Raw genomic sequence first — 114,087 nt, forward strand, 5'->3', positions numbered from 1 at the left:
TCAAACTTCACGCTGAGGGCAAAATTGCGTCCCGGCTGGGTGTAGAACTCGGGCGCCGGATCGGTGGCGGTAAGGCCCGAGCGGCGTACATCGCTCCACAGGTAGTAGGTCTTATCGAAGAGGTTGTTGATGGCCAGATTCAGCTTCACATGCGGCTGCACCTGCCACCAAGCCGACAGATCGTTCACCCCGTAACCCGGCGTGCGGTAGTAGTTGGTACTGGAAGTGTCGATGTGATCCTTGCCAGTGGCCGCACGCAGGCGCCATTCCGCACCCCATTGTTCCGAGGGCGTCCACATCGCCGCAAAAGTGCCACGCTTGGGTTCGATGCTATTGAGCGGCTTGCCGCTCGACTTATCGTAGCCATGCGTGATCGCCAGGCCCGCCGAGAGACGCAGGGCCGGCAGAGCCTGCCAGTAGCCGCGCCAGTCGCCACCGCGGATCACCACCTTCGACAGGTTCTGATACTTGTAGGTGGAGTAACCCGCCACCCCCTCTGCGCTGCCGCTGGGCAGCAGGGTGTATTCAATGAAGTTGCTGTAGTGGTTTTCATACAGCGCGAACTGGCTGCCCCAGGCGGAGCCGGCATACTTGCTGCCCACTTCAAAGCTGCGGCTGGTTTCCGGCTTCAGATCCGGATTGCCGATCACCGCGTAGCGCTGCGAGCTGTTGTAGAAGTAACGGTTGGTTTCTTCATAGTTCGGGCCACGGAAGCCTTCGAGGTACTGGGCGTAGAGATTCCAGTCCTGGCTCAGGCCATACACACCGGCGAGCTTGGGCGACAGGTGGCTGCCTTCCTTGCTGACGGCCTCTCGACCATCGGTGCGCTTGTAGAGCGGATCGCTCTCCGGCTCGAGTTTGAAGCTGTCATAACGCAAACCCGGGGTGAGCTTGAATTTGCCCAGCGTGATCTCGTCCTGCGCAAACAGGCCCAGCTGATCGGTGTGGCCGCGCGGGTACTCCGCTTTTGGATAGCTATCGCCCACCAGCACAGTGGAGGTGGCGCCAGTGGCAAGATTGGTCCAGACCCCGGTCTTGGATTCCTCGGTCTGCAAGCGCAGCAGATCCGCCCCCCAGATCGCCTGGTTCGGCAGGCCGGCCAGCGTGAAAGCCTTCTCCTGCAGCAGATTCAGGCCGGTCTGGCTCTGCTCGTAGGCAAAGCGCTGATTGACGCTGCAATTGGTCGTGCCAGCCGTGGTCGCCGAGCAGGAGCTGGAAGTATTGGTGCGCAGCTGGTAGTTCTGGTTGTCCGTCGTCTGGGTCTGCGTATAAAGCTTGGCAGACAGGCGATCGAACCAGCTCGCTTCCGGCATGTAGTCATAATCGAGCACCACACGGTTGCGCTCCAGCGAATCAACCCCGGTATTGGTGGTGATGCGGGACAGGCTCGTGCCATTCCCCACACGCTGCGCATCCACCGCCGTTTCGCCTTCCTTGTGCTCCAGCGTCAGCTTGAAGCGATGCTCGCGATTCGGCGTGAACAGCAGCTTGCCGAGCACATTGCTCTGCTCGTAAGTGAGCGGATTCGGCGCAGTGCGCTGCACGCCCTGAACCCGACTGCTCCCCTGATTGTCAGTTTCCTCGCCGCGCGCATGGCCGACCATGAACAAGCCCTGGAAACGCTCGCCCCCCGCCGCAAAGGAAGCCGTGGCGCGCTTGCTCTTATCCACGCTGTGATAGCCCAGCGAGCCCCCAGTAGCGAATTCGCGCCCCTTGAGCAGATCAGACGGATCAATGGTCAGGAAACCCAGCACGCCGCCGATCGCATCGGAGCCATACAGGCTGGAAGCCGGGCCACGCAGCACTTCAACCTGCTTGAAGAATTCCACAAAGGGAATATCGCGGTTGTTGGCGTCATAGTTGGTGGTGCCCGGGCTGCGGAAATCCGCGGCGCGCACGCCATCGGTCAGCATCAGGATGCGGTTCTCTTCGATCCCGCGGATGTTCACATGGCTGCCGCCAAAACGGCGCGGGTCGGACGGCACGCTCACGTCCGGCTCATCAGCCAGAACCTCAGCCAGATTGCGCGCCTGGCGCTGCTCGATCTGCTTCTGCGTGACCGCCGTCACCGTACCCGCCACGTCATTGGCATGCGCCTCGGAGCGGGTGGCCGTCACCACCACCGTCCCCAGTTGCGGCTCACTGGTCTGCTGGGCCATGCCGGCCAGAGGCCAGGCACACATCACGGCCAGCGCCATGCGCTGCAGCCTGAATTGTTCTTGTGCAGCCGCAGCCGCGATTCGCCCGATGTTCTTGTGTTGCTTTGCCATGTCCACGCCTATCCAGAAAAGATCGCTGGCTGGCTGGTATCAATCACCGCTGGCTTGCGCTAATGACCCGGCACGGCTGGCAGACCGCCCCCGGCCCGCCAGCCCGGTCGCGAGAGAGAGGCGCGACCGTATCCGGATCAGCCGCAAAACCAGACAGGTCGTACGGCTTGAGATGAATTATATCTAAATGAGAACGATTCGCAATATATGTTGAGTGTAAATTCCGCTCGACCTCCCGCCTGAAACACGCCGCCAAGCAAAAGGCCGCGCTCCGACATCCGGAAACGCGGCCTTGAGGGCCAACCGCATTGAGTTTTGGGACGCTACTCAGCGTTGCAGGGGCAAGACCACACTGACCGGCACGGCCTGCCCGTCCACCCGCCAAGGATGGAAGCTGGCCTTCCAGACCGACTGCATCGCCCCTTCGTCGAGATTCGGCTGGCCACTGCTCTGGACCAGACGCACGCCACGCACGTCACCCGCCGCATTCACATGCAGGCGCAGGATCAGGCGCCCCTTGGGCGGGCCATCCATCAGGCGATAGTTGTAGACGAGCGGAAAAGGTTCGCGCAGACGCATCTGGAAGATCGATACCTCGCGCTCAGGCCAGACATCCTCCGGCGTACTGGCGCACGCCGCGAGCAGCGACACCAGAGCGGTCAGCAAGACCCGCGACACGCGCCCCATCCGCTCAGGCCTCCAGCAATTTCCAGTGATTGTCGGGCGACATCGGAATCGGCCAGGCCAGCATCTGGGCTTTCTCACGCAGATGCCAGCGCGCCGGGCCCTTCTCGCCTGCGATCAGGAAACCGCCTTCTTCGTCCGGGCCGGATAGCGCACCGGCGCGGAAGAACTCGCCGATCAGGGTCAGGCGGGCGGCCTCGCCCGGATGCCACAACAAGGCCTTGCCGGAGAGCTGGGCACTAAGAATGAATCCGCCACCAGGGCCAGCCATGATGTCGCCGGTATAGCCCTCACCAAGAGGAGACTGGCTCGGGATGGCGAGATCCTTGCCGTTCCACACAGCCAGCACTGGCGCTTCCTTGCGCCGCTCGGGATCGGCATGCTCGCCCTGCAGGGCGATGCCCAGCAGGGTTTCGCCCTTCGGCGTTTCGTTCCAGGCCAGATGACGCATCGACAGGCGCGCATCGCGCAGACGCCACTGACCAAGCACTTCACCATTGACCGGATTCAGGCGCACCAGCGAGGAATCCATGTCGTCGAGCTTGTCCTTGCGTCCTTCCGGGGTGTAGCGGATCCCGCCGTTGGGAATCAGCAACATGCCTTGCGCATCGACCGTGATCTGGTGCGGGTCCATACCACGCGTGGGCCACTCTGCGACTTTCCTGAGGGTCGCAATGCTGCGCACGCTGACCCAACCCTGGCCGCTCTTGGGCTCGATCTCGCTGGTAAAGAAATGCTGGCCATCCGCGGCCAGTTCGATATGACCGCCGGAAACCCGCGCGGACTCCGCGGCCAGATCAAGCAGCGCCGCCCGCTTGCCTTGAGCATCCGCACGCATGACCCACAGGCCATGGCGATAGGCCAGGGCCAGATAACCGCCGTCAGCAAGGCCGAGCAAGCCATGTCCGCGCGAAGAGACCGGCAGCGCGGATTGCAAACGGATCGCCGCCCCCGCCCAGTCGATCTCGATCACGCCCACATAGTCGCCAGGTGCGCCGCTGAGCGGCGCAGTCAGATCCACCGTGCTGCGCCAACCGGCCAACAGGCGGGTGGGGCGTGGCATGGCCGCTAGCGCAGGCAAAGGCAAAGAAGCTGCAGCGAGCATGGCGGCCGCGCTGCGCAGGAAACTGCGTTTATCCATCAGAGACTCCACAAAGCAAAACGGGCCCGCACTTGGCGGGCCCGACAACGATAAGACTCAGAACTTGTAGGACGCGGTCAGCTCGAACGTGCGGCCCTTACCGGGGATGTAGTGACCACGGTAAACGTTGTCCGCGTACAGCTTGTTACCCAGATTGGTACCATTGAGCTTGAGGGTCAGGTCGCGCGTGGCCGCATATTCCACCATCGCGTCATAGGTCAGATAACCCTCGACCTGATTGGTGTTGATCAACTGCGGGTACATCTTGGTCCGCCCGGCCACACCGGCACCCAAACGCCAGTCAGCCGAAACCTTGTAGGTGGACCACAAGGAAGCCTGATGCTTGGGAATCAGGCCGGGACGCTGCCCTACCTGTTCGCTGCCGGTCAGGGCGCCCTTGGAGATTTTGGCCACCGGGATCCAGGAGTAGGACAGGTAAGCCTCCCAGGCCGGCGTGATGCGACCCGCCAGGTCAAGCTCGGCACCCTTGGTGTAGCGCTCGCCGGACAGGACGTAGTTGGTGGCGTTCACGGTGTCAGTGTCGGTATTGCGCTCGTTGTACTTGGTGGACTTGAACAGCGCAGTGCGCACGCTCATGTCGCCGCCAAAGAACTCCAGCTTGCTCCCCACTTCCACGTTCTTGCTCTTCTCGGGATCGGTGTTGCTGCCCAACGCATCGTACTGATAGGTGTCGCCCGAGGTGTTGAAGGAGGTACCCCACGAGAAGTGGAACGAGGTCGCCGCGCTCGGCTGATACATCGCACCAAAACGCTTGCTCGGCATCTTGTCGTGACGGCCACGGTTCGCAGTGACCGTCCCGGCGGTCGCACCGGAGGTGCCCCAGGTCCGGTACTCGCCATTGGCGTAGTCGTAACGCAGACCACCGAGCAGCTTCCAGTTTTCAGCGATCTGCACGAGATCCTGGAAATAGGCGCCAGCGGAGAGATAGTCGAAGTCAGCACTGCGCAGCTTCTGACGCAACTCCTCGGTCACTCCGGAAGTGCCGTCATCGTCACCGAGGGTAGTGTTGCTCTTGGTGAGGTTGACCCCGGCCGGGGTGACGAAACCATAGGTATTGCGGCGCTCATGGTTGATATCGACACCGGACAGGATCTCGTTTTTCATGCCCAGTAGCGTGAGCTTGTCCGAGTAATCACTCTGCAAGCTCTGCACTTCCAGATCCATGGCCTTGTTGTTGCTGCCACGCGTCAACACAGTGTTGTCGCTGATATTGGACTCGTACACCGATTGACGATTAGGTTGGGCGCTGGCCGCAGCAAAACGCACCGCGCTGGCACGCTGGTCGCGGTTGTACTGGCCGGCACGGAAAACCGTCTTCAGCTCAGCCTGACCGGAAAAGCGGTGGATATGGCCCACGGTGCCATGCAGGATGTCACTGTTGGCGTAATCGCTATCCACTCCGTAGTAAGCGGACGGATCCTTGTCGATCAACCCAAGCCCGGAGGTCTGGGCGTCCGGCGCCAGCCAGGGCAGGCCGTAGTTGATGCCATTGCGGTTCTTCAGGTAGTAGAGCGAAGCGGTAAACTCATCGCGCTCGCCAATCCCGTAGCGGAAATTGCCGGCAGCGCCTTCCTTGTCAATCGAAGAACCCGATCCGTTGTTCTCTGCATCCGCCTTCATGGCGGTCAGGCGGAAGGCCGAAGCCTGCCCGGTGACGATGTTCAGATCAGTCTCCAGGCGCTTGTAATTGCCCGTACCGTAGGTGAAGTCCACCTCGTTCTGGTCCATCAGGAAAGCCTGCTTGCTGACCTGGTTCACTACCCCGCCGGTGGAACCACGGCCGAAGAGCATCGAAGCCGAGCCGCGCAGCACTTCGACGCGGTCATAGTTGAAGGTGTCGCGCTCGTAGATGCCGGGGTCGCGCATGCCATCAATGTAGATATCACCACTCTGCTGCAGCGAGAAACCACGCAGGCGGATGTCTTCCTCGCCGCCTTCGGCCGCCAGGAAGGTCACCCCAGCGGTCTGGTGCAGCACATCCTTGAGGGTATCCAGATTGCGGTCATCGATCAGCTTTTCGGTAACCACCGTCACCGACTGCGGAATGTCGCGCAGCGCCTGCTTGCCCTTGCCGATGGTGGTGGTAGTGGCCTGGTAGGTACTCTTGGCCTCGATCTCGACCGGCTTGTCAGCCGTCACACGGACCGTGCCGAGAGTCTTCTCGTCTGTTTTGGCGGGGGAGGTCTGAGCCAGCACGGACTGGCTGGCTGCCAGTGACATCAACGCAAGATTGACCGCCAGGGCAAGGCGGGACACACGCAAGGAATTCGGGCGCATTGCAACTACTCCGGAGTGAGGGTCTGCGGGATTGCCGGAGTCGAAGCCCGGCCTTTGACAGACCGTTGGCACCCCGGGTTCTATTTTTGATCCGTTTTTGCGAATCGTTCGCATTTGTACTTTATTTTACAAAAATGAACAAGTCGTTTCTGCGTCTCTTGCAGGGGCGCCCACATACGTGTTGCGTGCATGCTGCGCAGCCCCCTCAAAGAGCCATTCCGCCGCATTGACCCCAGCCACTGACCACGGCTAACGTGAGTGCCTTCCCCGGCCTTCGCCTCCTGTCATGTCTGCGCTCAACCTCGCCCGCCTGATCCTGCTCGCCGCCATCTGGGGCGCCTCCTTCCTGTTCATGCGCATCGGCGTACCGGTATTCGGGCCGGGCAAGCTAATCCTCCTGCGGGTGGGTCTGGCAGCCGTGTTCCTGCTGGCCCTGGCGCTGTACTGGCACAAACCGGCCCACTGGCGCGCCAACGGGCGGCACTATGCTTTCATGGGAGTTTTCAACTCCGGCCTGCCCTTTCTGCTCTATGCCTTTGCGGCGCAGACCCTGAACGCCTCCCTGCTGGCCATCATCAATGCGGCCGCACCGATCTTCGGTGCGCTGGTCGCCCGCATCTGGCTCGGTACGCCGCTGAGCCGGGGCGCGGCCATCGGCCTGAGCCTGGGCTTTGCCGGAGTGGCCCTGATCGTGGGAAGCGAGGCCAGCACGCGCAGCGAAGGTGCGGCACTCGCGGCCGGTGCGGCCCTGCTCGCGCCGCTGTGCTACGCGCTGGCCACCAGTTACGCGAAGAAACACGCCAGCCACATCCCATCCTTCGATCAGGCCCACGGCAGCATGTGGGCCTCCAGCTTGTGCGTGCTGCCCCTGGCGCTGCTGATCCCAGCACGCAGCGTGCCGCAGGCAGGTGACTGGTTGGCCGTAACAGCCCTGGCATTGATCTGCACCGGCTGGGCCTACCTGATCTATTTCCGCCTGGTCAGCGAGATCGGCCCAGCTCGCACCCTCACCGTGACCTTCCTGATCCCGGTCTTCGGCGTGCTGTGGGGGGCGCTATTTCTGGGTGAACACATCAGCCTCACGATGCTTGCCGGTGGCGTGATCGTGCTGGCCGGCACGGCACTGGCCAACGGCTGGCGATCGAAAGCCTGAGTGCCGGTGCACGCTCTCGTAAAACGCTGGCCGGGAGTCTGTCGAAGACCGAGTACATGACAATCAAAAGATCGTAAGCAGATGCCGAGGGCGGTTCAGAAACGGGTGGAAAGGCCGTTAGTGGGCAGATACAGCTCATTTCCGCACCGTGGACAGCACAGCCCTCTCCCTATCCGCCGACCTCACCCTGAGCAGCATCCTGATCGTGCTATGGCTGGTACGCCGGGAAGACCTGTACGCGCTGCTGTGGGGAGGCGGCCAGATCTTGATCAGCCTGGCGACTCTCGGCGGCCCCGTACTGGCGCTCCACAGTCCCAGCGTACGCGGCCTGCTAATGCTGTGCATGGTGCTGGGCATCGCCGGCTACGGTTTCGGCACCCGGCATTTCTGCGGTCTGCCGTTGCACTGGCGCCGTGGCGCTCTGGTGCTGGCCGTACTCACACCGGCGATGCTCGTGCTGGCCACCCTCTCCCCCGCCCTCGGGCGCAACGCGGCATTCCTGTGCCTCGGCGGCGTATTGCTGTGGAGCGCGCTGCAACTCCGGCGCTGCGACCGGGCCTATCACCTGCTGGCCTTGCTGCTGCTGCTGCGCGCCATGCTGAATCTGAGCGGCCCGTTGCTCTTGTGGCTGAACGACTCGATCGCTCCGATCCTGGCCTTGGGCTTCTTGCTCAAGACGGCCTCCAGTCTCGGCCTGATCCACGCTGTGCTGCGCGAGTCGCAGGCCCTGTTCCGCGCCACCATCGATGGTCAGGGCAATGGTTTCCTGATCCGCAACGAAGCCGGCGAAATTCTGGCGGCAAACGACAAGTTCGCCCAACTGATCGGCCGCCAGCATGCGCAGGAACTGCTCGGGCGCAACATCAACGACATTGCCTCGGGCCGCAGTGCCGCTAAGGCCCACGAATGGTTCCTGCGGGTGACGGCCGCAGGCGCGCAGATCCCACTCATCAGCGAGGATGAGTACATCATCCGCGACGGCCAGCGCCTGCCGGTGGAACTGATCAGCAGCCCCTGCCGCATCCGGGGCCAGCTCAGCGTGCTGACCCAGATCCTCGACATCTCGCAGCGCAAGCAGCAGGAACAGGCGCTCGTGCAGGCGGCCAACATCGATCCGGTCACTGGCCTGTTCAACCGCCCGGCCCTGCAGCGCCACCTGCAGACAGCACTGATCCTGTCCGGCCAGAGCGCCAGCGCCTGCAGCGTGCTGCTGATCGATCTCGATCACTTCAGGCGCATCAACGATACGCTGGGACATTCGGTGGGCGACGAGCTGCTGCGTCTGGTCGGCCAGCGCCTGCGCAAGCTGGCCGGCAGCGAGGATGTACTGGCCCGCTTCGGCGGCGACGAATTTGTGATCGTCTCCAGCCAGCTGGATCTGGCGGCTGCGGAGGAAACCGCCACCCGCCTCGCCCAGCGCATCCTCGACGATTTGCGCGACCCCTTTGAACTGCCGCCCTTCCGGGTCGCCATGGCTGCCAGCATCGGCATCGCGCTGAGCCCCGCCCATGGTACGGACCCGGAGAATCTGCTGCGCGCAGCCGATTCCGGAATGTACGCAGCCAAGGATGGCGGACGCGGACGCCTGAAAGTCTTCGAGGAGGCCTTCAATACCCTCGCCCGCGACGCCTTGCTGATCGACGAAGCCCTGCAGCACGCCATCGCCCGCAACGAGTTCCGCCTCGTCTATCAGCCCATCGTCGAGGCGCGCAGCCGCAAGCTGAGCAAGGTGGAGGCACTGATCCGCTGGAGCACGCCCAGACTCGGTTTCGTCGGCCCGGATCGCTTCATTCCGATTGCCGAGGAAAGCGGCCTGATCGTGGAGATTGGTTGCTGGGTGCTGCAGGAGGCCACCCGCCAGGCTCGCAGCTGGGCTGATGAAGCCGCCGGACCGATCTGCGTGAGCGTGAACGTCTCCGCCGCCCAGCTGGTCGATCCGGATTTCCTGCTCCTGCTGCGCGAATTCCTGGCCCGTAGCGGCGCAGCGCCCGACGAGCTGGAAATCGAACTCACCGAGCGGGTGCTCATCGACGAAGCCGACACGGTGATCCGCGTCATCGACGCCGTCAATGCCATGGGCATCGGCGTATCGCTCGACGATTTCGGCACCGGCTACTCATCGCTGAGCTATCTCACCCGCTTCCACCTGCAGACCCTGAAAATTGACCGGGCCTTCGTGAACGGCATCGAACGCAGCGAACGCAATCTCGCCCTGGTCCGCGCGATCATCGCCATGGGCCACAGCCTGGGCATGAAGATCGTGGCCGAAGGCGTGGAAACCGAAGAGCAGGCACGCATGCTGACCGAACTCGGCTGCGAATACCTGCAGGGCTACCTGATTTCGCGGCCGGTACCCGCGGCAGAGATCAGGCGTTAAAAAGCCCGGGGGCCTTGCGGCGATCCCGGGCTTTCAGAACGGCACAACAGACTCAGTTCAGCTGGCCTGCCGGCATGGTCGCCAGCGGGCGGCAGCAGCCCTGCTCACCGGCCTTGATGCGCTGCACCGCGTCGTCGAGGCCCTGCTTGGGCGGCTTCTGGTCGGCAAACACGGCTTCCATTTCCTCGGCCAGAACACGGCGCACACCGCGACGGTGGGCAAAAGCAGTGGCGTAGGAAAAGCTGGTCACCGGCTTGTAAGTGAGCTGGCTGATGGCCACGCGCTGGGCAACCAGCTCATCACGCAACAGCTTGCTGGCCTGGGTGGCCAGCAGGCCGGCTTCGCTCAACGGCAGGTAGCCCGAATTGAGCTGCCATTCCACCTGGCTCTGGGCCGACAGCCAGAAGCGGATAAAGCGCGCCGCCAGCTTGTATTCGGCCGCCGATTTGCCGGAGGCCACCCACAGCGCCGGGCCATCCGCCCAGGTATTCTGCGGCGCGCCATAGGCATCGTCGTGATACGGATAGCCGCCCACACCCACTTCAAAGCCAGCTTCACGCACGAGGGTCGGGTAAGCGCCGGAAGGCGCAGCCAGCACGGCACAGTCACCGCGGGCGAAGCGCGCTTCGCCTTCATTGCCGCGGCCGAAGTAGTGCAGGTAGCGGGCCTTGTACCAGGTGCTCATCTTGGCCAGATGCTTCACCTGAATCAGGCCGTTGACGGCGATCTGCTCGTTCTTGCCGCCCGTGACGAAGGCCTGGTTATTCCAGGCGCTGGCGTTTTCGAGCAGGGTGGACACGGGCTGAGAAACCGTCATCGGGCAGGCCTGACCGGCAGCCACCAGCTTGCCCAGCACGGTCTGCCAGTCGTTCCAGTTCTTCGGCAGATTGCTGCCATTGATGCCGACCGCTTCCAGTGCCTTGACGTTGTAGAACATCACCGGTGTGGACAGGGCGACCGGCAGGGCCTGCAGGCGCCCGGCGCTGTCCAGCGAGGAAGGCACCATGACCTTCACGTCACCCGGACGCAGGGTATTGAGCGGCTCGCGGGCGTCTTTCATGACCTGCCACAGGGGCTTGAAACGCGACGGGCCGCTCAGGAAATTCTCTTCATCCGCTTCCGCCACGATGCTCAGCACCGGCTGGGCACCTTCGCTCCAGTGGCGCTCGCTCAGCATCACCGTGCTGCCGGGGTTGGCGGCATTGAAACGCTCGACCAGCTTCAGCAACTGGGCGCCCTTGTCGGCGCCGAGGCCATGACTCAGCTCGATCTGAACCGGGGTGGCCGGAGTCTTGGCGGGTGCCGCCTTGGCAGGCGCGGCATGAACCGGCATGGCCGCTGCGGCCAGCACGAGGGACGTCAGCAAGGTGCCGGCGCGAAGGGGGAATTGGGTCATGAAAAACTCCGGAAGCAGCAACAACAGAGAGCCGGATTATAGGCGCCGCCCACGCCCCTCCCAAACCCGGAACGCGCAGCGCGGTCCCCGGGTGACGGACGGTTCAAGTCCTCCCCGCCGGGTGACGTTATTGCTTGCAGGACATTCTCCTTTCGGACCCTTGCCATGACACGCGCTCGCCTGACCCTCCCTTTGCTCCTGCTGCTCAGCCTCGGCGCCTGCGAGCAACTGGGCATTCCCGACCCGGCCAAAGATGCAGCGGCCAAGGAGGCGGAAGGCAAGGCCATTGGCAGCGCTTGCCGGCATGCCGGGCGGGCACTGGAGGATTGCTACACCCTGAATCCGGGCGGGCATAAGGCGGCCATCTTCGCCGGCTGGCGCGAAATGAACGATTACATGGCTGAGAACAAGATCGACACCGTGAAGCCCGAGCTGCCCACGCTGGGTGCGATGCCCAAGAGCAAGGCCAAGACAGAAGAAGAGGCGGGCACGGAAGAAGCCGCAGCGGAAAGCGCGCCCAAAAGCAGCCGCCGTCGGAGCTCGAAGGCCGCCACTAGCACGCACTGAGTGCGCCCTGGCAGCTACAATTGCGGCCCTGTCTGCTCACCTCGCCGCTGCCATGTCCGATCGTCTCAAAGTCCTGCCCCAGCATCTGCTGCCCAAGCAAATGCTCACCGAACTGGCTGGGCGCTTCGCCAGCAAACCGCTGGGCGGGCTGACCAGTGCCGTCATCCGCTGGTTCGTCGGCCGCTACGGCGTGAACATGAGCGAGGCGGCCAATCCGGATATCACGGCCTACCCGACCTTCAATGAATTTTTTACCCGCGCCTTGCGTGAGGATGCCCGCCCGCTGGCCGATGCACCGCTGATCTGCCCAGTGGATGGCGCCATCAGCCAGTTCGGCGCGATTGCCGGGGATCAGGTGTTCCAGGCCAAGGGGCACAGCTACTCGACCACCGCCCTGGTCGGCGGCGATGCCGAACTCGCCAAACAGTTCTACAACGGCAGCTTCGCAACCCTTTACTTGTCTCCGCGCGACTACCACCGCATTCACATGCCAGCCACCGGCCGCCTCACCCGCATGATCCATGTGCCGGGTGAGCTGTTCTCGGTGAATCCGACCACCGCACGCGGCGTGCCGGGTTTGTTTGCACGCAACGAACGGGTGGTGTGCGTATTTGAGGGGGAGGCCGGACCCTTTGTGCTGGTGCTGGTGGGCGCCACCATTGTCGGCAGCATGGCCACGGTATGGCATGGCGTGGTGAATCCGCCGCGCGTGAAGGATGTGCGCGAATGGCGTTACGACGGGCAGGATATCCGTCTGGCCCAGGGCGCCGAGATGGGGCGCTTCCTGCTCGGCTCCACCGTCGTGATGCTCTTCCCACAGCCCGGCGTGAGCTTCAATCCGGCCTGGCTGCCGGGTGGCGCGATCCGCATGGGCGAAGCCATGGGACACACCGGCGCCTGAGCCTCAGCCTCAGCCTTCCGGCAATAGCTCCAGCAAGGCCGCCTGGACCCGCGCCAGGTCGGCATCGAGGCGCCGCAAGAGAGCTTCATCGAGGCTCGCCAGCGCCTCTGGCAGAGGCTCGCTGCCCCCTTGAGGCCAGGGCGCAGGCAGGGGCTTATCGGGCTCGCACAGATACAGGGCCACCGTCCGGCGATCACTGCCGGTGCGGCGCGCCTCCAGCCAGCCCTGCATAGTGAGCGGGCGCAACATGTTGCTGACAGTGGATTGATGCAGGCCGAGTTCGCGCGCCAGCTCATTCACCCCCAGTCCGGGCCGGGCCTGCACGCACTGCAGGGCACGCAGCTGGGGGAGACCAAGGCCGGTTTCGCGTTCGCGACGACGCGCATGCCGGCGTGTCGCATTGAGCAGCAGTTGCAGGCGCCAAGCAAGACGCTCCGCCGGATCTTCCGGTGCTGTGCTGGAGGAAAACCGGATGGCATCCGGGTCAAGAGCAGGCATGGGGCGATGATAGCCGCACAAGCCCCGCCGAAACAGCGCTCTTCAGACCGGCGAGCAGCGCTCCAGCGCCGTCTGCACCAGGCCGAGATCCCGCTCCAGGCGTTGTAACAGCCCCTCATCGAGCCGGCTCAGTCCTGCCAGCATGGCTTCAAGTCCAGCCTCGTCATCCGCTACGGCAAGCAGCTCTTCCAGCAGCATCAGCCGTAGCAGCACTTCCCTGGCGTAGGTGTTCATGTGTGTTCTCCGTGCAGCCGAAAAAAAGGCAGCCCGAAGGCTGCCTTTTCAAGTCGTTTGACACTTCCGGAGGAAGGATCAGAACTCCTTCACGAAGCCCACGCGGGTGTAACGCTCGTCGCGCTTGGTAGCGGAACGGGTTGCGCCGAAGCCCGCAGCGGTGCCGTCATAACCACCCACGCTGTTTTCGTTGCGTTCCCAGTCGCTCTTCTGCACAGCGCCGTAGACATACACGCTCTTGGTCAGGAAGTAAGCGCCGCCCATCATCCAGCCATGGCCGCTGTTACGGTTGCTGCCGACGTCACGCACGATCGAGTACTCGACACCGACGGAAGCCTTGTCGTTGAAGTTGTACGACACGACGGCGTTGGTGATCTTGTCCTGATAGGCGGTGTTGATAGCGCGAGCGCGACCATTCTGGGTGGAGTAGGTACCCGCCAGCTTCAGACCACCGATCGGGAACACCGACACGAAGGCGCGTTGGAAGCGCATGCCATCTTCGCTTGCATCGGTCACGCCGGTGCTGGCACGGCTCACATAGTCGTAACCGCCGTTCACCACCTTGCCGAAGGCGAACTGGAAGCCACCGCCCAGAACGTCGCCGCTGCTGGTGCTGTTGACGTTGCTGTCACCGCTCTTACGGCCATCACCAATAGCGTAGATGGCTTGGCCACCGATCTTGAAGGAGCCGAGGCTCAGGGTCGGGGTCAGGTACTGGGTGGTACGGTTGGTCAGCGCGGTCATGCGGTAGGTGGAGATGCCGTACTTGACGAATTCCAGGTCCTTCGGCTCAACCATGTAAGGCTTGCTGGCGACGTAGAAATCGTCACCGAAGTTCTGCACGCCCCACTGCACGCGACCGAGCATGTTGCTCTTCAGGTACACGGCCTTCTTATCGTTGGAGGTCAGGCCGCCCACACCGGCAACGGTGGAGGTGGTGCTGTTGTTGGTGGCCTTGCCATCGAAGAAATCAGAGAAGCGCAGATCGATGCTGACACCGGCTTCCAGATCCTTGTTGATGGTTTCCTTGGCGCTGACGGTGATGCGCGAGGTGGAAGCGCTGCCATCCGACAGGGTTTCGGTGGTCTTGCCGCCGTTGGAGCCGCCGCTGGTATCAGCGTTGGCGGTCTTCTTGAATTGATAACCGGCATCAACCTTACCGCCGATGGTCACGGAAGTCTGGGCGAACGCGGCGCCGGACATCAGGCCAGCAACGGCCAGGGCAATGAGTTTCTTCTGCATGGATTTCTCCTCACGTGAATGGATGACTCTCTCGCCGAACCCCGCCGATGGCTGGATCCCCGCACCCTGCGGGGCCACCCCGGCATGGCTGCGGGGCGGACGTTGATCAGAGGTCAGGGCGATTTGACCCGCAGCGCCCCACCCCCTCAATTTCGTTATTGCCGGGCAATCTGTTTGAAATCGCGTCAGGGCACACCTGAAAGCCATGCCTGGCGGGGATTGCTCGTAGCGCTCGGGAGAGCCGGCCGGGAGGGGAAAACCCCGAACTGGCGCAACAAGGTGTTGCACCAGAACAACAACCCCGCTTTATTCAGGGGCTTCGCCGGCCTGTGGCGCATGCAGGGCGAACTCGGCCGGAGACAAACCGATCTCGCGTTTGAACACCACGTGCATGTACTGCTGGGTGCGGAAACCACAATGCCGGGCAATCTCCGAGGTGCTCAGCTCACGCCTCGCCAGCATGCTTTTGGCCTGGGCAATGCGCCGACGCAGTAGCTCGTCATGCACGGTCACCCCCAGTTGGGTCAGGAAGCTGCGCTCCAGGGTGGCACGCGACACGCCCATGAAATCCGCCACCTGCTGCGCCTTGATGCAGCGCCCCAGTTGCGCATCGATGAATTCCAGCGCGCCACTCACCAGAGTGCTGGCCTTGCTACTGGTTGCCGCCAGTTGCACCCCTTGCGGCGCAATGGCCAGCCCGGCCGGCGCCTCCAGCGGGCGCTGCAGGCGCCGGCGCAACAGCTCTGCGGCCTTGCGCCCAATTTCTTCGGCAGGCTGGGTCACTGAAGAAATCGGCAGCGGTGACAGGGCGGCCACCAGCGGATCATTGTCGATCCCGACGATCGCGATGTCGCGCGGAACCTGGCGCCCCGCCTGCTCGCACAGCTGCAGCAACTCCCGCGCCGCCGAATCATTAACAGCGACTACACCGGTGCGGGTGGGCAGAGCGCGCACCCAGTCGAGATCCTGCACGCTGGCGGTACTGCCATCCGGTGGCGAAACCGCTTCACGCAGGCGCGGATTGGCCCCCGCCTGCGCCCGGAAGGCCTCCAAGCGCTCCCTGGCCCAGGGCATGTCCTGATAACGCAGAAGGGAAAAGCCGGCCAGGTACTGCACCCCGTTTTCCCGCAAATGCGCGATGGCCAATCCGATCATGGCCGCATTATCCGCACACACCCGCGGCTCCGCAGCGGCGAGTCCGGCACTCGCAGCACTCGCGATGAACACCCCCGGCAGCGCGCTTATCCGAGGCAGAACGAGTTCAAGTCCGGGCGTTTCAGCATCCGTGATGAGGCCATCCATGCCGCTCAGATCTTCCGGCAGGCGCTTGCTGATGCTCAGGCGCCAGTCCAGCTCGCTGCCACGCACAAAGGCCCCAACGCCGCTCATCACGGCACGATGGAAAGGTTGCGCGCTATCCAGAACCAGCAGGATGTTGCGCACGCGCTTGGTCTTCATCATGACTCCGGTTGAGGTACACAGCCGGCGAGTGTACTGTATTGCCACAAATACATTGCCCGTCTTCCTTGATGCATTTACGGCTCTACCTGCGCCTGCTGGCCCCCCTGCTGCTGATCCTCGCCCTTGGTGGCTGGCTGGCCATGAACGTGACCGAAGAGCTCACCGAGCGCTGGTTTCTGCGCGATCTAGGCTTGCGCGGCAGCCTGATTGCCAATGCCCAGTCCGACACCATCAGCAAGGTGCTCGACAACGGTCAGTGGGATCGCATCCACGCCCTCTTCGAGCGCACCATCCGCGACGAACGCCTGAGCGCCATCGCCCTGTGCAGCACCAATGGCCTGCTGATGCATCGCACCAAGGATTTTCCGACCGACCTCGACTGTGCCCAGGCCCACGCCCTGCAACGCAACGGCAACGTGGAACTCACCCTGCCGCTCGGCAAGGTCATGCTGGGGATCTTCCCGGTCAGCACCGAAGAGCATCACATTGCCGATCTGGTCCTGCTGCACGATTTGGCCTTCGTTGAGCGCCGTACCCGCCTGTCGCAGCAATACCTGCTGGTCTTCATGCTCATGATGGGGCTCACCGTCGCCTTGCTGATCGTGCTCCTCACCCAATACAACTGGCGGCGCTGGAACCTGGCCCTGCGCACAATGCTCAATCCGGCCAGCAACACCCTGGCCGCTCCGCCGGAATTCCGCTCCTTCATGGATGATCTGCGCACCCGTCTGCGCGACCTGGAGGACCACTACCGCCACGGTCAGTACAGCGACGCTGACTGGACCGCGGAACGTTTGCGCAGCCTGCTCGCCAGCCATCTGCACGGAGACGAACTGCTGGTCGTTTCCAACCGCGAACCGTGGACCCATGAACGCATTGGCGACGCCCTGCTCGTGCGCCAGCCCGCCAGCGGCCTGGTAACTGCGCTTGAGCCGGTGCTGCAGGCCTGCTCCGGCACCTGGATCGCCCATGGCAGCGGCAACGCGGACCGTGAATGTGTCGACGCGGCAGACCACCTGATGCTGCCGCCCGGACAACAGGATTACCGCCTGCGCCGCCTGTGGCTCAGCGAGGAAGAGGTGCGCGGCTATTACGACGGCCTCTCCAACGAAGGCATCTGGGCCCTGTGCCACCTGGCTCACGTGCGGCCGGTATTCCGCGAGGCGGACTGGCAGCACTACCGCCAGGTCAACCAGCGCTTTGCAGATGCCGTGATCGCCGAAGCGCGCAGCCACAACCCGGTGGTACTGGTGCAGGATTACCAGCTGGCCCTGGTACCGGCACTGATCCGCCAGCGCCTGCCGGAAGCCACTATCCTTTGCTTCTGGCACATTCCCTGGCCTACGCCGGAAGCCTTCGGCATCTGCCCATGGCGCACCGAGATTTTGCAAGGTCTGCTGGGCTCGACCATCCTCGGCTTCCAGACCCGTCACCACCAGCAAAACTTCCTCGCCACGGTCGAGCGCTTCCTCGAGGCGCGCCTCGAAACCGAGCGCTCCAGCGTGTTCCATGCCGGCCGCGAAACCCTGGTCGACAGCTATCCGATCTCGATCGCCTGGCCCGCCACCACGCCGGACAGCGCCCACCAACGGCAGCTCGGCCGCGAAGCCCTGGGCATCACAGCAGGACAAAAGCTGATTCTCGGCGTCGATCGTTTCGACTACACCAAGGGCATCGAGGAGAAGTTCATTGCCTTCGAACGCCTGCTTGAAAAACACCCTGAATGGATTGGCCGCCTGTGCCTGCTGCAACTGGCCGCCCCGACGCGCAGCAGCCTCGCCGATTACGCCGCGCTCAGCGAGCGCGTGGCACGCCGTGCAATGCAGATCAACAACCGCTTCGGCCGCCCCGGCTATACCCCGGTCACACTGCTCGTGGAGCACCGCGACCAGGCTGCGGTGCGGGCACTGTATGGCGCCGCCGATGTGTGCGTGGTGAGTAGCCTGCACGACGGCATGAATCTGGTGTGCAAGGAATTCGCTGCCGCCCGCGACGACGAACAGGGCGTGCTGGTGCTCTCCAGTTTCGCTGGCGCTGCGCGCGAACTCGGTGAGGCCTTGAGCATCAACCCCTACCACACAGAATCCTTCGCCGACACGCTGCAACAAGCCCTGTGCATGCACCCGGCCGAGCAGCGGGAGCGCATGAGCAGCCTGCGCCGGCAGATTCACGACGCCAACGTCTACCTGTGGGCTGGCCGCATGCTTGAGGATGCCGCCCGCTGGCGCTTGCAGGCGCGCATGCATGAGCGACTGCATCGCTATCAGCACAGCTGAATGCCATCCAGCCGTCGATCCTGCACGCTTGCAGCCTGCCCGCTGCCCATGTCTCAATGCCGCGTCTATGCTTGAATCGTCAAACGCTTCATCCTTGGATTTGCCATGAACCGATTCCCCCTAGCCCTTCTCGCCCTGCTGCTGTGTTCCGCCTGCTCCGTACAAGAGGTAAAGGAAGGCAGCAAGAGTGCCAGCAGTGAGGTTTCCAAGGGCGCCAGCACAGTCGCCAACGGCGCTGTGGAGGCGGCCAAGGTCGTGAAGGACACGGCCGTCGAGGCCTATCACGGCGCCGGCGAGATCGGCAAACAGATCGGCAACGATGCCGCCAGCGCCGGCAAGGAAGTAGGCAAGAAGACCCGGGAAACCTTCAGCAAGTAAGCCGCTGCCAGAGCACAAAAAAAAGGCCCACCGTGAGGCAGGCCCGAATTCAACTGTGAAGGAATCTTTGCAGACTAGGTGCGGATCAGAACTCCTTGACCAGACCGATCTTGGTCAAGCGGCTGTCCAGCTTGCTGGCCGTCGATGAAGTCCCGAAACCGGAAGCTGTGCCATCGAACTTGCCACCGATCTTGTCCTGGTTCCGCTCCCAGTCAGTCTTGGTCACCGCCGAGTACAGATAGACGCTCTTGCTCAGGAAGTAGGTGCCGCCGAATTGCCAGGCATGGCCGCTGTTACGCTCGTCCCCCACATCACGCACGATCGAATAACCGAAGCCGATGTTGGCCTTGGCATTGAAGTTGTAGGACACCACCAGGTTAGTGTTCTTGTCCTGGAAGGGCTTGCCCGCCGCGTAGCCTGAGTTGTTGATATACACCCCCGCAATCTTCAGGCCTGCCCACGGAAAAAGGCTGAAGTAGGTGCGCTGAAAGTGGAAACCGTCTTCTGCCGTCGCATTGCTGGTGTAACGCGTCCAGCGGTCATAACCGCCATCAATCAGCTTGCCGAATTTCCACTGGATGCCGCCTGCCAGCACATCCCCGCTGCCGGTGCCATCTACATTGCTGGCGCCACTCTTGCGGGCCTCACCAAACGAGTAAGTACTCATCGCAGCCAGCTGGAAATCGCCAATGCTCAGCGTTGGGGTGATGTACTTGGTGGTGCGGTCGGTCAGGCTGGAGGCGCGATAGCCCGAGATGCCGTACTTGACCAGTTCGGTATCCTTTGGCTCGACCATATAAGGCTTGGTTGCCACGTAGAACTCGTCACCGGCATTCTGCACACCCCAGTGGAGCTCACCGAGCAGCTTGCTCTTGAGGTAGACCTCTTTTTTGTCGTTGGAGGTCAGACCGCCGATGCCAGCCAGTGTCGAAGTCGTGCTGTTGTTCACGCCCTTGCCGTCATGGAAGTTGGAGAAACGCATGTCAAGGCTGACCCCGGCTTCCAGATCATTGTTGATGGTTTCCTTGGCGCCGATCGTGATGCGCGAGGTGGAAGCGCTGCCATCGGTCAGCTGTTCGGTCGTGCTACCGCCGCAATCGCCGGAAGTGCCGCAGACGCCGTCTGCCTTCTGGGTCATACCGAACTGGTAGCCGGCATCCACCTTGCCGCCAATGGTCACGGAAGTCTGGGCAAAAGCGGCGCCGGACATCAAACCGGCTACAGCCAGAGCAATAAGTTTTTTCTGCACGATGAGTCTCCTGACATTATTTGAATGATCCTCCGGTCGTGCCGGCAATACGGCCAGATCCGCTCCCCGCGGGGTTCCGGCTTGCGGCGGCACGACTGTTGATCAGAGGCAGGGCGATTTGACCTGCAGCCGCAAGCGGGCTCAATTTCGTAATCCGCCAGCGGCGCTTACGAAATAAAAAGACCAATCCGCGCATACACAGGATTAATGGACTCAAGCAGCGCCAGACGGCGCTTCCTGCCACAATTCAGACGTACAAGAACAGCGCCACCCAGCCCCGACATGTCGCATCCATACAACAAAGCCAGCATCCGCATTCGCGGTGCTCGCCAGAACAATCTCAAGAACATCAGTCTCGACATCCCGCTCGGTGAGCTGGTGGTGGTGACCGGCCCCTCCGGCTCGGGCAAGAGCTCGCTGGTTTTCGACACGCTCTACGCCGAGGGCCAGCGCCGCTACGTCGAGACCTTCTCGCCTTACGCACGGCAGTTCCTCGACCGCATGGACAAGCCGCAGGTCGACGCCATCGAAGGCGTGCCGCCGGCAATTGCCATCGACCAGAGCAATCAGGTGCGCACCTCGCGCTCCACGGTCGGCACCATGACCGAGCTGGCCGATTACCTGAAGCTGCTCTACGCCCGCGCCAGCCACCTGTATTGCAAGGGCTGCGGCGCAAAAGTCGAAAAGGAAACACCGCAGACTATCCTCGCCACGCTGACCACGCGCTGCCCGCAACATGAGGACCCGCGTCTGGCCATCGTCGCGCCCCTGCCGGTTCCCGAGAATTTCACGGTCGAAGAAATGCGCGGCCATCTGGAGCGTCAGGGCTTCACGCGCATCACCGAGGATGACAAGCGGATTCTGGTGACAGTGGACCGCTTCCGCTTCGGCAACGCCGAAACCGCACGCGTCAGCGAAGCGCTGGAGGCCGCGCTGAAGCTCGGCAACGGCAAGCTGGAAGTGCATCTGGGCGGCGAAGCCATTGTTTCGGGAGTCGGGAGTCGGGAGTTGGGAGTCGGAAAAGCAGGGGGCGCAGAGCACACTCCCCACTCCCCACTCCCAACTCCCGATATCTGGAAGTTCTCCGCCGACCTGCACTGCGCCGAGTGCGATATCCACTACAGCGCGCCCACCTCGGCCAACTTCTCCTTCAACTCCGCCGTCGGCGCCTGCGAGACCTGTAAGGGCTTCGGCCGCGTGATCGGCATCGACCCCGGCCTGATCGTGCCGGACGAATCGAAGACGCTCGCCGGTGGCGCGGTGAAGCCCTGGCAGAGCGAGAGCTACAAGGAATGTCAGGACGATCTGATGAAGATGTGCCGCCTGCGCGGCGTGGCTACCGACATCGCCTGGCGCGACCTGCCCGCAGAACATCGCATTTGGGTCATGGAAGGCGAACCGGAGTTCAAAAGCTGGCAGCGTTCCTGGCCAAAATACTGGTACGGCGTGCGCAGCTTCTTCGACTGGCTGGAAACCAAGGCCTACAAGATGCACATCCGCGTGCTGCTCAGCCGCTACCGCGCCTACACCGACTGCCCGGCCTGCGCCGGTGCGCGCCTGAAAACGGATTCGCTGCTGTGGCGCGTGGGTAGCAAGACGCAAGCAGACACGGCGCTGGGCATTTCCCCTCTCCCGCGTGCGGGAGAGGGTGGCCCGCAGGGCCGGGAGAGGGCTGTGACGCTTTCCCTCTCCCCCAGCCCCTCTCCCGCAAGCGAGAGAGGGGAGTACGTTCCGGCGCGCCGGCGCTTCCGCCCCAAGGGCATGCGCCTTGCGGACGCGCAGCTGCAAGCCCTGCCCGGCCTGTCGCTGCACGACGCGATGAGCCTGCCGATCGAACGCGCGCGCGAATTCTTCAACGGCCTGCACATCGAAGGCAGCGCGGGCGACGCGGTCGATCTGGTGATGAACGAAATCCGCGGGCGACTCAGCTACCTGTGCGAAGTGGGCCTCGGCTACCTCACGCTGGACCGCCAGAGCCGCACGCTCTCCGGCGGCGAGGTGCAGCGCATCAACCTCACCACCGCGCTGGGCACCTCGCTAGTGAATACACTGTTCGTACTCGACGAGCCTTCCATCGGCCTGCACCCGCGCGACATCGACCGTATCAACGGCGTGATGCGCCGCCTGCGTGACGCGGGCAACTCGCTGGTGGTGGTGGAGCACGATCCGGCCGTGATGCTCAATGCCGATCGGATTGTCGACATCGGCCCCGGCCCCGGCGCGGCGGGTGGCAACATTGTGTTCAACGGCACGCCGGACGAGCTGCGCGCCCGCACCGACACCCTCACCGCTCAGTACCTCGGCGGTCACAAGCAGGTCGACGCCGGCCTCATTCGCCAGAAGGTCGAAGTCAAAACTCCGCGCCTGAAGCTGCTCGGCGCCACGGCCAACAACCTGAAAAATGTGGATCTCTCCATCCCACTGGGACGGCTTGTCTGCGTCACCGGCGTCTCCGGCTCGGGCAAGTCCACGCTAATTCAGGATGTGCTGTGGCCCGCCCTGAAGAAGGCCAAGGGCGAAGCCACCGAAGCGCCGGGCGCTTTCGCCAAACTCATCGGCGAAGACCTGATCGAAGCCATTGTCATGGTCGATCAGAGCCAGATCGGCAAAACCACGCGCTCCAACCCTGCCAGTTACGTCGGCGCTTTCGACGTGATCCGCAAACGCTTCGCGGCCCTGCCCGACGCCGAACAGCGCGGCTACACCGCCGGCACCTTCTCCTTCAACTCCGGCGATGGGCGCTGCCCAACCTGCGGCGGCAACGGCTTCGAGCACGTCGAGATGCAGTTCCTCTCCGATGTGTATCTGCGCTGCCCGGACTGCGACGGCAAACGCTACCGCCCCGAAATCCTTGAGCTGCAATTGCAGGGCAAGAACATCGCCGAGGTGCTGGAACTGACCTGCGCCGATGCGCTGAACTTCTTCGCCGGTGACAAAGATCTGGTGCGCGCCATCCAGCCACTGGTGGATGTCGGCCTAGATTACCTGACCCTCGGCCAGCCGGTGCCGACGCTCTCCGGCGGCGAGGCGCAGCGCCTCAAGCTCGCCGGGCATCTGGCCGAGTACGCGGCGAAATCCTCGAAGAAGAAAGCCTCGACCAAAGGTTCGCTCTTTTTGTTCGACGAACCCACCACCGGTCTGCACTTCGGCGATATCGTGAAGCTGCTGCGCGCCTTGCGTGCGCTGGTCGACGCCGGCAACACCGTGCTGGTCGTCGAGCACAATCTGGATGTCATGCGCGCAGCCGACTGGCTGATCGACCTCGGCCCGGAAGGCGGCGACGCTGGCGGCGAAATCCTCGTGGCCGGTACGATTGAAGACCTGATCGCCGAGCCGCGTTCGCATACCGGGCGGGCGCTGGCGGAATACCGGCTCGATGCGGCACCGCTCAAGGCTGCCGAGCCGCGCGTACGCTACCTGCCGGTGCAAGCGCCCAACACCATCCAGATCACCCACGCCCGCGAGCACAACCTCAAGAACGTCTCACTGGCGATCCAGCACAACAAGTTCACCGTGGTCACCGGCGTGTCTGGCTCGGGAAAATCCACACTCGCATTTGACATATTGTTTGCCGAAGGCCAGCGCCGCTATCTTGAATCGCTGAACGCCTACGCACGCCAGTTCGTACAGCCGGCGAGCAAGCCGGATGTAGATGCGATCCATGGCATTCCGCCCACGGTGGCCATCGAGCAGCGCACCAGCCGCGGCGGACGCAAGAGCACCGTCGGCACGCTCACCGAGGTGCATCACTTCCTGCGCCTGCTCTTCGTGAAGCTCGGCACCCAGCATTGCCCGGACTGCAACTGCGCGATCGAACCGCAGAGCCAGGACGCCATCGCCGCACGCCTGCTGCGCGACTATCGCGGCCACAAGATCGGCCTGCTCGCCCCACTGGTAGTCAATCGCAAAGGCCTGTACACCGAGCTGGCGCGCTGGGCCAAGAACAAGGGCTATACCCACCTGCGCGTCGACGGCGAGTTTCTGCCGGTCTCGCCCTGGCCGCGACTGGATCGCTTCAAGGAACACAACATCGAACTGCCGGTATGCGATGTAGATGTGCATGCCAACCACGAAGCCGAACTGCGCGAGAAACTGGCCGACGCGCTGGGCATCGGCAAAGGCACGATCCGCGTGATCACGCCAGACGGCAAGGACGCGGTGTTCTCCACCCTGCGCGCCTGCCCCTCTTGCGGCACCAGCTTCCCGGAGCTCGACCCGCGTCTCTTCTCCTACAACTCCAAGCACGGCTGGTGCGAGAGCTGTTGCGGCACCGGCGTGGAGATTCCGAAATGGATGAAAGACCCGGAGGTCGACGTCGCCGAAATGGAATTCGCCGGGCTGGATGACGAGGACGGCGCGGAAGTGGAATGCCGCAGCTGCCATGGCGAGCGCCTCAACCCGGTAGCGCGTGCGGTGCGCTATCGCGATGTGTCGATCACCGGCTACAGCAAGCGTTCGGTCAACGCCTTGGGCGAATGGGTGAATGGCCTGCAGCTTGAAGGCCGCGAAGCCGGCATCGGCCGCGACATCATCAGCGAGCTCAAGCACCGCCTCGCCTTCCTGCACGACGTGGGCCTCGGCTACCTCGCGCTGGATCGGGCCGCGCCGACCCTCTCCGGTGGCGAGGCCCAGCGTATCCGTCTGGCCTCCCAGCTCGGCAGCAATCTGCGCGGCGTGTGCTACGTGCTCGACGAACCTTCCATCGGACTCCACCCGCGCGACAACGGCGTACTGCTGGACATGCTCGAAGCCTTGCGCGCCAAGGGCAACACGGTGGTGGTGGTGGAGCACGATGAAGAAACCATCCGCCGCGCCGACGAAGTGCTGGACCTTGGCCCCGGCGCCGGCACGCGCGGCGGGCGCCTGATCGCCCAGGGCACGGCGGCACAGCTGATCGCATCAAACGATTCTGTCACCGGCCAATGCCTGCGCGAGCCGCTGCAGCACCCGCTGCACAGCCGCGCTGCGCCTGCGTCTGCAGACCCCTTCATCGAACTCGTCGGTGGCACGCTGCATAACCTGCAAAACGTGGCCGTACGCGTGCCGCTGAATCGCCTCACGGTGGTCACCGGCGTGTCCGGCTCAGGCAAATCCACGCTGGCGCGCGATGTGCTGCACGCCAATCTGAAGCGCCTGATCGGTGGCGACGAAGACGAGAAGGCCAAGCCCGCCGGGCGCAAATCAGCCAAGCCGATGCCACGCACCGAGAAACTTGCCAGCGGCATACAGGGCTGCGCGTCGATCACCGGCTGGCAGCCGGTCGGCCGCGTGCTCGAAGTGGACCAGACGCCGATCGGCAAGACGCCGCGCTCTTGCCCGGCCACCTACGTCGGTTTCTGGGACGAAATCCGCAAGATCTTCGCCAACACCGAGACCGCCAAGCTGCGTGGCTGGCAAGCCGCGCGCTTCTCCTTCAACACCGGCGACGGGCGCTGCCCGAGCTGCGAAGGCGCAGGCGTGCAGACCGTGGCGATGAGCTTCCTGCCGGACGTGAAAGTGCATTGCGAAGTCTGCGATGGCGCGCGCTTCAACGCCGACACGCTCACCGCGCTGTGGCGCGAGAAGAGCATCGCGCAGGTGCTGGCGATGGAAGTCGACGAAGCGGTCGAGTTCTTCGCCGCGCATCCCAAGGTCTCGCATCCGCTCAGGCTGCTGCAGGACGTGGGCCTCGGCTACCTCACCTTGGGCCAGGCCTCGCCGACGCTATCCGGTGGCGAGGCGCAGCGCATCAAGCTGGTCACCGAGCTGGCGAAAGTGAAGACCGACCCGGCTGCACGCGCCTCGAAGTTCAAGAGCCCGCACACCCTCTACGTGCTGGATGAACCCACCGTCGGTCTGCACATGGCCGACGTGGCGAAGCTGATCACCGTGCTGCATCGGCTGGTGGAGGCCGGCAACACCGCGCTGGTCATCGAGCACGATCTGGACGTGATGGCCGAAGCCGACTGGCTGATCGACATGGGGCCGGAAGGCGGCGACGAGGGCGGGCAAGTGGTGTATGAAGGCCCGCTGCAGGGGGTGCTGCAGGCTGGCAGCCACACCGGCAAGGCGCTAAGAGACTTTCTCAGGCGCACACAGCAGGGGAATTGAGCCTGGTAACAATCCACGTCGCGCAGCGGGGCTTCGCGACGTGGGCCTCGCTCCCGCGGGGCTGGATTAGAGTTCGACGGCCAGCCCCAGGTAGCCCACGGCCGACACCCGGTTGGCCGGGCATTGGCCTTGCAAGCTCTGCTGCGAACGATCGGCCACTTCCTGATGGCGCTCGCCGATATTGATCGCATTCAGCGAAAACTCGTACTTGCGTCCGCCAATCCGGGTGGCATAAGCGATGCGCGCATCGAAGGTGTTGTATGCCTTGGCGACATAGCTGTAGATCGGCACCATGCCATCCCCACCCGCCAGCGGGCCCATGCGAAAAGCCGAGATCATCGAGCTCCAGCCTGCACCCCAGCCTTGCTGCCAGGAAAGACTGGCGGTGTAAGGAGAGACGCGGTGCTGCAGGGCCTCATCCGCGTCCATCCTCACCATGCTGTGATTGAAGATCCAGTTGCCCTCACGCCAGGGGCTGAACTTGAACTGGTATTCGATGCCGGTGAGGGTGACCGGATTCGCCGCATTCACATACTGTGCGGAGTCCGTGTAGGTGTTCAGAACCGGCGATAGCGGCGACACGGCTGCCTGACGGTAGATGAAACCACGCACCCGCTCACGGTACAGGCGCACGTCAAGTGAGGACGCCATGGGCTTGAAACGGCCCAGATAGCCAAGCTCCACGCTATCCACCTGGGCCTGCCGGAGATCGGGATTCGGCACATAGGGATGCTGGATCAGGAGGCCGGTGTTCTGCTCGGTCGCTCGCACATCGCCCGAGGTTTCGAAGGTCGGGCGCTGGGTCCAGGCCCGAGCGGCACCGGCGCGCAGGGTGTCGCTGGCACTGGCCTGCCAGTTCAGGAACAGTCGCGGCGCTACATGCGCCGGCTCATGCTCGTACTGCTCCAAAGCTGCGCCACCCGTGAGCTGCCAGCCCGGCCGGAATTTCCATTCGGCATTACCAAAGAGACGTCCCATCTGGGTCACAACCGACTCGTCGCCGGCATACAGATAGTGCGCATCCACTTCATCACGACGCACTTCAAGGCCCCACACGGTCTGGGTATTGCCCGTCGGTGAGAGGCGCTGCTGCAATTCAACGTGATCACGCACCGCGCGCCGGTCGAGATCCACTGGCACCACCGGCCCTCCCGGAAAATACGGCGAATCGGCTCCGCGTGCGTTCCAGCGCTCGGCTATCCGTTCCTGATTGCGGTAGTAGTGCAGCAGCAACTCCTCGCCCGCTTTCGGCGCATGACTCCACTCAGTATGGAAGGTGTAGCTCTGGCTGCGAATGTCGCGCAGCGCATTGTTGCTGTTAACCGAGTCCGGATAGCCGGCCCCCTTGTCGGCATCGCTACCCGCCAGACGCACGCTGAGTTCGTCGATGGCACTGATCCGGTAGTCGCCACGCAGGCTGAGGATATTCACCTCGCGGCTGTCATTCACATTGGCAAAACCACTGTCGCGCTGGCGCTGAGCGTTCACACGCAAGCTCATGTCACCCAATTTACCGTTACCACCAGCTGCAATATCGAGCAGGCCGGGATATCCGCCATTGATGGCAACATGCCCGCCCGGCGCCTCATCGCTGTGACGCGTGATGATATTGATCACACCGAGGAAGGCATTGGCGCCATAAGTAACCGGGTTGGAGCCACGCACTACCTCGATACGCTCAATGTCATCGATGGTGATCGGCAGCGTGCTCCAGTCCACCCCGCCAAAGGCGGCCGGCGAATACACCGAGCGGCCATCGATCAACACCTGCATCTCCGAGGGATAGGTGGAGGACAAGCCGTGATAGGTCACCCACTGCGTGGTGGCACGCTCCTGCCCCACCTGCATGCCCGGCACAAGACGGAACAGGCGGCCGATATCGCGGTAGCCGGTCGCCTTGATGAACTCGCGATCCAGCACAGTCACCGCCCCCGGCGCTTCATTGAGCGGCTGGGGCAGGCGCGAAGCCGTCAGCACCGTCGGCAGCTCTTCAAAGTAAGGAGCTTCGCTCGCCGCACCGGGGCCGGCATGCAGCCAAGCCGGAAGGGTCAGGATCAATAGGGTAGTCACACGCATGCGGCGAATTATAGGCATGCCAACAGACTGCCGAACTGTGGAATATGTCACGCTTGTGGCCGAATACCACCCGGCACTGCGGCCCGGCAGCGATCTGTGCTAGCCTCTGATTCGCCCGCGCGCCCTGCTCCCGGCCCTGTTTACCCTCCCCTCGCAGCTCCATGAACCAGACCGCATCATCGCTTCGCCACCACGGCCTTGCTCACCTGCCGCAGGCCCGTCGCGTCAGCCCCCTGCGCTGTTTTTCCTGGCTGGCCGCCGGCTGGCGCCTGTTTGCAGCCCATCCGGCAGACTGGATCCTGATGGCTCTCGGCGCCTTCGCGCTGCTCGCCGTGTCCACCTTGCTGGTGCCGATCCCGCTGATCGGCCCGATCCTGCCGCCCTTGCTGCTGGCCCTGCTGATGGGTGGCATGCTTGAAGCCGCGGGCCGCCAGCGTGCAGGGGAAAGCACGCGTTTTGAACTGCTCTTCGCCGGTTTCCGCCTGCATGCCGGCAACCTGACCCTGGTCGGCCTGTTCTACGCGATCCCGCTGGTGCTGCTGCACCTGCTTGCCTACCTGGCCCTGAGTGGCGGCCTGCTGGTAAGCCTGCTGGGGATTTCGCTGGGCGCCACGGTCAACAGTCTGGCCGCCAGCGCCATGGGCGTGCTGGCCGATCTGGGTGTGGCCCTCGTCGTCTTCCTGCTGTTGTGGGGCATGATGCTGCTGGCTCTACTGCTAGCTCCGGCCCTGATCATGAAGGACAACATCGCCTCCTTTGACGCCATGCGCCTCTCCCTCAAGGCCAGCCTGCGCAATCCCGGCGCGATGTTCATGCTCGCGATCATGTTCTACCTGCTCTTCATCCTGGCCTTGCTACCGGCCGGGCTGGGCATCCTGATCTATATCCCGGTCGTCGTCGGAGCCGTACAGGCGGCGCATACCGAACTCTTTGAACCGGATCCCGAACCGCCGCTGCCGAACGGAGCCAACACCTGATGCAGGCCAGAAGCTTTCCGCCCGCCCAGGGCTGGCAATGGCTGAAGACCGGATTTGCAGTGTGGCGCCGCGCGCCGCTGATGCTCATCGCGGCCAGCATCACCCTGCTGATGACACTCTTCGTGGCGCTCATCATCCCGCTACTGGGGCAATTCCTGGCCTCCTTCGTGCTGCTGCCACTGGGCGTTGGCATGTTCCTGCTGTGCGGCGCCGTCCGCGCTGGCCAGCCAGCCCAACCCGGCATGCTGTTCCGCGGTTTCCGCCTGCATATGCCGGAGCAGGTGGTGCTGGGCCTGCTGCGTATCGCCGGACAATTGCTGGTGATGTGGCTGGCCGGCCTGCTTGCAGGAGTCGACGGCTCGGCCCCGCTGCTGCAAGTGGCCGAAGATGGCCAGAGCGCCAGCATTACGCCCGAGCTGCAGCCCTTCATGTTGTGGGGCCTCGTCCTCGGTCTGCCATTGGAAATGCTGTTCTGGTTCTCGCCGGTACTGATCGCCCTGGCCGAAGTGAAGCCCATGAAGGCGGTGTTTTTCAGCGCGGTAGCCTGTTGGCGCAATCTGGGCGCGATCTGCGTCTTTTTCGCGGCCTGGGCAGCGATCTGCGTGGCGCTGCCAGCCATGCTGGTCAGCCTTGCACCGGCTTTGCTGAGCCTTCTTGCTCCGCCAGCCCTGCTCATCATGATGCCGGTCTTCTACGCCAGCTTCCATGCCGCCGCCTGCGACATCTTCGGCGAGGCCCTGCGGGCATGAGCGTCAGCCCGCCGCTGGGTATTCTTGGCGGCACTTTCGATCCGATCCACTATGGTCACCTGCGCATGGCCGAGGAAGCCCGTGAGGCCCTCGGCCTCGCCCGGGTGCGCCTGATTCCAGCAGGCCGCCCGCCACATCGCGAGCAACCCGCCACGCCGGCCGAGATGCGTCTGGCCATGACCCATCTGGCGGTAGAGGATTGCCCCCATCTGGAAGTCGACCCGGCCGAAGTACTGGCCGACGCCCCCAGCTACACCGTGCCGACGCTGGAGCGCCTGCGCGCCGAGCTCGGCCCGGACCAGCCGCTGGTACTACTGCTGGGCATGGACGCCTTTCGTAGCCTCGCCAGCTGGCACCGCTGGCAGGATCTGTTCAGCCTCGCCCATATCGGTGTCGCCACCCGCCCTGGCTATACCCTCGCCGAGCAGACCCTTGGCGACAGCCTCGCAACCGAGCTGCAAAGCCGCAACGCGGCACGCCCTGGCCTGCTGGCCGCAACACCCGCCGGCCGCATCGCCAGTTTCGCGATGACTCCGCTGGCCATTTCGGCCACCGCCATCCGCGCCACCCTCACCCACCACGGCAGCCCGCGCTTTTTGCTGCCCGACGCGGTTCTGGACTATATTCAGGACCATCATCTCTACCTGACCTGACGCACCCGCTACATGGAACTCCGCAAGCTGCAGAAAATCGTCGTTGATGCTCTTGAAGACATCAAGGCGCAAGATATCGAAGTTATTAACGTCACCAAGCTCACCTCACTATTCGATCGGGTGATCATCGCCAGTGGCAGCTCCAACCGCCAGACCCGGGCATTGGCCAACAATGTGCAGGAAAAGGTCAAAGAGGCCGGCGGTGAAGTATTGAGCACCGAAGGTGAGGAAAGCGGCGAGTGGGTGCTGGTCGACCTGGGTGATATCGTCGTTCATCTCATGCAACCTGCCGTACGCGAGTACTACAACCTCGAAGAGTTGTGGTCCACCACCCCCACTCGTCGTGGCAAGCTGATCGCAGCCAACGAGGCGGCGGCACGCGAGTAATCATCCAGCCATGAAACTGGTCATCGCCGCAGTCGGCACCAAGATGCCGGCCTGGGTCGAAGCCGGATACGCAGAATTCGCCAAGCGCCTGCCGCGCGACTGTCCGCTCGAGCTGCTCGAAGTCAAAGCCGAGCCCCGTACCACCGGAAAAACCCCGGCGGCCATGATGGCGGCAGAAGCCGAGCGCCTGCGCGCTGCCTTGCCTGCACGGCGCCGGCTGGTGGTGCTGGATGAGCGCGGCGACGACATCAGTACCCGCCAGCTCGCCGAACGCCTGCAAAAATGGATGGGCATGGGCGACGATGTGGCCTTCGTGATTGGCGGACCGGACGGGCTGGATCCTGCGCTGAAGGCCGAGGCGCAGGAGAGGATCCGTCTCTCCAGCCTCACCTTGCCGCATGCGATGGTGCGGCCCTTGCTGGCCGAGGCCTTGTACCGAGCCTGGAGCCTTGTGAACAACCACCCTTATCACCGTGAATGAGGCCGCCATGCCGCCCTTCAGCCATCCCCGCATTTACCTGGCCTCACGCAGCCCGCGCCGGCGCGAGTTGTTGCACCAGATCGGCGTCGAGTTCGACACCCTCACCTTCCGCGCCCCGCCGCGCGATGATGCCGACGTATCAGAAGCCGTGCTGCCCGGCGAGGATGCCGAAACCTATGTCCAGCGCGTGGCCTGTGCCAAGGCCGACGGCGCCTTGCGCCGCCTGGGCTGGCGCAGCCTGCGTCCACAACCGGTGCTGTCGGCCGATACCACGCTCGATCTGGACGGGGAGATCATCGGCAAGCCGGATGATGAAACCCACGCCGTCGCGATCCTGCGCCAGTTGAGCGGGCGCAGCCACCGCGTACTGACTGCCGTAGCGGTCGCCGACGCGAGTCGCATGGAGCACTGCCTGTCGGTCAGCACGGTGCATTTCCGCCCGCTCGACGACGAGGATATCCGCCGCTACATCGCCAGCGGCGAACCTTTCGACAAGGCCGGCGCCTATGGCATTCAGGGGCGCGCAGCAAGCTTCATCCGCGAGATCAGCGGCTCCTACACCGGCATCATGGGTCTGCCGCTGTTTGAAACCTCGGAGTTACTGCGCAAATTCGGACTGGAAGTCTGATCACGAACGGCGCCGGCCTCAGAAGCAGTTCCCGATCTTGCTGCGAGGCCGTGATCAGGGCTCATGCGCTGCTCGGAACCCTCATTGATCAACATAAACTCCGGTTCCTGTGCTGCGCTTCCCCAGGGTTTGCTTTGCACAGCAAACCGGCTGCGGCAGCGCAGAGCGGGCGCTGCTAAACCCTGCCTCGCCCCTGCTGACGGCCTCTCGCTACAGATCGTGAACAGCTTCTCAGCGCCGCTGCAGACCTGCCTGTGCTGACAGCCAGGCCAGTGCCAGAAAAGGCCACAGCGAACTGACCAGCTGGGTGAGGCCGTAGAAATTCAGAAAGTGCCCCTGCTGCAGGGTGCGGACCGAAGCGTCGATGAAGGGATTGTCCGGCGCAAGATTGACCAACGCGGTACTCAGCAGCAGAGTCAGGCTCACCAGCGCGTGCTGGCTCCAGCGCGGCAGGCGCAACGCCAGCACACTCAACACGGCCCCCAGCAGCAAGCCCCGCACAGCGCCCGGCGTCGCCCATTGCCAGGGATCGGCCGGCACCAGAAACAAAGCACACGCCAGGGTGCGCAGGGCCAAGCCTGCCAACAGCACGCCGAGCAGGCGCGGCAGCGAAGCTTCACGACTGCCGCGCGCCAGCAGCAGTCCCAGCGCCAAGGTGCTGCTGGCCACCACCGCCGTCTCCAGCAGCAGATAGCGGCGCGCCGAGAAAGCCAGCGGCGCCGGCAGATCCAGCAGACTACGCAAATCGCCATTGCCGAAGAGCAGCCCGGTCGGCTCCAGTTGTGCCAACCACCACAGCCCCACCAGCAGCAGCCCGAACTCTCCAACATGCCCCGGCAACAGCGCTTGACGCCGCCAGCGCTGCAGGGCTCCACCCTCGGCCAGGAAATGGCCCCAGCGCAAGCCCGCCAGAGCGCCCAGCACTCCGCCAAAGGTATTGGTGGCCAGATCGAGATTCGACGAGATACGCCCCGGTAACCAGTTTTGCGCGAATTCGATGGCAAAACTCAGCAGCAGACTGGCCAGCAGAACGCCCAACACGATCCGGCCCGGCTTGCGCCGGCTGGCAATGCTGGCCGCCAGGGTAAAACCGAAAGGCAGGAAACCAGCAATGTTGAGCCATACATCGAGCTGCGAGATGTATTTCTGCCAGGGCGCCACAAGAAAGGCCAGCGGCGACACGCCCGGACTGGCCCAGCCGGAAAAAGGGTGCAGGCAGGCATACAGGGTGAGCCCCAGCCACAGGGCGCACAGATAGCGAGGCAGGCGACCGTGGGGGTTCATCCGGCCGCCAGGCTCACGGCCGCGGGGGGGTGTGCTCGGTCAGACCGGCCGCCATTCCGTGATGCGCCGCCTCGCCAATATGATGGCCATGGTGCTGGCGCATGCCCTCGGCCGCTGTCGGCAGCCACTGCGGCAACAAAGAACCCGCCACCATCGCCGCAACGCTGGCGAGCAGGCCAATGAACTGTGGCGGAATGGTCGTCGCCAATTCGATCCAGGCCGCGGGAGCGGGCAGCCAGCCCATCATTGGCAACAGCAGGCTGATCCACACCAGACCACCGAAGGCAATAGCAAATATCGCCCCCTGATTGGTTGCACGCTTCCAGTACAGGCCAAAGGCAAGCGGCGCGAAAGCCATGGCCAGTGTCACCGAATAAGCCTGTTCGACCATCTGGTAGATCGAGGCCTCGCTGTTGAGCGCGAAACTCAGCGTGAGACCAGTGAAGACCACCACGATGATGCGCGTCATGCGCAGGAAGTGCGCGTCGTTCATCCCAGGCATAAAGCCACGCAGCACGTTTTCCGAGAATGTCACGGAAGGCGCCAGCAAGGTGCCCGAAGCCGTACTCATGATGGCCGACAACAGGGCGCCAAAGAACAGCACCTGCGCCAATACGGGCATGTGCGTCAGCACCAGCTGAGGCAGGATCATCTGCGAATCGCCCCCTTCGGCCAGATGAGTGGCCACCAGTTCAGGCGCCACGATGGAGGCCGAGTAGGCAATAAACAGGGGCACAAAGGCAAAGAAGAAATACCCCACCCCGCCAGTCACGGTGCCCCACACTGCGCCCGTTTCGTTGCGCGCCGAATTCACGCGCTGAAACACGTCCTGCTGCGGAATGGAGCCGAGCGCCATGGTCGAGAAACCGGCAATGAAAGCCACCCACTGCAGCCAGTTGCCCTTGGGCAGCAGCTCAAGCTTGCCATTGGCCGCCATATGATCGACCACCGTACCTACGCCGCCAGCCATATCGCCCACTGCGTAAGCGATGTAGAGCAGACCTGCAACGATCACCAGCATCTGCATGAAATCCGTCAGCGCCACCGACCACATGCCGCCATAGAGCGTATAGAGCAGCACCACGCCGGTACCAATGACCATGCCCCACTCCGGCGTGATCTGGCCTCTAGAGAGCACGGCGAAGACCAGCCCCAAAGCAGAGATTTGCGCCGCCACCCAGCCAAGGTAGGAAATCGTAATGACAATTGAGGTGATGATTTCCACCGCGCGGCCGTAGCGACGACGGTAGAAGTCGCCGAGCGTCATGAGATTCATGCGATACAGCGGAAGTGCGAAAAACAGGCCGAAGAAGATCAGCGCGGCGGATGAGCCAAAGGGATCGGCAATGATGCCGGACATGCCATCCTTGACGAAGGTAGCCGAGATGCCCAGCACGGTTTCCGCGCCGAACCAGGTCGCAAACACGGTTGCGACAGTAATGTAAAAAGGCAGATGGCGGCCGGCGGTAACGTAATCGCTCGAGTTTTTCACGCGCGTGGCGGCATACAGACCGATACCCACGGAGACCAGCAAGTACAGAACCACAAAAGCAATCAGCATCTCGAAACTCCGGTGCGCGAGCGTCATGAGCCCGCAGTGCTGCGATCCGGCCATCCGCCGTAGAAACAGGGGTTTAGTGCCGAATTATACCCACAGGGGCAGGTTTCATAGGCTGGGGAATCCAGGGTTTTTCCACTTCGCACGAGCGTGCGAAGGGCTGGCACAACGATCAGGGCAGACGAATGACCGGCGGGGTGCCTGCAAAACGTTCCAGGTGCTTTTTGAGCAAGGCGTCCGGCACGCCTTTGCGATCGAGCGCTTCGAGTTTCCGGTTGATCTCGGCTATCAGCCCCTGGTGTGCCGATTTTTTGCTGAACGCAAAATGGATGGCTTGCTCCGAAATCATCGGCTGGAGGGCGCTGATCACGCCCGCTTCAGGGTGGCTCTGCACGTAGGTCATGCCCGTGTAATAACCGGTGACGAAATAGTCGATCCGCCCGAGGAGCAGTTTACGGAAATTGTTTTCCATGGACGGAGCCCCTTCCATGGTCAGATTCAGCCGCCAGAACTCATCAAAGCCGCCCCCGAAGGTATCGCCCGCGCTGTAGCCTCCCTGGCGCCCCTGCAAGGAATTCCAATTGCCGAACCTGAAGCGGCGGTCTTCCCGCACGAACACGGCAATCGGATTTGCAAACGCGCGGTGGGGCACGAAATTCAGAAACTCCTCACGCTCAGGCGTTTTGCGCAAGCTCAGCAGCATGTCGATCTGGCCATCGGCAGCCAGCGCCAGCACCCGCTTCCACGGATAGACCAGCGCCTTGAACGTCACGCCGGCTGGTCGAACAAGCTCCAGCAATTCGATGCTTGCCCCATCAAACGCAGTCTCGCTCACCGCCCAGTGATAGGGTGGATAGCCAGGATTGGTCGAATAGGTGACAACCACAGGCTCCTGCTGAGCGAATACCAGCCATGGCAGGCAGAAAAGTGCATAGCCCAGAGATCGCCGAAATCGCCCACGCACAAGTCTGCTCCTGTTGCGTAACCCACTTCAGCTTAAAGGGCAGCAGAAAACTTCCGCTCCGCCTTGCCCTGATGGCTCACTCAGGCAGCACAAGTTTCAGCACAAGCAGGAAAGAACCGGACAGGAACCACCATCGAGCGCAGCATAGCGGTCAAAGATAGGGTTTCAGCACGTCCAGCAGAACCAGCCCGGCAAGCATCACGCCCAGCGTGATCAGCCAGCGGTTGCGGCGCTGCTGCAGGGCCATCAGCTCGGCATGGCGTGCCGCCGCGCGCACCTCTGCATCACTGGCCAGGGCCCGGTGCAGGAGCCGTGGCAACTGCGGCAGCGTGGCGGCCCAGTTCGGCGCCTCGTCTTTCAAATGGCGGATGAAGGCTCGCCAGCCAATCTGCTCGCTCATCCACTTCTCGAGGAAGGGCTTGGCGGTCTGCCACAGGTCCAGATCGGGGTCGAGCTGACGACCAAGGCCTTCGATGTTGAGCAGGGTCTTCTGCAGCATCACGAGCTGCGGCTGCACTTCCATCTCGAAGCGGCGCGCGGTCTGGAACAGACGCAGCAAGGTTTTGCCGAAGGAAATATCTTTCAGCGGGCGGTCAAAAATCGGCTCGCACACGGCGCGGATCGCAGTTTCGAATTCATCCACGCGTGTGTGCGCCGGCACCCAGCCCGCATCGATGTGCGCTTGCGCCACACGCTTGTAGTCGCGCTGAAAGAAGGCCAGGAAGTTCTGCGCCAGATAGGCTTTGTCGCGGTCGGTAAGGGTGCCCATGATGCCAAAATCCAGCGCCACGTACTGGCCGTTGGCGGCGACGAGGATGTTGCCCGGATGCATGTCGGCATGGAAATAGCCGTCGCGGAAAACCTGGGTGAAGAAGATTTCCACCCCGGCGCGTGACAGCGCCTTCAGATCAACGCCTTGAGCGCGCAGAACATCCGTTCGCGACACCGGCGTGCCGACCATGCGCTGCATCACCAGCGCCCGCTGCGCACAGAAATCCCAATACACCTCGGGCACCTGAAGCAGGCTCGAGTCCTTGAAATTGCGCCGTAGCTGCGAGCAATTGGAAGCCTCACGCATCATATCCAGCTCGTCTTCGAGATGACGAGCGAACTCCTGCACGACCTCCCGCGGCTTGAGGCGACGGCCGTCGGCCCACAGCTTTTCGATCAGGAAAGCCGCCGTATCCAGCAGCGCCACGTCATGCGCGATCACAGGCTCGATGCCAGGACGCAGCACTTTCACGGCGACTTCGGTGCCGTCCGGCAGCACTGCGAAATGCACCTGGGCCACCGAAGCGGAAGCCACCGGCTCGGGCTCGAAATGCTTGAACACCTCGCTCACCGGCTGACCATATTCCGCCGCCAGAACCTCAAGCACCTGGTTCGACGGGAAAGGCGGCACCCGATCCTGCAGCAGGGCCAGCTCGTCGGCAATATCCAGCGGCAGCAGATCGCGGCGGGTGGACAGCATCTGGCCGAACTTCACGAAAATCGGCCCCAGCGACTCCAGTGCCAAGCGCAAACGCTCGCCACGCGGCGCTGCAAACTGCCGAGCCGGCAGGAGTCGATGCAGCCATTCTCCAAAACGGGTATTGGCTGCATGTTCGCGGATCATCTGATCCAGACCGAAGCGCAGACTGACGGTGATGATCTTGGCGAGGCGGAACAGGCGCACGATGAGGCTTGGGCGGGGGAAAGCGGCGATGGTAGCACCGCCTTCGACGAAGGACTGCGGAGGATGACCGGGCACTTCGTCCCGTCATTTCACAGGCTGGGCCTTCACTCAGTCCGGTCTCACTTACAATCCCTCCACCCCAAACCGAGCGCCCTGCCATGACCCGCCCCACCAATGACACCCTGCTGTGCGCGCTGATGCGCGAGCCGACCGACTACACCCCGCTGTGGCTGATGCGTCAGGCCGGCCGTTACCTGCCCGAATACCGCGCCAGCCGGGCCACGGCCGGCAGCTTCATGGATCTGTGCCGCAACGCGGATTTCGCCACCGAAGTCACCCTGCAGCCGCTGGACCGCTTCCCGCTGGACGCCGCCATCCTGTTCTCCGACATCCTCACCGTGCCGGACGCCATGGGCCTCGGCCTCTCCTTCGCTGAGGGTGAAGGCCCGCGCTTTGCCCGCCCGCTGCGGGATGAAGCCGCGATCCGTGCGCTGGATGTCGCGCCGATGGAAAAGCTCGACTACGTCTTCAACGCGGTCGCCGCGATCCGCAAGGCGCTGGGCAATCGCGTGCCCCTGATCGGTTTCTCCGGCAGCCCCTTCACGCTCGCCTGCTACATGATCGAAGGTCGCGGCTCGGACGACTTCCGTCACATCAAGGGCCTGATGTACTCGCGCCCGGACCTGCTCCATCACATCCTCGACGTGAATGCGCGCACCGTTACCGAATACCTGAACCAGCAGATCGAGCATGGCGCGCAAGCCGTGATGGTGTTCGACACGTGGGGCGGCATCCTCACCGGCCCGGCTTATCGCGAGTTCTCGCTGGAATACATGCGCCGCATCGTTGCTGGCGTGAAGCGCGAACACAACGGTCAGCGCGTGCCAGTCGTTCTGTTCACCAAGGGCGGTGGTCAGTGGCTCACCGACATGGCCGATACCGGCTGCGACGCGCTGGGGCTGGACTGGACCGTTGACCCAGCTCAAGCGCGTGCCCTTGTGGGCAAGCGTGTCGCGCTGCAGGGCAACATGGATCCGATCTCGCTGATGGGTTCGGCCGAAGGGGTCGCCGCCGAAACCCGCCGTGTGCTGGAGGCCTTCGGCCCAGCGCCAGGGCACGTTTTCAACCTTGGTCACGGCATTTCACAGCACACCCCGCCGGAGAATGTGGCCGTGCTGGTGGACGTTGTGCACCGCCACAGCCGAGCCCTGCGCACATGAAGCTGGAATGACGGTTTTATTGCAGCGGGGAAAGCGTAAAGCCCGCTGCAACTGGGTTTGCACTAAGTAACAAACACCTGGCGGAAGAGTTTGAGGGGGCTTGACTTATGCACAAGTCGCAGTTCCGCCAAGTATTGCTCCTTCCGCAGCTAAGCACAAACCCTTATTGCATACTCATATCATTGATTAGAAAGAAGTTTTTATTATTTAAAGGCCCTTTAGCACGAATCACAAAGACGAAGCAAGCCCTGTCCATGCACCGTCAGCACGATTACAACCCACACTTTTATCCACAGCTTTTGTGGATAAAAAGAAGACCCAAGCCCGGCAGATGCTTGCCGTGCAAAGCGCCGAAACAACTTCAGCTTCAGCGCGCAACTCACTGATCTGAAATCGACTTCGCCTTCCGCCGGGATGACTCTTTCGCACCGCATTGTTCGCATCGCCCTACCGCTTCCGAGGCCCCGTCTGTTCGATTACCTGGCAGGACCTGAAGCCCGGCCCGAAGTCGGACACTGCGTACGCCTGCCCTTTGGTCCGGGTGAAAAAACCGGCGTAATTGTCGCTATTGACCCGCCTGACGCTCTGCCGGTCGAAAAGCTCAAACCCATCCTCGAACTGCTCGCCGAAATCCCGCCCCTGCCCGCCCAATGGCTGGCCCTCACCCAGTTCGCCGCCCGCTACTATCAGCACCCGCTCGGCGAAGTGATCTCCGCCGCCCTGCCGCCGGGCATCCGCCGCGCAGTGAAACTGCCGCGCGACGACGATCCGTGGCTGGCCACCACTGCCGACGGACGAGCCGCCCTGAGTGAAGCCAAACGGATCACCAAGGCATTGGCTGCCGTAGAAGCCGTGCAAGCCGCTGGCGCGCGCCGGCGCAGCCAACTCCTGAACGACCTGGAAGGCGATGCTTCCGGCGCGATCCGCGAGGCGCGCAACAAGGGCTGGCTGGAAGTGGTCGCCCGCGCCGGCGAGCGCGAGCCAATCGGTGCGCTGACGCTGAACGAAGCACAGGCCGACGCCGTAAGCGCCGTCAACGCGTCCGCCGGCTCATTCAAACCCTTTCTGCTCTTTGGCGTGACCGGCTCTGGCAAGACCGAGGTCTACCTGCATCAGATCGCCCACGCCCTCGCGGCGGGCAAACAGGCGCTGATGCTGGTGCCGGAGATCGGCCTCACGCCGCAGCTCATGGAACGCGTCGCGAGCCGCTTCCCGGGCGCCAATCTGGTGTCGCTTCACAGCGGCATGGCCGATGGCGCGCGTTCGCTAGGCTTCGTGCAGGCGCTCAAGGGCGAAGCGGATATCGTGCTCGGCACCCGCCTGTCCGTGTTCGTGCCCCTGCCACGCCTCGGCCTGATCGTGATCGACGAAGAGCACGACGCCTCCTTCAAACAGCAGGACGGCCTGCGCTACTCGGCGCGTGATCTGGCCGTGTGGCGGGCGAACTACGAAAAGCTCCCCATCGTGCTCGGCTCGGCCACGCCCTCGCTGGAAACCTGGCTGCACGCCGAAGCCAAGCGCTACACCCGACTAGACCTGCCGCTGCCCGCCGTGGCCGACAAGCCGCCCAGCCTGCGCCGCATCGACACCCGTCGCGTGAAGCTGGATAACGGACTCTCGCCGGGCCTGATCGAAGGCATCCGTACACGCATTGCACGCGGCGAGCAGAGCCTCGTATTCCTCAACCGACGCGGCTACGCCCCGGTCATCGCCTGCCCGCAATGCAACTGGATTTCCGCCTGCCCGCATTGCTCGGCCAACATGGTCTTCCACGCGGCAGACCGCTCGCTGCGCTGCCACCACTGCGGCCATGAGGGGCGTGTGCCGCATATCTGCCCCGGCTGCGGCAATCAGGATCTGCACGCCTTTGGCCGCGGCACCCAACGGCTGGAAGAACGCCTGCGCGAGCACTTCCCCGAGGCCCGCATCGAACGCGTGGACCGCGACGCGGTGCGCACGCCTGCGCAATGGGAAGAGGTTCGCGGCCGCATCGAAGCACGCGAGATCGACGTGCTGGTGGGCACCCAGATGCTCGCCAAGGGGCACGACTTCCCGATGCTCACACTGGTCGGCATCGTCGGCGCAGACGCCGGCCTGTATGCCGCCGACTACCGCGCCCCCGAGCGCCTGTTCCAGCAGCTGATGCAGGTGGCCGGCCGCAGCGGGCGCGGCGAGCTGCCTGGCGAAGTGCTGGTACAGACCGAGTTCCCCGAGCATCCGCTCTACGAACACCTCGCCCGCCGCGACTACCCCGGCTTCGCCAAGCGCGAACTGGCCGAGCGCAAGCTCGCTGGCTTCCCGCCGTATGGCTTTCACGCGGTGTTGCGCGCCGAAGCACCAGAACTGGATACGGCAGTCGCCTTCCTGCAGCAGGCCCGCGCTGCCGCCGAAGCCTTGCAAAGCCCGGTACGCCTGTTCGACGTGGTGCCCATGCGCCTGGTGCGCAAGGCGCGGCTGGAGCGTGCCCAGTTGGTGATCGAATGTGACACCCGCCCCGGCCTGCAAGCCATGCTCACCGAGCTGATGCCTCTGCTCTACGCGCTGAAACTCACCAAAGACCTGCGCTGGCACATCGACGTTGATCCGGGCGAGCTATAAAAAGGGCAGCCCGGGCTGCCCTTGGATCAATGGGCTCGGGGTGGCTCAGGCCTTGCGCCGATAGGCCCAAATCATCATTGCGACGCCTGCCAGGATCATCGGCAGCGAAAGCCACTGTCCCATCGACAGGTGGCCGGCGAGCAGGCCGAGGAAATCATCCGGCTCGCGGGCAAATTCGGCGATAAAGCGGAAGCTGCCATAGCCGATCAGGAATAGGCCGGACACCGCGCCCATCGGCCGTGGCTTGCGCGAGAACAGCCACAGGATCACGAACAGGGTCAGGCCCTCAAGCGCGAACTGGTAGAGCTGCGAGGCGTGGCGTGGCAGCCCGGTCACCATCTGCTGGCTGACCGGTTCGAAGTACTGCACGAGCGAGCCCTGCAGGGCCGGGTCGGCAGCGACTTGCTTTGCGTCCGCCTGCCAGGCCTGCGGGAAGATCACGGCCCAGGGTGCGTCCGGCGCGGTCACGCGGCCCCACAGTTCGCCGTTAATGAAATTGCCCAAACGCCCCGCTGCGAGACCGGTGGGCACCAGCGGCGCAACAAAATCGCCGACCTGCAGGAAGTGACGCCCGGTCTTGCGACCGAACAGCCACAGCGCGATCAGCACGCCGAGCAAGCCACCGTGGAAGGCCATGCCGCCTTCCCATACCTTAAGGATTTCGAGCGGATGCGAGAAGTAGAAGCTCGCCTTATAGAACAGCACATAGCCCAGGCGCCCACCGAGAATCACGCCGAGCATGCCGTAGAAGAGCAGATCGTCCTGCGCCTCGCGGGTCCAGCCCATATCGGGTCGACGCCGCATGTACTGGCGACCGAGCACGATAAAGAGCAGGAAAGCAAGCAGGTACATCAGGCCATACCAGCGTACGGCCAGCGGGCCGATGGCAAGGGCCACCGGATCGAACTGCGGATGGATGAAAGGCAGGGCAGGCATCTTGAGCAGCGGCAGGCTAGAATTGAGGGCTCAATTGAACCACACCGGCGCGACAATCCGCTTATTCCTCCTTGCCGCCGTGCGCACCCGGAGAAAAACACCATGCCCCAGTATCGTTCCCACACTTCCACCCACGGCCGCAACATGGCCGGTGCCCGTTCGCTGTGGCGCGCCACCGGCATGAAGGATGGCGACTTCGGCAAGCCCATCATCGCGGTGGTCAACAGCTTCACCCAGTTCGTGCCGGGCCATGTGCATCTGAAGGATCTGGGCCAGATGGTAGCTCGCGAGATCGAGGCGGCCGGCGGCGTGGCCAAGGAATTCAACACCATCGCGGTGGATGACGGTATCGCCATGGGCCACGGAGGCATGCTTTACTCCTTGCCGAGCCGCGAGCTGATCGCCGATTCGGTGGAGTACATGGTCAACGCCCACTGCGCCGACGCCATGGTGTGCATCTCGAACTGCGACAAGATCACCCCGGGAATGCTGATGGCGTCGCTACGCCTGAACATCCCGACGATTTTCGTTTCCGGCGGCCCGATGGAAGCCGGCAAGGCCACGCTGGTAAAAGACGGCAAGGCACAGGTCATCAAGCTCGATCTCGTGGATGCAATGGTGAAGGCCGCCGACAAGAGCATCTCGGATGCCGAAGTTGAAGAAGTCGAGCGTAGTGCCTGCCCCACCTGCGGTTCCTGCTCCGGCATGTTCACCGCCAACTCGATGAACTGCCTGACCGAAGCCCTAGGCCTCTCGCTGCCGGGCAACGGCACCATCGTCGCCACCCACGCCGACCGCAAGGGCCTGTTCCTGAAGGCCGGCCGCACCATCGTCGAGCTGTGCAAACGCTACTACGAGAAGGACGACGACAAGGTACTGCCTCGCTCGATCGCCACCTTTGAAGCCTTCGAAAACGCCATGAGCCTCGACGTAGCCATGGGCGGCTCCACCAACACCGTGCTGCACCTGCTGGCTGCCGCCAGCGAAGCCGGGGTGAACTTCACCATGGCAGACATCGACCGCATCAGCCGCCGTGTGCCCTGCCTGTGCAAAGTGGCGCCGATGACCGACAAGTTCCACATCGAAGACGTGCATCGCGCCGGCGGCATCATGGGCATCCTCGGCGAACTGGATCGCGCGGGCTTGCTCAACCACAACACCTACACCGTGCACAGCCACACCCTGAAAGGTGCGCTGGAGCAGTGGGACGTGATGCACTCAGGTAGCCCGTCCGTGTTCGAGTTCTACCGCGCAGCCCCCGGCGGCGTGCCGACCCAGGTGGCCTTCAGCCAGAATCAACGCTTCCCCGAACTGGACATGGACCGCAGCAAGGGTTGCATCCGCGACAAGGCCAACGCCTACTCGCAGGACGGCGGCCTCGCCGTGCTCAAGGGCAACATCGCGCGCAATGGCTGCATCGTGAAGACCGCCGGCGTGGATGAGTCGATCTGGAAGTTCACCGGCACCGCACGCGTGTACGAGAGCCAGGACGACGCCGTGGAAGGCATCCTGAATGAAGAAGTGCAGGCCGGCGATGTGGTGATCATCCGCTACGAAGGCCCCAAGGGCGGCCCCGGCATGCAGGAGATGCTCTACCCGACCTCGTATCTGAAGAGCCGCGGGCTGGGCAAGCAGTGCGCACTGCTCACCGACGGCCGCTTCTCGGGCGGCACCTCGGGCCTTTCCATCGGCCACGCCTCGCCTGAAGCAGCCATGGGCGGCGAAATCGGCCTGATCGAAGATGGCGACACCATCGAGATCGACATTCCGAACCGCAGCATCAACCTCAAGATCACGGATGCTGAAATGGAAAAGCGCCGTGCTGCCATGAACGCCAGCGGCCCGGACGCCTGGAAGCCGGTCAACCGCGTGCGTCACGTCTCCGCCGCCCTTCAGGCCTATGCCGCGCTGACCACCTCGGCCGATACCGGCGCAGTGCGCGACATCACGCAACTCAAGCGCTGATCGATGCTCAGCGGGGAAGGCCGACCCTTCCCCGCTCCCGCCTTGTCACCCGAACTTCTCGAAAAGCTTCTCAGCCGCGAAATGCCCTTCGGCAAGTACCAGGGCAGGAAGATCGCCGACCTCCCCGGGCATTACCTCGGCTGGTTCTCGCGCGAAGGCTTTCCCAAGGGCGAGCTGGGCCAATTACTGGCCCTGATGTACGAACTCGATCACAACAATCTGCGTGCCCTGCTCGATCCACTGCGGCCGCGCTGAACCCGGACCCGCCCGCTTGGCGCGCACAAAACTGCGACTCGGTGCAATTTATTGTGCCCAGTGTGACACCTGTCTCTACGGGCGAGCCCTCAAGATGGCGCTGACGCTGCCGTCATACTAGCTTCAGAGCAATAGAGAGTCCGGGCTAAAAAACGTGAACGCATCCGTCTGCCATCAGGATAGAGCCTATCTCCGTCACCCATCGGAGTTGCCCATCCATATCCACTGCGAGAGCCACAAGGGGCGCAGCCTGCGCCGACTTGCCAATGTGAGCGCCGGCGGCCTCGCATGCCGTTCAGAAGAACCACTGCCGGTCGGCAGCGAGGTGTCTGTTGAAATCCCCATCGGTCGCGAACCCTTCCGCGCCAAAGGCGCCGTGAAATGGTGCCGCCACTCCCATACCTGCTATGAGCTGGGGATCCAGTTTGAAGCCCATGAAGATGCTTTCGCCGTCCGCATGGTGGAGCAACTCTGTTACATCGAGCGCTATCGCCGTGAGGTCATGAAAAAGGAAGGGCGCGAGATCGACAGCGCCACCGCAGCCTTTGAGTGGATCAATCTTTATGCGGCCAAATTCCCGCATATCAGCTGAAACCTGAAGCCAAATGAAAAGGCGACCTTGAGGTCGCCTTTTTCACATCCACTACAGGCCCGGGCTCAGCTGCGCTGCAGGCTGGCCTCATCCACCACACCGGCGCCATGCGCCTGCTGGTCTGCCCAGTAGCTCGAACGCACCATCGGACCACAGGCTGCATTCTTGAAGCCCATCTTGAGCGCCTCGGTCTCGAACATCTTGAAGGTCTCCGGCGGCACATAGCGCAGCACTGGCAAATGGCCGCCAGAGGGCTGCAGATACTGACCGATGGTGAGCATCTCGACATCATGGGCGCGCATGTCACGCATCACTTCGAGAATTTCCTCGTCGGTTTCGCCCAGGCCCACCATCAGGCCACTCTTGGTCGGCACGCCCGGATGCATGAGCTTGAACTCTTTCAGCAGCTTGAGCGAGTAGGCGTAGTCGGCACCGGGACGCGCTGCCTTGTAAAGGCGCGGCACGGTTTCCATGTTGTGATTCATGACGTCCGGCGGCGCATTCTTGAAGATCTCCAGCGCGACTTCCATGCGGCCACGAAAATCCGGCACCAGCACTTCGATCTGGGTGCGCGGGCTAGCCTCACGGGTGGCCTGAATGCATTCAACGAAGTGCTTCGCTCCGCCATCGCGCAGATCGTCGCGATCCACCGAGGTGATCACTACGTACTTCAGGCGCATCGCGGCGATGGTCTTGGCCAGCTCTTTCGGCTCATCCGCATTGAGCGGCTCGGGGCGGCCGTGGCCCACGTCGCAGAAGGGGCAGCGGCGCGTACAGATGTCGCCCATGATCATGAAGGTGGCCGTGCCCTTGCCGAAACATTCGTGGATATTGGGGCAGGAGGCTTCCTCGCACACAGTGTGCAGCTTGTGATCGCGCAGGGTGTCCTTGATCTCGTTAAAGCGCGCGGTCTCCTCGGCTGTGCCGAGCTTGATACGGATCCAGTCGGGCTTGCGCAGCTTTTCAGCCGGCACGATCTTGATCGGGATGCGTGCGGTCTTGTCGGCGCCACGGAGTTTCTTGGAGGCTTCGCTGCTCATCGGGTCGGGTCTTTCTGTTCTATGCCGTGCGGGGGTAGTCACGGTCGAGTAATTCACTCAGGCGAGCCGCCAATTGTGCCAGCACTGCGTCAGTGCTGACAGTGACACCTTGCTCTTTAAGGCTGGTGCTGGCGAGCCCCTCGTAGCCACAAGGGTTGATTCGCAGGAAGGGGGCCAAGTCCAGATCCACGTTCAGCGACAGGCCGTGATAGCTGCAGCCGCGCGAGATCTTGAGGCCCAGTGCGCCAATCTTGGCTTCCCGCACATACACACCAGGCGCGCCCTCGCGGCGGGAGGCGACGATGCCATAGCTGCCCAGCACGTCGAGCATGGCCTGCTCCATCAGGCTGACCTGCTCACGCACCTTGAGGTTGCGTCGGGCCAAGTCGATCAGCAGATAGATCACCGCCTGGCCTGGGCCGTGATAGGTGATCTGACCACCGCGGTCGATCTTCACCACCGGCACTTCACTCGGAATCAGCAGGTGCTCGGGCTTGCCAGCCAAGCCAAGGGTGTAGACTGGCTCATGCTGCAGCAGCCACAGCTCGTCCGGGGTATCCGGCCCGCGCTCGGCAGTGAAGCGCTTCTGAGCTTCAAATGTTTCTGCATAGCCGACGACGCCCAACTCGCGGACGACGCAGGACGCAGCCTCCATTACAGAACCACCTTCACCATCGGGTGCGAAGAGAGTTCGCGGTACAGATCATCGAGCTGCAGCTGAGAGGTGGCGCGGATGGTGCAGGTCAGCGACAGGTAGTTGCCAGCCTTGCTGGGACGCATCTCCATGGTGGCCGGGTTGAAGTCCGGCGCATGGCGAAGCACCACGGCGGCAATGGTCTGGGCGAATTCATCGTGGCGCGCGCCCATGATCTTGAGCGGAAAGTCGCAAGGGAATTCGAGGAGGCTCTGGCGGGTTTCAGTCATTTCAGGCAGATGGGGGATGAGGCTGCTTTTTCAAGCGCTTACTGCACGACGAAGGGCTTGATGCGGATGGCGGCGGCAATCCGGTCGGCAACACGACGAGCCTCGGCGGCATCGTTGAAGGGGCCGACTCGCAGGCGGTACTTGTCGCCGACGAGGTGGGTGCTGACGTCCTGCCCCAGCCATTTGAGTTCATTCTTCACATAGTCGCGGAACCCGTCAGCATTGGCACTGGAGGCAAAGGCGCCAAGCTGCAGGAAGACGCCGCTGGCCACCAGCGGCGCAGGCGCGGCGGGCTCGACGGCCGGCACCGCGGTGGCCAGGGCTTCAAGCGGATCCGGCGTGGCCGGCTCAATCACGGGCCGGGACGGCGCTTCCGCAGGCGCAGCACTCGCGACCTGCGCCGGTGGCGAGACAGGAGTCCGGGCATACACGCCGCTGTCGATTTCTTCTGCGGTGATGGCATCCACCTGCAGGCGGGCGCTGCCCTTGCTCACATAGCCGAGCTTGTAGGCAGCGGTATAAGAGAGATCGATGATGCGGCTGTGCAGGAATGGGCCGCGATCATTGACTCGCACCACCACACTGCGGCCGTTCTCGAGATTGGTCACACGCGCATAGCTGGGCAGTGGCAAAGTGGGATGGGCGGCACTCATCGCGTACATGTCGTAGCGCTCGCCACTGCTGGTCTTCGCACCATGAAACTTCTTGCCGTACCAGCTGCCGACACCGGTCTGGCTGAAGGGGCCGAGGGTCTGCATCGGTTTGAAGGTCTGGCCCAGTGCTTCATAGGTACGGGCATTGGCGGGGCGTATCGGCTCACGGCGCGGCACCGCATCCGGGATCTCGTCGAGATTGGGCGGCACGTCTTCGCCGGGACCGTCATCCTTGTAAAAACCACCACCTTTCCGGGTAAGGACGGGAGAGGAAGGCGCCGGCTTGGCAGGCACGGCAACCGGCTTCTGTACCGGAGCCGGACGCGGCGACGTGCTCTCCTCGTAAGGGGTGCTGGCGCAGGCTGCGAGCAGCAGCATGGCGAGAACGACGAGCAGATTCACGGAATGAAAGGAATGCATCGGATATCTCCTGCCCGCCCCGGCTTCAGCGCCGACGGCGATGCTGCTGCACGCTCATCAGGATTCCCACGCCCAGGCACAGGGTCACCAGTGCGGTGCCTCCGTAGCTCACCATGGGCAGGGGCACCCCGACCACAGGCAGGATACCGGCCACCATGCCCATGTTCACAAAAGCATAGGTGAAGAAAATCATGGTGATCGAACCTGCCAGCAGGCGTCCAAAGAGGGTGGCGGCATTGGCGGCAATCATCAGGCCGCGCCCGATCAGCAGGCAGTAGAGCACCACGATCAGGAGCACACCGGCCAGGCCGAACTCTTCCGAGATCACGGCCAGCACGAAGTCGGTATGGCGTTCGGGCAAGAAATCCAGATGGGTCTGGGTGCCCTGGCGCCAGCCCTTGCCGACGAGACCACCGGAGCCCACCGCGATGGTGGATTGGATAGTGTGAAACCCCTTGCCAAGCGGATCCGATGAAGGATCGAGCAGGGTGCACACGCGGTGTTTCTGGTAATCATGCAGACCGGGCCAGGCCACCTCGGGTGCGCAGATCTGGGATTCATAGCTGATGATGGCAATGATCGCCGCGGTACCCAGCACAGCCACCGGAATGATCAGCTTCCAGGACAGGCCGGCAAAGAAAATCACGAAGAAACCCGCGCCCAGCACCAGCAGCGAAGTGCCCAGATCCGGCTGCTTGAGGATCAGGCCAACAGGAGCCATCAGTAGCAGGGTGGCGACGAAGAAGTCGCGGACCTTCAGGCTGCCTTCACGTTTCTGGAAGTACCAAGCCAACATCAGCGGCATGGCGATCTTCATCAGTTCGGAGGGCTGGATGCGCATTACGCCCAGATTAAGCCAGCGTCGCGCGCCCTTTGAAACATCGCCAAACAGGGCCACACCGATCAACAGCAGTACCCCTACCACATACAGCGGCAGGGCGAAGCTGTGCAGGCGCTGCGGTGGCTGACTGGCCATCGCCCACATCACCGCCACCCCCACCCCCACGTTGATCAGGTGGGCGTTCATGCGCTCCGGCGAGGAGCTGCCGAGCATCAGGGTGGCCACAGCAACGATGGCAGCCGTGATGACAAGCAGGAAGGGGTCGATCGGCCGCACCAGGCGCAAGGCACCAAGGCGGATGTCGGCGAGGTTAATCATGGGCATGCTCCGGGTCGGCATCCGGGTCTTCCGGTGCCGCACCTGCCGGCTTGATGCCCAGCAGATAGTAGTCCAGCACCTGGCGGGCGATCGGTGCGGCAGCGGCGGCGCCAAAACCGCCGTTTTCGACCAGCACCGCCAGTGCAATCTTGGGATTGTCGGCAGGGGCGTAAGCGATGAACAAGGCGTGGTCCCGCAGGCGCTCGTGCGTATCGCTTTCCTTGTACTTGGCGCCCTTGAGCGAGAAGACCTGGGCCGTACCGGTCTTGCCAGCTGCCTGGTACTTCGCTCCGGCAAAGGCGCGGGCGCCAGTACCACTGGTGATCACGCCGACCATGCCCTTGCGGATGACCTCTACGTTCTCAGGCTTGAAGCCCAGATCGGCCAGCGGAGTCGGTTCGATCACGCGTTTCGCGCCGTTCTGGGCATCCACCACGTATTTCACGATGTGCGGCTTGTACATCACGCCGCCCGCCGCAATCGTGGCGGTGGCGTGCGCAAGCTGCAGCGGGGTGTAGGCGTTGTAGCCCTGGCCGATGCCGATCGAGATGGTTTCGCCGGCATACCACTTCTGCTGCTCGGGCTTCTTGAAACGCTTCTTTTTCCAAGCCTGGGAAGGCAGCACGCCAGTGGACTCGCCATCAATATCGATGCCGGTACGACTGCCCAGCCCCAGCTTGCCCATGAAATCGGAGATCAGGTCGATCCCCATGTCGTTGGCCAGCAGGTAGTAATAGGTGTCGCAGCTGACGATGATGGATTTGATCATGTCGACCATGCCGTGGCCGCCGACCTTGTCATCGCGGAAGGTGTTGTTGCCGAACACGAAATAGCCCGGGTCCGAGATGGCCTGGTGCGGCGTGCGCTTGCCGGTTTCGAGTGCGGCCAGCGCCATGAAGGGCTTGAAGGTGGAACCAGGCGGATAGGCGCCGTTGAGCGCCCGGTTGATCATCGGGCGATCCAGCGAGGTATTGAGCACATCCCAGTTATCCGGCGTGATGCCGTCAACAAACAGGTTGGGATCGAAACGCGGCGTGGACACCAGGGCCAGCACGCCGCCGGTGCCGGGTTCGATGGCCACCAGCGAACCGCGGCGGTTGCCGAAAGCCTGTTCGGCAATCCGCTGCAGTTCGGAATCCATGGTCAGCTGCAGATTGTTGCCGGGCACTGGCGGGGTGCGTGCCAGGGAGCGAACGGCCCGGCCGGAAGCGTCCACCTCGACCTGCTCGAAGCCGGTCACGCCGTGCAGCTCCTTCTCGTAGCTCTGCTCCAGCCCGGTCTTGCCGATGTGTTCGGTACCCCGGTAATTGGCGGCGAGGTCTTCGTCGTCCTCGATCTTCGCCATTTCCTTCTGGTTGATCCGACCGATATAGCCGATGGCGTGCGAAGCCAGTTCGCCGAAAGGATATTGGCGGAACAGCCGCGCCTTGATGTCCACCCCCGGGAACTTGTAGCGGCGGGCGATGAACCGGGCAACCTCTTCATCCGTCAGGCGGGTACGGATCGGCAGGGATTCGAAGTTCTTGCTCTCTTCGAGCAGCTTGCGGAAGCGCCGCCGGTCCTTGGGCTGGATGTCGATGAACTCGGCCAGCTCGTCGATCGTGTCATCCAGGTTATGCACCTTGGAGGGCGTGATTTCGAGGGTGTAGGCCGAGTAGTTGCGGGCCAACACCACGCCATTGCGATCCGTGATCAGCCCGCGATTGGGCACGATCGGCAGCAAGGAGATGCGGTTCTCCTCAGCGCGGGTGGCGTAATAGTCGTAGCGCAGCACCTGCAGATACACATAGCGCGCAACGATCAGCCCGAAGCCCAGCAGCACGAAGGCAGCCGCAGCCGCCACGCGGGCGCGGAAGCGGGAGAGTTCCTGTTCGGGGGCCTTGAATTCCATGGTGTCGGGAGTCAGGAGCAGTGAGCGGGGAAGCGGGCGGGGCGCGAGCCTAGGCCCGTATTCCGACGCTCAAAGCCCTACAGGGGGCGATTCTCATCGCGATCAATCGGCCGCATCTGCGGCAAGAGCAGCAGATAGTAGGCCGGCAGCCACAGCACGGCCGTGGTGAAACAGGTGAAGAAGTACTCCCAGCCCGGAAAACGCCCGCCCGCCAGCATGCGCAGCACCAGCATCACCACTTGCACCATCAGGAACAGCGGCACCATGTGCAGGGTCTGGGTGGAAGGTGAGAACCACAGCAGACGGCGCGAATTGGCCTGGGCCGCCCAGGCCAGCAGGATGTAGGCCGTAGCATGCTGGCCCATCACTGAGCCATGCGCCACATCAACCAGCAGACCGAGGCAGAAGCCGGCCCCCATGCCGATCCGGTGCGGCTCACGGATGCACCAGAAGGCCAGCACCAGGGCCACGAAATCCGGCATGGCCTGAACCCGGCCAACCGGGATGCAGCTGAGCACCAGGGCCACCAGCAGGCTGAACCATACGAAGCCCATGCGCACAGGCAGGAGCAGGCGGGAGGAGCGGTGATTCGGCAGCATGCCTCAATCTCCCTTCGGTGCGGGGTTGCTGGCCGCCGCTCTGGGTGTGCTCTGGACCGCCACAGGAGCACTGGCGGCCGGCGCGCTGGCCAGGGGGGCGGGCGTCGGTGCCGAGGCCGCTGCCTGCGGTGCCATCGTCGCAGCCTGCGGCGCGGAAGCACTGGCCGCCGGGGCCGAGTCTGCCGCGACGGGCTCAGGGAAGGCCTGGCTCACCCGGTTGCGGATACGTCCCGCCGAGGCGCGGCGCGAAGCCTCGTCGCGATCATCCGCCGGCCGCTGCGGCGCCGGATCGGTCCGCGACAGCACCAGCACGGCGCCGCTGCGCTCCACGCTGGCAATCGGTTTGCACAGGATGCGGGCAAACGACTCGGCACTGTCACGCGTCACCTTGAGCACCGTGGCGACCGGCAGGCCCGGCGCAAACAGGCCATCCAGCCCGGAAGTCAGGATGCGGTCGCCCGGTTTGACCTCCGCATTCGCGGCGAGGAACTTCAGCTCCAGCAAACCGTTGCCACTGCCAAACATCACCGCGCGCAGGCCACTGCGCTCGACGATCACCGGAATGGCCTGTTCCTTGTCGGAAAGCAGGGTGACCTCGGCATGCAGGGGGAAAACGCGCGTCACCTGGCCGATCAGGCCTTGCGGATCGACCACCGGCGAGCCGGGCTCAATGTCCTGCAGGCTGCCTTTGTCGAGAATCACCTTGCGCGAGAACGGATCGCGCGCAGAAAACACGATTTCAGCCGCAATCGTGCGCAGGCCGATGGCGCGATTCACCTTCAGCAGACCGCGCAGCGTGGCATTCTCCTGCTGCAGTTGCTCAGCAAACAGCAGCTTCTCGGCCATCGCCAGCTGCTGAGCCTGCAGGCGCAGGTTCTCGCGCTTCAGGCTGGCCAGCCCGGAAAAGTAAGTCGCCGTATTGCTGACGAACTCGGCCGGCGTCGCCGCCGCGATCTGCAGCGGATAGCTCAGCACGGTGAGCGCCTGACGCAGCGTTTCCAGATAGTTCAGACGCAGGTCAGCCACCAGCAGGGACAGGCTGATCGACAGGAAGATCGTCGCCCGGGCCGGCAAGGGCAGGCCACGCTTGAAGAAGGGAGGGGTCTGGTGGCCGGTGACCATGACTCAGCGATAGAGGGCGGTAGAGGGGCAAGGCAGAAGACAAGACAACGCGCCTTGCGGCGCGTTCCATGGGAAGCTGTTCTGCCTCACCTTGCAAATCACTCGGAAGCGAAGATCGAACCGAGCTTGTCCATCTTTTCCAGCGCCAGACCCGAGCCGCGCACCACGCAGGTCAGCGGGTCTTCGGCCACGATCACCGGCAGGCCGGTCTCTTCCATCAGCAGGCGATCCAGATCGCGCAGCAGCGCGCCGCCACCGGTGAGCACCATGCCGCGCTCAGCGATGTCAGCACCCAGCTCCGGCGGAGTCTGTTCAAGGCCGATTTTCACTGCCGAGACGATGGAATTCAGCGGGTCGGTCAACGCTTCGAGGATTTCGTTGGACGAGATCGTGAAGGAACGCGGAATGCCTTCGGCCAGATTGCGGCCCTTGACTTCCATTTCCTTCACTTCGGACCCCGGGAACGCCGAGCCGATGGTTTTCTTGATCGATTCGGCGGTGGTTTCGCCGATCAGCATGCCGTAGTTTCGACGGATGTAATTGACGATGGCTTCGTCGAACTTGTCGCCACCCACGCGCACCGAGCCGGCATACACCATGCCGCCCAGCGAGATCACGCCCACTTCTGTGGTGCCGCCGCCGACGTCCACCACCATCGAACCGGTGGCATCCGCCACCGGCAGGTCAGCACCAATGGCAGCAGCCATCGGCTCCTCAATCAGGTAGACCTGCGAAGCGCCAGCGCCCAGTGCGGACTCACGGATCGCACGGCGCTCGACCTGGGTCGAACCACAGGGCACGCAGATGATGATGCGGGGCGAGGGTGAGAAGAGGCGCGAATCGTGCACCTTCTTGATGAACTGCTTGAGCATCTGCTCGGTCACGGTGAAGTCGGCGATCACGCCATCCTTCATCGGGCGAATCGCCGTAATGTTGCCCGGCGTCTTGCCCAGCATCTGCTTGGCCGAGTGGCCAACAGCCTGGATCGTCTTCTTGGCGTTCGGGCCGCCTTCAGTACGGATCGCCACCACCGAGGGCTCGTCCAGCACGATGCCCTTGCCACGCACGTAGATCAGGGTATTGGCCGTGCCAAGGTCGATGGCCAGGTCGTTGGAAAAATAGGAACGCAGGAGTCCGAACATGGGGAGAGCTACCTCTGTGTGACGGGCATGGCGCGCCGTGCGCAAACCCGGACCGTGAGAAACCGCGTATGTTACCCTATCCCGTTGTTTCCAATGTGTCCGCCTGACGGTGGACTTGATCCCCAGAGGCCCCGAAACATGTCTCTCTCGCTGGAACAGGTCGAGCGTATCGCCCGACTCGCCCACATCGAACTCAGCCCCGCTGACGCCACGGCCACCCAGGCCAAGCTGAACGGAATTTTCGGCCTCATCGAAGCGATGCAGGCCGTGGACACCACCGGCGTCGCCCCAATGTCGCACCCGCAGGATGTTGTCCAGCGCCTGCGCCCGGACGCCATCAGCGAAACCGACCGCCGCGCCGCCTACCAGGCTGTCGCCCCCGAGGCCGAAGCCGGCCTCTATCTCGTCCCCAAAGTCATCGAGTGAGGAAGTCATGAGCCGTCTTCTCCAGCATCTGCAAGAAGGTCAGGAACTGCTGACCCGTGTTCTCGCCGACCAGGCCCTGCTCAATGAGGTGGACAAGGCCGGCGACATCCTCGTGGCCTGCCTCAAGGCCGGAGGCAAGATTCTCTCGGCCGGCAATGGCGGCTCGCATTGCGACGCCATGCACTTCGCCGAAGAGCTCTCCGGCCGTTACCGCGACAACCGCCCGGCACTCGGCGCGCTGGCCATTTCAGACCCCTCGCACATCACCTGCGTGGGCAACGACTACGGCTTCGAGTTCATCTTCAGCCGTCAGGTCGAGGCCCTTGGCCGCGCTGGCGACGTCTTCTTCGGCATTTCCACTTCTGGCAATTCCGCCAACATCCTCGCTGCTGCCAAGGCCGCCAAGGCGCGCGGCATGCAGGTCATCCTGCTGATGGGCAAGGACGGCGGCAAGATGAAGGGGCTGGCCGACGCCGAGATCATCGTGCCGCACTTCGGCTACGCCGACCGCATCCAGGAAATCCACATCAAGTTCATCCACGCCCTGATCGACCATGTCGAGATCGGCTTGGGCTACGTCGACGCAAAATGAGCCTCCAGACCCTCAAGTCCCTGCAAGCCCAGCTTGCCAGCAAGAAAATCTCCAGCCGCGAGCTGGTGACGGATTACCTCGCCCGCATCGAGGCGCAGAACGCCGCGATCAACGCCTTCATCACCGTCGACCATGCTGGTGCGCTGGCCGCCGCCGACGCCGCCGACGCGGCGATTGCCGCCGGCACCGCGGGCCCGCTGGCCGGCTTGCCGATCGCGCACAAGGACATCTTCTGCACCGAAGGCGTGCTCACCACCTGCGGCTCGAAGATGCTCGCCAACTTCGTCAGCCCCTACGATGCGCATGTCGTCAGCCAGCTCAAGGCAGCCGGCGTGGTGAGTCTGGGCAAGACCAACTGCGACGAATTCGCGATGGGCTCGACCAACGAGAACTCGGCTTACGGTGCGGTGAAGAACCCCTGGAACCTGACCCGCGTGCCGGGCGGCTCCTCCGGCGGCTCGGCTGCTGCCGTGGCAGCCGGCATGATCCCGGCCGCCACCGGCACCGACACCGGCGGCTCGATCCGTCAGCCCGCAGGCCTGTGCGGCGTCACCGGCATCAAGCCCACTTACGGCACGGTCTCGCGCTACGGCATGGTGGCCTACGCCAGCTCGCTCGATCAGGGCGGCCCGATGGCCCACACCGCCGAAGACTGCGCCCTGCTGCTGAACCACATGGCGGGGTTCGATTCGCGCGACTCGACCAGTCTGGAACGCGCCAAGGACGACTACAGCGCCGAGCTGAACCAGCCGCTGGCCGGCCTGAAGATCGGCCTGCCGCAGGAATACTTCGGTGAAGGCCTCGCCGCTGACGTGCGCGCCGCCATCGAAAACGCGCTGGCTGAATTGCGCAAGCTCGGCGCCAGCACGGTCGAAGTCAGCCTGCCCAACACCCATCTGGCGATTCCCGCCTACTACGTGATCGCGCCGGCCGAGGCGTCGAGCAACCTGTCGCGTTTCGATGGGGTGCGCTACGGCCACCGCGCCAGCGAGTACAAGGATCTGGCCGAGATGTACGCCAAGAGCCGTTCGGAAGGCTTCGGCAAGGAAGTACAGCGGCGCATTCTGGTCGGAACCTATGTGCTCTCGCACGGTTACTACGACGCCTACTACATCAAGGCCCAGCAGCTGCGCCGCCTGATCGCCGAGGATTTCAAGCAGGCCCTGAGCCAGTGCGACATCATCGCCGGCCCGGTGGCGCCGACTGCTGCCTGGGGCATTGGCCAGATGGCCGACGATCCGGTGCAGATGTATCTGGCGGACATTTACACCATCGCGGTGAACCTCGCCGGCCTGCCGGCGCTGTCCACCCCGGCCGGTTTCTCAGCCGAGAAACTGCCGGTCGGCCTGCAGCTGATTGGCAATTACTTCGGTGAAGCGCGCCTGCTGAACGTAGCCTACCAGCTGCAACAAGCCACCGACTGGCATCTACAGCGGCCACAAGCCTGAGTAGATGCCGCACGAAACCGGCTTCGACTTCCAGCACTACAACCCGGTCCGCACGATCTTCGGACCGGGCAGTCTGGAGCATCTGCCGGAGCTGGTCGGCAAACGCCGCGTGCTGCTGGTCACGTTCAAGAGTGCCCGCGAAATCGGCTTACTGGCACGCCTGAAGGGCCTGCTCGGTGATCGCCTGGTGGATCTCATCGACGAGGTGCCCAGCCGCCCCGAGCTCAAGGATGTACAGCAGGCCCATGAGCGCATCTGGCGCGAACGACGCGTAGAGCTGGTGGTGGCCGTCGGCGGTGGCAGCGTTATCGACTATGCCAAGGCCTTGCTGTGCCTGCCTGAGTCCGGCCACTTCTTCGACCTGATCACGCGCAGCACACCGGTAGTCAAGCGCCTGCGCCTGATCGCCGTGCCCACCACCGCCGGCAGCGGCAGCGAAGTCACGCCCTTCTCGGTGCTGTGGGATACGCGCGACGCCAACCCGACGAAATTCACCCTGCACCAGTCGCGCATATATGCCGAGACGGCCCTGATCGACCCGGAGCTGACACTGAGCCTGCCCAAACTGGTGATGCGCAACTCAGGACTGGATGCGCTGTCGCACGCGCTCGAGGCGATCTGGAACGTGAATGCCACACCGATGACCGATCTGCTCGCCGTTGAAGCGGCGCGCACTCTGATCGCCAAGTTGCCGATCGCCTGGCACTTCCAGGGCCATATCAAGGCCCGCATCATGATCGCCCGTGCGGCATGGCAAGCCGGCCTGTGCCTGGCCCAGACCCGCACCGCACTGGCCCACGCCCTGTCCTACCCACTGACCATCAAGCAGGGCACCCCGCACGGTCTGGCCAGTTCCTGGTCACTGCCCTGGGTGTGGCAGCAGGCGCAGAACAACAGCGCGGAGCGTGATGCCGTGCTCAGTCGCATCTACGGGCCGAGCGAAACCGATCCCGTCGCCCGCCTGTGCGAATTGCTCTACAAGCTCGAAGTGCCAACCGAACCACAGGCCTGGGGACTCTCCGAATCGGAGCGCGCACGCATCGTGCTGGAACACATGCACAACCCCAAGGGCCACAACTTCATCGCCAAGGGCCTGCGCCTGTAAGAAGCTGTTCACAATCTCTAGCGAGAGGCCGTCAGCAGGGGCAAGGCTGGGTTTAGCAGCGCCTGCTCTGCGCTGCCGCAGCCGGTTTGCTGTGCAAAGCAAACCGTGGGGAAGCGCCGCACAGGAACCGGAGTTTATGTTGATCAATGAGGATTCCGAGCCGTGCATGAGCCCTCTCCGTTATCAATGAGCGGCCTCGCAGTAAGAGCGGGAACGGCTTCCAAGGAACGCCGGCTAGCGGTTCTCTCTGTGCCTGCAGAGCGCTAGACTGCCCCCTTCGCCGACTCGCATCTCACTCTCATGCCGCTCGATACCTGGCTCACCTTCTTCGTTGCCGCCTGGCTGATCAGCCTCTCGCCCGGCCCCGGAGCCGTCTCCTGCATGGCAGCCGGCCAGCGCGTAGGCTATCGCCGCGCCCTGTGGAACATCTTCGGCCTGCAGATGGGCATCGTGCTGATCATGCTGATCTGCGCAGCCGGTCTCGGCGCCTTGCTGGCGGCCTCGCAGACGCTGTTCATGGCCATCAAATGGGCCGGGGTGGCTTATCTGATCTGGCTGGGCGTGCAGCAATGGCGCGCACCGGACGCGCCCCTCACCCCCGACGCCAAAGATGCGCGCGACACACCTGGCCAGCTCTTCCTGCGCGCCTTCCTGATCAATGCCAGCAATCCCAAGGGCATCGTTTTCATGCTCGCCGTGCTGCCGCAGTTCATTGATCCGCAGTTGGCGCAATGGCCGCAATACGCCATCTGTGCCGCCACCCTGGTGTTCACCGATCTGGTCGTCATGAGCGGCTACACCCTGCTCGCCGCCCGGGTACTCAGCGCCCTGCGCGATCCGGGCCACATCCGCTGGCTCAATCGCGGCTTCGGCAGCCTCTTCATCGGTGCCGGCCTGCTGCTGGCAGGCTTCAGAAGGCATTGATGCGTTGCCCGCTGATCGTGCTGGCTGCGCTGCTGCTCGCAGCCTGTGCGGCCGGTGGCGGCAAGCTCTCGCGCCAGATTGATCAGGGCCGCATGCAGGAGCAACTTCGCAGCGCCAGCCACAGCCTGAGCTACCGCAACAGCTGTAGCTTTCACGACGAAACCGGCTACAAGGGCTCGAACCGGATCGAGATTGAGGACAATCGGGTCCTGAGCCTGGCCACCGCTATCGAATTGCCCCACGACGGCGGTCGCTGCAATTTCGAAGGCCCCGGTTTTCGCCAGACCCGTTCCAGTCCGTCCATCGAACTGCTCCATCCGGATGGTTGCACAGCCAGACTATGGACCCAGGGCCAGCAGCTGACGATCTCCTACACCCATTGCGAGGCCCGCTGTACCCAACCGCAGAACTTCAGGAAGATCTGGCCGGTACTGATCGACATGCCGAGCGGCCGCTGCGACTGAAGCCTGCCTGCCGGGCAGGCATTCCCCCCGACCATCGGACAGGCCGCTGACCTTGTCCGCCACATTCGCTAGCCTTGCCGGCATGACTGCGCACCGCCTCCTGCCGGCCCTGCTGTTGCTCGCTGCCTGCACCAGCACGCCCCCCGCCACCGAGCCTGAAGCGCTCGCGCCCGCCCCGGCGGCAAGCGCGCCGCCCGCGGCCGCCACCGCCGCTCCCAGCCTGCCACGCGCCAAGCCCGGCAGCCTGCTTGGCAAGGTCGATCGCAGCAAGCTCAATGCGCAGGTCCGCCAGGGAGGCAAGCCGATCAACATCAGCCACCGCTGCTCCTTCCGCAATGAAACCGGCTACAAGGGCTCGACCCAGGTCGACATTGCCAACAGCGAGGTCCGCCGCCTCGCCACCAGCATCGAAGTACCGCTCGCCAGCGGTTACTGCAATTTCGACAACGCCGGCTTCCGCCAGACCGCCCGCAGCCCGGCCATCGAGCTGCGCCATGCTGACGGCTGCACCGTACGCATCTGGGATCAGGGCCCGCAACTCACGATCTCCTACTCGGCCTGCGCCGCGCGCTGCAGCAGCCCGGAGGTGTTCAAGTACATCTGGCCGGTACTGATCGACCAGCCCAGTGGCCGCTGCGACTGAGGCTCGTGCCTGAACGCTGGGCGCCTTGCACCCAATCGGCTACATTGCGAGGCTGGATGCTGCGCTGCCACAGGAGAGAGTCGTGCTGATCACCTTCAAGTCCCGCGCCGATGGCGATGTAATCATGTTCGGCAATGTCGGGCGCCAGATGCTTGCCATCCTTGGCAAAGACCCACAGGACGCCAAGGGCATCGTCACCCAGGAACAGTTGCCCGCCGCCATCGCCGCCCTGCGCACCGCGATTGAGCAGGACAAGACCGACAATCCACCGCCACCCGAAGCCGACAACTGGGGGCGTGACGCCGTCGAACAACAGGTCCAGCGCGAACGCGAGCAGAACGTCAGCTTCGCGCGCCGCGCCGCGCCGCTGCTGACGATGCTGGAATACGCCCGGCGCGACAACACCCACGTCACCTGGGAAAGCTGAGCCATGCCTGCCGCCTTCTCGCCCCGCGTTTGCGTGATCGGCGCCGGCCCGGCCGGCATGTCCTGTGCGCTGTGGCTGCACAACCTGGGCCTTGAAGCGACGCTGGTCGACACCGAAAAATCACCCGGCGGCGCAATGCTGCTGAACTTCCTCAACAACAACTGGGTGCTGGGCCAGCGCGGCCTGAGCGGACTCGAAATGGCCGCCCGCTTCACCGAGCACATCGAGAGTCTGGCCATCCCGCTGCTGCTGGAATGCCGTCCGACCCGGCTTGCCCGCGATGCTCATGGCCAGTTTCAGCTGAGCCTCGAAACCCCGCAAGGCATCAGCAGCGTCGAGGCAGATGCCATCGTGCTGGCCACCGGCACCCGCTTCCGCGGCCGCGAAATCCTCATCGGCCTGCCCGGTTTTGGCCAGTGTGATCCGGGCCGCCTGCGCTACGGCCCGCACTGCTTCACGCGCCTCTCGATGCTGGCCGGCAAGCGCCTGCTGGTCATCGGCGGCGGCGACAACGCCCTGGAAAACGCCGCCCTCGCACTCGATGCCGGTGCCAGCGTCACCGTGGTGGCGCGCAACCAGTTCCGTGCCCAGGCCCGCTTCATCGAGCGCCTGCAAGCTGCGGGGCACTGTGCCCTGCATGCAGATGCCCGCCTCACCGCCCTGCAGCCCTCGCCCGGCGGCCTGCTCGCCTCGCTCGAAGGTGCCGCAGGCCAATGGCAGCTGGAAGTCGATCGCGTACACCTGCTCGCCGGCTATGCACCGAACACCGCCTTCCTCGACGGCATCCTGGCCGCCGAAATTGCCCCGCCGCTGAAAGACGAACGTGGCTACCTGTGCGGCGATGCGCTCGGCCGCACCAGTACCCCCGGTCTCTACGTGGCGGGCGACGTCGGCAATCCAGCCTTCCCCAATGTACTCAGCGCCCTAGCCCAAGGTGCCCAGGTCGCCAAGACCATCGAATTCGATCTCAACCAGACCCGCCCGCGCTAGGCTGCCCTGACATGTCCCTCCAGTACCAGATCATCTCCGTTACCCCCTTCCAGCAGAACTGCAGCCTGATCTGGTGCGACCAGAGCATGGAGGCCGCCGTGGTCGATCCGGGTGGCGACGTGGCCCGCATCGAAGCGGCCGTAGCGCGCGCCGGCGTGAAGCTCACCAAGATCCTGCTCACCCATGGTCATCTCGATCACGTTGGTGGCAGCGCCGAACTGGCGGCCAGGCTCGCCCTGCCGATCGAAGGCCCGCAGCGCGAGGATGCCTTCTGGATCGAGAATCTCGCCGAGCAATGCCGCATGTTCGGCTTCCCGCTGGTCGCAGGCTTCACACCCACGCGCTGGCTCGAAGAGGGAGATCGCATCAGCCTCGGCCAGGAAGTGCTGGAGGTGATTCACACCCCTGGCCATACCCCGGGCCATGTCGTGCTCTACAGCCGCAGCGCACAGCTAGCACTGGTGGGCGACGTGCTGTTTGCCGGCTCAATCGGCCGCACCGATTTTCCACGCGGCGATCACCAGGCCCTGCTCGAATCGATCCGTCTCAAGCTGTGGCCGCTCGGTGATGACACCCGCTTCATCCCGGGTCACGGCCCGATGTCGAGCTTCGGTGAAGAGCGCCAGAGCAATCCCTTCGTGGCGGACTGAGAGCCTTGGGCTAGAATCGGCCCACCCCACCCAAAGCACAGGAAGATCATGCGTATTGCCTTGCTGGAAGACGATTCCACCCAGTCGCTCATCGTCACCAGTTGCCTGCGTAACGCCGGCCATGAAGTCCATGAATTCCGCCTCACGGCCGATCTCAAGCGCTTCTGCGCACGCGAAAGCGTGGATCTCTATCTGCTGGACTGGATCGTGCCAGATCAGAGTGGCGAGGAATTTCTGCGCTGGTTGCGTAGCGAGCGCAATGACGCCACCCCAGCCATTTTCCTGACTTCGCGCGATGCCGAAGAAGACGTGGTGGCCGGCCTCTCTGCGGGCGCCGATGACTTCATCATCAAGCCGCTGAACCAGCGCATCCTGCTCTCGCGCATCGAGGCGGTAATGCGCCGCGCCAAACCACGGGATGTGCATGCCATCCTGGAGCTGCCGCCCTACCGCATCGATCCGGCCCAGAACCTGATCAGTCTGAAGGGCGAAGCGCTCGAGCTGACCGAGAAAGAGTTCGCACTGGCCTTGTTCATGTTCCGCAACGTCGGCCGCCTGATCTCGCGCGGCCACATGCTCGAAGCCGTGTGGGGCCGCAGCCCGGACATTCCGACCCGTACCGTGGACACCCACGTCTCGCGGGTGCGCAACAAACTCCAGCTGCGCCCCGAAAACGGCTTCCGGGTCGTGCCCACCTACAACTTCGGCTATCGCCTGGAGCAGGTGGACGCCCAGCAGGCCGAGACCTGAGCAGCGCCCTCAGCGCTGATACAGCTTGCCGGTCTCGGCCAGCCAGCGATTCGCATCGCGGCTGAGCCACTGGCGCGCCACCTCATCTTCACGCAACACCGCATCAATGAAGGCCAGCGACACCACACGCAGGGACTTGGCCTGTTCGGTCTGACCCGCTGGCTGCAGCGCCGCAGCGCCGCCCTCGGGGCCGCCTCGCCCACCAGCCATACCACCGCCGGGGCCACCCGAACCACCAGGGCCACCACCTCCGCCCGGCCCACCCATCCCGCCCCCGCCCATGCCGCCGCCAGGGCCACCACCTCCGGACGGCCCGCGCCCACCTTTGCCGCCACCGTCCCCACCCTTATTACCACCTGCGCCTCGCGTGTTCGCCTCGGCGCCCGGCAAGGGCGCCCGTTCGCTGCTGCCACCAATCACGGCATGCGAGGCCCAGCTCAGATCCAGCGAATACTTGTCACCTGCCGGCAGGTTGTTGAACACCTGCTGACGCAGGCGCGGATTGTTCACGAAGTCGAAAGCATCCACATCCTCGGCACTGCTTACTGCGAGGACCGGCAACCGCATGCCCGCGTAGCGCGTGGCGAAGGGCTCGCCGCCAAACTCGGCATGCGGACTCAGCAGCACCACGCCACGCAGCCCGGCCAGGGTCGGCGATTTGACGCCCGACCAATGCTCGCCAGCGGCGGCCTGAGCCGTCTGCGCCCCCACATCGAAGCCCACCAGGAGCAGGCGCCCGAAGTCGATCCGCGCCAGGCCCTCAGCCGGCAGGCCGCCCGCCTCCGCGCCCTGCAATTGCTGCAGCACCGTTTCCAGACGGCTCAGGCGGCGCCTCAGCGCTTCGGCCGCATAGGCCTGCTGCACCTGCTGGCGCGCACTGGCAGCAGCCTCTCGTGTGGCACTGAAAATCGCCGGCCCTTCGCGTGAGCCCTGCACCGCCAGCACCGCATAGCCTGCCTGGGCCCAGGCCTCTAGCAGGCTGCTGGCGGCATCGGCCGGCTCGCCGAGGCCTGCCAGATACACCAACAGGGGCTGGCGCCCAGGCTGACCGGGCACACGCAGAACCAGTTCAACATGCTCGTCGCCAATCGTCAGCGCGCCACGACTCAGTTGCACTGCATGGAACTGGTCCGGCTCGTAGCCTGCGCTGCGCTGGCGCTGTGGCATGGCCGCCGCATTCGGCGCGGGCGGGCGGCCAGCGCAGGCCGCCAGCAAGGACAAGGAAAGACACAGGAAAAGGCAGGGCAGGCGCATGGCAGAGGGCCTTGAGAAGCAGACGCCGCATTCTGGCTATTCGCTGCGTAAGCCTGCTGCCGGCACAGGTAAAAGCGTCTCAAATCCTGCAAACCCAGCCGCAACCGGCGGGCACCAAAGTCTATTCACGAGCAGCTTGCAGGCAGCAGAGCAGCCCGGCCCTGACTCAGAACTGCTTGGTGCGCAGCAGTACCAGGGTGCAGGCCTCCAGATGCTCGATCCCCGCCGCATCGAGGCGGGCATAGGCCTGCGCATTCTCGGTCCCGGGATTGAAGATCACCCTGCGCGGCTGCAACGCCACGATGCCATCAAGCAGGTCTGCCTGACGCGCGGGGCCGACATACAGGGTCACCGTGTCGACCGGCCCCAGCACCTCGGTCGGCGAGGCAAACGCGGCGATGCCCTCCACCTCACGCAGCGCCGGCGCCACCGGAATCGGCTGATGACCGTACTCCAGGAGCATTTTGATGGCCTTGTTGGAGTAGCGCTCGGGGTTGTTGCTGGCACCGATGACGACGACTGTTTCCATGACGAGCTCCGCTGCGGGGAATGCTGCGGATTATGCGCCCGGCGGCGCATCTGCTCACAGCGCAGCAGCCGGCGGCAGCTCAATATGCACTTCCAGCCCGCCACTGGCACGGTTGTGCGCCCACATGCGGCCACCGTGAGCCTCCACTGCACGGCGCGCAATCGCCAGGCCAAGCCCATAACCACTGCCACTGGTGGTTTCACCGCGATGGAAGGGCTCGAAGATCACCGCCAGCTCGGCCTCCGGCACACCGGGGCCAGCATCGGCGATGGTGATGTGCAGCGCCCGGCTGGCCACATCGCGGCTGAGATTGAGCTCCACCACGGACTGCGACGGGGAATGCCGCAAGGCATTGCGCAGCACATTATCTACCGCACGGTGCAGGAGCTCGCCGCGTGCGCGAATCACCAGCTCACCCTCCACGCCGGTGGTGAACACCACCCGCCGCTCGCTGCCTTCGGCTTCAAAGCGCGCATCCTCGACCACGCTGTCGAGCAGCTCAACGATGTCCACATAGTCCTCGCCGCGCTGCGGCGTCTGGCCTTCGAGGCGGGCCAGGGTCAGGATCTCGCCGACCAGCATGTCCAACCGCTCAGCCTCGCGCTCGATGCGCGCCAGCGCGGCCTCCGCCTGCGCCGGCCTCTGTCGTGCCAGGCCCACGGCCACCTGCAGGCGCGCCAGCGGTGAGCGCAACTCATGCGACACATCGTGTAGCAGGCGCTGCTGCGAACCGACGAGCTGCTGCAGTTGCTGCGCCATGCCATCGAACTCGCGCCCCAGCTCGCCAATCTCGTCGCGCCGGCGGCCCATCACCTGCGCCACACGCACCCCCAGCTCGCCCTTCGAGGCAGCCAGGAAAGCATCCTGCAGCTTGCGGATCGGCTGCGAGAAGTGGCGCGCCAGCACTGCACTCACCGCCAGGCTTGCCAGCAAGGCGGCCAGCGCCAGCAAGGCCGGCGCCTCGATACGCCCGATGCTGATGGAAGCGCTGCGTTCCGGCGCCCGGGCAGCGGTCTGCGGGAAGAACATCAGCCACTCTTCGCCCGCCGCATCCTGCCAGGCCCGCACACTGCGCTTGCGCCATTCACCGCCGCGCTCGCTATCGCGCAACTGGTTCCACTCGGCGTAGCGCTCACGCGCGATCTGCAACACTTCGGCCGGTACTTCACGGCCCAGAAACTCCCCTCCCGCCGCATTCACGACCAGCGGTGGATCCCCTTCATATTCGGGCCAGTTCGTGAGTAGCGAACGCAGGCCAGCTTCACCACCATGCCGCGCCGTGGTCCACGCCATGCGCAGGGCGATGCTGCTGCGCGGGCCAGCCGCCAACACACTCTCTTCGCTACGGCGAGCTTCCTCGCGGATCACCAGGGCGGCCGTCACCACCAGCACGGTGAGCAGCAGGGTCAGCCAGAAGCCAGCGAAGATTTTCCAGAACAGGCGTCCCATGCTCACAGCTCGAGGATGTACTGATAACCGACGCCGCGCACGGTCTGGATCGGCGAGCGGCCATCTGCCAGCACGCCGAGCTTGCTGCGTAGATTGCTCACATGCACATCGATGCTTCGGTCATAGCGTGCGAGTGGCCGGCCGAGCGCCTTCTCGGACAGATCATTCTTGCTCACCGGGCTACCGGCCTGGCGCGCCAGCACTTCAAGCAGGCCGAACTCGGTACTGGTCAGATCCAGCGCCTGCCCCGCCCATTCAGCGCGACGCTGCTCCGGGCTCAGGCTCAAAACGCCCACGCTCAGCGGCGCATGCGATTCGCGCACTCGTCCGCTGCCCTCGGCACGCCGCAGGATGGCGCGGATGCGCGCCACCAGCTCACGTGGCGTACAGGGCTTGGGCACGTAATCGTCGGCCCCGAGTTCGAGGCCCAGCACGCGGTCGATATCGTCACCCCGCGCGGTCAACATGATCACCGGAATGCTGCTCGACTGACGGATGCGGCGCAGCGCCTCGACCCCATTCACGCGCGGCATCATCACGTCCAGCACCACAATGGCATGGGTGCCGGAGAGCGCCGCCACCGCACCGCGCTCGCCGTCGTGCTCCACCGCCACTTCGAAACCTTCTGCGCGCAAATATTCCGCCTGCAATGCGCACAGCTCGGTGTCGTCATCGACCAGCAGGACCTTGTTCATCCCATATTCCTTACAAAACAGGCTTGCATGATACGACTGCGCCCCCTCCCGCCAAGTCTGCTTACAGCTCCTTAACCTTAATTTACGGAGCCCTCACCCAGCTTAACCAAGCGCACGCGCACACTCCATTCACCCTATCCCGACGCAAGGAGAGCCTCATGTCGCAGCACGATCAGATCATTCGCCGCTTCCTCTGTGTCAGCGCCCTGGCGCTGGCGCTGCCCTTCTCCGCCCAGGCACAGGAAGCAACGCAATCGGCCCCGGCGGCCCGCCCGGCACCGCACGGAGGTATGTCGCATCGCGGCCATCACGGCATGGAGCAGGGCCATGATTTCATGGGCGCCCTGCGCGATCTGAAGCTCAGCAGCGAGCAGCGCGACAAGCTGCGCGCCCTGATGCAGGAACAGCGCACGGCCACCCAGGACAAGCGCGAGGCTCTGCGCGAAGCGCGCCAGGCCCTGCACAAGCTGGTGATCGATGGCAACTACACGCCCGAGCGGGCCTCGGCAATTGCCAGCGAGATCGGCAAGAAGAATGCGGAACTGGCGCTAGCCATGGCTGAAACAGGCCACAAGGCACAACAGATCCTCACTCCGGAGCAGCGCAAGCAACTCGCCGAGCGCGCACAGAAGCCGGCACGGCGCTGAACGTTTGCGGGCGGCGCGCGTCACAGGCATGCCGCCACAAAGTTCCGCTAAGCTAGCCGCATGCGCATCCGCTCCCTTGCCCTTGCCCCCCTGTGCGGCCTGCTCGCCGCCTGCATCTCGGTGGGGCCCGACTATCAGACGCCGGACCCGGCCGTTCCGCCCAACTGGAACGCGCCGGCCACCATCGGGCCGGCCGCCCTGGCCGGCTGGTGGCGCCAGTTCAATGACCCGGCGCTGAACGCCCTCATCGCCACAGCGCTTGAGGGTGCGCCCGATCTGCGCTCCGCCCAGGCCAAACTTCGCGAAGCCCGCGCCCGCACCGGCGTAGCCGCAGCCGCACGCCTGCCCAGTGTGGGCAACACGATCAATGCCCGGCGCAGCGAGTCAGCCGGCAGCGGCGTGGCGGCGGACAGCTACAGCATCGGTTTCGACGCCAGCTGGGAAATCGATCTCTTCGGCGGCACCCGGCGCAGTATCGAAGCGACCGAGGCCACGGCCGCGGCGGCCGAGGCCGGCGTACATGACGCCCAGGTTTCGCTTGCTGCCGAAGTGGCTCGCACCTATCTCGACCTGCGCACCCAGCAGACCCGCCTCATGATCGCCCGCGACAATCTGGCTAGCCTCGTCGCCAGCGATGAGCTCGTCGGCTGGCGCCATCAGGCCGGGCTGGTCACCGAGCTGGACAAGGTCCAGTCCGCCAGCACCCTGGAGCAGGCCCGGGCGCGCATCCCGCCACTGGAAACCACGCTGGAAGCCGATCTCAACGCGCTGGCCGTGCTCACCGGCCGCCCGCGCGCCGAGATCGCCGCACGCGTCGCCGCCCCCGCCGCCATGCCGGCCACCCCGCCCGCGCTGGGCCTCAGCCTGCCCACCGAGACGATCCGCCAGCGTGCCGACCTGCGCAGCGCCGAACGCCGGCTCGCTGCGGCCACCGCCAACATCGGAGTCGCAACCGCCGCCCTCTACCCAAGCCTGAAGCTGACCGGCAGCATCGGCGTCGCAGCGCTCAGCACAGATAGCTTGCTGCGCCCCGAAGCGGCCACCAGCAGCCTGCTGGCCGGGCTCACCACGCCGATCTTCGAAGGCGGCCGCCTGCGCCGCAACATCGAGATCCAGAGCGCGCTGCAGGAGCAGGCCCTGATCGCCTACGAGAAGAGCGTGGCGCAGGCCCTGGCCGAGGTGGAAAACGCCCTCGTGGCCCTGGCCAACACCCGCCGCCGCCTCGCCAGCCTGCGCAGCGCCGCCGAATCGGCCCAACTCGCCGAAAAGCTCGCCAGCTATCGCTACGCAGCCGGCCTGATCGACTACAGCACCCTGCAGGACACCCAGCGCACCGCGCTCTCGGTGCTCGATGCACAAGCCAGCGCGCAAGGCGACGAAGCCAACGCCCTGGTACAACTCTACAAATCGCTCGGCGGTGGCTTCAGCGCCGACGAAACAGCCTCCCGGTGAGCCGCGCATGAACGACCAGACTTCCTCCTCGAAGCTCCGCCAGATCCTTGCCAGTGGCCGTGCCCGGCGCCCAGCCAGGCGCCTGTGGCTGATCCTCGGCCTCATCGCCTGCTTCGCCCTACTGGCCGGCGGCATCGGCGTGTGGCGCAGCAATGCCAGGAAAGGCCCGAGCTGGATCACCGCCCAGGTCAGCAAGGGCGACATCACCGTCACCGTCACCGCCACCGGCAACCTGCAGCCGATCAACACCGTGGACGTCGGCTCGGAGATCTCCGGCACCATCGCCGACGTATTCGTGGACTTCAACGACCGCGTGAAGAAGGGCCAGATCCTCGCCCAGCTCGACACCACCAAACTTGCCACCGCGCTGGAACGCGCCCGCGCCACCCTGGCGGCCAACGAAGCCCGGATCGGCCAGGCCAAAGCCACGCTGGAGGAAGCACTCATCGCCATGACCCGGCTGGAGGAAGTAGCCCGCCTCTCCGGCGGCAAGGTGCCCTCGGCCACCGAGCTGGATGCCGGCCGCGCCAAGCTCGCGCGCGCACAGGCGGATCTGGCCGCCGCCGAAGCCGCCGCGCGTGAATCGGCCGGCGCCGTGAAGCAGGGCGAAACGGACCTCGGCAAGGCCACCATCCGCTCGGCCACCAACGGCATCGTGCTCAAGCGCACCGTGGAGCGCGGCCAGACCGTAGCCGCCTCGCTGCAGGCGCCGGTACTGTTCTCGCTGGCCGAAGACCTCAGCGAGATGGAGCTGATCGTCTCGGTGTCGGAAGCCGATGTCGGTCAGATCAAGGAAGGCATGAGTGCCAGCTTCACAGTAGACGCCTATCCGGACAAGAACTTCCCGGCCAAGATCCAGCAGGTGCGCTACGGCGCCACCACGGTGGATAACGTGGTCAGCTATCAGACCGTGCTGCTGGTGAAGAATGAAGATCTCAAGCTGCGCCCGGGCATGACCGCCACCGCCGACATCAAGGTCGCCGAGCACAAGGGCGTGATGCTGGTGCCGGCCACCGCGCTGCGCTTTCGCCCGCCGGAGGCCAAGCCCAAGAGCGAGGGCGGCTTCATGGCGCTGCTGATGCCGCGCCCGCCGGCCCCGCCCAAGCCACAGGTCGGCAACCGCAACGGGGGCAAGGATCGCGCCCGGGTGTGGGTCAAGGATGCCAAGGGTGAGCTGCGCCCGATCCGGGTGCGCACACTGCTCAGCGATGGCCGCAATACCGAGATCGAGTCCGAAGAACTGAAGCCGGGCGACGAAGTGATCACCGATACAGCGGAACAGGCACGGTGAAGGAAACGCTGATCAGCCTGCGCGAGGTCACCAAGACCTATGGCAGCGGGCAGGCCGCCTTCCAGGCACTAAAGGGCGTGAGCTTCGACATCGCCGAGGGCGAATTCGTGGCCGTGATGGGGCCATCCGGCTCCGGAAAATCCACCGTCATGAACATCCTCGGCTGCCTCGATGTGCCCACCTCCGGCGAATACCTGTTCCTGGGCGAGCATGTGGAATTGCTCAACCGCGACGAACGCGCCCTGCTGCGCCGCCACTGCCTCGGTTTCGTATTCCAGGGTTTCAACCTGTTGGCGCGCACTACCGCGCTGGAAAACGTCGAACTGCCCCTGCTCTACCGCGGCCTGCCGCTGGCCGAGCGCCACGCCCAGGCCAAGGCAGCGCTGGCGCTGGTGGGCCTCACCGGCTGGGAGCATCACACCCCGGCCGAGCTCTCCGGCGGCCAGCAGCAGCGTGTGGCCATCGCGCGCGCCATCGTCACCCGCCCGGCCCTGCTGCTCGCCGATGAACCGACCGGCAACCTCGATTCCGAACGCAGCGCCGAAATCATGCAACTGCTCACCGGGCTCAATCAGGAGCACGGCATCACCGTGCTGATGGTCACCCACGAGCCGGACATGGCGGCCTACGCCTCGCGCACCCTGCGCTTCGTCGATGGCCTCATCGGCCACGACACCGCCTACATGGGAGCCGACTGATGCTGTGGAACGCGCTCCTGCTCGCCCTGCGCGAGATCCGCCGCAACCTGATGCGCGCTTCGCTGACGGTGCTGGGCATCATCATCGGGGTGGCCGCTGTCATTACGATGGTGACGCTCGGCAACGGCGCCACGGCGCTGATCACGGCCCAGGTTGCGAGCCTCGGCTCCAACCTCGTGATCGTGCGCCCGGGCCAGCGCATGTCCCCGGGCCAGCCCGCCGGCTGGGCACCAGCCTTCAAGGAAGAGGATATGCAAGCCATCCTCGAGGCGGTACATGCGGTGCGGGAAGTGGCCGGCATCGCCCAGCGCGGCAGCACCGTGGCCTGGATGACTGAGAGCACCTTCACGCCGATCGTGGGCAGCACGCCAAGCTATCTCGAGGTGGGCAACTGGAAGATCGCCGAAGGACGCTTCTTCAACGACAGCGAGCAACGCGCCGGACGCGCGCTGTGCGTGCTGGGCGATACCGTGAAGAAGGCGCTGTTTTCGGGCAGCAGCCCGATCGGCGAGAAGATCCGCACACGCGGTGTGAGCTGCGAAGTGATCGGCGTGCTCGCGCCCAAAGGCCAGTCCGCCATGGGCCAGGATCAGGATGACATCGTGCTGATGCCGCTGAAGGCTTACCAGCGCCGCATCGCCGGCCGCCGCTCGCGGCAGGATGTCGGCACCCTGCTGCTATCGGTGCGCGACGGCCTGTCCACCGAGCGCGTGGTGCGCGACGTGAGCGCCCTGATGCGCGAGCGGCGCGGCATCGCGCCGAACGAGAACGACAACTTCTCGGTCTTCGACACGCGCCAGATCTCGGATGCACTCTCCTCCACCACCCGCGTGCTCACCGCGCTGCTCGGCGCGGTAGCGGCGGTGAGCCTGCTGGTGGGTGGCATCGGCATCATGAACATCATGCTGGTGTCGGTCACCGAGCGCACCCGCGAGATCGGCACGCGGCTCGCCATCGGCGCGCTGGAGCGCGAAGTGCTGCTACAGTTCCTCGTCGAAGCCGTGGCCTTGTCGGCCTTCGGCGGCCTGGTCGGCATCGCCCTGGCGCTGGTCGCCTCCTTCGGCTTGACCAGCGCGATGGGCCTGCCCTTCGTGCTGGACTTCGAGATCATGCTGTTGGCCTTCGCCGTCTCGGCCGGCATCGGCGTGCTCTTCGGCTTCGTGCCGGCCCGCCGCGCCGCACGCCTCGATCCGATCGAGGCACTGCGCCACGAATAAGGTGGCGGCCTGCGCCGCCCGCATTTACTCGGTCGCTGGCGGCGGCGCGTCGCGAAACTGCTCGCCGCCCACCGGATCGATGATGCAGCCGATCTCGATGACGACGTTCTTTAGGCTGTAGAGCAGCATGATCGCCGCTGCGATCGGCATGCAGGCGTAGAGCACGGCTTTCGGCAGTTGCAAGGCATTGGTCACGTCGTCGGCGCGCGCCGTGAGTTCCCACGAGTACTTCAGGAACACCGCCATGAAGAACAGCGAGCCCAACTCGATCAGCAGGCGATAGGCATAACGCAGGCGCACATTGGCAATCCGCGCCGAGATCCAGTCCCCCACGCTGAAGTGCCCGCGCGTGACCCACAGCGCCGCCGCGCCATAGAAGACCAGCGCCGCGAAGATCAGCTCGACGATCTCGTCAAACCAGTGCAGCGAAAACAGCGGCACAAAACGCATCACGATATTGGCGGTGAGCAGCAGGGTGAGCCCGGCGAAAAGGATGATGCAGACCCATTCGAGGATCAGCGTGATGACGACATCGAACTTGTCGAAGGCAGCGTGAAAGGCGTTCATGAGCAGATCTCCTTGGAAGCACTAACAAAGTGAAGTGCAGCGCAGCGGAACGGTGCTGGCTAGGCGCAGTCGCGCAGACAGTACAAGCAGTACGGCAAGCGGCTGCAACAACGCCAGCATCATTTTGTTAGTGCTTACATCGCGGGCATGAAGTAGTTGGGCAGGAACAGGGCAATCTCCGGCACGAAGGCAATCAGGATCGTGACCAGCAGAATGCCGATCAGGAAGGGTACGCACTCCCTGGCCAGCGGCCACACGCCAGTACGCGCAAAGCTATCCACCGCAAACAGGCACATGCCCACCGGCGGCGTCAGGTTGCCGATCATGATCAGCAGGGTCATGACCACGCCGAGGTTGATCAGATCAATACCGAAAAGCCGCGCGATCGGCATGAAGATCGGCAGGGTGATCAGGAAGATCGCGTTGCCTTCGAGGAAGCAGCCCAGCACCACCACCACCGCGATGATCATCCACAGCACTCCGGTGGGCGATGCGCTCATGCCGGCCAGGGCTTCGATCACGGCATTCGGGATGCCCTGGTGAATGGTGAGCCAGCCGAAGAAGTTGGCGGCGGCCATGATGAACAGCAGGCCGGTGGTCTGCTTCAGCGAAGAGAAGAGGATCGCCGGGAGGGCCTTGAGTTTGAGGTCGCGATAGGCGAAGCCGAGCACCAGCGCATACAGGCTCACAATCACCGCAGCTTCGGTCGGCGTGAAAAAACCGGTGAGGATGCCGCCAATGATGATCACTGGCGCCAGCAAGGGCCAGAAGGCTTCTTTGGTACTCGCCTTGAGCTCGGTCCAGCTAGCCTTCTCGGAGCGCGGCAGGCCACGCGGCTTGGCCATCAACGCGATGGCGATCATCATCGCCACGCCCATCAACAGGCCCGGAATGAAGCCGGCGAGGAAGAGCTTGGCGACCGATACCGAGGTAATCGCGCCATACAGCACGAAGGGAATCGAGGGCGGGATCACCGGCCCGATGCAGTTGGCCGAAGCCACGATGCCGGCCGACAAGGCTGTCGGATAGCCGTTATCGACCATCGCCTTGTGCTGGATCTGGCCGAGGCCGGCAGCATCGGCCACGGCCGAGCCAGACATGCCGGAAAAGATCATCGACGACACCACGCTGACCTGCCCCAACCCGCCCGAGATGTGGCCCACGCAGGCCTTGGCGAAACGGAAGATGCGGTTGGTGATGCCCCCGGTATTCATCAGGTTGCCGGCGAGAATAAAGAAGGGAATCGCCAGCAGGGTGAAGCCGGTGGTGCCGGAATACATGCGCTGCGGCAGCATCACCAGCATTTCCGGCCGGCCCTCCCACAGGAAGAAGCCCACCGCAGTCAGGCCGATGGCCACCGCGATCGGCAGGTCAATCATCAGCAGGATCAACAGCACCGAGAAAATCACAAGCGTCAGCATGCAACTCTCCTGCGTGGCTCATGGCCACGAATATTCATCAGGGGAAAAGGGGGCGGGCGCCTGAGCACAGGTGCCCGCAGAGAAAGGCTCAGCCGCCGTTCTTTTTGAGGATCGCCATGAACTCGTCGAAGTTCTTCGCGCCAACCTTGGCCTTCACTTTTTCATACGCCGGCGGCATGGCGGCCTTGAAGGGCGCCAGATCCGGCGTATCAATGCGGATGCCCATCTTCTTCATCTCGGCGATCTGGGTGGCTTCCTGATCACGCACCATGTGGCGCATCAGCTTGCTGGCCGAATCCGATTCTTCCTGGATCACCTTCTGCTGCTCGGGCGTGAGCTTGTCCCACACCCGCTTGGAAACCACATGGGTCATCGAGCTGTAGGTGTAGTTGAGCATCGAGATGTACTTCTGCGATTCATACAGCTTGAGGCTGTAGATCACCGCGATCGGGTTCTCCTGACCATCGACCACGCCGGTCTTCATGGCCATCACCAGTTCGGAGAAGCCGATGGTCTGCACCAGACCACCACAGGCCTCGACGAAGGCCTGGTAGGCGAAGGCCGGCGGCGTGCGGATCTTGAGCCCCTTCATGTCTTCCGGCTTGAGGATCGGGCGTTTGGAGTTGGTGACCTCGCGGAAGCCCCACTCCCAGGCCGAGAGATACACCAGCCCCTTGGCCTCCAGATCCTTGGCGACCCATTTCTTGAAGTCGCCATCGATAACCTTGTCGGCCATCGCGTAATCCTTGAACGCGAAAGGCGTGCTCACCGCATCGAATTTCGGCACGTACTTGGCGATCTGGTCCTGCCCCGACAGGCTCATGTCGATCGCGCCCAGCACTGCCTGCTCCAGCACCTCCGGCGGATTGCCAAGCTGGTTGTTCGGGAAGAGCTTGATCTTCACCTTGCCACCGGTACGCGCCTCGACATTCTTGGCGAACTGCTTGGCAGCGGTCTGGGCCGGATGATCTTCAGCCCCGAAATGCCCGAGCTTCAGCTCGACCTGGGCAAGTGCAGCGGGAGCGGAAAAAGCCAGCATCAGCAGGAATGCGAGTCGCTTCATGAATCTCCTCCTCGGGCAATGAAACAGGACAATGGCGTACTGACGCAGGGCGCGTCAGTTGTCGGACAGCATACGTGCTTTGCATGGCAAACCGATACCGCGGGTTTTCCCGCAAACAATCCGGATGGCATTCACCCGGAAGGGGCGACCATGCTGCCCAGCCGGTCAGACACATCGCCGGGCAAGCGCGTGCGAGAATCGTGCTCCCCGACCGAGGAGTCCCGCCATGAAGATATTGTCCGCCCTGCTCACGGCGCTTGCGCTGCTGGGCCTCAGCAGTTGCACCAGCCTGCCGGACAACGTGCGTCCGGTGAGCAACTTCAAGCTGGATCGCTATCTGGGCAAATGGTACGAGATCGCCCGCCTTGATCACTCTTTCGAGCGGGGGCTCTCGAATGTGTCAGCAGAGTACAGCCTGCGTGAGGACGGCGCGGTGCGGGTACTCAATCGTGGCTACGACGCCGGCACCCAAAAATGGAAGGAAGCCGAGGGTGTGGCCCGCTTCGTCGACGCGGCAGACACAGGCCACCTGAAAGTCTCCTTCTTCGGCCCCTTCTACGGCGCCTACGGCATCTTCGAGCTGGACCACGCGGGCTATCAGTACGCGCTGATCAGCGGGCCGGACAAGTCCTACCTGTGGCTGCTCGCCCGCTCACCGCAGCTGGATCCGGGCGTGCGCGACGCCCTGCTCGCCAAGGCCGCCGCACTGGGCTTCGACACCGGCAAGCTGATCCTGGTGAAACACGACTGAGGCTCAGGCGGCGCTGTCGTCTCCGGCTGCATTCTCTACCGGCGCATCCGGCCCGGCGGCTTCGTCATCGTCCGGCGCGTCGCCAGGCTGGGCCTTGCGACGCAACTTCTCTTCCTTCTTCTGTTTTTTCGCGAGTTCGCGCTGACGTTTTTCGAACGAGTAATTAGGTTTGGCCAAGGTGACGTCTTCCGTGCTCAAGTGAGAATGGCTTCCACGGTAAGCGATTTCGCCGGGAAACGGGGCCTTGGCGCCAAATAAGCGTTCCGCCGGCCTCAGGACGCCTCGCGTTGCCAGGCCCCGTCGGCCGCTTGCGTTTGCTCACGCAGCATCGGCAGCACGGCCTCTTCCGGCAGCACCTCGCCGAAGAAATAGCCCTGCCCGTAGCGGCAGCCCCGCTGCATCAGCCAGTGCGCCTGGGCGGACGTCTCGACACCTTCGGCCAGCGCGTCGCTGTTCAACCCCCGGGCCAAGCCCAGCAAGCTTTCCAGAATGTCTTCCCCTCGCCCGGGCTGACCAATGGCCTGGGTGAAAGCCGGATCGATCTTGAGCTTGTCGAAGCGGAAGCCCTGCAAGCGCCCGAGACTCGAATAGCCGGCCCCGAAATCGTCCACCGACACCCGCATGCCCAGCGCCCGCAGGCGGGTAAAAGTCTGTTCGGCTTCGTCAGCATCGAGCAGGATAGCCATCTCGGTCACTTCCAGCTCCAGCCGCGTCGGTGCCAGCCCGCTGCGCTCCAGCACGCGCAGCAGACGCTCCACCAGCAAGCGATCCCGCAACTGCATGGGCGACAGGTTGAACGACAGGAAAAGCTCGTCCGGCCAGGCGGCCGCCGCGTGACAGGCTCGCTCCAGCAATTGCTCCGCCACCTGCACGATCAGCCCCGCACGTTCCGCCGCGGCAATCAGGCTCTCCGGCGCCACGCTCCCCAGCTCCGGATCATGCAGGCGGGCCATCGCCTCGAAGCCGGCAATGCGGCCACTGGCGAGTTCGACGATGGGCTGAAAATGCACGCTCAGACGCCCATGGCTCAGCCCCTCACGCACCGCGGCCTCAACGCGCGAACGCGCCTCGATCTGCTGATCGAGCTCGGCACTGAAGAAACGCACGCTGCTGCGATTCAGATTCTTGCCCTGATAGAGCGCCAGATCCGCCCGGCGCAACAACAGACTCAGCTGCTGACCATCAGCCGGCCAGACCGCAACCCCGAAGGTTGCAGAAACCTGCAGCGCGCGCCCCTCCACCTGCATCGGCTGTTGCAAGGCGGCGGCGGCCCGCTCGATCAGGCTGCGGGCAGCGGCTTCAGACTCGGCCGAGCTGACGATCACGGCAAACTCATCACCGGCCAGACGGCACACAAAATCCGCACCGAAGCACAGCTCAAGGCGGCGCGACACCTCCAGCAGCAAGGCATCGCCAGTCGCATGACCATGCAAGTCATTGATGGCCTTGAAGCCATCGAGGTCCAGGATCGTCAGATAAAAATCGCTCTGTCTCCGGCTGGCGCTCAGCGCATCGAAATGGGCGCTCAGCGAACGGCGATTAGGCAAACCAGTCAGGGCATCATGGCTCGCCAGATGCCGCGCCTCCCCCTCTGCCCGCTCACGGCGCAGGATCTCGCCCCGCAGCTCGGCAATCCGGCGCCAGGCAAAAACGTAGCCAAGCCCGCCCATCACGCACAGCGCGGTAGCCAGCTCATCCAGCTCCCAATGCTCGTGAGTCATCGCAAAGCCCACGAACCAGTCGAAGGAGTCCAGCCACAGCAGGCAGGCGGTCAGGGCCAGGCCGAGCAGCAGGAAGCCGACGCTATCGCGGCGAGCCTGGGGCGAAAAAGAAAAGCGCGGAGGTACTTCGGGTTTGGCTCTCAAGCTATGCTGCCTCATCTCCCCACGCATGACTATGCGCAGGATTCGACTCAAGCTTAAGTCCTTCCTGCCCGGCGACATACCTGAGCGTATGCAACATTATGTTTCGTGTGATAAATGCCCTGAGAGCCGGCCTTTCATGCCTTCTCGCCCTGCTGGCAACGGGGTTTTGGTACGCTCCGGCGCATGCCTTGGACTGGCAGCCACTGGCTTATACGCCGGCGCCGGCGGCTAACCCGCTCAAGGGTCTGGTGCCCTATGCCGGCGCAGCGAATCCGGACGACTTCCCGCACAGCATGGAGTTCAGCTACTTCCCGCTCGCTGCTGTGATGCGCGGCCCCGGACAGTACGACTGGAGCGTGCTGGAACGCTTTCTAGATCAGGTGGCCGGACGCGGCCATCAGGCCATCTTCCGCTTCTACCTCGAATATCCGGGCAAGCCTTCAGGCCTGCCGGTCCGACTACGCGATGTAGTGACGCTCACGCGCTGGGAGCGCCCCAGCACCCCACCCCGCCCGCCGGTACTCAACGAAACGCCGGATTACCGCCACCCAGCCCTCTCCTCCGCCCTCACCGACTTCGTGGCCGCCCTCGGCCAGCGCTACGACGGTGACGCCCGCATCGGCTTCATCACCGCCGGCTTACTCGGCTTGTGGGGCGAATGGCATGACTATCCCCGCAACGAGTTGTTTGCCGACCGGGCACTCCAGCAAAGCGTGATGGACGCCTATGTACAGGCCTTCCGCAGCACCCCCGTTCTGCTGCGCTACCCGGCGGGTGACGCGGATCCGGTGTATGTCGCCAATGCCGCCAGCCCATTCGGTTTTCACGACGACTCCTTCGCCTGGAACACCCTGCCCAGCAAGGCCAGCTATTTCATCGCCAAGCTGCAGGCGGCGGGTGCGCTAGAGGCCTGGCAGAGCCGCCCGATCGGTGGCGAGATCCGCCCCGAAGCCTGGGGCAAGGTCTTCGATGCCGCGCCGGGCTTGCCGCAACTGCAGGACTTTGCCGAGTGCGTGGCGGCCACCCATGTCAGCTGGCTGATGGATTCAGGCATGTTCAAAACCGCCAATCCCCCCGAACGCCGCGCACGCGCCCTCGAGCAGGTGCAGCGCATGGGCTACGAATTCCATGTGCCGCGCATCGCCCTGCGGCATTCTGGCGGGCAGCTGGAGATCACGCTTGAAATCGAGAACCGTGGCGTCGCCCCCTTCTATCACCCCTGGCCACTTCAACTCGCTCTCCTCGATGAGCACGGCAAGCTCCATGCGCAACAGGATCTGGTGAGCGATCTGCGCGGCATCCTGCCGGGCCAGCCCGCTCACCGGCGCGAGGCCAGCCTGTCACTAGCGGGCCTCGGTGCCGGGCACTACCATCTGCTGCTACGCGCCACCAATCCGCTTGCCAGAGGCCTGCCGCTACGCTTCGCCAACAGCACACAGGATGCAGACCTGGCGGGCTGGCTCAGCCTTGAAAAACTGACACTCCACTGATCGATTCCGATACCCCCGGCTTTGATCCATCTCAGACGGGATGCAGTGCAACAACAAATTCTGCGCTTGTGTGCGGGAAAACCCCTTCCTATGCTTCAGCTCATGAAGTTCCGGAGGCGCACGCCATGAAGCAAACCCCGATGTTCCTGATGCTCCTGCTGGCCACGGCCATGTCCGGCTCGCCCGGCACCGGTGGCGGCCGCGCCGCCTCGGCAGACGACGACAGGAAGCAGCCGCCCCGACATGACGCCCTGGACGAAGCCGAAGACGCGGCAGCCGCTGCAAGCCTGCCGCTACGCCCGGCAGCCTGAAGACTTCACCCTCTGCCACAGCGGCCCCGCGGGGCCGCTCGTGTTTTCAGGGGAAGCCAGCGGCGCTTGCAGGTAAACTCGCGGCCTACAACAAGATCTGCTGTACGCCCCCATGAGCCTCCTGCGCCACCAACTCGAACTCCTCGCCCCCGCCAAGACCGCCGAAATCGGCCGCGAAGCCGTGCTGCATGGCGCCGATGCCGTCTACATCGGCGGCCCCTCCTTCGGCGCCCGCGCCTCGGCCGACAATCCGGTCAGCGAGATTTCCGGGCTGGTTGAATTCGCGCACCGCTACGGCTCGCGCATCTTCGTGACACTGAACACCATCCTCCACGACGCGGAACTGGAGCCGGCGCGCAAGCTGATTCACGAACTGTATGACGCGGGCGTGGACGCGCTGATCGTGCAGGACATGGGCTTGCTCGAACTGGACCTGCCGCCCATTGCGCTGCACGCCTCCACCCAGTGCGACATCCGCACAGTGGAAAAGGCCAAGTTTCTCGGCGAAGTCGGTTTCTCGCAACTGGTGCTGGCGCGCGAACTCACGCTGAACGAAATCGCCGCGATTCGCGCCGCCGTGAATCCGGCGGTGCCGCTGGAGTTTTTCGTGCACGGCGCGCTGTGCGTGGCCTTCTCTGGCCAGTGCTACATCAGCCATGCCCACACCGGGCGCAGCGCCAACCGCGGCGATTGCTCGCAGGCCTGCCGCCTGCCCTACACGCTGGAAGACTCGAAGGGCCGCGTGGTGGCCTTCGACAAGCACCTGCTGTCGGTGAAGGACAACGACCAGAGCGCCAACCTGCGTGCGCTGGTCGACGCCGGCGTGCAGAGCTTCAAGATTGAAGGTCGCTACAAGGACATGAGCTATGTGAAGAACATCACCGCTCATTACCGCGAGTTGCTCGATGGCATTCTCGAAGAGCGCCCAGAGCTAGCCGCTGCCTCGCACGGCAAGAGCACATTCACCTTCACGCCCGAGCCAGACAAGAGCTTCAACCGCAGCAGCACCGACTACTTCGTACAGGGCCGCAAAGAAGACATCGGCGCCTTCGACGCGCCCAGCCACGGCGGCGAGGTGCTGGGCACGGTCAGCAAAGTCAGCGCCGACTGGTTCGAGCTGGAATCCGCCGCACCACTCGCCAACAGCGACGGCCTCAGCTGGCTCTACAAGCGCCGCCTGCAGGGCGTGCAGGCCGACACGGTGAAGCAGATCGGCAACGTCTGGCGCGTGACCCCGAACCAGAAGATCAGCGAACTACCGGGGCTGGTCGTGGGCGCAGAAATTTCGCGCAACCGTGACCACGCCTGGGAGCAAGCCCTGCTCAAGAAATCCGCCGAACGCCGCATCGCGCTGGACCTGCATTTCAGCGAAACGCCCGAGGGCTTTGCGCTGCGGGTGGTGGATGAGTCCGGCAGTGAGGCCACGGCGCAACTGACCTGCGACAAGCAGCCCGCCCAGCATCCGGAAAAGAGTGAAGCCAGCCTGCGCGAACACCTCGCCAAGCTCGGCGCCACGATTTTCGCTGCCCGAGAAATCAGCGTCGCCTGGCAACAGCCCTGGTTCCTGCCTGCCTCTGCACTCAACGCCCTGCGCCGCGAAGCCATCGAAGCGCTCGAAGCCACCCGCCTCAAAGCCTTGGGACGCCCGCCACGTTATGCCGCCAGCGAGCCTGCCGCCCAGTATCCGGACGAGTCCCTGAGCTATCTCGCCAACGTTTACAACGACGCGGCCCGCCGCTTCTACTCGAAGCATGGCGTGAAGTTGATCGAGGCCGCCTACGAGGCGCACGAGGAAGACGGCGAGGTAAGCCTGATGATTACCAAGCACTGCCTGCGCTTCTCCTTCAACCTGTGCCCCAAGCAGGCCAAGGGTGTCACCGGCGTACAGGGCCAGGTGCGCGCCGAGCCGATGACGCTGATCAACGGCAAGGAAAAACTCACCCTGCGTTTTGACTGCAAGCCATGCGAAATGCATGTCATAGGCAAGATGAAGTCGCACATCCTGAAGAGCCCGCCGCCGGTGAGCGTGCCGCTGACTTTCCACACCAAGCGACCCGCCTGATTTTGTAGGTGCGGCTTCAGCCGCGTGAGCCCATGCCACTTCGGGGCCCGCCGGCTTAAGCCGGCCCTACGGGGCGCTGTGGTTTCGCAGGAGCAACGTCCACGTCGCGATCGCCTCTATTCGCGGACGCAAACCTCGCTCCCACAGCCCCGACCCCGCCGTACAATCTGCGCTTCCCCGAATCACTGCAGCTGCCATGAGTACACGCCCCATTCCGAATGTCGTTTCCATCGCCGGTGTCGATCCCTCTGGCGGCGCCGGCATCCTGGCCGACCTGAAATCCTTCTCGGCCCTGGGTGCCTACGGCTGCGGCGTGGTGGCCGCGCTCACCGCACAGAACACCCAGGCAGTCACCGGCGTGCATGTGCCACCCACCGATTTCCTCACGCTGCAGATCGACACCCTGTTCACGGATGTGAAGATCCACGCCGTAAAGCTGGGCATGCTCGGCTCGGCCGAAATCGTGCAGACCGTGGCCGAGCGCCTCGCCCACTGGCAGGCCCCGTATGTGGTGTGCGACCCGGTGATGGTGGCCAAGAGCGGCGACCATCTTCTGGCTAAAAATGCGGTCAGCATGTTGATCGAAGCACTGCTGCCGCAGAGCTTCATGATCACGCCGAACCTGCCGGAGGCGGGCGTATTGCTGGAGCAGCGCGCGCCGGAAACTGTCAAGGAGATGTACCGCGCCGCGGAACGCCTGCGCGAGATGCAACCTTTGTCGAGCGAACGCTGGGTCTTGCTCAAGGGTGGCCACCTACCCGGCAATGAAGTGGTCGATCTCCTCTTCGACGGCGACCGCATGATCGAGATGCCGGCCCCGCGCATCGAAACCAAGAACACTCACGGTACCGGCTGCTCGCTGTCTTCTGCGATTGCAGCGCTCTTGCCACAGGCCGGTGAATTCCGTCGTACCGAAAACGCAGTACGTGCCGCACGCGACTGGCTGCGCGGTGCCATTGCCACCTCGGGCAGCCTGCAGGTCGGCAGCGGTCATGGACCTGTGCATCATTTCCACGCACTGTGGAAGTGACTCACAGCCTTTGATATCCCCAAGAACCCTGAGCAAGCCTGTGGATAGCTTCTGGAAAAATGCTGCAAACCCCTGACGCAAAAGACAGTGCCGATCACTGCGCAAAGACTGCGCAATTCGTCCTCTACAGCCATCCAGATTTCCTGCTGACCCTCAAGCCGGCGGGCGTGAGCTTTCACACCGAGGAGGACGAGCCCGGTTTCGTCGCCCGGGTAAAAGCCGCCACTGGCGAGGCCGGCCTGCATCCGGTGCACCGCCTCGATCGCATCACTTCGGGGCTGGTGCTGTTCGCCCGGCATGCCGACGCGGCACGCGAATTCGGGCGCATGTTCGAGGCCGGCGAGATCAGCAAATGCTATCTGGCCTTGTCCGATTACAAACCGTCCAAGAAGCAGGGCTGGATCAAGGGCGCGATGCTCAAGGCGCGTGGCGGCAGCTGGCGCCTGTCGCGTGAAGGCGATTTGCGCGCAGCCACCCAGTTCTTTGCCTTCTCGGCCGGGGATGGCCTGCGCCTGTTCGTGCTGCGCCCTCTCACCGGCCGCACCCACCAGCTACGCGTGGCGCTCAAGAGCCTCAGTGCCCCGATCCTTGGCGACGCACGTTATGGCGGCAGCCCGGCCGACCGCGGCTATCTGCATGCCTATGCCCTGCGTTTCACCTGGCAGAACGTGTGTTTCGACTTTCTCGAACGGCCGATAGAAGGCGAGCTGTTTGCCCGCATTGCCGACCAACTCACTGGCAAACCCTGGCTGCTACCCTGGCCGGACGCCTGAATCGCATAGTTTTACGGGCCAGGCAGCTATGATTGGGTTTTTACCCGCAGCGAAAAAAAGCATGTCCGAACCCCAACAGCTCTCCCCCGTTGAAGCCCGCGTCCTCGCCGTTCTGGTTGAAAAGCAGGCCACCGTTCCCGACACCTATCCGCTATCGCTGAATGCGCTGGTCACTGGTTGCAATCAGAAGACCGCCCGTGAACCGGTGATGGAACTATCCGAAGCCGCCGTGCTGGAAGCCATCGATAGCCTGCGCAGCTACAGCCTGATCATCGAGTCCTCGGGGGGACGCGTGACCAAATACGGTCACAACCTGCCCAAGGTCTTCCAGCTACCGACGCCTTCGGTGGCCATCCTCACCACCCTGATCCTGCGTGGTCCGCAGACCGTGGCCGAGTTGCGCGCCAACTGCGAGCGCCTCTATCGCTTCGCCGACGCCTCCTCGCTGGAAGCCTTCCTGGAGGAACTTGCCATCCGCGCCGCCAATCCACTGACCATCCTGCTGCCTCGGGCGCCCGGAGCCCGCGAAAGCCGCTGGGCCCATCTCTTGAGCGGAACACCGGAATTGCCAGCAGCCCCCGCCACACGAGGCGCAGAAAGTGTGGGTCTGGCCGCTGAAGTCGCCAGTCTGCGGGAAGAAGTGATGCAATTGCGCGCCGAAGTAGCAGAGTTGAAGGCGCTCCTGGCGTGAGTGTGCGGGCCGATTTCTGTTGGGGCGGCCACTGGCTACGAACTCACGGCCAGCGGCCGCTCCTGCAGATATGAGCGCCCTGCAAAACCACCTCTGGAATCCAAGCGGCGGGCTGATCTACCACTGGCGCGCCCTGCGCTATCGCCGTCGCCTGTGGCAGCCCTTCGTGACTCAGGTGGAATATTGGTTGTCCGCCTGGCAGCCACCACAAAAAGAACTGGTGATCATTGGTCCGAGTGCCGGTTACACGCTGAATGCCGATTTCCTCGCTCGCTTTGCGAAGGTGGAAATCCTGGAGCCGGACCCGCTGGCGCGCGCCCTGTTACGCCGACGCTTCCCGACCATCCACTTCCGGCACGGCCAGCTTGATTGCTTCGCTGGCCTACATGGGCCATTAGCCCTGCGCCAGCACTATCCGCAAGCGGCCTTCCTGTTTGCCAACTCGCTCGGTCAGCAACTCGCACAACTCGATTCACGCTGGCCGGCACAACTCCTGCAGGCCCTGCAGGGCAGCTCATGGGCAAGCTATCACGATGTGGTCGCAGGCAGCCGCACGGCGCGCAATACACAGGCGCGCAAGTGGCAAGAGGGAGAAAGTCTGGAGCAGGTGTTGGCCGCCTTCTGGTCAGGCGGCGAACTGGAACTGTTTGATCATGGCAGCTTCGGAGTGCTGCCTGCACAGGAACACGCAGCGTGGGCCCTCACGCCACGACAACATCATCTGGTGGGATGGACATCCATCAGCGTCGAAGGATCTTCTACCAGCATGTTGCCGAACACCGGCATCGGCGGCAGATCGTAGTCGGACTCGATCAGTCCAAGCTCCACGAGCTGCTCAATGACTTCCTTGGGCTCACCTAACGGTTCGAGCATCTCGCGCAGGATGCCGTAGCGCGTCTTGCCGTCCACCATGATCAGGGCGCGTCGCAGACGCTGGCTCAGGCCCAGCCTGCGCTCGTTCATCTCGGCGCGGCCAAGGGCGGTCTTGCTGTAGATGGCGATATCGAACATGGCAGACATGAAGCTGTAATCAATGCCTGCATCCTAGCTTTTCGCACCCTCTTTAAATACTGTCTGAAGGTGCGTAATGACCAAAGGCGGCGCCCTCGGGATTAACGCCACCACAATCTGTGACTTAATGCACAAAGCTTGCTGCAAGGGCGTTTTCAGCAAGTCTATTCAACAAAACCGTTTATCACTTGATGATTTTGTCGATTTCTATGATTATGTCTTTAGTATTAGGACTAACACCTACAGAATAACCCTCCATATCACCGACACTCGCCTTCGCCTCTCCGCTCTTTGAAATACGTGCGCCGATGACGAATGGCCCTTGCCCCGGGTCACCGCCCATCAACTGGGCGCGAGCAAAATCAAAATTTGTCGGCAGATCACCGGCCTTCATGCGCAGGGCTGCGACCGGAGGTCCGCCTGCGACAGGGCGAGCAAAGATGAACAGGGCGTCGTCTGGCGAGAACTGGCTGCGCAGGCTGGCAGACACACTGATCCGTCCTGCCATCTGCAAACCGTTTGCGGCCACAGCAGGCGACGGTGCGGGCACAGGCGCAGCGCCAGTCAGACGCTGCTGCGCTTCGGCGATCATGGCTTCAGCATTGCGGCCGATCTCGCTCTGCGGATCCACCTTGCTCGCCATGCGCTGCCAGTGGCGCAAGGCACGTCGATAGTCCTCCTGCTCAAAGGCCACCGAACCGGCCAGCGCGAGTGCCTTGACGTTGTCCGGGTCAAGCTTCAAGGCCTCATCGATCAGACGCGCTGGCTCACCACTGAGCCGATTACCTTGCACGCTGCCGAGCGCATCGGCCCAATCGGCCCGCACCTGGGCATCCTGTGGGCGGTGTTGGGCCAATGCGGCGAAAACTTTCACCGCTTCGTCAAAACGCTCCAGCACCATGTAAGAGCGCCCCAGCATCTGAGCGCCTTCCAGATCATCCGGATTGGCGGCCACCTTTGCGGCCAGCTTGCTCACCATGGCCTCGATTTCGCCCGCACCGAAAGCCTGTTGCGGCGCAGTATTGGCCGGATCCAGCCCGGCAGGCTGGCCGATGATCAGGTAGATGCCGATCGCCGCTGCCGGCAGGCCGAGACCCACCGCAGCCGCCCAGCCGCGCGCCGCACGCGCTTCGCCGGGCGCAGCAAGCGCGGCCATTTCGGCGGCCGTGCGCTGCTCCAGCTCGGCCATGCTTTCAGCATGTTCTGCAGCACTGACGCGGTTCGCCGCCAGATCGGTTTCAAGCTCGCGGCGCTGCTCGCGCAGCACCCGCAGGGCCGGACTTTCCGTCTCCGCGGAGAGCGCCTTCGGCGCCAGCAAGGGGCGGATGAGCCACGCAGTCACACTCAGCAGCACCAGCGCTGCAACGATCAGGAACGCAGTCATGCTCATCCTTTGGTGTCTTGTTCAGCCAGCAAGGCGCGCGCTTTTTCCAGCGCTGCTGCATCCGGCACGTCTGCCTGCTCCTGGCGACGACTACGCAGGCGCCACAGGAAGGCGCCCAGCGCCCCCAGCAGCAACACGGCCGGGCCCAGCCACAGCAGCAGGGTGCTGCGCTTGACGGGCGGCTCGTAGAGCACGAAATCGCCATAGCGCTCAACCATGAAGCTGCGCACTTCATCGTCGCTCTTGCCGGCCGTCAGCATCTCGCGCACCTGGCGGCGCAGATCCAGCGCCAGCTCCGCCTGCGATTCGGCGATGGACTGATTCTGGCACACGAGGCAGCGCAGCTCCTCCGAGAGTTTCATGACATGCGCTTCGAGCGCCGTGTCGGTCTGCGCCAGACTGGCGAAGCTCGTCAGACACAGCAGCAGACATAGGATCAGCTTAGACACCTTGCAGCTCCTTGATGCGCGGCATCAGTTCACGTTCGAGGGCTTCCGGCGTAACCGGGCCAATGTGCTTGTAGCGGATGCGGCCATTGCGATCGATCAGGAAGGTTTCAGGCACGCCGTACACGCCGTAATCGATGCCGACGCGACCGTCCGCATCGACGATAGACAGGGTGTAGGGGTCGCCCCCTTCCTTGAGCCAGTTCAGCGCGTCTGGACGCTTGTCCTTGTAGTTCAGGCCGATGATCGGCAGCACGTTCTGGCGCGCGAAGGCCACCAGCACCGGATGCTCTTCGCGGCAGGCCACGCACCAGCTGGCCCACACATTGAGCAGCCACACCTTGCCCTGCATGTCGGGCAGACTCAGGCGGGCTTCCGGCTGCAGCAATTGCGGCAGGTTGAAGGCCGGGGCCGGCTTGTCGATCAGCGGCGAGGGAATCTCGCGCGGCTTGAGGGTGAGGCCGATCCCCAGCAGGGCCACGAGGCCCACGAAGAGCGCCAGCGGAATCAGGGCTTTGGCTTTCATGCGGCCACCTTTTTCATCTTGCGATAACGCGGATCCAGCGCTGCCAGCAGACCACCTGCAGCCATCAACAGGCAGCCGGCCCAGATCCAGCTGATGAAGGGTTTGTAGTAGAGGCGCAGGACCCAGCTGTCATCCGCCACCGCGTCGCCCAGCGACACATACACATCACGGAACAAACCATTGTCGATGGATGACTCCGTCATCGGCATCTGGCGCGCCAGATAGATGCGCTTTTCGGGGTGCAGGGTGTTGAGGCTCACGCCAGCACGGCTCAGGCTCACGGTCGCGCGCGCGGCGGTGTAGTTGGGGCCGCGTGCTTCTTCGACCTTGTCGAGCGTGAAGCTGTAACCCGCCAGCTCGGCCGAGCTGCCGACCTTCAGCGTCGTGTCGATATTGGCTTCGAAGGTTTTCACCATCGCCACACCGATGATGAAGATGCCGATGCCGAAATGCGCCAGCCACATGCCCCACCAGGCGCGCGGAATCTTCGCCAGTGCCGCCTCAGGGCCACGCAGGCGCTGCCACAACAGCTGCGCGCTGCCGATCAGCACCCAGGCCGCCAGCGACAGGCCCAGCCCACTGCGCACGCTCCAGCCGCCGGCCAGCCAGGCCGCCAAATTGCCGAGCACGAAGGCCAGCACGAGACCCGGCAAGAGCTTGCGCAGGATCGCCTGCACGGCCTGATCCTTCCAGCGCACGAAAGGCGCGACCACCATCAGCAGTACCACCGGCGTCATCAGCGGGAAGAACACCGCCTCGAAATACGGCGGGCCGACCGAGAGCTTGCCCATGCCAAGCGCATCCACCAGCAGCGGGTAGAGCGTGCCGAGCAGCACGGTCGCCGCCACCACCGAGAGCAGCACGTTGTTGATCAGCAGGAAGGTTTCGCGCGAGAACAGCGCGAACTTGCCACCGCCGGCGAGGCTCGTGGCACGCCAGGCGTACAGCAGCAGCGAGCCGCCGATCACCAGCACCAGCAAGGCCAGAATGAAGATGCCGCGTTTGGGATCAGTGGCAAAGGCATGCACCGAGGTCAGCACGCCGGAGCGCACGAGGAAGGTGCCGAGCAAGGAGAGCGAGAAGGCTGAGATCGCCAGCAGCACCGTCCAGCTCTTGAAGGCGGCGCGCTTCTCGGTCACCGAGAGCGAGTGCACCAGTGCCGTGCCGACCAGCCAGGGCATGAAGCTGGCATTTTCGACCGGATCCCAGAACCACCAGCCGCCCCAGCCCAGTTCGTAATAAGCCCAACCGGAGCCGACCATGATGCCCAGGGTGAGGAAGACCCAGGCGATCAGCGTCCAGGGGCGCGAAGCGCGTGCCCAGGCCGCGTCCAGCCGCCCGCCGATCAGGGCGGCGATCGCGAAGGCGAAGGCTACCGAGAAGCCCACATAGCCCATGTAAAGCAGCGGCGGGTGAATGATCATGCCCGGATCCTGCAGCAGCGGATTCAGGTCATTCCCCTCCAGCGCGCCGGGCAAGAGGCGCTCGAAGGGGTTGGAGGTAAACAGCATGAAGGCGAGGAAGCCCGACGCGGCCAGCCCCATCACTGCCAGCACGCGGGCCGTGAAGACTTCGGGCAGGGCACGCGCGAAGGACACGGCGCAGGTCCACAAGCCCAGCAGCAGCGCCCACAGCAGCAAGGAGCCTTCATGGCTGCCCCACACCGCCGTGATGCGGTACCAGACCGGCAGCTTGGTGTTGCTGTGCGAGGCCACGTAGGCCACCGAGAAATCATTCGCGATGAAGCTCTGCGTGAGGCACAGGAAGGCCAGCGCGATCAGTGCGAACTCAAGCCGCGCGGCCGGGCGGGCAATGCCGATCAGGGCCGCATGGTTGCGCGCCGCGCCAATGAGCGGCAGCACGCCCAAAGTGAGCGCCACGAGGAAGGCGAGGATCAGGGAGAGATGGCCGAGTTCGGGGATCATCAGGCGTGCCTCATTTCAGGGTCTTGGCCGTAGCGTGGGCCTGATCGATGGCGTCCTTGGCCTCCGGCGGCATGTAGTTCTCGTCGTGCTTGGCCAGCACTTCGCTGGCAGTGAACACCCCGTCAGCGCCAAGCTTGCCCTGCGCCACCGCGCCCTTGGCTTCCTTGAAGAGGTCCGGCAGCGCGCCCTTGTATACCACCGGCACCACCTGCGCAGTATCAGTGATCGCGAAGCGCACGGTCTGACCATCGGCCGCGCGCTGCACCGAGCCGGCCACCACCATGCCGCCAATACGGAAGGTACGGCCCTGCGGCGCTTTGCCGGCCACTACTTCGCTGGGCGTGTGGAAGAAGACCAGATTGTCGCGGAAGGCGTTCAGCACCAGAGCGGTGGCGCCAGCCAGCAAAACCAGGGCGATGCCGATCAGGAGGAAGCGTTTGTGACGGGGTTTCATGTGTTCTCCATGCCGGCTCAGATACCCGGCGTGAGGTACTGGAAGGTCCAGAAATATTCGGTTTCGCGATAAACGCCAGCTTCGCCCAGACCCTCGATCATGGCCTGCAGTTCCGCCTCACGCGGAAAATTCTTCAGCACCCGGAACTGGCTGCCGTCTTCGAGCGGACGCAGTTGCCAAGTGTTGCCTTCCGCATCACGCTCACTGATCGGCGTGCTGCTGCCCGCCACATAGCGATTATCCATCAGCACCACGACCGACTCGGGTGCCAGCAGGGCGTGCAAGCCTTGCAAAAACTCGCGCCGACGACTGACCGGCACATGCGAGAGCCAGAAGCCGGCGAACGCGGCATTGAAGCCACCCAGTTCGGCCGGCAGGGCGTAGGCATCCGCCTGCACGAACACGGCACGCCCCTGCACACGGTCGCGTGCGATGGCCAGCGGTTCGAGATTGGCGTCAGTGAGGGTGATCGACGCGGCCACGGGGGCGATGAACTGACTCCAGTAGCCCGTGCCCGCCGCAATCTCCAGCACATTGCGGCGTGCGAACTGCGTCGGCAACCAGGCTTCGAGTTGGCGCAGATTGGCCTGACGCTCCGGCTTCAGGTAGACCGCGTCGTACTCAGGGGCTCGTTGCGCATAGTAGGCCTGCATGGCCTCCACGGCACTCACCCGTTCTGTTCCAGCTGCTGCAACTGCAGCAGGCGGCGCAGACTCTGGCGGCGGCGCTGGCGCAGCAGCCACAACTCGAGGGCGATCAACGCGCAGGACACGCCATAGCTGCCCCACACGAAGGCGCCGCGCCCGCCCATGTCGATGAAGTCGCTGAAGGATTGCCAGACCATCATTTGCTCCCCAGGCGGGCGATCTCGGTCGAGGCCCAGTCGGTATGACGTTCGCGTTCAAGGATGATGCTGCGGGCACGCGTCAGCGTCACCGCCAGACTATAGAACCAGCAGCCCAGAGCGGTGAGCAGCATGGCCCACAGCATCACGCTGGCCATGCTGGAGCCGCCCGGCTTCACCGAAGCGCCCTGGTGCAGAGTGTTCCACCACTTCACCGAGAAATAGATGATCGGCACATTCACCGCCCCGACCAGCGCGATGATCGCCCCGGCCTTGTCCGCGCGGCGCGGATCTTCAATCGAACGAGTCAGCGCGATGAAGCCGAAGTACAGGAACAGCAGCAGGAGCTGCGAGGTCAGGCGCGCGTCCCACACCCAGTAGGCACCCCAGGTCGGGCGGCCCCACAGCGCGCCGGTCCACAACGCGATAAAGCAGAACAGCGCTCCGGTGGGCGCCAGCGCCTGGGTCATGTAGAAGGAAAGGCGCGTCCCCAGGCCCAGGCCGATGGCCGACCAAAATGCCATCACGAGGTAGATGAACATGCTCATCCAGGCCGCGGCGACATGGATATGGATAATGCGATAAACCTCGCCCTGCACCGCGTCGGTGGGCGCTTCGAAGAAGCCGATGTAGAGGCCAACGGCCAGAAATGCAGCGGCAAGCACCGCAAAAACCGGCACCAGGCGACCAGCCAGCGGGTAGAACGTCTGCGGTGAGGAGAATCGGAAAATATTCATGCTTGTCAGTCTGCAGGCTGTTCAGCTGAACCGGATGATACGCAGGAATGGCCCGGCGCCGGCCTTGATCCGCTTCAAGAAATCACTCGACGGCGAGACGCAGGGCTGCCGCGCAGGCCAGGGGTGACAAGGCCAGCGCCCCCAGCAGGCCGCCACCGAGCAGCGAGAACTGGGCGCTCACGCCCATCCCGGCGCCCCAGGCATCCACCGCCCCGGCGCCGAAGACCAGCACCGGCACGAACAGCGGCAGCACCAGCAGGGCCAAGAGTGAGCCCGCGCCGCGCAGGCCCAGGGTCAGCGCGGCGCCGATGGCGCCCACCAGTGACAGGATCGGCGTACCCAGCAGCAGGCCGCCTGCCAGCACCCCAAGCTCCACCCCCTCAAGGCGGTACATCGTGCCCAGCAGCGGCGACAGGATCACCAGCGGCAGACCAGTGGCCAGCCAGTGGGCGGTAATCTTGGCGGCCACCCACAGCACGGCCGGCTCGGGCGAGAGCAACAGTTGCTCCAGCACACCGGAGTCGAAATCCTTGTCGAACAGGCGCGGCAAGGCCAGCAACACTGCCAGCAGGGCCGCCACCCAGACCACGCCGGGCCCGATGGCGCGCAACTGGGTCGGATCCGCCCCGACCCCGAAGGGGAACAGGCTGGCCACGATCAGGAAGAAGGACAGCGCCACCAGCAGATCGGCACGCGCGCGCCAGGCCAGCAGCAGATCACGCCGCAGCACCGCGAGAAAGACGTTCATGGCGCGAAGGTCTCCACGTCCAGCCCGCGCAGGGGCGTGGCGAAGGCTACGTCCTGATGCGAGGTGAAAATCACGCTGCCGCCTGCGGCGCAGTGCGCGTCGATCTGCGCGGCCAACGCACTCACGGCGGCCACATCCAGCGCTGTGAAGGGTTCATCGAGAATCCACAACGGCCGGCTCGCTGACAAGGCCAGCCGCGCCAGCCCGACGCGGCGGCGCTGCCCTTGCGACAGCAGCTTGCACGGCAGCTCCAGTTGCCGCGCAAGCCCCAGCCGCGCCAAAGCCTCCCGGCAGGCGTCCGCATCCACCGGCAGACTGGCCATGGCGCAAGCGAAAGCCAGATTCTCGGGGGGGGTGAGCAGGTCGTTCAATGCAGGGGCATGGCCCAGATACAGGAGCGCAGCATGGAAAGCCTCGCGGCCATGCTGGATCTCCGCCCCCTGCCAACTCACCACGCCAGCGGCCGGCAGAGCAAGACCCGCCAGCAGGCGCAACAGGCTGGTCTTGCCCATGCCGTTGGCGCCACCAATGCGCAGCAGCTCACCCGCACCGAGGCGCAGGGCCAGGCCCTTGAAGAGCAGGCGTTCACCGCGCTGACAGGCGAGTTGACGAGTTTCAAGCATGGCCGGCATTCAAGCACAAGTCAGGCAGCGCAGCCACCTCAGCCGCCCGCCTGCCATGCAGAAGGGCGGCGCCCAATGCGGGCAAACCCGTCTCAAGAAACTCGCCAGGCCTGCCGTAAGCCCGCAGGAAGTCCGGAGAAATCTGCCTGCGCCTGCAGCAGCGAGGCGCCAGGCCGAACAAGCATCACAGGGAGCGGAGAACAGCATATGAGCATCACCCGGAAAATCCAGTTCCTGATCGGCGCGGCACTGGCCACTTGTTGCGTCATGTTTGGGGTGGCCCTGTCCAGCCTCTCCAGCCTGAATGCCGAAGCCGCCAAGGCGCTCGGCAGCGATGGCGCCGACAAGCTGCGCGCCGTCGAAGCAGCCTTCGCTGCGGCCCGCAGCACGAATATCGTGGTGCTGATGCTCGGCATCAGCCTGATTCTGATCGTTGGTTACGTGTTGTGGCGCGCCCTGGTCACCCCGCTCAAGGTCATGCAGCGCACGATCGAGCGCACGGCCGATCAGCTCGACTTCACCAGCGAGATCACGGTCGCCAGCCAGGATGAAATCGGCCAGACCCTGCTGGCCTACAACCGCCTGCTCGAGCGCCTGCGCCAGAGCTTCACCGAAATCCAGCAAGCCACCGGCCACATGCTTGAAGTGACCGAGGAGGTGGACGTCACCTCGCGCAAGATCGCGCGCAACTCGCAGATCCAGAGCGACGCCTCGGCCAACATGGCCGCTGCGGTGGAGGAAATGACGGTCAGCATCTCGGTGGTGGCCCAGCAGGCCCGGGATGCCAATCAGCACACCCAGGATTCCAGCGACATTGCCAGCCACAGCGCGGGCGCCATCCTCAGCACGGTGGTAGGCATCCGTGCCATCGCCGACTCGGTCCGTGAGGCTTCTGCCCGCATCAAGACCCTGCGCACCGACTGCGACGGTATCTCCTCAATGGCCGGCACGATCCGCGAGATCGCCGACCAGACCAATCTGCTGGCCCTGAATGCGGCCATAGAGGCAGCACGCGCCGGCGAACAGGGCCGCGGCTTCGCGGTGGTGGCCGACGAAGTGCGCAAGCTCGCTGAACGCACCGCCCGATCCACCCAGGAAATCACCGCCCTGGTCCTACGCATGCAGGACAGCGCTCGCTCGGCCGTCGACAGCATGACCACCACCGAAACCGCGGTGGGCCAGGGCGTGGAGAGCGCCCAGCAGGCCGGCGATTCGATCGAACGTATCAAGGAAGGCTCATCTGCAGCGGCTGGGGTAGTTGAGGAAATCGCCGGCGCCATCCGCGAGCAGCAGACCTCCAGCACCGAGATCGCCCAGAACATCGAGCAGATCGCCCAAATGAGCGAGCAGAATTCCGAAGCCGCAGCCTCGTCGGCAGTCGCCGTCGGCCGCATCGGCCAGGTCGGGCGCGAGATCGTGGCCTCCCTCTCGCGCTACCGCATTTCATCCGGTGCGCAGACCCTCGAATTGCGCGTCGCAGATATCCATGCCGACGAGCACCCGGCGGTGCGTGCCCAGCGCGCCATGGCCGAGATGATCCAGGAGCGCTCGCAGGGCCGGATCCGCCTGCGTGTAATGTCCAAGGGCGCTTTCGGCTCGGAGAAGGACGCGCTGGAAGGGATCAAGAATGGCGCGCTGGACATGACCCGCAGCATGCTCTCCAGCCTCAACAGGGATTGCCCGCTCACCGTGGTGCCGGGCATGCCCTTCCTGTTCCGCTCAATCGACCACATGCAGAAGAGCATGGACGGAGTGCCCGGTCAGCAGATCCTCGCCTCCTGCGCAGCCGGCGGCTATGTGGGCCTCGCCTTCTACGACAGCGGCGCGCGCTCGGTCTACGCCAACAAGGCTGTCCGCTCGCTGGCCGACATGCGCGGCCTCAAGCTGCGGGTGCCGCAATCCGATCTGTGGATCGCGATTGCCAAAGCCATGGGTGCTCAGCCCACACCGATGGCGCTGGATGAAATCATCGCCGGCCAGCGCATGGGGCTCGTCGAAGCAGCCGAAAACAACCTGCCCTCCTACGAAGGATTCAAGCACTTCGAGATCTTCCAGCAGTACTCCTTCACCGAGCATTCGATGGCGCCGGATATCCTGGTCTTCTCCAAGCGCCGCTGGGATGGTCTCTCAGCCGAAGATCAGCAACTCATCAGTGCTGCCGCGCGCGACTCGGTACGCCTGATGCGCCAGTACTGGAAGGAGCGCGAAGACAGCGCCCGCAAGGCGGTGGTCGCCGCCGGCACCCGTCTAATCCAGGATGTGAACAAGCAATCCTTCGAGAACGCGATGCGCCCGGTCTACGACCAGTTCATCACCTCCTCCGAGCAAAAGAGCCTGCTGCGCGCGATCCAGGAGTTGCGCTGAAATCAGCCGGGCACCTGGCCTGAAGCGCTCCCCCCGCCGGCCCCTGCCGGCGGATTTGTTTTCAGGCCGGCCAAAAGGGTAATTACAAGCTTCATGGCAGTTCTCTAGCATGGCCGAGGCAACACGCCTGCCTCACAAAACAGCCCGGAGGAAATCCATGAAGATCGCCCTGAAATCCCTCACCCTGAGCCTCGCCGCCACGCTCGCGGCCGGTCTGGCGCAAGCCGCCCCGGCTCCGGTGAGCCTGCGCGTAGTCACACCCTTCGCCAACGGCCACCTGCTGGCCGACACTGCCCAGCAATTCAAGCGGGAGCTTGCGGCCAGCGCTCCGCACATCCAGGTCAGCGTGCAGGCTGGCGTGCTCAACGAGCAAAGCATCAACCCGGCCTTCCAGAAGTGCGCACCCAGCGAGCGGGTCGGCGAACTACTGCTCACCGGCGGCCAGCCGATCCAGGATTACGCGCCGGAGTGGTTCTTCTTCAACGGCCCCTATGTGATTCGCGATTTCGATCACCTGCAACGCGTGTGGAACAGCCGCATCGGCGACAGCCTGCGCTACCAGCTCGAAACCAAGGGCGGCATGGTCAGTTTCGCACCGGTCTATCGCGGCTTCCGCCAGTTCACCAGCAATCAGCCCATCAACAGCCCGGCCGACTTCCAGGGCGTGAAGTTGCGCCTGCCGCCGGTGCCAGACTGGATCTCGGTGTGGCAGCCGCTGGGCGTAGCCCCGGTGCAGGTGCCCCTGCCCGGTATCTATGACGCACTCAAGACGGGCAGTGCCCAGGCCTCGGAAGGCGATCTCACCCAGATCAAGTCGCTCAAGCTCAACGAAGTGCAGAAGCAACTGGTGATCACCAATCATCTGGTCGGCTTCGGCATGCCGCTGGCCAATGCCTGCTTCTTCCGCAACGAACTCTCCACCACGGATCAGGAAAAGGTGCGCAATGCCATGCACAAGGCGGCGCTGTGGGGCAGCCGCAAGATCCAGCAGGACGAAGCCCGTCTGCTCGCCGAACTGCAGACTGGCGGCATGCAACTCGTGACCCCGGATGCCGCCGCCATCCGCAAAGCCGCCGAGCCGGCAATCAGGCAGCTGTTTGCCACGCGCTGGACGGTAACCGACTGGCAGAAGGTGCTGGCACAGTAAGAAGCCCGCCCCGGGTTCGGGTGCGAGCCCTCGTCCCCGAACCCGAATGCCTGACAAGTACATGATCTGGCTGAATAATCCCGTCTGACGGAAATCACACGCCGCCGTACGGAAGGCGCTTGACGGCCCCCCTCCCCTCACCTACTTTGCGGAACCCTGCTTGAAGACATGTAGGTATTTTTCCTACATAAAAAGCACTCAGCCAGAGCTGCCGCAGTGAGGCAGCCAATCCAGGAGGCACACCATGCGCAGCAAACTCTTCGGCGGGCTCGCCATCATGTTGCTGACGGCCCATGCCCAGGCCGCCACCGACTATCCCAGCGGCTATACCAAATGCGCCAAGGAAGGCGCCGCCTGCGCCATGACGGGCACGCGCAGCGTCTCCTTCGGCAAGTCCGGCGTCTTCGTATATGCCACCCTCAGTGGCAGCTTCACCTGTCAGGCCTCGCTGTTCCCGAGCAGCACCCACATCACCGGCACCCGTTACTGCTCCTACGCAGCCGCGGCCAGCAGCAGCGCCGCAGCGTCCAGTGTCGCCGCTTCGAGCGCCGCGGCATCAAGCGCGGCGAAATCCTCTGTCGCGGCCTCCTCGGCAGCGTCCTCCGCAGCCACTTCCGTCGCCACCAGTTCCAAAGCGGCTTCATCTGCCGTCGCCAGCTCCGCAGCCGCCAGCTCGGTGGTGGCTAGCTCCGCTGCCACGAGCGGTAAATATGTCGAGAAGCTCGGCCGCGGCGCAGTGGCAGTGCCCGCCGCCAGCGGCATGCTGGTGAGCTGGCGCCTGCTCGGCACCGAGTCGGCCAGCACCGGCTTCAACGTCTATCGCGGATCGGTCAAGCTCAACAGCAGCCCGATCACCGCCAGCACCAATTACCAGGACAGCACCGGCAGCACCGGCTCGGCTTACACCGTCAAGGCGGTTGTGAATGGCGTGGAGCAAGCCGGCAGCAACGCCACCGTGTTTGCCAATCCCTACCTCTCCATCCCGCTCAGCAAGCCGGCAGGCGGCACCACACCGGATGGCGTGGCTTACACCTATGACGCCAATGACGGCTCGGTCGCCGATCTGGATGGCGACGGCGAGTACGAAATCGTGCTCAAGTGGCAACCCACCAACTCCAAGGACAACTCGCAGTCCGGCTACACCGGCAACACCTTCATCGACGCTTACAAGTTCAACGGCACCCGTCTTTGGCGCATCGACCTGGGCAAGAACATCCGCGCCGGTGCGCACTACACCCAGATGGTGGTGTATGACCTGGACAGCGACGGCAAGGCCGAGCTGATGCTGAAGACAGCTGACGGCACGATCGACGGCAAGGGCACGCTGATCGGCTCAGGCACCGCCGACTACCGCAACAGTGCCGGCTATATCCTCTCCGGCCCGGAATACCTCACCGTATTCAACGGCGCCACCGGTGCCGCCATGGCCACCACCAACTACCTGCCGGCACGTGGCACAGTTTCGAGCTGGGGCGACTCCTACGGCAACCGTGTGGACCGCTTTCTGGCGGGCGTCGCCTATCTGGACGGCACCAGGCCCTCGGCCGTGTTCTCACGCGGCTACTACACCCGCGCGGTGCTGGTGGCCTGGGACTGGCGCGACGGCAAGCTGACCCAGCGCTGGACGCATGACAGCCCGACCTCCGGCTCCGGCGCCTATGGCCAAGGCGCGCACTATTTCACCGTGGGCGACGTCAATAAGGACGGCAAGGACGACATCATCTACGGCGCCGCCACCATCGGCAGCGATGGCAAGCTCCTCTACCGCACCGGCCTGGGCCACGGCGATGCGCTACACATGTCGGATCTGGATCCGAACCGCAGCGGTCAGGAAGTTTTCATGGTGCACGAGGAGACGGGCGCCGCCTACGGCATGGAAATGCACGATGCAGCCAGCGGCAAGATCCTGTGGGGCGTGAAGACCGGCGTGGATACCGGGCGTGGTATGTGCGCCGATATCGATCCGGCCTTCCCCGGTTACGAGTGCTGGTCCAGCGTGGGTGGCATCTACAGCGCCACGGGCGTATCGATCAGCAGCTCGCGCCCGAGCATCAACTTCGGCATCTGGTGGGATGGTGATCTGTCGCGCGAGCTCCTCGATGGCGTGAAGATCGACAAGTGGGTCCCCGCTTCGTCCAGCGTCACCCGCCTGGTAACCGGCGCCAACGCAGCCTCCAACAACAGCACCAAGGCCAATCCGGTGATTTCGGCGGATCTCTTCGGAGACTGGCGCGAAGAAGTCATCTGGCGCAACACCGACAATAGTGCGCTGCTGATCTATTCGACCGCTATCCCGACCGGCTACCGCTTCCCGACCCTGATGCACGATCCGCAGTACCGCGTGCAGGTGGCTGGCCAGAACATGGCTTACAACCAGCCCCCGCACCCGAGCTTCTTCCTCGGCAACGGCATGGGCACGGTAAGCCTGCCCGCCATCCGCACGCCCTGATCCATCCAGTGGGCGTACAACGGGCTGCCACGGCAGCCCGTTTTTTTGGAGCGTCTCCCGAAAGAATCCCGAATTCCGGGACAGTGATTTCACGGAAGAGCCGTTTATCTCAAAACAAGCCGCGAATAGAGTCGCTGCATGCTCACCCCGCTCCTTCACCCGAGGCTTGCGCCATGAATGACACTCTCCTGATCCAACAACCGGCCACTGCTGCGCAGCGGCTGATCCTGCTGTTCCATGGCGTCGGCGCCAATGCCCGCGATCTCTTGCCACTGGGGCAGGCCATCGCGCAGGCCCACGCTGGCGCCATGGTGCTGAGCGTAGCTGCGGCCGAGCCATCGGATCTGGGGCGTGGCCGCCAGTGGTTTTCGGTACAGGGGATCAGCGAGGAAAACCGGCTGGCGCGGATTGCCGCCGCATTACCGGGCTTTGTTGCCACCGTCCGGCACTGGCAAGAGGTAGCGGGCCTCGCGGCTGAGCACACCAGCCTCGTCGGCTTCTCGCAAGGAGCCATCATGTCCCTCGCAGCCACGCAGCTGGCTGACCCGCCTGCCGCGCAAATCCTCTCCATCGCCGGCCGCTTCGCCACGCCCCCGACTCTGGCCAGTGCCGTACGAGTACATCTGGTGCACGGCACGGCCGATCCAGTCATCCCCGCGCAGCAGAGCCAGGTTGCCGCCAGCGCCTTGCAGCAACTGGGCGTGACTCACAGCCTGGACCTGATCCCGGGGCTTGGCCACGGCATCGATGAACGCGCGCTGGCCTGCGTACTGCAACGCCTCGCCGAAGGGGCTGCGCCATGACCGAAGCCGGCCTGCGCCAGCACTACGCCCGCCTGAATACGGCCGAGCCGGCCGCAAGCGGACTGAGCCTGCTGCACATTGACGCGCAGGAGAGTCATCTACTCAATGGCGAGTCGGGCTCGGAGCCCAATTGCTTTGTGCTGGCCGCTGGCGCCCAGGTCATCGGCCGTCGCCATTTCCAGCACATGCCGCCCAGCGCGCTGGCGCTGGAAGAAGCCATCGCCGTCGTGGAAGATCAGCTGGCGCCGCTGGCCAGGCAACTACGACCGGCAGCACGCCTGCATCTGCTGCTTGCCGCCGACGCTGCGCTGCAGCCCCTGTTCGCGGGCCGTGAATGGCTGAGCCGTGAGGCCGTGGAGCAGCAGTTCCGCCTTCTTGCCGAGGTCGCGGAGGGCTTTCCACTCAGCGCCAGCGGGTTGCCCGATGACGCCAGCTTTGCAGCCAGCCTGCTGATCCTGCGCGAAGTGATGCACCACCTGGGCTTCGCCGAGCTGGTTCGCGTCAGGTAAAGAATCGTGGCGCGCCTATCCAAAGCAGCGGCTTTGGTGCACACTGCGCAGCCTGTGGCACGTGTTCCAGTCTCCCCGCCACAGTCTGTATGCAGCCTCTGCTGCCCTCAGAGCCAGTAAAGATCTACTGCGCGCTGCAATCTCGAAGTTCCGGTGCTCAACGTATTCACATACGTTTTCGCTGATCTCTTCAAGCTTGCGCCGCTCGCGACGATTTTTCTCCGGCTCTCAGGAATCCAACGAACCTGCTTCGTCCTCCTCGACTGGAGCCGCGCCCTGAAGGCAGCGGCTGGTCGACGCAGCTCTCTGATTGAGAGAACAATGTCCTTTGCATCCCTCGGGCTCAGTGAGCCCATCGTCCGCGCCGTGTCCGAGCGTGGCTACACTACCCCTACGCCCATTCAGGCCCAGGCCATTCCGGCCGTGCTGAACGGTGGCGACCTGCTCGCTGGCGCCCAGACCGGCACCGGCAAGACCGCCGGTTTCACCCTGCCGCTGCTGCAACGCCTGACCGAAACCCCGGCCCGCAAGAAGGGCGCCATCCGCGCCCTGGTGCTGACGCCGACCCGCGAACTGGCCGCACAGGTGGAAGAATCCGTGCGCCACTACGGCGTGCACCTGCCGCTGAAATCCATGATGATGTTCGGCGGCGTCTCCATCAACCCGCAGATCGGCCAGCTCAAGCGTGGCGTGGACATCCTGGTTGCCACCCCCGGCCGCCTGCTCGACCATGTGCAGCAAAAGACGATCGATCTCTCCGGCGTCGAAATCCTGGTGCTCGATGAAGCCGACCGCATGCTCGACATGGGCTTCATCCGCGACATCAAGAAGGTGCTGGCCCTGCTGCCGAAGCAACGCCAGAACCTGCTCTTCTCGGCGACTTTCTCGGACGAAATCAAGGCGCTCGCCGATGGCCTCTTGAACAAGCCGGCGATGATCGAAGTGGCGCGTCGCAATGCACCGATCGAGCTGGTGACCCAGCGCGCGATGTTCATCGACCAGAAAGCCAAGCGTCACCTGCTGGCCCACCTGATCAAGGAACACGCCTGGTTCCAGGTGCTCGTCTTCACCCGCACCAAGCACGGCGCGAATCGTCTGGCCGAGCAATTGACCAAGGGCGGCATTCCGTCGCTGGCGATTCACGGCAACAAGAGCCAAAACGCCCGTACCCGTGCGCTGGCCGAGTTCAAATCCGGCGACCTGCAGGTGCTGGTGGCCACCGACATCGCCGCGCGCGGCATCGACATCTCGGAGTTGCCGCATGTAGTGAACTTCGAGCTGCCCAACGTGCCGGAAGACTATGTGCATCGCATCGGCCGTACCGGCCGCGCCGGTTCGACCGGTGAAGCGCTGTCGCTGGTGTCGTCCGACGAAGGCAAGTTCCTCGCCGATATCGAGAAACTCACCAAGCGCAAGATCGAACGTATCGAAGTACCGGCTTTCGAGATGCCGGAAAACGCTGCCGCCGAAACCGACGACCGCCCGCCGCGCCAGCCGCAGGGCCGTGGTCGCCAGGGTCAGGGTCAGGGCCAGCGGCGTGAGGGCGGCCGCAACGAAGGGGGCCGCGAGGGCGCAGCCCGCAAGCCAGCTCAGCCGCGCGCACGAAGTGGTGAAGGCCGCAGCCCCCAAGGCAACGAGCGCCGCGCCGCACCGGCCAGGCCTGCCGAAGAAGGCCGCGCCGAGCGTCCGGCAGGCCAGGCGCGCCGCAACGGCCCCGCTGGCGAAGGTGCCGGCCGTGCGCATCAATCACCGCGCCAGGGGCAACACGCCCGCCCGCCGCGTCGCGGCGAGCCCAATGGCAACAAACCGGCCGGTGCGCGTCGTGAAGCCAATGGCAACGTGCCCGAGGCTCCGCGCCGTGATGCAGACGGCAATCGCGCCGGACGCGACACCCACCTCTCGCCAGACCCGAGCAAGGGGATCAAGGGCGTGTTTGCGCGTGGCCTGAAAGCCCTGCGCAATCTCGGCTGATCCCGTCAGCAAAGCATCCAAAGGGTCGCTCAGGCGGCCCTTTTTTTGTGCGTGCGAGCGGGCAGCGCCTGCTGCGGCTTCAGGAGTAACATGGCGCTCTTTTGCTCAGGAACCCTGCCATGACGACTCCCAGCTTCACCCAAGTCACGCTGTACACCGATACCGACGGCCGCGCCCGCTTTCGCGAAGAGGAAATCGCGCTGACTGAAGGCAACCCCAACGCCCGCCTGTCGCAGATCCTCAATGCCAGCGGCGTGCAGTTCCGTCAGAGCCCGGTCGGTTTCCGCAGCGCCATGCACTGCACCGGCACGCCGCAATGGCTGTTCATTCTCAGCGGCGCGATGGAAGTGGGTCTGGTCGATGGCAGCTCGCGCGTGTTCGTCGCCGGTGAGCACTTCTACTCGGCCGACACCCTGCCGGAAGGCGCGACCTTCGATCCTGCCATTCACGGCCACTGGAGCCGCCAGATCGGCAATCAGCCGCTGGTAACGGTGTTCGTGAAGTCCTGAAGACGCTTGTGACCCCTGTACAGCCCCCAATCATTAGGCGGCTACACAGGGTGCCCGCCGGACTCAGCTCCGGCGCAGCGGCAGGCTGACAATGAACTCCGCTCCGCCGCCATCAACGCGGTTACGCGCCACAATAAGCCCCTGGTGGGCACTGATGATCTCGCGGCAGATCGCCAGACCAAGACCGGTTCCGCCAGCGCCGCTGCGCGTCTTGCTGCTCTGGACGAACTTGTCGAACACCGCATCGAGTTCGTTCTCCGGAATACCTGGGCCGCGATCGGCCACCCGCACCTCAATGGCAGGCACCCGGCTACCGTCCTTGGCTTCGAGCTGACCCGGCTGGAGCTCCAGTTCGATCTGGCTGCCCGGCACCGAGAACTTGATCGCGTTGGAGAGCAAATTGCGCAGCACCTGGCTGAAGAGCTTGCTGTCGACCGCCGCAAACGCGGCGCCCGGATGTTCGAACAGCAGGCTCTGACCACGCCCGGCCGCCATGGCTTCGTATTCACCGAGCACATCGCGCACCAGCCCGGCCAGGTCCTGCTCATGCAATTGGATCTCCATGCGCCCGGATTCGAGCTTGGCCAGATCCAGCAGATCATTGAGCAGACCCATCAAGCGCTCGCCGCTGACCACGATGCGCTCGAAGTAACCAAGCAGGCGCTCGGGCTCCACCGTCAGGGCGCGCTCCACGCCGATCCGGGCGAAACTCAGGACGCCGTGCATCGGTGTGCGCAGCTCGTGCGACATATTGGTGAGGAACAGGGACTTCGCCGCATTGGCGCGCTCGGCGGTCTCCTTCGCCATGAACAGACGTGCCTCGGCCAGGCGCCAGGGCGTGACATCGAAATTGGCGCCGACGATCACCGGCCGGCCTTCGTCATCCAGACAACTGCCCTTGGCGATCACGCGATAGCGCGGCTGACCCGTGCTCGGGTGCTGGCGATATTCTTCCTTGAGCACTTTGCGGCCCTGCAGCACCTCGGCATCTTCGGCGAACACCAGACGCGACATCTCCGGGCTCACCGAGGAGACCTGCCCCACCAGCTTCTCACGCGCCAGGCCACGATCCTTGGCAAAGGCCTCATTAACCATGATGTAGTGGCTGCTGGCGTCCTTCACATACACCGGCTGCGGAATCACATCGATGAGGCGCTGCACGTATTCCTGAATCCGCTGGCGGCGATCCGTTTCGCGCCCGAGTGCTTCCGAGAGCTGCCGCTCCGCGAGACGCCAGGGCGTGACGTCAAACACCGATACCACGATCACCGGCTTACCGGAAGCATCCTCGCAACAAGCCTTGGAAATGACCCGGTAGCGCTCTTCGCCAGTAAGCGGATGGGGCTTGTACTCCTCCTTCACGATCAGCTCACGACTGCCCAGCACAAACGCATCTTCTTCACGCGTCTGGGCGATGCCGATCTCGGCACTGACCTCGGGCGTGACCGAGCTGACGCCACGCAACTCATCCTTACTCACGCCACGATCCTGCGCAAAGGCGTTGTTGACGAGCAGGAAACGACTCTCCGCATCCTTCACGTAGACCGGATAGGGGATCACATCGATCAGGCGCTGGATGTAGTGCTGGGTGCGCTCGTGATTGAGCTGCTCGCGCTCGAGGGCCTCGGTCAGCTCGCGCTCGGCCTCGTACCAGCGCGTCACGTTGAAATTGGCCACCACGATCACCGGATTGCCGTCGGCATCCAGGCAGCTGCCCTTGGACACGAGGCGATGGCGCTCCTCGCCGGTGAGCGGGCTGGGGCCGTGTTCTTCCTTGAAGACGACCTTGCCGGCCAACACCTCCTGATCCTCGGTGGTCACCGTGTGAGTCAGTGCCGCATGACTCTCCTCGATCCAGGCAAAGGAACGCAGGCCGATGATGTCCTCACGCGGCACGCCCATCTCGCGAACCTGGGCTTCGTTGACCATCATGAAGCGGCTCTGGGCATCCTTCACATACACCGGCTGCGGAATCAGGTCGATGAGGCGCTGGATGAAGGCCTGGGTACGTTCGCGGCGCTCGGTTTCGCGTTGCAGCGCAGCGCGCAATTCGCGCTCGGCATTGCGCAGCGAGGTGATGTCGATATGCGTGCCGACCAGCACGGTACGGCCATAAGGATCCACGCAAGGGCCTTTGGCAAACAGGCGATCGCGCATCTCGCCCGAACTGCGGTGCAGGGTGCGCTCTTCCTTGCTGACGATCAGGCCATCATGGATCACCGCCCGGTCTTCACTATTGACCTTGAGCGCCACCGGCGACTGCGGATGCTCTTTTGAGAAGGAGGTGCGGCCGATCAGCTCGGCCACGCTGCAGCCGTAGTAATCGGCCATCGACTGGTTGGCGAGCAGGAAACGGCTTTCCTCGTCCTTCACGAACACCGGATGCGGAATCACGTCGATCAGGCGCTGAATGTACTGCTGGGTTCGCTCGCGCAGCTCCACCTCGCGCTGCAAGGCCTGCTGCAATTCACGCTCCGCTTGGTACCAGCGCGTCACATTGAAGCTCGCCACCACGATCACCGGATTGCCATCGGCATCCTCGCAGCTGCCCTTGGTCACGATGCGATGCCGCTCCTCGCCGGTCAGCAGCCAGGGGCGATGATCCTCCTTGCGGATCGAAGCGCCGGCCAGCACGGCCAGATCCTCGCTGCGCACGGCCTCGCCAATGGCGGGGTCTTCTTCGCCCACCCGCGAGATCGAATCGATGCCCGGGATGTCTTCCTTGGGCAGCTGGAAATCGCGCGCAAAAGCGTCGTTAACCATCAGGTAACGGCTTTGCGCATCCTTCACATATACCGGCTCCGGGATCACATCGATCAGGCGCTGGATGAAAGCCTGGGTGCGCTCGCGCAGCCGGCGCTCGCGCTCGGCCGCCTGCCCAGCAGCACGCTCGGCCTGACGCCAGTGAGTGATATCGAAATTCGCGCCGACGATCACCGGCTGCCCTTCGGCATCCAGGCAGGAGCCCTTGGTGATGAGGCGGAAGCGCTCCTCTCCGGTGTACATGTGCGGCAGGCATTCCTCCTTGAGGATCACCTCGCCGGCCAGCACGCGCAGATCCTCGTCGGCAATCGAGCTGGAGAGCTGGCGATCGGTGGCCAGACCATAGGAGCTCTGCCCCATCAGCTCTTCCCGCGAGCGCCGGCGCTCAGTGCAGAAAGCGTCATTGACCAGCAGATAGCGGCTCTGTGCATCCTTCACATACACCGGCTGCGGAATCACGTTGATCAGGCGCTGCACATAGGCCTGGGTGCGCTCACGTCGCAAGGTCTCGCGCTCCAGCGCGGCCTGCAGGGCGGTCTCGGCGGCGCGCCAGCGCGTCACGTCAAAATAGGTGCCCACCACCACCGGGCGCCCGCTGGCGTCCACACACGCACCTTTGGAAAGCACCAGATGGCGGTGCTCGCCCGCCCAGGCATGGCAGCTGTCGATTTCCTTATAAATCACCCGCCCAGCGAAGACTTCGGCATCCTCATGCAGGATCTCGCTGGCCTGCTCAACCGGCGTGCCGATTTCCGCGGGCGTATGTCCAAGAATCTGCTCGCGCGGCCGCCCCAGGGCCTTGGCGCAGGCTTCGTTGAGCAGTACGTAGCGGCCCTCACCATCGCGCACAAAGACCGGCTGCGGAATCACGTCGATCAGGCTCTGCACATAGGTGCGAGCCCGCATGGTGGCTTCGAGCTGCTCGCGGCTGGCCTCGGCAAGCTGACTACAATCCTCACAGCTCAACAGCACTTCACGCAATCCACCGCGACTCAGCAAACGCGCGCGTAGCGATACCAGCACCGGTTCGGCATCTTTCCGCTCAAGCCAGGCCTGCTCCGTGTGCACGGTTTCGCCGGACAAGGCACGCGCCTGCTGGCGCGCCTGAACCAGACACCATTCTCGCGGCAGCACCGCGTCCGGACGCACATCCAGCAGGCGTTCGCGAGCCACGCCGCTGAGTAGTGCGAAGGCCTCGCTACAGGCGCGGATCCGCCCGTCCTCACGCAGCACCACATAGGGCAGATGGCCCAGATCGAGCGCCGCCCGGGCATAACCCAGTTCGCGGCGCAGCTCTACGAGTTTCCAGCCGAGAAATACCAGCCCCGCCAGCAAGCTGGCTGCGAGCGCCTCCATTCCCTCCATGCCCCACTCCATGCCCTGCCCGCTTTCTTGTCTTGAGCGATTCGCGTCCGCAGCTTAACGCCTCGGTCCGGGTTTGTGACAACCTGCAGGCATCTGCCGTCACTGATCCCCCGTCAGCGGAAAAGAAAAAGGCCGCCCTCGGGCGGCCTCTGCGGCAGGGATGCTTACTTCTTGCTGCTGTCCTTGGCGGCCGATTTGGCCGGTTTGGCTGCGGCTTTGGGCGCTTCAGCCTTGGTGATTTCAAGCAGTTCGACTTCGAAGTTCAGGGTCGCGGAAGGCGGGATCGGGCCGCCCGGGGTGCCTTGATCACCATAAGCAATGCCCGGCGGGCAGACCAGACGGGCCTTGCCGCCCACCTTCATCTTGGCCACACCTTCAGTCCAGCACTTGATCACGCCGTTGAGCGGGAACTGGGCCGGCTGGTTGCGGGCGTAGGAGCTGTCGAACTCCTTGCCGTCAGTCAGCGTGCCACGGTAGTTCACCTTCACGATGTCAGCCGCTGCCGGGCTGGCGCCCGTGCCTTCCTTGAGCGGAATGTAGATCAGGCCGGAAGCACTCTTCACGGCACCCGCTTCCTTGGCGGCCTTGTCCGCAAATTCCTTGCCGGCTGCATTGGCCTTCTCGGCCTTGACGGCGGCACGCGCCTGCGCCAGTTGCTGGATCTTGGGGCCATACACTTCCATCTCGACCGCCGGCTTGGCGCCGCTGGCCGCATCCGTCAGACCCTTCTTGATGAACTCAAGCTCGGCCGGCGTCGCGCTGAAAGAGTTGGACACCTGCTGGCCCAGCACCGTACCCAGCGCATACATCGTCTTCTGGTCATCGGTCATGTCAGCCGCATGTAGCGGCAGGGCCAGGCTCAAAGCAGCAACGAGAACAAGTTTCTTCATTACGGTTCCTTGTGGATGAGGCCGGTCAAGCCGGCACGAGGGGCAAGCATACGGAATTGCAGCGAAAGCTCCAGCGCTTGCAGACCGGCGCAGCAGCCTGCAGTTCCCCCGGAGCCGCCTTCAATCAATCGTTGATGCCCTGGCTAGCAAGGTATTCCTCATAAGTGCCGCGGTAATCCACGACCTCGCCGTTTTCCTTGAGTTCAAGAATGCGGGTAGCCAGAGAATCGACGAACTCGCGGTCGTGCGAGACGAAGATCAGGGTGCCGCCAAAGTCCATTACGCCAGAGTTCAACGACTCGATGGATTCCATGTCCAAGTGATTGGTCGGCTCATCCAGCAGCACCACATTCTTGCGCTGGAGCATGAGGCGACCGAAGAGCATGCGGCCTTGCTCGCCCCCAGAAATCACCTTGACGGATTTCTTCACGTCATCGCCCTTGAAGAGCAGACGGCCGAGCGTGCCGCGAATCAGGGTTTCGGCGTCGTCGCCTTCATAGCCACCTTCGCGCACATAACCCGAGATCCAGTCGGTAAGGTTCTCGTCGACTTCGAAATCCTTGGCATGATCCTGTGCGTAGTAGCCGAGCTTGGCCTTCTCGGCCCACTTGATCGTGCCGGAGGTTGGGGTGAGCTCGCCTACCAGCAGCTTCATCAGCGTGGTCTTACCGACACCGTTCTCACCGATGATCGCCACACGGTCGCCCGCATCAAAGGTGACCGTAAGCTTGTTGATGATTTTCTGGCCCGGCTCGTAGCCGAAGCTAAGGTTTTCGATCTCCACCGCCTGACGGTGCAGCTTCTCTTTCTCGTCAAAGTCAAAGCGAATCCACGGGTACTGGCGGCTGGAAGGCTTGAAGTCCTCAATCTTGATCTTCTCGATCTGCTTGGCGCGGCTGGTGGCCTGACGCGCCTTGGACTTGTTGGCCGAAAAACGGCGCACAAACTCCTGCAACTCGGCGACCTTTTCCTTGGCACGCGCATTGTCACGCGACTGCTGCTCACGCGCCTGCTGGGCGGCTTCCGTGTAGTCATCCCAGTTGCCAGGGTAAGTCTGGATGCGGCCGTAGTCCAGGTCGGCCATGTGCGTGCACACCTGATTCAGGAAGTGGCGGTCGTGACTGATGATGATCATCGTGCTGTTGCGATTGTTCAGCACATGCTCCAGCCAGCGGATGGTGTTGATATCGAGGTTGTTGGTCGGCTCATCGAGCAACAGGATGTCCGGATTCGAGAACAGCGCCTGGCACAGCAGTACGCGCAGCTTCCAGCCCGGCGCCACTTCACGCATCGGGCCAGTATGTTGCGAGGTCGGAATGCCCACACCCAGCAATAACTCACCTGCACGCGCCTCGGCCGTATAGCCGTCGTACTCGGAAAACTGATGCTCCAGCTCTGCCGCGTGCATGTAGTCGTCTTCGGAGGCTTCCGGATTGGCGTAGATCGCGTCCTTCTCCTGCATGCAGGCCCACATCTGCTCGTGGCCCATCATCACCACGTCCAGCACCCGCACATCTTCATAAGCGAACTGATCCTGGCGCAGGAAGGCCATGCGCTCACCCGAATCCAGCGCCACGTTGCCAGCCGAAGGCTCCAGCACACCCGCCAGAATCTTCATGAAGGTCGACTTGCCGGCGCCGTTGGCGCCGATCAGACCGTAGCGGTTGCCGTCGCCGAACTTGATCGAGACGTTTTCAAACAGGGGCTTGGCCCCGAACTGCATGGTGATGTTGTTGGCGATAAGCACGACTGGTGTTCCCGGAAATCGGCTACCCGGAGGGGCAGGCAGCAAAGCTCACTATTCTAGCGCAGCACAAAAAAACCCGACAGCTCAAGCAGTTGCCTGACTTTTTGATCTGTTGCCGAAATGCAAAACAAAGTAATAAATGAAAAAAATGATGCGATTAATCAATTCCATAACCAGAGGGTATCGGTGTAGGATTTGTTCCTACTTGTTACCGGAATCAAAACCAGTGACAAGTCCGGACCGTCTGGCGACGGCCAGACAACAGCAACCAAGGATTGCAGCCAGGGCAGCGCCCGGACTGACCATCCATGAAGGAGACTCAAGATGCATCGTTCGATCAAACCCGCAGCCGGCGCGCTGCTCCTCAGCCTGATCCTGGTCGCCTGCGGTGGCGGCGGTGGTGATGATTCGGGTAGCAGCACGACAACTGCAGCCGCCTCCAGCGCAGCGGCGTCAAGCAAGGCAGCCTCTTCGACGGCAGCAGCCACCTCCTCAGTTTCAGCGGCTGTCTCGACGACAGACTGGACCTTTAACGACAGTGCTTACGCCGCAGCTGATACTGCACTTTTCGCGGCTACTTACTCTTCCACCGGAGACAACAGCATCAAAGCTCTGCTGGTTGATGGAACATTGAGTGCGGGCGATCTCTCAACTGCGTTATTGAACGGCAGCGGGCAAGTTAGCTATGACGGACTGCTGTTCAACTCAACCGCAGCCAGCGTCATCCGCTACCGCCCGACAGGCAATTCAAGCTGTGCAAACTGTTGGAATACCAATGGATCTTTCTACACCAGCAATACAACCCTGCTTCCAGCAGTAGGCGGTGACCTCAACACAAATGGCAATGTTCGCACCTACATTGCGATTCCTGTCACCGCAGGCAAGGCTTTCACCGTTACGGTGAACTACAAGCAAACCTCGACTACAGCTACGGCTGGGAAAATAGCTCTTGCTGGCAGTGACAACAAGCTCTTGGTTGCCAAAGACTGCTTTGCCAGTGGAACCGTTGACAGCATCACCTACTCAGGCGCCGCAAACCACGCATACACGCACATCAAGATTTTCTACGGTCGCGAAGGTGCTAGTGGTGGCGGTGTGAACATCACATCCATGCAACGGGTTCAATAAAGAAAGAGCGCTAATTACTTTACAAAGCCCTGTCTGAGGACGGGGCTTTTTAATTCCGCTTCAGTCTCAGTCAGCCTCGCCCCACTTCGCCATCAGGCGATGCGCCACCCCCAGCTGATCCAGAATCCGCGCCACAACGAAGTCCACCAGATCCTGCAGGGTCTGAGGATGGTGGTAGAAGCCGGGATTGGGCGGCAGGATCACGGAGCCCATCCTCGATAGGCGCAGCATGTTTTCCAGGTGCAAGGTGGAGAATGGCGCTTCGCGCGGCACGATCACCAGCTTGCGACCTTCCTTGAGGCAAACGTCCGCCGCACGCTCGATCAGGTTGCTCGACAAACCCGCCGCCACAGCGGCCAGCGTGCCCATGGTGCAAGGGCAGATCACCATCGCATCGGGTGGATTGCTGCCGGAAGCGATCGGCGCAAACCATTCTTCCCGGCCGTAAACCACAAGCTGCCCCTCCGCCGCGGCGAAGCGCGCTCGCAGCATCGCCTCGGTTTCCCGCGTAGAGCCCAGCTGCAGATCCATTTCCTGTTTCGCCACGATCTGCGCCGCCTGGGTGTAGACCACCTGCACACGGCATCCCGCAACCAGCAGGGACTCGATCAGACGCAGGCCATAGGGCATGCCGGAGGCCCCGGTGAGGGCTACGGTGATGGTTTTCATGGTCAGGGTAGGAAGTGAGAGTCAGTCGATCCTAGCACTGCAGACTGCGGGGTCAATCCAGCACAGCACGCAACAGCTAAACCCGGAGCCTTTCCTGCCGTAAAACGAGACGTACCCTATTCGAACCCTGCGCCTCCATGCTCGGCAAACTGATCACCGCCTTCCAGCACTGGTTGGACGACACTCCCGCCCCAGTCGCTCCGCGCGCCAAGCCCACCACTGCTTCCGCAAAAGAAACCGGTGCGCCTATCCCCGAGATAGCGGCACGCCCCCTGCCTGCCGGCATGACGGTGGAGGCCGAACCAGTGCTGGTGCATCGCGAAGTGCTGGATGAAGCATTAGCCGTACGCGGTGTGGAGTTTTTCGTGCGCGGCGAGTTGCGTGACAAGATCCAGACCCAGCGGAATGCCGCGCGCCGTTTTCTCGATGGCGTGCTGGTGGATCAACTCGCCAGTTTGCGCCACACGCCGATGCGGCAGCGTCAGGCCTGGGTGCAACTCTCGGAGTTGAGCCTAATGCGTTTGGGCACCGGCAAGCTGCCGGCACGTGCCTGTGTGCTGCTGCTTGCCGATGACACCAGCCGGCCGGCCTCGGCAGATCTGCGTGAAGCGATGAGCGCCATGCAGGATGCCGGTCACGAGGTCTGGCTCGATGACGTGATCGGCAGCCCCTGGTGTCACAGCCTGCTTGGACAAGCCAGCGGCGTAACCCTGAGACTCGCCCTGCGCACCCCCTTCGAAGCGGATGCACTATTCCGGGAGGTGCGCGAACTGCAGCCGGGCATCCGGCTCGGCGCCTGGGATGTGAATACTCAGGAAGACTTTGAGCTGGCGCGTCGCCTGCGCTGCACACGTTTCTCCGGCGCCTTTGTGACCCGCCGCGAGGACTGGGGCGGCAATGAACTCTCACCGCAGATGCTCACCGTGGCCTCGTTGATCAACCAGATCCAGGAGGAAACCAATCTGCGCGAAGTAGCCCGGGTCTTGAAGCAGGACATGGCCATGTCCTACCGCCTGTTGCGTTACGTGAATTCAGCCGCTCACGGCCTGAACCAGCAGATCGCCACCATCGAGCAGGGTCTGCTGATACTGGGCCAGGCGCAGATGGATCGCTGGCTGACCCTGTTGCTCCTCTCCGGCGGTGCAATGGGCGATACCGCCCTGACCGAAATTGCGCTGACCCGCGCCCGCTTCCTGGAACTCGTCGGCAGCTATCGCCTGCCGCCCGAGCAATGCGAGAAGCTGTTCGTGCTGGGCCTGTTCTCGATGCTTGATGTGGCCCTCAAAGTGCCACTTGAAACCGCCGTGAAGCCTTTGCGCCTGGCCGAGCCTCTGAACGCTGCCCTGCTGCGCCACGAAGGCGCTTACGGCATGTACCTGTCGCTGGCTGACGCCTGCGAGCGCGGCGTGGCGTCGGAAATCGCACGCTACGCGCTGATGCTGGGACTGACCAGCAACAAGGTCAGCGCACGCCAGGTAGAAGCGATCAACTGGGTGGCCGAAATTGCCGCCCAGCCTGCCCTGCGCGCCCGGCAGTAAAAACCGCTCAACGCCCTGAGGACGCCTTTAGGACTGCCCAGTAACGGCTCTCACAAAAAACTACGCCGGCACAAGCCGGCGCACATTTCTACTCAGGGCCCAAACTTGGGACCACAGGCTGCTCAGTGCAGCTTCTCGGGCGCGCCGCAGCACTTCTTGTACTTCTTGCCGCTGCCACAGGGGCATTCCTCGTTACGGCCCGGCACATCCTCGGCACGGATCGGCTTGCGCGAGGCATTCACCACTTTGAGGTAACGCCGCCAGAACACGTAGAGGTACTGCAAACCTGCCACCAGCAGGCTGATGACTTCGTCACGCTCGTTTTCGGTGAGCGGATGGCCGGGGGACTTCTCGCCGGTATCGAACGCAGCGATCAGGTTGAGCACCGCCACGCACTCTTCGTCTTCTTCCAGCGCATCCCAGTACTGGTCTTCGAGCCAGTCCATGCCATCACGAAAGCCGCGCGCCCAGCCTTCGGCCAGCGGCCAGCCACTGTCGAGCGGGTCTTCAAGATAGGGGAAATACATCAGCTCGGAGCCTTCACTAGCTGACACGCCGGACCAGTCTTCGCGGAAGCCGGCCGACACGCTGTTCCAGTGGCGGATCAGGAGCTCGAAGACACGGCGGGTATCTTCCTCGCTGATCTCGCCGTCCTCTTCCTCGCCCAGCACCACCGGCAGCCACTCACTCGGCAGGATGGTCTCGGGGCCGATGATCAGGGCGCAGAACAGACCATCGAGTTCCTCAATCGCGCAGGAGCCGGGATAACGGTCCAGCAGCGTGTCGAGCTCTTCGAGTTCGTCGTCATTCAGCGGAGTTTCAAGCTGGGGTGCAGTCATGGCAGGTACCGGAGAGTCAATAGCGTATTGTCGCCTACAACAGGTTCGATCGGCCCGGATTTGTCAGGCTTTGCTCGGAGCCGTGAGCCCCATGGAAAGATAGATGCTGGAGAGTTGCTCGACACCCATATCCGCCGGCTTTACCCATTCGGCCGGCACATACAGCAGGCCGCCGCCGATCGGGATCGGCGCAGTCGGCACCAGTACCGTACGATAGGGCTTGCCGCCCAACTCAATGATCGCCGGATTGGGCATCAGGGCCAGTACGGCCGTGCCGCCCTCGCCACCGAAGAAGCACCACACCGGTTTCATGGCCGCCAGATCAGTCTGCTGCTTGCGATCGAACATGCCGACGAAGCGATCCGTGGCGTCATACAGCGTGCCGATCAGGGGCAGGCGCTTGACGCTGCGGTCGATCAATGCCCGCAGGTGGCGGCGCAAGCTGGTCTGCACCACCAGGCCGAGCGCAAACACCACGCTGAGCAACACCAGCACCCCGAGCAGATAGGCTTTCCACTCGTTTTCCACCATCTGCAGGCCGATTGCCGAGAACAGGCCACCGATGATGCTGCCCGGCCCAAGCAGTTGCTTGATGAGATTGGCGACCCAGCCCAGCATGATGAAGGTGAGGATCAGCGGCAGCGAGGCCAGCAGCCCCGCCAGGAAGGTATTCAGCGGCGCCTTCAGGATGCGTTTCATTGGCCGCCCTCGAAGAGATCCGGCGCACCGCTGCGCGGCTGCACGAGACCGAAATGGCGCCACATCACCGGCGTGGCGACGCGGCCACGCGGCGTGCGCTGCAGATAACCCTGCTGGATCAGATAAGGCTCCAGCACATCTTCAATAGTGTCCGGCGCCTC

Annotated in this window: 103 protein-coding genes (2 of these 103 only partly in view); 51 read left to right on the forward strand and 52 right to left on the reverse strand. The window is 63.8% G+C overall.

Annotated features, from left to right (window positions below; genetic code table 11):
• The 4 genes from Q3Y64_RS07665 to Q3Y64_RS07680 form a co-directional block, all read right to left on the reverse strand.
• Window positions 1-2,270 carry the 5' portion of a TonB-dependent hemoglobin/transferrin/lactoferrin family receptor gene (locus Q3Y64_RS07665; RefSeq protein ID WP_303560687.1) on the reverse strand. 7 nt of this gene lie to the left of the window's left edge, so 2,270 of the gene's 2,277 nt are visible here — the first part of the coding sequence; it begins with the start codon at window positions 2,268-2,270; the stop codon falls past the left edge of the window.
• Window positions 2,271-2,597: 327 nt separating this feature from the next.
• On the reverse strand, window positions 2,598-2,948 hold the full coding sequence (locus tag Q3Y64_RS07670; RefSeq protein ID WP_303560689.1) for an energy transducer TonB: 351 nt from the start codon (window positions 2,946-2,948) through the stop codon (window positions 2,598-2,600).
• 13 nt (window positions 2,949-2,961) lie between these two features.
• Window positions 2,962-4,095: a DUF1513 domain-containing protein gene (locus tag Q3Y64_RS07675; protein WP_303560691.1), complete on the reverse strand. Its 1,134-nt coding sequence runs from the start codon at window positions 4,093-4,095 to the stop codon at window positions 2,962-2,964.
• 57 nt (window positions 4,096-4,152) lie between these two features.
• The gene (locus Q3Y64_RS07680) at window positions 4,153-6,393 is read right to left on the reverse strand and encodes a TonB-dependent siderophore receptor (RefSeq protein WP_101941973.1); all 2,241 of its coding nucleotides are present in this window, start codon (window positions 6,391-6,393) and stop codon (window positions 4,153-4,155) included.
• Window positions 6,394-6,679: 286 nt separating this feature from the next.
• Between Q3Y64_RS07680 and Q3Y64_RS07685 the strand changes: the two genes are divergently transcribed.
• Both Q3Y64_RS07685 and Q3Y64_RS07690 read left to right on the forward strand, forming a co-directional pair.
• Entirely contained in the window at window positions 6,680-7,546 is an 867-nt protein-coding gene (locus Q3Y64_RS07685) for a DMT family transporter (protein ID WP_303560694.1), read from the forward strand.
• Between the two features lie 148 nt (window positions 7,547-7,694).
• Window positions 7,695-9,923 carry a bifunctional diguanylate cyclase/phosphodiesterase gene (locus Q3Y64_RS07690; protein ID WP_303560696.1) on the forward strand — a complete coding sequence of 743 codons (2,229 nt, stop codon included), beginning with the start codon at window positions 7,695-7,697 and terminating at the stop codon, window positions 9,921-9,923.
• Window positions 9,924-9,975: 52 nt separating this feature from the next.
• Here Q3Y64_RS07690 and Q3Y64_RS07695 read toward each other — a convergent pair whose 3' ends face one another.
• On the reverse strand, window positions 9,976-11,319 hold the full coding sequence (locus Q3Y64_RS07695; RefSeq protein ID WP_303560698.1) for an extracellular solute-binding protein: 1,344 nt from the start codon (window positions 11,317-11,319) through the stop codon (window positions 9,976-9,978).
• 165 nt (window positions 11,320-11,484) lie between these two features.
• Between Q3Y64_RS07695 and Q3Y64_RS07700 the strand changes: the two genes are divergently transcribed.
• On the forward strand, window positions 11,485-11,886 hold the full coding sequence (locus tag Q3Y64_RS07700) for a hypothetical protein (protein WP_101941977.1): 402 nt from the start codon (window positions 11,485-11,487) through the stop codon (window positions 11,884-11,886).
• Between the two features lie 52 nt (window positions 11,887-11,938).
• The gene (asd, locus tag Q3Y64_RS07705) at window positions 11,939-12,787 is read left to right on the forward strand and encodes an archaetidylserine decarboxylase (RefSeq protein WP_303560701.1); all 849 of its coding nucleotides are present in this window, start codon (window positions 11,939-11,941) and stop codon (window positions 12,785-12,787) included.
• A 9-nt stretch (window positions 12,788-12,796) separates the two neighbouring features.
• Here asd and Q3Y64_RS07710 read toward each other — a convergent pair whose 3' ends face one another.
• The 4 genes from Q3Y64_RS07710 to Q3Y64_RS07725 all read right to left on the reverse strand — a co-directional run bounded on the left by Q3Y64_RS07710 (window position 12,797) and on the right by Q3Y64_RS07725 (window position 16,222).
• Complete coding sequence (locus Q3Y64_RS07710) at window positions 12,797-13,285, reverse strand: MarR family winged helix-turn-helix transcriptional regulator (protein WP_303560703.1); 489 nt, start codon at window positions 13,283-13,285, stop codon at window positions 12,797-12,799.
• Between the two features lie 42 nt (window positions 13,286-13,327).
• Window positions 13,328-13,519 (reverse strand): hypothetical protein, encoded by a 192-nt coding sequence (locus Q3Y64_RS07715; protein ID WP_101941980.1) that lies wholly within the window; start codon window positions 13,517-13,519, stop codon window positions 13,328-13,330.
• 78 nt (window positions 13,520-13,597) lie between these two features.
• Complete coding sequence (locus tag Q3Y64_RS07720) at window positions 13,598-14,761, reverse strand: porin (protein ID WP_303560706.1); 1,164 nt, start codon at window positions 14,759-14,761, stop codon at window positions 13,598-13,600.
• A gap of 306 nt (window positions 14,762-15,067) precedes the next feature.
• The gene (locus Q3Y64_RS07725) at window positions 15,068-16,222 is read right to left on the reverse strand and encodes a substrate-binding domain-containing protein (RefSeq protein ID WP_303560708.1); all 1,155 of its coding nucleotides are present in this window, start codon (window positions 16,220-16,222) and stop codon (window positions 15,068-15,070) included.
• A gap of 68 nt (window positions 16,223-16,290) precedes the next feature.
• Between Q3Y64_RS07725 and Q3Y64_RS07730 the strand changes: the two genes are divergently transcribed.
• Window positions 16,291-18,498, forward strand: coding sequence for a trehalose-6-phosphate synthase (locus Q3Y64_RS07730; RefSeq protein WP_303560713.1), 2,208 nt, complete (start codon window positions 16,291-16,293; stop codon window positions 18,496-18,498).
• 105 nt (window positions 18,499-18,603) lie between these two features.
• Window positions 18,604-18,876 carry a hypothetical protein gene (locus Q3Y64_RS07735; protein ID WP_101941984.1) on the forward strand — a complete coding sequence of 91 codons (273 nt, stop codon included), beginning with the start codon at window positions 18,604-18,606 and terminating at the stop codon, window positions 18,874-18,876.
• Between the two features lie 85 nt (window positions 18,877-18,961).
• Here Q3Y64_RS07735 and Q3Y64_RS07740 read toward each other — a convergent pair whose 3' ends face one another.
• The gene (locus Q3Y64_RS07740; protein ID WP_101941985.1) at window positions 18,962-20,125 is read right to left on the reverse strand and encodes a porin; all 1,164 of its coding nucleotides are present in this window, start codon (window positions 20,123-20,125) and stop codon (window positions 18,962-18,964) included.
• Window positions 20,126-20,407: 282 nt separating this feature from the next.
• On the opposite strand from Q3Y64_RS07740, the gene Q3Y64_RS07745 reads away from it, so the two are divergent.
• Complete coding sequence (locus tag Q3Y64_RS07745) at window positions 20,408-26,215, forward strand: excinuclease ABC subunit UvrA (protein ID WP_303560714.1); 5,808 nt, start codon at window positions 20,408-20,410, stop codon at window positions 26,213-26,215.
• 66 nt (window positions 26,216-26,281) lie between these two features.
• On the opposite strand, the gene Q3Y64_RS07750 is transcribed toward Q3Y64_RS07745, so the two are convergent.
• A complete protein-coding gene (locus tag Q3Y64_RS07750; protein ID WP_158239184.1) occupies window positions 26,282-28,291 on the reverse strand; it encodes a TonB-dependent siderophore receptor in 2,010 nt (669 codons plus the stop codon).
• A gap of 161 nt (window positions 28,292-28,452) precedes the next feature.
• Here Q3Y64_RS07750 and Q3Y64_RS07755 point away from each other — a divergent pair, with 161 nt between their 5' ends.
• Genes Q3Y64_RS07755 through Q3Y64_RS07780 form a run of 6 tightly spaced genes read left to right on the forward strand, consistent with a single transcriptional unit; the run spans window position 28,453 to window position 32,166 of the window.
• Window positions 28,453-29,268 (forward strand): BPSS1780 family membrane protein, encoded by an 816-nt coding sequence (locus tag Q3Y64_RS07755; protein ID WP_101941988.1) that lies wholly within the window; start codon window positions 28,453-28,455, stop codon window positions 29,266-29,268.
• Window positions 29,268-30,017 (forward strand): BPSS1780 family membrane protein, encoded by a 750-nt coding sequence (locus Q3Y64_RS07760; protein ID WP_303560718.1) that lies wholly within the window; start codon window positions 29,268-29,270, stop codon window positions 30,015-30,017. Before Q3Y64_RS07755 ends, Q3Y64_RS07760 begins: the two co-directional genes overlap by 1 nt.
• Window positions 30,014-30,670 carry a nicotinate-nucleotide adenylyltransferase gene (gene nadD, locus Q3Y64_RS07765; protein WP_303560719.1) on the forward strand — a complete coding sequence of 219 codons (657 nt, stop codon included), beginning with the start codon at window positions 30,014-30,016 and terminating at the stop codon, window positions 30,668-30,670. The genes Q3Y64_RS07760 and nadD overlap by 4 nt, the downstream gene beginning before the upstream one ends.
• A gap of 12 nt (window positions 30,671-30,682) precedes the next feature.
• Window positions 30,683-31,057: a ribosome silencing factor gene (rsfS, locus tag Q3Y64_RS07770; RefSeq protein ID WP_303560721.1), complete on the forward strand. Its 375-nt coding sequence runs from the start codon at window positions 30,683-30,685 to the stop codon at window positions 31,055-31,057.
• 10 nt (window positions 31,058-31,067) lie between these two features.
• Entirely contained in the window at window positions 31,068-31,538 is a 471-nt protein-coding gene (rlmH, locus tag Q3Y64_RS07775; RefSeq protein WP_303560723.1) for a 23S rRNA (pseudouridine(1915)-N(3))-methyltransferase RlmH, read from the forward strand.
• 7 nt (window positions 31,539-31,545) lie between these two features.
• On the forward strand, window positions 31,546-32,166 hold the full coding sequence (locus tag Q3Y64_RS07780; RefSeq protein WP_101941993.1) for a nucleoside triphosphate pyrophosphatase: 621 nt from the start codon (window positions 31,546-31,548) through the stop codon (window positions 32,164-32,166).
• A gap of 231 nt (window positions 32,167-32,397) precedes the next feature.
• Here Q3Y64_RS07780 and Q3Y64_RS07785 read toward each other — a convergent pair whose 3' ends face one another.
• The 4 genes from Q3Y64_RS07785 to ubiB form a co-directional block, all read right to left on the reverse strand.
• A complete protein-coding gene (locus Q3Y64_RS07785; protein ID WP_303560726.1) occupies window positions 32,398-33,450 on the reverse strand; it encodes a VanZ family protein in 1,053 nt (350 codons plus the stop codon).
• Between the two features lie 13 nt (window positions 33,451-33,463).
• The gene (locus Q3Y64_RS07790; RefSeq protein WP_101941995.1) at window positions 33,464-35,011 is read right to left on the reverse strand and encodes a sodium:solute symporter family protein; all 1,548 of its coding nucleotides are present in this window, start codon (window positions 35,009-35,011) and stop codon (window positions 33,464-33,466) included.
• A 169-nt stretch (window positions 35,012-35,180) separates the two neighbouring features.
• Window positions 35,181-35,894 carry an ABC transporter substrate-binding protein gene (locus tag Q3Y64_RS07795; RefSeq protein WP_303560729.1) on the reverse strand — a complete coding sequence of 238 codons (714 nt, stop codon included), beginning with the start codon at window positions 35,892-35,894 and terminating at the stop codon, window positions 35,181-35,183.
• A gap of 229 nt (window positions 35,895-36,123) precedes the next feature.
• Complete coding sequence (ubiB, locus tag Q3Y64_RS07800; RefSeq protein ID WP_303561119.1) at window positions 36,124-37,647, reverse strand: ubiquinone biosynthesis regulatory protein kinase UbiB; 1,524 nt, start codon at window positions 37,645-37,647, stop codon at window positions 36,124-36,126.
• Between the two features lie 158 nt (window positions 37,648-37,805).
• Between ubiB and hemE the strand changes: the two genes are divergently transcribed.
• Both hemE and Q3Y64_RS07810 read left to right on the forward strand, forming a co-directional pair.
• On the forward strand, window positions 37,806-38,867 hold the full coding sequence (gene hemE, locus Q3Y64_RS07805) for a uroporphyrinogen decarboxylase (protein WP_303560731.1): 1,062 nt from the start codon (window positions 37,806-37,808) through the stop codon (window positions 38,865-38,867).
• Between the two features lie 414 nt (window positions 38,868-39,281).
• Complete coding sequence (locus Q3Y64_RS07810) at window positions 39,282-41,465, forward strand: primosomal protein N' (protein ID WP_303560733.1); 2,184 nt, start codon at window positions 39,282-39,284, stop codon at window positions 41,463-41,465.
• 45 nt (window positions 41,466-41,510) lie between these two features.
• On the opposite strand, the gene lgt is transcribed toward Q3Y64_RS07810, so the two are convergent.
• Window positions 41,511-42,401 carry a prolipoprotein diacylglyceryl transferase gene (gene lgt / locus Q3Y64_RS07815; RefSeq protein ID WP_303560735.1) on the reverse strand — a complete coding sequence of 297 codons (891 nt, stop codon included), beginning with the start codon at window positions 42,399-42,401 and terminating at the stop codon, window positions 41,511-41,513.
• Window positions 42,402-42,503: 102 nt separating this feature from the next.
• On the opposite strand from lgt, the gene ilvD reads away from it, so the two are divergent.
• The 3 genes from ilvD (at window position 42,504) to Q3Y64_RS07830 (ending at window position 45,213) form a co-directional block, all read left to right on the forward strand.
• The gene (gene ilvD, locus Q3Y64_RS07820; RefSeq protein ID WP_303560737.1) at window positions 42,504-44,366 is read left to right on the forward strand and encodes a dihydroxy-acid dehydratase; all 1,863 of its coding nucleotides are present in this window, start codon (window positions 42,504-42,506) and stop codon (window positions 44,364-44,366) included.
• Window positions 44,367-44,408: 42 nt separating this feature from the next.
• Window positions 44,409-44,621, forward strand: coding sequence for a DUF3820 family protein (locus Q3Y64_RS07825; protein ID WP_101942235.1), 213 nt, complete (start codon window positions 44,409-44,411; stop codon window positions 44,619-44,621).
• A 154-nt stretch (window positions 44,622-44,775) separates the two neighbouring features.
• Window positions 44,776-45,213 (forward strand): PilZ domain-containing protein, encoded by a 438-nt coding sequence (locus Q3Y64_RS07830; RefSeq protein ID WP_101942001.1) that lies wholly within the window; start codon window positions 44,776-44,778, stop codon window positions 45,211-45,213.
• Window positions 45,214-45,278: 65 nt separating this feature from the next.
• On the opposite strand, the gene lipA is transcribed toward Q3Y64_RS07830, so the two are convergent.
• From lipA to Q3Y64_RS07875, 9 genes are all read right to left on the reverse strand, one after another.
• Entirely contained in the window at window positions 45,279-46,253 is a 975-nt protein-coding gene (gene lipA, locus Q3Y64_RS07835; RefSeq protein WP_101942002.1) for a lipoyl synthase, read from the reverse strand.
• 19 nt (window positions 46,254-46,272) lie between these two features.
• On the reverse strand, window positions 46,273-46,908 hold the full coding sequence (gene lipB, locus Q3Y64_RS07840; RefSeq protein ID WP_303560742.1) for a lipoyl(octanoyl) transferase LipB: 636 nt from the start codon (window positions 46,906-46,908) through the stop codon (window positions 46,273-46,275).
• The gene (locus tag Q3Y64_RS07845; RefSeq protein WP_101942004.1) at window positions 46,908-47,177 is read right to left on the reverse strand and encodes a YbeD family protein; all 270 of its coding nucleotides are present in this window, start codon (window positions 47,175-47,177) and stop codon (window positions 46,908-46,910) included. Before Q3Y64_RS07845 ends, lipB begins: the two co-directional genes overlap by 1 nt.
• A 38-nt stretch (window positions 47,178-47,215) precedes the next feature.
• Window positions 47,216-48,250, reverse strand: a complete 1,035-nt coding sequence (locus Q3Y64_RS07850) for a septal ring lytic transglycosylase RlpA family protein (RefSeq protein WP_303560744.1) — start codon at window positions 48,248-48,250, stop codon at window positions 47,216-47,218.
• Between the two features lie 25 nt (window positions 48,251-48,275).
• On the reverse strand, window positions 48,276-49,409 hold the full coding sequence (rodA, locus tag Q3Y64_RS07855; RefSeq protein WP_101942006.1) for a rod shape-determining protein RodA: 1,134 nt from the start codon (window positions 49,407-49,409) through the stop codon (window positions 48,276-48,278).
• Entirely contained in the window at window positions 49,402-51,300 is a 1,899-nt protein-coding gene (gene mrdA / locus Q3Y64_RS07860) for a penicillin-binding protein 2 (protein WP_101942007.1), read from the reverse strand. The genes rodA and mrdA overlap by 8 nt, the downstream gene beginning before the upstream one ends.
• Window positions 51,301-51,377: 77 nt before the next feature.
• Window positions 51,378-51,899 (reverse strand): rod shape-determining protein MreD, encoded by a 522-nt coding sequence (mreD, locus tag Q3Y64_RS07865; RefSeq protein ID WP_101942008.1) that lies wholly within the window; start codon window positions 51,897-51,899, stop codon window positions 51,378-51,380.
• Window positions 51,900-51,902: 3 nt separating this feature from the next.
• Window positions 51,903-53,021 carry a rod shape-determining protein MreC gene (gene mreC / locus Q3Y64_RS07870; protein WP_368506645.1) on the reverse strand — a complete coding sequence of 373 codons (1,119 nt, stop codon included), beginning with the start codon at window positions 53,019-53,021 and terminating at the stop codon, window positions 51,903-51,905.
• A gap of 98 nt (window positions 53,022-53,119) precedes the next feature.
• The gene (locus tag Q3Y64_RS07875) at window positions 53,120-54,163 is read right to left on the reverse strand and encodes a rod shape-determining protein (RefSeq protein ID WP_101942010.1); all 1,044 of its coding nucleotides are present in this window, start codon (window positions 54,161-54,163) and stop codon (window positions 53,120-53,122) included.
• A gap of 138 nt (window positions 54,164-54,301) precedes the next feature.
• Here Q3Y64_RS07875 and gatC point away from each other — a divergent pair, with 138 nt between their 5' ends.
• The 11 genes from gatC (at window position 54,302) to Q3Y64_RS07930 (ending at window position 62,582) form a co-directional block, all read left to right on the forward strand.
• Window positions 54,302-54,589, forward strand: coding sequence for an Asp-tRNA(Asn)/Glu-tRNA(Gln) amidotransferase subunit GatC (gatC, locus tag Q3Y64_RS07880; RefSeq protein WP_101942011.1), 288 nt, complete (start codon window positions 54,302-54,304; stop codon window positions 54,587-54,589).
• 7 nt (window positions 54,590-54,596) lie between these two features.
• Window positions 54,597-55,181, forward strand: coding sequence for a D-sedoheptulose 7-phosphate isomerase (gene lpcA, locus Q3Y64_RS07885; protein ID WP_101942012.1), 585 nt, complete (start codon window positions 54,597-54,599; stop codon window positions 55,179-55,181).
• On the forward strand, window positions 55,178-56,629 hold the full coding sequence (gene gatA / locus Q3Y64_RS07890) for an Asp-tRNA(Asn)/Glu-tRNA(Gln) amidotransferase subunit GatA (RefSeq protein WP_303560751.1): 1,452 nt from the start codon (window positions 55,178-55,180) through the stop codon (window positions 56,627-56,629). The genes lpcA and gatA overlap by 4 nt, the downstream gene beginning before the upstream one ends.
• Before the next feature lie 4 nt (window positions 56,630-56,633).
• The gene (locus tag Q3Y64_RS07895) at window positions 56,634-57,734 is read left to right on the forward strand and encodes a phosphonoacetaldehyde reductase (RefSeq protein WP_303560754.1); all 1,101 of its coding nucleotides are present in this window, start codon (window positions 56,634-56,636) and stop codon (window positions 57,732-57,734) included.
• A 300-nt stretch (window positions 57,735-58,034) separates the two neighbouring features.
• On the forward strand, window positions 58,035-58,658 hold the full coding sequence (locus Q3Y64_RS07900) for a LysE family transporter (RefSeq protein ID WP_303560756.1): 624 nt from the start codon (window positions 58,035-58,037) through the stop codon (window positions 58,656-58,658).
• Window positions 58,658-59,122 (forward strand): hypothetical protein, encoded by a 465-nt coding sequence (locus Q3Y64_RS07905; RefSeq protein WP_101942016.1) that lies wholly within the window; start codon window positions 58,658-58,660, stop codon window positions 59,120-59,122. Before Q3Y64_RS07900 ends, Q3Y64_RS07905 begins: the two co-directional genes overlap by 1 nt.
• 82 nt (window positions 59,123-59,204) lie before the next feature.
• On the forward strand, window positions 59,205-59,765 hold the full coding sequence (locus Q3Y64_RS07910) for a hypothetical protein (protein WP_303560759.1): 561 nt from the start codon (window positions 59,205-59,207) through the stop codon (window positions 59,763-59,765).
• Window positions 59,766-59,847: 82 nt separating this feature from the next.
• Entirely contained in the window at window positions 59,848-60,192 is a 345-nt protein-coding gene (locus Q3Y64_RS07915; protein ID WP_101942018.1) for a DUF1840 domain-containing protein, read from the forward strand.
• 3 nt (window positions 60,193-60,195) lie between these two features.
• Complete coding sequence (locus Q3Y64_RS07920; protein ID WP_303560761.1) at window positions 60,196-61,182, forward strand: NAD(P)/FAD-dependent oxidoreductase; 987 nt, start codon at window positions 60,196-60,198, stop codon at window positions 61,180-61,182.
• Window positions 61,183-61,193: 11 nt separating this feature from the next.
• Window positions 61,194-61,832: an MBL fold metallo-hydrolase gene (locus Q3Y64_RS07925; RefSeq protein WP_101942020.1), complete on the forward strand. Its 639-nt coding sequence runs from the start codon at window positions 61,194-61,196 to the stop codon at window positions 61,830-61,832.
• Between the two features lie 48 nt (window positions 61,833-61,880).
• A complete protein-coding gene (locus Q3Y64_RS07930; protein WP_303560764.1) occupies window positions 61,881-62,582 on the forward strand; it encodes a response regulator transcription factor in 702 nt (233 codons plus the stop codon).
• Window positions 62,583-62,591: 9 nt separating this feature from the next.
• Here Q3Y64_RS07930 and Q3Y64_RS07935 read toward each other — a convergent pair whose 3' ends face one another.
• The 4 genes from Q3Y64_RS07935 to Q3Y64_RS07950 all read right to left on the reverse strand — a co-directional run bounded on the left by Q3Y64_RS07935 (window position 62,592) and on the right by Q3Y64_RS07950 (window position 66,509).
• On the reverse strand, window positions 62,592-63,836 hold the full coding sequence (locus Q3Y64_RS07935; protein WP_143707380.1) for a hypothetical protein: 1,245 nt from the start codon (window positions 63,834-63,836) through the stop codon (window positions 62,592-62,594).
• A 166-nt stretch (window positions 63,837-64,002) separates the two neighbouring features.
• The gene (locus tag Q3Y64_RS07940) at window positions 64,003-64,365 is read right to left on the reverse strand and encodes a CoA-binding protein (protein WP_101942024.1); all 363 of its coding nucleotides are present in this window, start codon (window positions 64,363-64,365) and stop codon (window positions 64,003-64,005) included.
• Window positions 64,366-64,419: 54 nt separating this feature from the next.
• Window positions 64,420-65,814, reverse strand: a complete 1,395-nt coding sequence (locus tag Q3Y64_RS07945) for an ATP-binding protein (RefSeq protein WP_101942025.1) — start codon at window positions 65,812-65,814, stop codon at window positions 64,420-64,422.
• 2 nt (window positions 65,815-65,816) lie between these two features.
• Window positions 65,817-66,509, reverse strand: coding sequence for a response regulator (locus Q3Y64_RS07950; RefSeq protein WP_101942026.1), 693 nt, complete (start codon window positions 66,507-66,509; stop codon window positions 65,817-65,819).
• Window positions 66,510-66,667: 158 nt separating this feature from the next.
• On the opposite strand from Q3Y64_RS07950, the gene Q3Y64_RS07955 reads away from it, so the two are divergent.
• From Q3Y64_RS07955 to Q3Y64_RS07975, 5 genes are read left to right on the forward strand one after another with little or no spacing between them, the layout of a single operon-like run.
• A complete protein-coding gene (locus Q3Y64_RS07955) occupies window positions 66,668-67,156 on the forward strand; it encodes a Spy/CpxP family protein refolding chaperone (protein WP_303560768.1) in 489 nt (162 codons plus the stop codon).
• A gap of 60 nt (window positions 67,157-67,216) precedes the next feature.
• Entirely contained in the window at window positions 67,217-68,608 is a 1,392-nt protein-coding gene (locus tag Q3Y64_RS07960) for an efflux transporter outer membrane subunit (RefSeq protein WP_303560770.1), read from the forward strand.
• A gap of 7 nt (window positions 68,609-68,615) precedes the next feature.
• Window positions 68,616-69,899 carry an efflux RND transporter periplasmic adaptor subunit gene (locus Q3Y64_RS07965; RefSeq protein WP_303560772.1) on the forward strand — a complete coding sequence of 428 codons (1,284 nt, stop codon included), beginning with the start codon at window positions 68,616-68,618 and terminating at the stop codon, window positions 69,897-69,899.
• Window positions 69,896-70,597, forward strand: coding sequence for an ABC transporter ATP-binding protein (locus Q3Y64_RS07970; RefSeq protein ID WP_303560773.1), 702 nt, complete (start codon window positions 69,896-69,898; stop codon window positions 70,595-70,597). The genes Q3Y64_RS07965 and Q3Y64_RS07970 overlap by 4 nt, the downstream gene beginning before the upstream one ends.
• Window positions 70,597-71,814, forward strand: a complete 1,218-nt coding sequence (locus tag Q3Y64_RS07975; RefSeq protein ID WP_173893982.1) for an ABC transporter permease — start codon at window positions 70,597-70,599, stop codon at window positions 71,812-71,814. The genes Q3Y64_RS07970 and Q3Y64_RS07975 overlap by 1 nt, the downstream gene beginning before the upstream one ends.
• A gap of 24 nt (window positions 71,815-71,838) precedes the next feature.
• On the opposite strand, the gene Q3Y64_RS07980 is transcribed toward Q3Y64_RS07975, so the two are convergent.
• The 3 genes from Q3Y64_RS07980 to Q3Y64_RS07990 all read right to left on the reverse strand — a co-directional run bounded on the left by Q3Y64_RS07980 (window position 71,839) and on the right by Q3Y64_RS07990 (window position 74,865).
• A complete protein-coding gene (locus Q3Y64_RS07980) occupies window positions 71,839-72,381 on the reverse strand; it encodes a TRAP transporter small permease (RefSeq protein WP_303560777.1) in 543 nt (180 codons plus the stop codon).
• 134 nt (window positions 72,382-72,515) lie between these two features.
• Window positions 72,516-73,802, reverse strand: a complete 1,287-nt coding sequence (locus Q3Y64_RS07985; RefSeq protein ID WP_303560780.1) for a TRAP transporter large permease — start codon at window positions 73,800-73,802, stop codon at window positions 72,516-72,518.
• An 88-nt stretch (window positions 73,803-73,890) separates the two neighbouring features.
• Window positions 73,891-74,865: a TRAP transporter substrate-binding protein gene (locus tag Q3Y64_RS07990; RefSeq protein WP_101942033.1), complete on the reverse strand. Its 975-nt coding sequence runs from the start codon at window positions 74,863-74,865 to the stop codon at window positions 73,891-73,893.
• 226 nt (window positions 74,866-75,091) lie between these two features.
• Here Q3Y64_RS07990 and Q3Y64_RS07995 point away from each other — a divergent pair, with 226 nt between their 5' ends.
• Window positions 75,092-75,616, forward strand: a complete 525-nt coding sequence (locus Q3Y64_RS07995) for a lipocalin family protein (protein WP_303560784.1) — start codon at window positions 75,092-75,094, stop codon at window positions 75,614-75,616.
• Window positions 75,617-75,619: 3 nt separating this feature from the next.
• Here Q3Y64_RS07995 and Q3Y64_RS08000 read toward each other — a convergent pair whose 3' ends face one another.
• Both Q3Y64_RS08000 and Q3Y64_RS08005 read right to left on the reverse strand, forming a co-directional pair.
• Window positions 75,620-75,793, reverse strand: a complete 174-nt coding sequence (locus Q3Y64_RS08000) for a hypothetical protein (RefSeq protein ID WP_303560786.1) — start codon at window positions 75,791-75,793, stop codon at window positions 75,620-75,622.
• Window positions 75,794-75,888: 95 nt separating this feature from the next.
• Window positions 75,889-77,481, reverse strand: a complete 1,593-nt coding sequence (locus Q3Y64_RS08005) for a bifunctional diguanylate cyclase/phosphodiesterase (RefSeq protein ID WP_303560788.1) — start codon at window positions 77,479-77,481, stop codon at window positions 75,889-75,891.
• 188 nt (window positions 77,482-77,669) lie between these two features.
• Between Q3Y64_RS08005 and Q3Y64_RS08010 the strand changes: the two genes are divergently transcribed.
• The 7 genes from Q3Y64_RS08010 to Q3Y64_RS08040 all read left to right on the forward strand — a co-directional run bounded on the left by Q3Y64_RS08010 (window position 77,670) and on the right by Q3Y64_RS08040 (window position 84,640).
• Complete coding sequence (locus Q3Y64_RS08010; protein WP_303560790.1) at window positions 77,670-78,971, forward strand: DUF4832 domain-containing protein; 1,302 nt, start codon at window positions 77,670-77,672, stop codon at window positions 78,969-78,971.
• Window positions 78,972-79,096: 125 nt separating this feature from the next.
• A complete protein-coding gene (locus Q3Y64_RS08015) occupies window positions 79,097-79,282 on the forward strand; it encodes a hypothetical protein (RefSeq protein ID WP_143707381.1) in 186 nt (61 codons plus the stop codon).
• Window positions 79,283-79,394: 112 nt separating this feature from the next.
• Entirely contained in the window at window positions 79,395-81,344 is a 1,950-nt protein-coding gene (locus Q3Y64_RS08020; RefSeq protein WP_303560791.1) for a U32 family peptidase, read from the forward strand.
• 196 nt (window positions 81,345-81,540) lie between these two features.
• Window positions 81,541-82,374 carry a bifunctional hydroxymethylpyrimidine kinase/phosphomethylpyrimidine kinase gene (thiD, locus tag Q3Y64_RS08025; protein ID WP_303560794.1) on the forward strand — a complete coding sequence of 278 codons (834 nt, stop codon included), beginning with the start codon at window positions 81,541-81,543 and terminating at the stop codon, window positions 82,372-82,374.
• A gap of 59 nt (window positions 82,375-82,433) precedes the next feature.
• Entirely contained in the window at window positions 82,434-83,147 is a 714-nt protein-coding gene (locus tag Q3Y64_RS08030) for a pseudouridine synthase (protein WP_170019701.1), read from the forward strand.
• A 61-nt stretch (window positions 83,148-83,208) separates the two neighbouring features.
• Entirely contained in the window at window positions 83,209-83,838 is a 630-nt protein-coding gene (locus Q3Y64_RS08035; protein WP_101942041.1) for a YceH family protein, read from the forward strand.
• 70 nt (window positions 83,839-83,908) lie between these two features.
• Window positions 83,909-84,640, forward strand: a complete 732-nt coding sequence (locus Q3Y64_RS08040) for a hypothetical protein (RefSeq protein WP_303560801.1) — start codon at window positions 83,909-83,911, stop codon at window positions 84,638-84,640.
• On the opposite strand, the gene Q3Y64_RS08045 is transcribed toward Q3Y64_RS08040, so the two are convergent.
• The 11 genes from Q3Y64_RS08045 to ccmA all read right to left on the reverse strand — a co-directional run bounded on the left by Q3Y64_RS08045 (window position 84,556) and on the right by ccmA (window position 92,536).
• On the reverse strand, window positions 84,556-84,858 hold the full coding sequence (locus tag Q3Y64_RS08045) for a hypothetical protein (protein WP_101942043.1): 303 nt from the start codon (window positions 84,856-84,858) through the stop codon (window positions 84,556-84,558). The genes Q3Y64_RS08040 and Q3Y64_RS08045 overlap by 85 nt on opposite strands.
• Window positions 84,859-85,033: 175 nt before the next feature.
• Window positions 85,034-86,233, reverse strand: coding sequence for a c-type cytochrome biogenesis protein CcmI (gene ccmI / locus Q3Y64_RS08050; RefSeq protein WP_303560803.1), 1,200 nt, complete (start codon window positions 86,231-86,233; stop codon window positions 85,034-85,036).
• A 2-nt stretch (window positions 86,234-86,235) separates the two neighbouring features.
• Entirely contained in the window at window positions 86,236-86,682 is a 447-nt protein-coding gene (locus Q3Y64_RS08055; protein WP_303560805.1) for a cytochrome c-type biogenesis protein, read from the reverse strand.
• Entirely contained in the window at window positions 86,675-87,205 is a 531-nt protein-coding gene (locus Q3Y64_RS08060; RefSeq protein ID WP_303560806.1) for a DsbE family thiol:disulfide interchange protein, read from the reverse strand. The genes Q3Y64_RS08055 and Q3Y64_RS08060 overlap by 8 nt, the downstream gene beginning before the upstream one ends.
• Entirely contained in the window at window positions 87,202-89,130 is a 1,929-nt protein-coding gene (locus tag Q3Y64_RS08065; RefSeq protein WP_303560808.1) for a heme lyase CcmF/NrfE family subunit, read from the reverse strand. The genes Q3Y64_RS08060 and Q3Y64_RS08065 overlap by 4 nt, the downstream gene beginning before the upstream one ends.
• 10 nt (window positions 89,131-89,140) lie before the next feature.
• Window positions 89,141-89,584, reverse strand: coding sequence for a cytochrome c maturation protein CcmE (ccmE, locus tag Q3Y64_RS08070; RefSeq protein ID WP_303560810.1), 444 nt, complete (start codon window positions 89,582-89,584; stop codon window positions 89,141-89,143).
• 17 nt (window positions 89,585-89,601) lie between these two features.
• Window positions 89,602-90,255: a class I SAM-dependent methyltransferase gene (locus Q3Y64_RS08075; RefSeq protein WP_303560812.1), complete on the reverse strand. Its 654-nt coding sequence runs from the start codon at window positions 90,253-90,255 to the stop codon at window positions 89,602-89,604.
• Window positions 90,252-90,431, reverse strand: coding sequence for a heme exporter protein CcmD (gene ccmD / locus Q3Y64_RS08080; protein WP_254048212.1), 180 nt, complete (start codon window positions 90,429-90,431; stop codon window positions 90,252-90,254). The genes Q3Y64_RS08075 and ccmD overlap by 4 nt, the downstream gene beginning before the upstream one ends.
• Window positions 90,428-91,165 carry a heme ABC transporter permease CcmC gene (ccmC, locus tag Q3Y64_RS08085; RefSeq protein ID WP_101942050.1) on the reverse strand — a complete coding sequence of 246 codons (738 nt, stop codon included), beginning with the start codon at window positions 91,163-91,165 and terminating at the stop codon, window positions 90,428-90,430. The genes ccmD and ccmC overlap by 4 nt, the downstream gene beginning before the upstream one ends.
• 82 nt (window positions 91,166-91,247) lie before the next feature.
• Window positions 91,248-91,913 (reverse strand): heme exporter protein CcmB, encoded by a 666-nt coding sequence (ccmB, locus tag Q3Y64_RS08090; RefSeq protein ID WP_303560817.1) that lies wholly within the window; start codon window positions 91,911-91,913, stop codon window positions 91,248-91,250.
• Window positions 91,910-92,536, reverse strand: a complete 627-nt coding sequence (ccmA, locus tag Q3Y64_RS08095) for a cytochrome c biogenesis heme-transporting ATPase CcmA (RefSeq protein ID WP_303560819.1) — start codon at window positions 92,534-92,536, stop codon at window positions 91,910-91,912. The genes ccmB and ccmA overlap by 4 nt, the downstream gene beginning before the upstream one ends.
• A 207-nt stretch (window positions 92,537-92,743) precedes the next feature.
• Here ccmA and dctP point away from each other — a divergent pair, with 207 nt between their 5' ends.
• From dctP to Q3Y64_RS08130, 7 genes are all read left to right on the forward strand, one after another.
• The gene (gene dctP, locus Q3Y64_RS08100) at window positions 92,744-94,900 is read left to right on the forward strand and encodes a TRAP transporter substrate-binding protein DctP (RefSeq protein WP_303560821.1); all 2,157 of its coding nucleotides are present in this window, start codon (window positions 92,744-92,746) and stop codon (window positions 94,898-94,900) included.
• Between the two features lie 157 nt (window positions 94,901-95,057).
• On the forward strand, window positions 95,058-96,047 hold the full coding sequence (locus Q3Y64_RS08105; protein WP_158239190.1) for a TRAP transporter substrate-binding protein: 990 nt from the start codon (window positions 95,058-95,060) through the stop codon (window positions 96,045-96,047).
• A gap of 244 nt (window positions 96,048-96,291) precedes the next feature.
• On the forward strand, window positions 96,292-98,496 hold the full coding sequence (locus Q3Y64_RS08110) for a rhamnogalacturonan lyase (protein WP_303560824.1): 2,205 nt from the start codon (window positions 96,292-96,294) through the stop codon (window positions 98,494-98,496).
• A gap of 173 nt (window positions 98,497-98,669) precedes the next feature.
• Complete coding sequence (gene ypfH / locus Q3Y64_RS08115; RefSeq protein ID WP_303560826.1) at window positions 98,670-99,299, forward strand: esterase; 630 nt, start codon at window positions 98,670-98,672, stop codon at window positions 99,297-99,299.
• The gene (locus Q3Y64_RS08120; protein ID WP_303560828.1) at window positions 99,296-99,808 is read left to right on the forward strand and encodes a hypothetical protein; all 513 of its coding nucleotides are present in this window, start codon (window positions 99,296-99,298) and stop codon (window positions 99,806-99,808) included. Before ypfH ends, Q3Y64_RS08120 begins: the two co-directional genes overlap by 4 nt.
• Window positions 99,809-100,129: 321 nt before the next feature.
• Window positions 100,130-101,779 (forward strand): DEAD/DEAH box helicase, encoded by a 1,650-nt coding sequence (locus Q3Y64_RS08125; RefSeq protein WP_303560830.1) that lies wholly within the window; start codon window positions 100,130-100,132, stop codon window positions 101,777-101,779.
• 119 nt (window positions 101,780-101,898) lie between these two features.
• Complete coding sequence (locus Q3Y64_RS08130; RefSeq protein WP_101942057.1) at window positions 101,899-102,288, forward strand: hypothetical protein; 390 nt, start codon at window positions 101,899-101,901, stop codon at window positions 102,286-102,288.
• Window positions 102,289-102,351: 63 nt separating this feature from the next.
• On the opposite strand, the gene Q3Y64_RS08135 is transcribed toward Q3Y64_RS08130, so the two are convergent.
• The 3 genes from Q3Y64_RS08135 to Q3Y64_RS08145 all read right to left on the reverse strand — a co-directional run bounded on the left by Q3Y64_RS08135 (window position 102,352) and on the right by Q3Y64_RS08145 (window position 109,053).
• Window positions 102,352-106,416 carry a PAS domain-containing sensor histidine kinase gene (locus tag Q3Y64_RS08135; RefSeq protein ID WP_303560833.1) on the reverse strand — a complete coding sequence of 1,355 codons (4,065 nt, stop codon included), beginning with the start codon at window positions 106,414-106,416 and terminating at the stop codon, window positions 102,352-102,354.
• A gap of 164 nt (window positions 106,417-106,580) precedes the next feature.
• Complete coding sequence (locus Q3Y64_RS08140; protein WP_303560835.1) at window positions 106,581-107,306, reverse strand: FKBP-type peptidyl-prolyl cis-trans isomerase; 726 nt, start codon at window positions 107,304-107,306, stop codon at window positions 106,581-106,583.
• Between the two features lie 124 nt (window positions 107,307-107,430).
• Window positions 107,431-109,053, reverse strand: coding sequence for an ABC-F family ATPase (locus Q3Y64_RS08145; RefSeq protein WP_303560837.1), 1,623 nt, complete (start codon window positions 109,051-109,053; stop codon window positions 107,431-107,433).
• A gap of 324 nt (window positions 109,054-109,377) precedes the next feature.
• Here Q3Y64_RS08145 and Q3Y64_RS08150 point away from each other — a divergent pair, with 324 nt between their 5' ends.
• Entirely contained in the window at window positions 109,378-110,181 is an 804-nt protein-coding gene (locus tag Q3Y64_RS08150; protein ID WP_303560839.1) for a hypothetical protein, read from the forward strand.
• A gap of 66 nt (window positions 110,182-110,247) precedes the next feature.
• Here the strand turns inward: Q3Y64_RS08150 and Q3Y64_RS08155 are convergent, their stop codons facing one another.
• Complete coding sequence (locus tag Q3Y64_RS08155) at window positions 110,248-110,850, reverse strand: flavin prenyltransferase UbiX (protein WP_303560840.1); 603 nt, start codon at window positions 110,848-110,850, stop codon at window positions 110,248-110,250.
• Between the two features lie 137 nt (window positions 110,851-110,987).
• On the opposite strand from Q3Y64_RS08155, the gene Q3Y64_RS08160 reads away from it, so the two are divergent.
• Window positions 110,988-112,388, forward strand: a complete 1,401-nt coding sequence (locus tag Q3Y64_RS08160; protein WP_303560841.1) for an EAL and HDOD domain-containing protein — start codon at window positions 110,988-110,990, stop codon at window positions 112,386-112,388.
• 122 nt (window positions 112,389-112,510) lie between these two features.
• Here the strand turns inward: Q3Y64_RS08160 and Q3Y64_RS08165 are convergent, their stop codons facing one another.
• The 3 genes from Q3Y64_RS08165 to ruvB all read right to left on the reverse strand — a co-directional run.
• Window positions 112,511-113,227: a UPF0149 family protein gene (locus tag Q3Y64_RS08165; RefSeq protein WP_303560843.1), complete on the reverse strand. Its 717-nt coding sequence runs from the start codon at window positions 113,225-113,227 to the stop codon at window positions 112,511-112,513.
• A gap of 63 nt (window positions 113,228-113,290) precedes the next feature.
• On the reverse strand, window positions 113,291-113,926 hold the full coding sequence (locus tag Q3Y64_RS08170) for a DUF502 domain-containing protein (protein ID WP_101942077.1): 636 nt from the start codon (window positions 113,924-113,926) through the stop codon (window positions 113,291-113,293).
• Window positions 113,923-114,087, reverse strand: the 3' portion of a protein-coding gene (gene ruvB, locus Q3Y64_RS08175; RefSeq protein ID WP_101942242.1) for a Holliday junction branch migration DNA helicase RuvB. 900 nt of this gene lie beyond the right edge of the window; 165 of the gene's 1,065 nt are visible here — the last part of the coding sequence; its start codon lies beyond the right edge, outside the window; its stop codon occupies window positions 113,923-113,925. The genes Q3Y64_RS08170 and ruvB overlap by 4 nt, the downstream gene beginning before the upstream one ends.

The organism is Uliginosibacterium sp. 31-12 (genome assembly GCF_030548425.1).
Taxonomy (GTDB): Bacteria; Pseudomonadota; Gammaproteobacteria; order Burkholderiales; family Rhodocyclaceae; genus Uliginosibacterium; species Uliginosibacterium aquaticum.

Excerpts from the sequence above, each read along its gene's own strand:
- Q3Y64_RS07675 (WP_303560691.1), bottom strand. The coding sequence starts at position 4,095 with ATGGATAAACGCAGTTTCCTGCGCAGCGCGGCCGCCATGCTCGCTGCA.
- Q3Y64_RS07680 (WP_101941973.1), bottom strand. The coding sequence starts at position 6,393 with ATGCGCCCGAATTCCTTGCGTGTGTCCCGCCTTGCCCTGGCGGTCAAT.
- Q3Y64_RS07685 (WP_303560694.1), top strand. The coding sequence starts at position 6,680 with ATGTCTGCGCTCAACCTCGCCCGCCTGATCCTGCTCGCCGCCATCTGG.
- Q3Y64_RS07695 (WP_303560698.1), bottom strand. The coding sequence starts at position 11,319 with ATGACCCAATTCCCCCTTCGCGCCGGCACCTTGCTGACGTCCCTCGTG.
- Q3Y64_RS07700 (WP_101941977.1), top strand. The coding sequence starts at position 11,485 with ATGACACGCGCTCGCCTGACCCTCCCTTTGCTCCTGCTGCTCAGCCTC.
- asd (WP_303560701.1), top strand. The coding sequence starts at position 11,939 with ATGTCCGATCGTCTCAAAGTCCTGCCCCAGCATCTGCTGCCCAAGCAA.
- Q3Y64_RS07710 (WP_303560703.1), bottom strand. The coding sequence starts at position 13,285 with ATGCCTGCTCTTGACCCGGATGCCATCCGGTTTTCCTCCAGCACAGCA.
- Q3Y64_RS07715 (WP_101941980.1), bottom strand. The coding sequence starts at position 13,519 with ATGAACACCTACGCCAGGGAAGTGCTGCTACGGCTGATGCTGCTGGAA.
- Q3Y64_RS07720 (WP_303560706.1), bottom strand. The coding sequence starts at position 14,761 with ATGCAGAAGAAACTCATTGCCCTGGCCGTTGCTGGCCTGATGTCCGGC.
- Q3Y64_RS07725 (WP_303560708.1), bottom strand. The coding sequence starts at position 16,222 with ATGATGAAGACCAAGCGCGTGCGCAACATCCTGCTGGTTCTGGATAGC.
- Q3Y64_RS07730 (WP_303560713.1), top strand. The coding sequence starts at position 16,291 with ATGCATTTACGGCTCTACCTGCGCCTGCTGGCCCCCCTGCTGCTGATC.
- Q3Y64_RS07735 (WP_101941984.1), top strand. The coding sequence starts at position 18,604 with ATGAACCGATTCCCCCTAGCCCTTCTCGCCCTGCTGCTGTGTTCCGCC.
- Q3Y64_RS07745 (WP_303560714.1), top strand. The coding sequence starts at position 20,408 with ATGTCGCATCCATACAACAAAGCCAGCATCCGCATTCGCGGTGCTCGC.
- Q3Y64_RS07750 (WP_158239184.1), bottom strand. The coding sequence starts at position 28,291 with ATGCGTGTGACTACCCTATTGATCCTGACCCTTCCGGCTTGGCTGCAT.
- Q3Y64_RS07755 (WP_101941988.1), top strand. The coding sequence starts at position 28,453 with ATGAACCAGACCGCATCATCGCTTCGCCACCACGGCCTTGCTCACCTG.
- Q3Y64_RS07760 (WP_303560718.1), top strand. The coding sequence starts at position 29,268 with ATGCAGGCCAGAAGCTTTCCGCCCGCCCAGGGCTGGCAATGGCTGAAG.
- nadD (WP_303560719.1), top strand. The coding sequence starts at position 30,014 with ATGAGCGTCAGCCCGCCGCTGGGTATTCTTGGCGGCACTTTCGATCCG.
- rsfS (WP_303560721.1), top strand. The coding sequence starts at position 30,683 with ATGGAACTCCGCAAGCTGCAGAAAATCGTCGTTGATGCTCTTGAAGAC.
- rlmH (WP_303560723.1), top strand. The coding sequence starts at position 31,068 with ATGAAACTGGTCATCGCCGCAGTCGGCACCAAGATGCCGGCCTGGGTC.
- Q3Y64_RS07780 (WP_101941993.1), top strand. The coding sequence starts at position 31,546 with ATGCCGCCCTTCAGCCATCCCCGCATTTACCTGGCCTCACGCAGCCCG.
- Q3Y64_RS07785 (WP_303560726.1), bottom strand. The coding sequence starts at position 33,450 with ATGAACCCCCACGGTCGCCTGCCTCGCTATCTGTGCGCCCTGTGGCTG.
- Q3Y64_RS07790 (WP_101941995.1), bottom strand. The coding sequence starts at position 35,011 with ATGCTGATTGCTTTTGTGGTTCTGTACTTGCTGGTCTCCGTGGGTATC.
- hemE (WP_303560731.1), top strand. The coding sequence starts at position 37,806 with ATGACCCGCCCCACCAATGACACCCTGCTGTGCGCGCTGATGCGCGAG.
- Q3Y64_RS07810 (WP_303560733.1), top strand. The coding sequence starts at position 39,282 with ATGACTCTTTCGCACCGCATTGTTCGCATCGCCCTACCGCTTCCGAGG.
- lgt (WP_303560735.1), bottom strand. The coding sequence starts at position 42,401 with ATGCCTGCCCTGCCTTTCATCCATCCGCAGTTCGATCCGGTGGCCCTT.
- ilvD (WP_303560737.1), top strand. The coding sequence starts at position 42,504 with ATGCCCCAGTATCGTTCCCACACTTCCACCCACGGCCGCAACATGGCC.
- lipA (WP_101942002.1), bottom strand. The coding sequence starts at position 46,253 with ATGAGCAGCGAAGCCTCCAAGAAACTCCGTGGCGCCGACAAGACCGCA.
- lipB (WP_303560742.1), bottom strand. The coding sequence starts at position 46,908 with ATGGAGGCTGCGTCCTGCGTCGTCCGCGAGTTGGGCGTCGTCGGCTAT.
- Q3Y64_RS07845 (WP_101942004.1), bottom strand. The coding sequence starts at position 47,177 with ATGACTGAAACCCGCCAGAGCCTCCTCGAATTCCCTTGCGACTTTCCG.
- Q3Y64_RS07850 (WP_303560744.1), bottom strand. The coding sequence starts at position 48,250 with ATGCATTCCTTTCATTCCGTGAATCTGCTCGTCGTTCTCGCCATGCTG.
- rodA (WP_101942006.1), bottom strand. The coding sequence starts at position 49,409 with ATGATTAACCTCGCCGACATCCGCCTTGGTGCCTTGCGCCTGGTGCGG.
- mrdA (WP_101942007.1), bottom strand. The coding sequence starts at position 51,300 with ATGGAATTCAAGGCCCCCGAACAGGAACTCTCCCGCTTCCGCGCCCGC.
- mreD (WP_101942008.1), bottom strand. The coding sequence starts at position 51,899 with ATGCTGCCGAATCACCGCTCCTCCCGCCTGCTCCTGCCTGTGCGCATG.
- mreC (WP_368506645.1), bottom strand. The coding sequence starts at position 53,021 with ATGGTCACCGGCCACCAGACCCCTCCCTTCTTCAAGCGTGGCCTGCCC.
- Q3Y64_RS07875 (WP_101942010.1), bottom strand. The coding sequence starts at position 54,163 with ATGTTCGGACTCCTGCGTTCCTATTTTTCCAACGACCTGGCCATCGAC.
- gatC (WP_101942011.1), top strand. The coding sequence starts at position 54,302 with ATGTCTCTCTCGCTGGAACAGGTCGAGCGTATCGCCCGACTCGCCCAC.
- lpcA (WP_101942012.1), top strand. The coding sequence starts at position 54,597 with ATGAGCCGTCTTCTCCAGCATCTGCAAGAAGGTCAGGAACTGCTGACC.
- gatA (WP_303560751.1), top strand. The coding sequence starts at position 55,178 with ATGAGCCTCCAGACCCTCAAGTCCCTGCAAGCCCAGCTTGCCAGCAAG.
- Q3Y64_RS07895 (WP_303560754.1), top strand. The coding sequence starts at position 56,634 with ATGCCGCACGAAACCGGCTTCGACTTCCAGCACTACAACCCGGTCCGC.
- Q3Y64_RS07900 (WP_303560756.1), top strand. The coding sequence starts at position 58,035 with ATGCCGCTCGATACCTGGCTCACCTTCTTCGTTGCCGCCTGGCTGATC.
- Q3Y64_RS07905 (WP_101942016.1), top strand. The coding sequence starts at position 58,658 with ATGCGTTGCCCGCTGATCGTGCTGGCTGCGCTGCTGCTCGCAGCCTGT.
- Q3Y64_RS07910 (WP_303560759.1), top strand. The coding sequence starts at position 59,205 with ATGACTGCGCACCGCCTCCTGCCGGCCCTGCTGTTGCTCGCTGCCTGC.
- Q3Y64_RS07920 (WP_303560761.1), top strand. The coding sequence starts at position 60,196 with ATGCCTGCCGCCTTCTCGCCCCGCGTTTGCGTGATCGGCGCCGGCCCG.
- Q3Y64_RS07925 (WP_101942020.1), top strand. The coding sequence starts at position 61,194 with ATGTCCCTCCAGTACCAGATCATCTCCGTTACCCCCTTCCAGCAGAAC.
- Q3Y64_RS07930 (WP_303560764.1), top strand. The coding sequence starts at position 61,881 with ATGCGTATTGCCTTGCTGGAAGACGATTCCACCCAGTCGCTCATCGTC.
- Q3Y64_RS07935 (WP_143707380.1), bottom strand. The coding sequence starts at position 63,836 with ATGCGCCTGCCCTGCCTTTTCCTGTGTCTTTCCTTGTCCTTGCTGGCG.
- Q3Y64_RS07940 (WP_101942024.1), bottom strand. The coding sequence starts at position 64,365 with ATGGAAACAGTCGTCGTCATCGGTGCCAGCAACAACCCCGAGCGCTAC.
- Q3Y64_RS07945 (WP_101942025.1), bottom strand. The coding sequence starts at position 65,814 with ATGGGACGCCTGTTCTGGAAAATCTTCGCTGGCTTCTGGCTGACCCTG.
- Q3Y64_RS07950 (WP_101942026.1), bottom strand. The coding sequence starts at position 66,509 with ATGAACAAGGTCCTGCTGGTCGATGACGACACCGAGCTGTGCGCATTG.
- Q3Y64_RS07955 (WP_303560768.1), top strand. The coding sequence starts at position 66,668 with ATGTCGCAGCACGATCAGATCATTCGCCGCTTCCTCTGTGTCAGCGCC.
- Q3Y64_RS07960 (WP_303560770.1), top strand. The coding sequence starts at position 67,217 with ATGCGCATCCGCTCCCTTGCCCTTGCCCCCCTGTGCGGCCTGCTCGCC.
- Q3Y64_RS07965 (WP_303560772.1), top strand. The coding sequence starts at position 68,616 with ATGAACGACCAGACTTCCTCCTCGAAGCTCCGCCAGATCCTTGCCAGT.
- Q3Y64_RS07975 (WP_173893982.1), top strand. The coding sequence starts at position 70,597 with ATGCTGTGGAACGCGCTCCTGCTCGCCCTGCGCGAGATCCGCCGCAAC.
- Q3Y64_RS07980 (WP_303560777.1), bottom strand. The coding sequence starts at position 72,381 with ATGAACGCCTTTCACGCTGCCTTCGACAAGTTCGATGTCGTCATCACG.
- Q3Y64_RS07985 (WP_303560780.1), bottom strand. The coding sequence starts at position 73,802 with ATGCTGACGCTTGTGATTTTCTCGGTGCTGTTGATCCTGCTGATGATT.
- Q3Y64_RS07990 (WP_101942033.1), bottom strand. The coding sequence starts at position 74,865 with ATGAAGCGACTCGCATTCCTGCTGATGCTGGCTTTTTCCGCTCCCGCT.
- Q3Y64_RS07995 (WP_303560784.1), top strand. The coding sequence starts at position 75,092 with ATGAAGATATTGTCCGCCCTGCTCACGGCGCTTGCGCTGCTGGGCCTC.
- Q3Y64_RS08015 (WP_143707381.1), top strand. The coding sequence starts at position 79,097 with ATGAAGCAAACCCCGATGTTCCTGATGCTCCTGCTGGCCACGGCCATG.
- Q3Y64_RS08020 (WP_303560791.1), top strand. The coding sequence starts at position 79,395 with ATGAGCCTCCTGCGCCACCAACTCGAACTCCTCGCCCCCGCCAAGACC.
- thiD (WP_303560794.1), top strand. The coding sequence starts at position 81,541 with ATGAGTACACGCCCCATTCCGAATGTCGTTTCCATCGCCGGTGTCGAT.
- Q3Y64_RS08030 (WP_170019701.1), top strand. The coding sequence starts at position 82,434 with ATGCTGCAAACCCCTGACGCAAAAGACAGTGCCGATCACTGCGCAAAG.
- Q3Y64_RS08035 (WP_101942041.1), top strand. The coding sequence starts at position 83,209 with ATGTCCGAACCCCAACAGCTCTCCCCCGTTGAAGCCCGCGTCCTCGCC.
- Q3Y64_RS08040 (WP_303560801.1), top strand. The coding sequence starts at position 83,909 with ATGAGCGCCCTGCAAAACCACCTCTGGAATCCAAGCGGCGGGCTGATC.
- Q3Y64_RS08045 (WP_101942043.1), bottom strand. The coding sequence starts at position 84,858 with ATGTCTGCCATGTTCGATATCGCCATCTACAGCAAGACCGCCCTTGGC.
- ccmI (WP_303560803.1), bottom strand. The coding sequence starts at position 86,233 with ATGACTGCGTTCCTGATCGTTGCAGCGCTGGTGCTGCTGAGTGTGACT.
- Q3Y64_RS08060 (WP_303560806.1), bottom strand. The coding sequence starts at position 87,205 with ATGAAAGCCAAAGCCCTGATTCCGCTGGCGCTCTTCGTGGGCCTCGTG.
- Q3Y64_RS08065 (WP_303560808.1), bottom strand. The coding sequence starts at position 89,130 with ATGATCCCCGAACTCGGCCATCTCTCCCTGATCCTCGCCTTCCTCGTG.
- ccmE (WP_303560810.1), bottom strand. The coding sequence starts at position 89,584 with ATGAAACCCCGTCACAAACGCTTCCTCCTGATCGGCATCGCCCTGGTT.
- ccmD (WP_254048212.1), bottom strand. The coding sequence starts at position 90,431 with ATGATGGTCTGGCAATCCTTCAGCGACTTCATCGACATGGGCGGGCGC.
- ccmC (WP_101942050.1), bottom strand. The coding sequence starts at position 91,165 with ATGAATATTTTCCGATTCTCCTCACCGCAGACGTTCTACCCGCTGGCT.
- ccmB (WP_303560817.1), bottom strand. The coding sequence starts at position 91,913 with ATGAACGTCTTTCTCGCGGTGCTGCGGCGTGATCTGCTGCTGGCCTGG.
- ccmA (WP_303560819.1), bottom strand. The coding sequence starts at position 92,536 with ATGCTTGAAACTCGTCAACTCGCCTGTCAGCGCGGTGAACGCCTGCTC.
- dctP (WP_303560821.1), top strand. The coding sequence starts at position 92,744 with ATGAGCATCACCCGGAAAATCCAGTTCCTGATCGGCGCGGCACTGGCC.
- Q3Y64_RS08105 (WP_158239190.1), top strand. The coding sequence starts at position 95,058 with ATGAAGATCGCCCTGAAATCCCTCACCCTGAGCCTCGCCGCCACGCTC.
- Q3Y64_RS08110 (WP_303560824.1), top strand. The coding sequence starts at position 96,292 with ATGCGCAGCAAACTCTTCGGCGGGCTCGCCATCATGTTGCTGACGGCC.
- ypfH (WP_303560826.1), top strand. The coding sequence starts at position 98,670 with ATGAATGACACTCTCCTGATCCAACAACCGGCCACTGCTGCGCAGCGG.
- Q3Y64_RS08120 (WP_303560828.1), top strand. The coding sequence starts at position 99,296 with ATGACCGAAGCCGGCCTGCGCCAGCACTACGCCCGCCTGAATACGGCC.
- Q3Y64_RS08125 (WP_303560830.1), top strand. The coding sequence starts at position 100,130 with ATGTCCTTTGCATCCCTCGGGCTCAGTGAGCCCATCGTCCGCGCCGTG.
- Q3Y64_RS08130 (WP_101942057.1), top strand. The coding sequence starts at position 101,899 with ATGACGACTCCCAGCTTCACCCAAGTCACGCTGTACACCGATACCGAC.
- Q3Y64_RS08135 (WP_303560833.1), bottom strand. The coding sequence starts at position 106,416 with ATGGAGGGAATGGAGGCGCTCGCAGCCAGCTTGCTGGCGGGGCTGGTA.
- Q3Y64_RS08140 (WP_303560835.1), bottom strand. The coding sequence starts at position 107,306 with ATGAAGAAACTTGTTCTCGTTGCTGCTTTGAGCCTGGCCCTGCCGCTA.
- Q3Y64_RS08150 (WP_303560839.1), top strand. The coding sequence starts at position 109,378 with ATGCATCGTTCGATCAAACCCGCAGCCGGCGCGCTGCTCCTCAGCCTG.
- Q3Y64_RS08155 (WP_303560840.1), bottom strand. The coding sequence starts at position 110,850 with ATGAAAACCATCACCGTAGCCCTCACCGGGGCCTCCGGCATGCCCTAT.
- Q3Y64_RS08160 (WP_303560841.1), top strand. The coding sequence starts at position 110,988 with ATGCTCGGCAAACTGATCACCGCCTTCCAGCACTGGTTGGACGACACT.
- Q3Y64_RS08165 (WP_303560843.1), bottom strand. The coding sequence starts at position 113,227 with ATGACTGCACCCCAGCTTGAAACTCCGCTGAATGACGACGAACTCGAA.
- Q3Y64_RS08170 (WP_101942077.1), bottom strand. The coding sequence starts at position 113,926 with ATGAAACGCATCCTGAAGGCGCCGCTGAATACCTTCCTGGCGGGGCTG.